118 protein-coding genes, 3 pseudogenes and 2 riboswitches (1 of these 123 only partly in view) are annotated in these 115,343 nt (G+C 36.5%); of the genes and pseudogenes, 25 read left to right on the forward strand and 96 right to left on the reverse strand.

What is annotated here, in order from left to right; genetic code table 11:
- From resA to GHC26_RS03570, 6 genes are all read right to left on the reverse strand, one after another.
- A protein-coding gene (gene resA, locus GHC26_RS03545; protein ID WP_163969895.1) for a thiol-disulfide oxidoreductase ResA crosses the window boundary here: on the reverse strand, positions 1–321 show its 5' portion. The gene continues 252 nt to the left of window position 1, outside the view; 321 of the gene's 573 nt are visible here — the first part of the coding sequence; the start codon lies at positions 319–321; the stop codon falls past the left edge of the window.
- 56 nt (positions 322–377) lie between these two features.
- Positions 378–1,115: a pseudouridine synthase gene (locus tag GHC26_RS03550; protein ID WP_163969896.1), complete on the reverse strand. Its 738-nt coding sequence runs from the start codon at positions 1,113–1,115 to the stop codon at positions 378–380.
- 605 nt (positions 1,116–1,720) lie between these two features.
- Positions 1,721–2,251, reverse strand: a complete 531-nt coding sequence (locus GHC26_RS03555) for a spore maturation protein (protein ID WP_163969897.1) — start codon at positions 2,249–2,251, stop codon at positions 1,721–1,723.
- Between the two features lie 43 nt (positions 2,252–2,294).
- A complete protein-coding gene (locus GHC26_RS03560; protein ID WP_163969898.1) occupies positions 2,295–2,879 on the reverse strand; it encodes a nucleoside recognition domain-containing protein in 585 nt (194 codons plus the stop codon).
- A gap of 1 nt (position 2,880) precedes the next feature.
- On the reverse strand, positions 2,881–3,975 hold the full coding sequence (locus GHC26_RS03565; protein ID WP_163969899.1) for a D-alanyl-D-alanine carboxypeptidase family protein: 1,095 nt from the start codon (positions 3,973–3,975) through the stop codon (positions 2,881–2,883).
- A 101-nt stretch (positions 3,976–4,076) separates the two neighbouring features.
- Complete coding sequence (locus GHC26_RS03570; RefSeq protein WP_163969900.1) at positions 4,077–4,943, reverse strand: superoxide dismutase; 867 nt, start codon at positions 4,941–4,943, stop codon at positions 4,077–4,079.
- A gap of 323 nt (positions 4,944–5,266) precedes the next feature.
- On the opposite strand from GHC26_RS03570, the pseudogene GHC26_RS16165 reads away from it, so the two are divergent.
- A pseudogene (locus GHC26_RS16165) lies at positions 5,267–5,471 on the forward strand (transposase); the annotation flags it as partial.
- A gap of 152 nt (positions 5,472–5,623) precedes the next feature.
- On the opposite strand, the gene scpB reads toward GHC26_RS16165, so the two are convergent.
- On the reverse strand, positions 5,624–6,220 hold the full coding sequence (gene scpB, locus GHC26_RS03575) for an SMC-Scp complex subunit ScpB (protein WP_163969901.1): 597 nt from the start codon (positions 6,218–6,220) through the stop codon (positions 5,624–5,626).
- Positions 6,202–6,957 (reverse strand): segregation/condensation protein A, encoded by a 756-nt coding sequence (locus tag GHC26_RS03580; protein ID WP_163969902.1) that lies wholly within the window; start codon positions 6,955–6,957, stop codon positions 6,202–6,204. Before GHC26_RS03580 ends, scpB begins: the two co-directional genes overlap by 19 nt.
- Before the next feature lie 281 nt (positions 6,958–7,238).
- On the opposite strand from GHC26_RS03580, the gene GHC26_RS03585 reads away from it, so the two are divergent.
- Positions 7,239–7,328 (forward strand): YjcZ family sporulation protein, encoded by a 90-nt coding sequence (locus GHC26_RS03585; RefSeq protein ID WP_163969903.1) that lies wholly within the window; start codon positions 7,239–7,241, stop codon positions 7,326–7,328.
- A 288-nt stretch (positions 7,329–7,616) separates the two neighbouring features.
- Here GHC26_RS03585 and GHC26_RS03590 read toward each other — a convergent pair whose 3' ends face one another.
- The 21 genes from GHC26_RS03590 to GHC26_RS03690 all read right to left on the reverse strand — a co-directional run bounded on the left by GHC26_RS03590 (position 7,617) and on the right by GHC26_RS03690 (position 26,570).
- Complete coding sequence (locus GHC26_RS03590; RefSeq protein ID WP_163969904.1) at positions 7,617–7,964, reverse strand: GNAT family N-acetyltransferase; 348 nt, start codon at positions 7,962–7,964, stop codon at positions 7,617–7,619.
- Between the two features lie 232 nt (positions 7,965–8,196).
- The gene (locus GHC26_RS03595) at positions 8,197–8,646 is read right to left on the reverse strand and encodes a M50 family metallopeptidase (protein WP_163969905.1); all 450 of its coding nucleotides are present in this window, start codon (positions 8,644–8,646) and stop codon (positions 8,197–8,199) included.
- A gap of 20 nt (positions 8,647–8,666) precedes the next feature.
- Positions 8,667–9,104 carry a peptidylprolyl isomerase gene (locus tag GHC26_RS03600; protein ID WP_163969906.1) on the reverse strand — a complete coding sequence of 146 codons (438 nt, stop codon included), beginning with the start codon at positions 9,102–9,104 and terminating at the stop codon, positions 8,667–8,669.
- Between the two features lie 64 nt (positions 9,105–9,168).
- Complete coding sequence (lysA, locus tag GHC26_RS03605; protein WP_163969907.1) at positions 9,169–10,473, reverse strand: diaminopimelate decarboxylase; 1,305 nt, start codon at positions 10,471–10,473, stop codon at positions 9,169–9,171.
- 206 nt (positions 10,474–10,679) lie between these two features.
- Positions 10,680–10,883: a group II intron maturase-specific domain-containing protein gene (locus GHC26_RS16170; protein ID WP_163970200.1), complete on the reverse strand. Its 204-nt coding sequence runs from the start codon at positions 10,881–10,883 to the stop codon at positions 10,680–10,682.
- A 332-nt stretch (positions 10,884–11,215) separates the two neighbouring features.
- On the reverse strand, positions 11,216–12,709 hold the full coding sequence (locus tag GHC26_RS03615) for a spore germination protein (RefSeq protein WP_226376839.1): 1,494 nt from the start codon (positions 12,707–12,709) through the stop codon (positions 11,216–11,218).
- 49 nt (positions 12,710–12,758) lie between these two features.
- Positions 12,759–13,187, reverse strand: a complete 429-nt coding sequence (locus tag GHC26_RS03620; protein ID WP_163969909.1) for a stage V sporulation protein AB — start codon at positions 13,185–13,187, stop codon at positions 12,759–12,761.
- Positions 13,177–13,782: a stage V sporulation protein AA gene (locus GHC26_RS03625; protein ID WP_163969910.1), complete on the reverse strand. Its 606-nt coding sequence runs from the start codon at positions 13,780–13,782 to the stop codon at positions 13,177–13,179. Before GHC26_RS03625 ends, GHC26_RS03620 begins: the two co-directional genes overlap by 11 nt.
- Before the next feature lie 840 nt (positions 13,783–14,622).
- Entirely contained in the window at positions 14,623–15,390 is a 768-nt protein-coding gene (gene sigF / locus GHC26_RS03630; RefSeq protein ID WP_163969911.1) for an RNA polymerase sporulation sigma factor SigF, read from the reverse strand.
- Positions 15,391–15,398: 8 nt separating this feature from the next.
- The gene (gene spoIIAB / locus GHC26_RS03635; RefSeq protein WP_163969912.1) at positions 15,399–15,839 is read right to left on the reverse strand and encodes an anti-sigma F factor; all 441 of its coding nucleotides are present in this window, start codon (positions 15,837–15,839) and stop codon (positions 15,399–15,401) included.
- A complete protein-coding gene (gene spoIIAA, locus GHC26_RS03640) occupies positions 15,836–16,189 on the reverse strand; it encodes an anti-sigma F factor antagonist (RefSeq protein ID WP_163969913.1) in 354 nt (117 codons plus the stop codon). The genes spoIIAB and spoIIAA overlap by 4 nt, the downstream gene beginning before the upstream one ends.
- Positions 16,190–16,295: 106 nt before the next feature.
- Positions 16,296–17,480: a D-alanyl-D-alanine carboxypeptidase family protein gene (locus GHC26_RS03645; RefSeq protein ID WP_163969914.1), complete on the reverse strand. Its 1,185-nt coding sequence runs from the start codon at positions 17,478–17,480 to the stop codon at positions 16,296–16,298.
- A gap of 862 nt (positions 17,481–18,342) precedes the next feature.
- Complete coding sequence (locus GHC26_RS03650; protein ID WP_163969915.1) at positions 18,343–19,647, reverse strand: pyrimidine-nucleoside phosphorylase; 1,305 nt, start codon at positions 19,645–19,647, stop codon at positions 18,343–18,345.
- Positions 19,648–19,661: 14 nt separating this feature from the next.
- Entirely contained in the window at positions 19,662–20,486 is an 825-nt protein-coding gene (locus GHC26_RS03655; RefSeq protein WP_163969916.1) for a purine-nucleoside phosphorylase, read from the reverse strand.
- A 19-nt stretch (positions 20,487–20,505) separates the two neighbouring features.
- Positions 20,506–21,684: a phosphopentomutase gene (deoB, locus tag GHC26_RS03660; protein WP_163969917.1), complete on the reverse strand. Its 1,179-nt coding sequence runs from the start codon at positions 21,682–21,684 to the stop codon at positions 20,506–20,508.
- Between the two features lie 102 nt (positions 21,685–21,786).
- Entirely contained in the window at positions 21,787–22,680 is an 894-nt protein-coding gene (xerD, locus tag GHC26_RS03665) for a site-specific tyrosine recombinase XerD (RefSeq protein ID WP_163969918.1), read from the reverse strand.
- A gap of 6 nt (positions 22,681–22,686) precedes the next feature.
- A complete protein-coding gene (locus GHC26_RS03670) occupies positions 22,687–22,896 on the reverse strand; it encodes a YqzK family protein (protein ID WP_163969919.1) in 210 nt (69 codons plus the stop codon).
- A gap of 614 nt (positions 22,897–23,510) precedes the next feature.
- A complete protein-coding gene (gene fur, locus GHC26_RS03675; protein WP_163969920.1) occupies positions 23,511–23,966 on the reverse strand; it encodes a ferric iron uptake transcriptional regulator in 456 nt (151 codons plus the stop codon).
- A 129-nt stretch (positions 23,967–24,095) separates the two neighbouring features.
- Positions 24,096–24,752 (reverse strand): stage II sporulation protein M, encoded by a 657-nt coding sequence (gene spoIIM / locus GHC26_RS03680; RefSeq protein WP_163969921.1) that lies wholly within the window; start codon positions 24,750–24,752, stop codon positions 24,096–24,098.
- Between the two features lie 96 nt (positions 24,753–24,848).
- On the reverse strand, positions 24,849–26,018 hold the full coding sequence (locus GHC26_RS03685) for an endonuclease Q family protein (protein WP_163969922.1): 1,170 nt from the start codon (positions 26,016–26,018) through the stop codon (positions 24,849–24,851).
- Positions 26,019–26,024: 6 nt separating this feature from the next.
- Positions 26,025–26,570 carry an NUDIX domain-containing protein gene (locus tag GHC26_RS03690; protein WP_163969923.1) on the reverse strand — a complete coding sequence of 182 codons (546 nt, stop codon included), beginning with the start codon at positions 26,568–26,570 and terminating at the stop codon, positions 26,025–26,027.
- Between the two features lie 128 nt (positions 26,571–26,698).
- Between GHC26_RS03690 and GHC26_RS03695 the strand changes: the two genes are divergently transcribed.
- Entirely contained in the window at positions 26,699–27,622 is a 924-nt protein-coding gene (locus GHC26_RS03695; RefSeq protein ID WP_163969924.1) for an aldo/keto reductase, read from the forward strand.
- A 240-nt stretch (positions 27,623–27,862) separates the two neighbouring features.
- Here GHC26_RS03695 and GHC26_RS03700 read toward each other — a convergent pair whose 3' ends face one another.
- From GHC26_RS03700 to GHC26_RS03715, 4 genes are all read right to left on the reverse strand, one after another.
- Positions 27,863–29,134, reverse strand: a complete 1,272-nt coding sequence (locus GHC26_RS03700; RefSeq protein WP_163969925.1) for a Y-family DNA polymerase — start codon at positions 29,132–29,134, stop codon at positions 27,863–27,865.
- 1,109 nt (positions 29,135–30,243) lie between these two features.
- Positions 30,244–31,041, reverse strand: coding sequence for an SDR family NAD(P)-dependent oxidoreductase (locus GHC26_RS03705; protein ID WP_163969926.1), 798 nt, complete (start codon positions 31,039–31,041; stop codon positions 30,244–30,246).
- The gene (locus GHC26_RS03710; RefSeq protein ID WP_163969927.1) at positions 31,028–31,990 is read right to left on the reverse strand and encodes an MBL fold metallo-hydrolase; all 963 of its coding nucleotides are present in this window, start codon (positions 31,988–31,990) and stop codon (positions 31,028–31,030) included. The genes GHC26_RS03705 and GHC26_RS03710 overlap by 14 nt, the downstream gene beginning before the upstream one ends.
- Positions 31,991–32,067: 77 nt before the next feature.
- Positions 32,068–33,699, reverse strand: a complete 1,632-nt coding sequence (locus tag GHC26_RS03715; RefSeq protein ID WP_163969928.1) for a M20/M25/M40 family metallo-hydrolase — start codon at positions 33,697–33,699, stop codon at positions 32,068–32,070.
- Positions 33,700–33,767: 68 nt separating this feature from the next.
- On the opposite strand from GHC26_RS03715, the gene GHC26_RS03720 reads away from it, so the two are divergent.
- The 4 genes from GHC26_RS03720 to GHC26_RS03735 are packed head-to-tail and all read left to right on the forward strand — an operon-like array spanning position 33,768 to position 37,883.
- Positions 33,768–34,514, forward strand: a complete 747-nt coding sequence (locus GHC26_RS03720) for a glycerophosphodiester phosphodiesterase (protein WP_163969929.1) — start codon at positions 33,768–33,770, stop codon at positions 34,512–34,514.
- A gap of 14 nt (positions 34,515–34,528) precedes the next feature.
- Complete coding sequence (gene namA / locus GHC26_RS03725) at positions 34,529–35,545, forward strand: NADPH dehydrogenase NamA (protein ID WP_163969930.1); 1,017 nt, start codon at positions 34,529–34,531, stop codon at positions 35,543–35,545.
- Positions 35,546–35,566: 21 nt separating this feature from the next.
- The gene (gene rnz, locus GHC26_RS03730; protein ID WP_163969931.1) at positions 35,567–36,496 is read left to right on the forward strand and encodes a ribonuclease Z; all 930 of its coding nucleotides are present in this window, start codon (positions 35,567–35,569) and stop codon (positions 36,494–36,496) included.
- A gap of 16 nt (positions 36,497–36,512) precedes the next feature.
- Positions 36,513–37,883, forward strand: coding sequence for an aldehyde dehydrogenase (locus GHC26_RS03735; protein WP_163969932.1), 1,371 nt, complete (start codon positions 36,513–36,515; stop codon positions 37,881–37,883).
- A gap of 260 nt (positions 37,884–38,143) precedes the next feature.
- Here the strand turns inward: GHC26_RS03735 and GHC26_RS03740 are convergent, their stop codons facing one another.
- From GHC26_RS03740 to GHC26_RS03760, 5 genes are all read right to left on the reverse strand, one after another.
- Positions 38,144–39,406: a DNA polymerase IV gene (locus GHC26_RS03740; RefSeq protein ID WP_404821766.1), complete on the reverse strand. Its 1,263-nt coding sequence runs from the start codon at positions 39,404–39,406 to the stop codon at positions 38,144–38,146.
- 351 nt (positions 39,407–39,757) lie between these two features.
- A complete protein-coding gene (locus GHC26_RS03745) occupies positions 39,758–40,882 on the reverse strand; it encodes a M20/M25/M40 family metallo-hydrolase (protein WP_163969934.1) in 1,125 nt (374 codons plus the stop codon).
- Between the two features lie 833 nt (positions 40,883–41,715).
- Positions 41,716–43,266 (reverse strand): acyl-CoA carboxylase subunit beta, encoded by a 1,551-nt coding sequence (locus GHC26_RS03750; RefSeq protein ID WP_163969935.1) that lies wholly within the window; start codon positions 43,264–43,266, stop codon positions 41,716–41,718.
- Complete coding sequence (gene mce / locus GHC26_RS03755) at positions 43,266–44,093, reverse strand: methylmalonyl-CoA epimerase (RefSeq protein ID WP_163969936.1); 828 nt, start codon at positions 44,091–44,093, stop codon at positions 43,266–43,268. The genes GHC26_RS03750 and mce overlap by 1 nt, the downstream gene beginning before the upstream one ends.
- Positions 44,094–44,117: 24 nt before the next feature.
- Positions 44,118–45,770, reverse strand: coding sequence for an acyl-CoA mutase large subunit family protein (locus GHC26_RS03760; protein ID WP_163969937.1), 1,653 nt, complete (start codon positions 45,768–45,770; stop codon positions 44,118–44,120).
- 115 nt (positions 45,771–45,885) lie between these two features.
- Between GHC26_RS03760 and prli42 the strand changes: the two genes are divergently transcribed.
- Positions 45,886–46,032, forward strand: a complete 147-nt coding sequence (prli42, locus tag GHC26_RS03765) for a stressosome-associated protein Prli42 (RefSeq protein WP_226376840.1) — start codon at positions 45,886–45,888, stop codon at positions 46,030–46,032.
- A 21-nt stretch (positions 46,033–46,053) separates the two neighbouring features.
- Here the strand turns inward: prli42 and GHC26_RS03770 are convergent, their stop codons facing one another.
- From GHC26_RS03770 to GHC26_RS03815, 10 genes are all read right to left on the reverse strand, one after another.
- Positions 46,054–47,043 (reverse strand): aromatic acid exporter family protein, encoded by a 990-nt coding sequence (locus GHC26_RS03770; protein ID WP_205599194.1) that lies wholly within the window; start codon positions 47,041–47,043, stop codon positions 46,054–46,056.
- Positions 47,044–47,131: 88 nt separating this feature from the next.
- The gene (locus GHC26_RS03775; protein ID WP_163969940.1) at positions 47,132–47,563 is read right to left on the reverse strand and encodes a BrxA/BrxB family bacilliredoxin; all 432 of its coding nucleotides are present in this window, start codon (positions 47,561–47,563) and stop codon (positions 47,132–47,134) included.
- A gap of 102 nt (positions 47,564–47,665) precedes the next feature.
- A complete protein-coding gene (locus tag GHC26_RS03780) occupies positions 47,666–48,943 on the reverse strand; it encodes a dihydrolipoamide acetyltransferase family protein (protein ID WP_163969941.1) in 1,278 nt (425 codons plus the stop codon).
- Positions 48,944–48,964: 21 nt separating this feature from the next.
- The gene (locus tag GHC26_RS03785) at positions 48,965–49,948 is read right to left on the reverse strand and encodes an alpha-ketoacid dehydrogenase subunit beta (protein WP_163969942.1); all 984 of its coding nucleotides are present in this window, start codon (positions 49,946–49,948) and stop codon (positions 48,965–48,967) included.
- A gap of 15 nt (positions 49,949–49,963) precedes the next feature.
- Entirely contained in the window at positions 49,964–50,956 is a 993-nt protein-coding gene (locus GHC26_RS03790; RefSeq protein WP_163969943.1) for a thiamine pyrophosphate-dependent dehydrogenase E1 component subunit alpha, read from the reverse strand.
- 21 nt (positions 50,957–50,977) lie between these two features.
- Complete coding sequence (lpdA, locus tag GHC26_RS03795) at positions 50,978–52,399, reverse strand: dihydrolipoyl dehydrogenase (RefSeq protein ID WP_163969944.1); 1,422 nt, start codon at positions 52,397–52,399, stop codon at positions 50,978–50,980.
- A complete protein-coding gene (gene buk, locus GHC26_RS03800) occupies positions 52,383–53,510 on the reverse strand; it encodes a butyrate kinase (protein ID WP_226376841.1) in 1,128 nt (375 codons plus the stop codon). The genes lpdA and buk overlap by 17 nt, the downstream gene beginning before the upstream one ends.
- Positions 53,511–53,542: 32 nt before the next feature.
- Complete coding sequence (locus GHC26_RS03805; protein WP_163969945.1) at positions 53,543–54,637, reverse strand: Leu/Phe/Val dehydrogenase; 1,095 nt, start codon at positions 54,635–54,637, stop codon at positions 53,543–53,545.
- Positions 54,638–54,649: 12 nt separating this feature from the next.
- Positions 54,650–55,552, reverse strand: a complete 903-nt coding sequence (gene yqiS / locus GHC26_RS03810; protein WP_163969946.1) for a phosphate butyryltransferase — start codon at positions 55,550–55,552, stop codon at positions 54,650–54,652.
- A gap of 106 nt (positions 55,553–55,658) precedes the next feature.
- Complete coding sequence (locus GHC26_RS03815) at positions 55,659–57,743, reverse strand: sigma 54-interacting transcriptional regulator (RefSeq protein ID WP_163969947.1); 2,085 nt, start codon at positions 57,741–57,743, stop codon at positions 55,659–55,661.
- Positions 57,744–57,878: 135 nt separating this feature from the next.
- On the opposite strand from GHC26_RS03815, the gene GHC26_RS03820 reads away from it, so the two are divergent.
- Positions 57,879–58,121, forward strand: coding sequence for a DUF2627 domain-containing protein (locus GHC26_RS03820; RefSeq protein ID WP_163969948.1), 243 nt, complete (start codon positions 57,879–57,881; stop codon positions 58,119–58,121).
- Between the two features lie 450 nt (positions 58,122–58,571).
- Positions 58,572–59,918, forward strand: coding sequence for an aspartate kinase (locus GHC26_RS03825; protein WP_163969949.1), 1,347 nt, complete (start codon positions 58,572–58,574; stop codon positions 59,916–59,918).
- A 285-nt stretch (positions 59,919–60,203) separates the two neighbouring features.
- Here the strand turns inward: GHC26_RS03825 and spo0A are convergent, their stop codons facing one another.
- The 26 genes from spo0A to GHC26_RS03955 all read right to left on the reverse strand — a co-directional run bounded on the left by spo0A (position 60,204) and on the right by GHC26_RS03955 (position 83,066).
- Positions 60,204–60,983, reverse strand: coding sequence for a sporulation transcription factor Spo0A (gene spo0A / locus GHC26_RS03830; RefSeq protein WP_163969950.1), 780 nt, complete (start codon positions 60,981–60,983; stop codon positions 60,204–60,206).
- A 674-nt stretch (positions 60,984–61,657) separates the two neighbouring features.
- A complete protein-coding gene (gene spoIVB / locus GHC26_RS03835; protein WP_163969951.1) occupies positions 61,658–62,944 on the reverse strand; it encodes a SpoIVB peptidase in 1,287 nt (428 codons plus the stop codon).
- 198 nt (positions 62,945–63,142) lie between these two features.
- Positions 63,143–64,858, reverse strand: a complete 1,716-nt coding sequence (gene recN, locus GHC26_RS03840) for a DNA repair protein RecN (RefSeq protein ID WP_163969952.1) — start codon at positions 64,856–64,858, stop codon at positions 63,143–63,145.
- Positions 64,859–64,882: 24 nt separating this feature from the next.
- The gene (gene ahrC / locus GHC26_RS03845) at positions 64,883–65,332 is read right to left on the reverse strand and encodes a transcriptional regulator AhrC/ArgR (RefSeq protein ID WP_163969953.1); all 450 of its coding nucleotides are present in this window, start codon (positions 65,330–65,332) and stop codon (positions 64,883–64,885) included.
- Positions 65,333–65,349: 17 nt separating this feature from the next.
- Complete coding sequence (locus GHC26_RS03850; RefSeq protein ID WP_163969954.1) at positions 65,350–66,165, reverse strand: TlyA family RNA methyltransferase; 816 nt, start codon at positions 66,163–66,165, stop codon at positions 65,350–65,352.
- 3 nt (positions 66,166–66,168) lie between these two features.
- Positions 66,169–66,789, reverse strand: a complete 621-nt coding sequence (locus GHC26_RS03855) for a hypothetical protein (protein ID WP_163969955.1) — start codon at positions 66,787–66,789, stop codon at positions 66,169–66,171.
- A 687-nt stretch (positions 66,790–67,476) separates the two neighbouring features.
- Positions 67,477–68,361, reverse strand: coding sequence for a polyprenyl synthetase family protein (locus GHC26_RS03860; protein WP_163969956.1), 885 nt, complete (start codon positions 68,359–68,361; stop codon positions 67,477–67,479).
- Between the two features lie 2 nt (positions 68,362–68,363).
- Positions 68,364–68,597 (reverse strand): exodeoxyribonuclease VII small subunit, encoded by a 234-nt coding sequence (locus GHC26_RS03865; protein WP_163969957.1) that lies wholly within the window; start codon positions 68,595–68,597, stop codon positions 68,364–68,366.
- Positions 68,581–69,942 (reverse strand): exodeoxyribonuclease VII large subunit, encoded by a 1,362-nt coding sequence (xseA, locus tag GHC26_RS03870; RefSeq protein WP_163969958.1) that lies wholly within the window; start codon positions 69,940–69,942, stop codon positions 68,581–68,583. The genes GHC26_RS03865 and xseA overlap by 17 nt, the downstream gene beginning before the upstream one ends.
- Positions 69,942–70,796: a bifunctional methylenetetrahydrofolate dehydrogenase/methenyltetrahydrofolate cyclohydrolase FolD gene (gene folD, locus GHC26_RS03875; protein WP_163969959.1), complete on the reverse strand. Its 855-nt coding sequence runs from the start codon at positions 70,794–70,796 to the stop codon at positions 69,942–69,944. Before folD ends, xseA begins: the two co-directional genes overlap by 1 nt.
- Positions 70,797–70,810: 14 nt before the next feature.
- Positions 70,811–71,188, reverse strand: coding sequence for a transcription antitermination factor NusB (gene nusB, locus GHC26_RS03880; protein ID WP_163969960.1), 378 nt, complete (start codon positions 71,186–71,188; stop codon positions 70,811–70,813).
- A gap of 639 nt (positions 71,189–71,827) precedes the next feature.
- The gene (locus tag GHC26_RS03885) at positions 71,828–72,217 is read right to left on the reverse strand and encodes an Asp23/Gls24 family envelope stress response protein (RefSeq protein ID WP_163969961.1); all 390 of its coding nucleotides are present in this window, start codon (positions 72,215–72,217) and stop codon (positions 71,828–71,830) included.
- Between the two features lie 43 nt (positions 72,218–72,260).
- On the reverse strand, positions 72,261–73,613 hold the full coding sequence (accC, locus tag GHC26_RS03890; RefSeq protein ID WP_163969962.1) for an acetyl-CoA carboxylase biotin carboxylase subunit: 1,353 nt from the start codon (positions 73,611–73,613) through the stop codon (positions 72,261–72,263).
- Between the two features lie 14 nt (positions 73,614–73,627).
- Positions 73,628–74,131 carry an acetyl-CoA carboxylase biotin carboxyl carrier protein gene (gene accB / locus GHC26_RS03895; protein WP_163969963.1) on the reverse strand — a complete coding sequence of 168 codons (504 nt, stop codon included), beginning with the start codon at positions 74,129–74,131 and terminating at the stop codon, positions 73,628–73,630.
- Positions 74,132–74,710: 579 nt separating this feature from the next.
- A complete protein-coding gene (locus GHC26_RS03900; protein ID WP_163969964.1) occupies positions 74,711–75,289 on the reverse strand; it encodes a SpoIIIAH-like family protein in 579 nt (192 codons plus the stop codon).
- Positions 75,290–75,301: 12 nt separating this feature from the next.
- A complete protein-coding gene (gene spoIIIAG, locus GHC26_RS03905; protein WP_226376842.1) occupies positions 75,302–75,949 on the reverse strand; it encodes a stage III sporulation protein AG in 648 nt (215 codons plus the stop codon).
- On the reverse strand, positions 75,946–76,566 hold the full coding sequence (spoIIIAF, locus tag GHC26_RS03910; protein ID WP_163969966.1) for a stage III sporulation protein AF: 621 nt from the start codon (positions 76,564–76,566) through the stop codon (positions 75,946–75,948). The genes spoIIIAG and spoIIIAF overlap by 4 nt, the downstream gene beginning before the upstream one ends.
- A gap of 13 nt (positions 76,567–76,579) precedes the next feature.
- Positions 76,580–77,758, reverse strand: coding sequence for a stage III sporulation protein AE (gene spoIIIAE / locus GHC26_RS03915; protein WP_163969967.1), 1,179 nt, complete (start codon positions 77,756–77,758; stop codon positions 76,580–76,582).
- A 35-nt stretch (positions 77,759–77,793) separates the two neighbouring features.
- On the reverse strand, positions 77,794–78,186 hold the full coding sequence (gene spoIIIAD / locus GHC26_RS03920; RefSeq protein ID WP_163969968.1) for a stage III sporulation protein AD: 393 nt from the start codon (positions 78,184–78,186) through the stop codon (positions 77,794–77,796).
- Positions 78,187–78,191: 5 nt separating this feature from the next.
- Positions 78,192–78,398, reverse strand: coding sequence for a stage III sporulation protein AC (spoIIIAC, locus tag GHC26_RS03925; protein WP_163969969.1), 207 nt, complete (start codon positions 78,396–78,398; stop codon positions 78,192–78,194).
- Positions 78,399–78,414: 16 nt separating this feature from the next.
- Positions 78,415–78,927, reverse strand: coding sequence for a stage III sporulation protein SpoIIIAB (spoIIIAB, locus tag GHC26_RS03930; RefSeq protein WP_163969970.1), 513 nt, complete (start codon positions 78,925–78,927; stop codon positions 78,415–78,417).
- A complete protein-coding gene (spoIIIAA, locus tag GHC26_RS03935) occupies positions 78,872–79,849 on the reverse strand; it encodes a stage III sporulation protein AA (protein WP_163969971.1) in 978 nt (325 codons plus the stop codon). Before spoIIIAA ends, spoIIIAB begins: the two co-directional genes overlap by 56 nt.
- A 444-nt stretch (positions 79,850–80,293) precedes the next feature.
- A complete protein-coding gene (gene efp, locus GHC26_RS03940; RefSeq protein ID WP_163969972.1) occupies positions 80,294–80,851 on the reverse strand; it encodes an elongation factor P in 558 nt (185 codons plus the stop codon).
- A gap of 98 nt (positions 80,852–80,949) precedes the next feature.
- Entirely contained in the window at positions 80,950–82,011 is a 1,062-nt protein-coding gene (locus tag GHC26_RS03945; protein WP_163969973.1) for a M24 family metallopeptidase, read from the reverse strand.
- A gap of 15 nt (positions 82,012–82,026) precedes the next feature.
- Positions 82,027–82,458 (reverse strand): type II 3-dehydroquinate dehydratase, encoded by a 432-nt coding sequence (gene aroQ / locus GHC26_RS03950; protein ID WP_163969974.1) that lies wholly within the window; start codon positions 82,456–82,458, stop codon positions 82,027–82,029.
- A gap of 80 nt (positions 82,459–82,538) precedes the next feature.
- Positions 82,539–83,066: a YqhR family membrane protein gene (locus GHC26_RS03955; RefSeq protein ID WP_163969975.1), complete on the reverse strand. Its 528-nt coding sequence runs from the start codon at positions 83,064–83,066 to the stop codon at positions 82,539–82,541.
- Positions 83,067–83,565: 499 nt separating this feature from the next.
- On the opposite strand from GHC26_RS03955, the gene GHC26_RS03960 reads away from it, so the two are divergent.
- Entirely contained in the window at positions 83,566–83,940 is a 375-nt protein-coding gene (locus GHC26_RS03960) for an SA1362 family protein (protein WP_163969976.1), read from the forward strand.
- A gap of 177 nt (positions 83,941–84,117) precedes the next feature.
- On the opposite strand, the gene mntR is transcribed toward GHC26_RS03960, so the two are convergent.
- From mntR to GHC26_RS03980, 4 genes and pseudogenes are all read right to left on the reverse strand, one after another.
- A complete protein-coding gene (gene mntR, locus GHC26_RS03965) occupies positions 84,118–84,534 on the reverse strand; it encodes a transcriptional regulator MntR (RefSeq protein ID WP_163969977.1) in 417 nt (138 codons plus the stop codon).
- A 156-nt stretch (positions 84,535–84,690) separates the two neighbouring features.
- A pseudogene (locus tag GHC26_RS03970) lies at positions 84,691–85,812 on the reverse strand (vitamin B12-dependent ribonucleotide reductase); the annotation flags it as partial.
- A 135-nt stretch (positions 85,813–85,947) separates the two neighbouring features.
- Positions 85,948–86,634, reverse strand: coding sequence for a hypothetical protein (locus GHC26_RS03975; protein WP_163969979.1), 687 nt, complete (start codon positions 86,632–86,634; stop codon positions 85,948–85,950).
- A 166-nt stretch (positions 86,635–86,800) separates the two neighbouring features.
- Positions 86,801–88,243, reverse strand: a pseudogene (locus GHC26_RS03980) (vitamin B12-dependent ribonucleotide reductase); the annotation flags it as partial.
- 390 nt (positions 88,244–88,633) lie between these two features.
- Between GHC26_RS03980 and GHC26_RS03985 the strand changes: the two are divergent.
- Positions 88,634–89,005, forward strand: a complete 372-nt coding sequence (locus GHC26_RS03985) for a rhodanese-like domain-containing protein (RefSeq protein WP_163969981.1) — start codon at positions 88,634–88,636, stop codon at positions 89,003–89,005.
- A 121-nt stretch (positions 89,006–89,126) separates the two neighbouring features.
- Here the strand turns inward: GHC26_RS03985 and gcvPB are convergent, their stop codons facing one another.
- Genes gcvPB through gcvT form a run of 3 tightly spaced genes read right to left on the reverse strand, consistent with a single transcriptional unit; the run spans position 89,127 to position 93,056 of the window.
- On the reverse strand, positions 89,127–90,584 hold the full coding sequence (gene gcvPB / locus GHC26_RS03990; RefSeq protein ID WP_163969982.1) for an aminomethyl-transferring glycine dehydrogenase subunit GcvPB: 1,458 nt from the start codon (positions 90,582–90,584) through the stop codon (positions 89,127–89,129).
- A complete protein-coding gene (gene gcvPA, locus GHC26_RS03995) occupies positions 90,577–91,926 on the reverse strand; it encodes an aminomethyl-transferring glycine dehydrogenase subunit GcvPA (protein ID WP_163969983.1) in 1,350 nt (449 codons plus the stop codon). The genes gcvPB and gcvPA overlap by 8 nt, the downstream gene beginning before the upstream one ends.
- Positions 91,927–91,946: 20 nt before the next feature.
- Positions 91,947–93,056, reverse strand: a complete 1,110-nt coding sequence (gene gcvT, locus GHC26_RS04000; protein ID WP_163969984.1) for a glycine cleavage system aminomethyltransferase GcvT — start codon at positions 93,054–93,056, stop codon at positions 91,947–91,949.
- A gap of 60 nt (positions 93,057–93,116) precedes the next feature.
- A riboswitch (glycine riboswitch) is annotated at positions 93,117–93,223 on the reverse strand.
- 3 nt (positions 93,224–93,226) lie between these two features.
- Positions 93,227–93,329, reverse strand: a riboswitch (glycine riboswitch).
- A gap of 152 nt (positions 93,330–93,481) precedes the next feature.
- On the opposite strand from gcvT, the gene GHC26_RS04005 reads away from it, so the two are divergent.
- Together GHC26_RS04005 and GHC26_RS04010 are read left to right on the forward strand one after the other, a co-directional pair.
- Positions 93,482–95,146: a DEAD/DEAH box helicase gene (locus GHC26_RS04005; RefSeq protein ID WP_163969985.1), complete on the forward strand. Its 1,665-nt coding sequence runs from the start codon at positions 93,482–93,484 to the stop codon at positions 95,144–95,146.
- Positions 95,136–95,930 (forward strand): YqhG family protein, encoded by a 795-nt coding sequence (locus GHC26_RS04010; protein ID WP_163969986.1) that lies wholly within the window; start codon positions 95,136–95,138, stop codon positions 95,928–95,930. Before GHC26_RS04005 ends, GHC26_RS04010 begins: the two co-directional genes overlap by 11 nt.
- Before the next feature lie 36 nt (positions 95,931–95,966).
- On the opposite strand, the gene GHC26_RS04015 is transcribed toward GHC26_RS04010, so the two are convergent.
- Both GHC26_RS04015 and GHC26_RS04020 read right to left on the reverse strand, forming a co-directional pair.
- Positions 95,967–96,149, reverse strand: a complete 183-nt coding sequence (locus GHC26_RS04015) for a YqzE family protein (protein ID WP_163970202.1) — start codon at positions 96,147–96,149, stop codon at positions 95,967–95,969.
- Between the two features lie 407 nt (positions 96,150–96,556).
- Entirely contained in the window at positions 96,557–97,051 is a 495-nt protein-coding gene (locus GHC26_RS04020) for a shikimate kinase (RefSeq protein ID WP_163969987.1), read from the reverse strand.
- A 100-nt stretch (positions 97,052–97,151) separates the two neighbouring features.
- Here GHC26_RS04020 and comGA point away from each other — a divergent pair, with 100 nt between their 5' ends.
- The 9 genes from comGA to GHC26_RS04065 all read left to right on the forward strand — a co-directional run bounded on the left by comGA (position 97,152) and on the right by GHC26_RS04065 (position 102,182).
- The gene (gene comGA, locus GHC26_RS04025; protein ID WP_163969988.1) at positions 97,152–98,180 is read left to right on the forward strand and encodes a competence type IV pilus ATPase ComGA; all 1,029 of its coding nucleotides are present in this window, start codon (positions 97,152–97,154) and stop codon (positions 98,178–98,180) included.
- On the forward strand, positions 98,125–99,180 hold the full coding sequence (comGB, locus tag GHC26_RS04030) for a competence type IV pilus assembly protein ComGB (protein ID WP_163969989.1): 1,056 nt from the start codon (positions 98,125–98,127) through the stop codon (positions 99,178–99,180). Before comGA ends, comGB begins: the two co-directional genes overlap by 56 nt.
- A 10-nt stretch (positions 99,181–99,190) precedes the next feature.
- Positions 99,191–99,499, forward strand: coding sequence for a competence type IV pilus major pilin ComGC (gene comGC, locus GHC26_RS04035; protein ID WP_163969990.1), 309 nt, complete (start codon positions 99,191–99,193; stop codon positions 99,497–99,499).
- Positions 99,499–99,930, forward strand: coding sequence for a competence type IV pilus minor pilin ComGD (comGD, locus tag GHC26_RS04040; protein ID WP_163969991.1), 432 nt, complete (start codon positions 99,499–99,501; stop codon positions 99,928–99,930). Before comGC ends, comGD begins: the two co-directional genes overlap by 1 nt.
- Entirely contained in the window at positions 99,917–100,258 is a 342-nt protein-coding gene (locus GHC26_RS04045; RefSeq protein WP_163969992.1) for a type II secretion system protein, read from the forward strand. The genes comGD and GHC26_RS04045 overlap by 14 nt, the downstream gene beginning before the upstream one ends.
- Positions 100,206–100,655: a competence type IV pilus minor pilin ComGF gene (locus GHC26_RS04050; RefSeq protein WP_163969993.1), complete on the forward strand. Its 450-nt coding sequence runs from the start codon at positions 100,206–100,208 to the stop codon at positions 100,653–100,655. Before GHC26_RS04045 ends, GHC26_RS04050 begins: the two co-directional genes overlap by 53 nt.
- A complete protein-coding gene (locus tag GHC26_RS04055) occupies positions 100,627–101,013 on the forward strand; it encodes a hypothetical protein (protein ID WP_163969994.1) in 387 nt (128 codons plus the stop codon). Before GHC26_RS04050 ends, GHC26_RS04055 begins: the two co-directional genes overlap by 29 nt.
- Positions 101,014–101,162: 149 nt before the next feature.
- The gene (locus GHC26_RS04060) at positions 101,163–101,870 is read left to right on the forward strand and encodes a helix-turn-helix transcriptional regulator (RefSeq protein WP_163969995.1); all 708 of its coding nucleotides are present in this window, start codon (positions 101,163–101,165) and stop codon (positions 101,868–101,870) included.
- A 69-nt stretch (positions 101,871–101,939) separates the two neighbouring features.
- Positions 101,940–102,182, forward strand: a complete 243-nt coding sequence (locus GHC26_RS04065) for a DUF2626 domain-containing protein (RefSeq protein ID WP_163969996.1) — start codon at positions 101,940–101,942, stop codon at positions 102,180–102,182.
- A 656-nt stretch (positions 102,183–102,838) separates the two neighbouring features.
- Here the strand turns inward: GHC26_RS04065 and GHC26_RS04070 are convergent.
- The gene (locus GHC26_RS04070; protein ID WP_163969997.1) at positions 102,839–103,462 is read right to left on the reverse strand and encodes an MBL fold metallo-hydrolase; all 624 of its coding nucleotides are present in this window, start codon (positions 103,460–103,462) and stop codon (positions 102,839–102,841) included.
- A gap of 160 nt (positions 103,463–103,622) precedes the next feature.
- On the opposite strand from GHC26_RS04070, the gene GHC26_RS04075 reads away from it, so the two are divergent.
- Entirely contained in the window at positions 103,623–103,787 is a 165-nt protein-coding gene (locus GHC26_RS04075; RefSeq protein ID WP_163969998.1) for a DUF2759 family protein, read from the forward strand.
- Between the two features lie 713 nt (positions 103,788–104,500).
- Here the strand turns inward: GHC26_RS04075 and GHC26_RS04080 are convergent.
- The 7 genes from GHC26_RS04080 to GHC26_RS04105 form a co-directional block, all read right to left on the reverse strand.
- On the reverse strand, positions 104,501–106,393 hold the full coding sequence (locus tag GHC26_RS04080; protein WP_163969999.1) for an LTA synthase family protein: 1,893 nt from the start codon (positions 106,391–106,393) through the stop codon (positions 104,501–104,503).
- Between the two features lie 260 nt (positions 106,394–106,653).
- Complete coding sequence (locus GHC26_RS16035; RefSeq protein ID WP_264175949.1) at positions 106,654–106,869, reverse strand: ROK family protein; 216 nt, start codon at positions 106,867–106,869, stop codon at positions 106,654–106,656.
- A 17-nt stretch (positions 106,870–106,886) separates the two neighbouring features.
- Positions 106,887–107,144 carry an ROK family protein gene (locus GHC26_RS16040; RefSeq protein ID WP_264175950.1) on the reverse strand — a complete coding sequence of 86 codons (258 nt, stop codon included), beginning with the start codon at positions 107,142–107,144 and terminating at the stop codon, positions 106,887–106,889.
- 175 nt (positions 107,145–107,319) lie between these two features.
- A complete protein-coding gene (locus tag GHC26_RS16175) occupies positions 107,320–107,517 on the reverse strand; it encodes an ROK family protein (RefSeq protein ID WP_163970000.1) in 198 nt (65 codons plus the stop codon).
- The gene (locus GHC26_RS04095) at positions 107,481–107,660 is read right to left on the reverse strand and encodes a hypothetical protein (protein WP_163970001.1); all 180 of its coding nucleotides are present in this window, start codon (positions 107,658–107,660) and stop codon (positions 107,481–107,483) included. Before GHC26_RS04095 ends, GHC26_RS16175 begins: the two co-directional genes overlap by 37 nt.
- A gap of 13 nt (positions 107,661–107,673) precedes the next feature.
- On the reverse strand, positions 107,674–107,868 hold the full coding sequence (locus tag GHC26_RS04100; protein ID WP_163970002.1) for a YqgQ family protein: 195 nt from the start codon (positions 107,866–107,868) through the stop codon (positions 107,674–107,676).
- Positions 107,869–107,968: 100 nt separating this feature from the next.
- Positions 107,969–109,426: a spore germination protein gene (locus tag GHC26_RS04105; protein ID WP_163970003.1), complete on the reverse strand. Its 1,458-nt coding sequence runs from the start codon at positions 109,424–109,426 to the stop codon at positions 107,969–107,971.
- A 145-nt stretch (positions 109,427–109,571) separates the two neighbouring features.
- Between GHC26_RS04105 and GHC26_RS04110 the strand changes: the two genes are divergently transcribed.
- The gene (locus GHC26_RS04110; protein WP_163970004.1) at positions 109,572–110,432 is read left to right on the forward strand and encodes a hypothetical protein; all 861 of its coding nucleotides are present in this window, start codon (positions 109,572–109,574) and stop codon (positions 110,430–110,432) included.
- Between the two features lie 107 nt (positions 110,433–110,539).
- On the opposite strand, the gene GHC26_RS04115 is transcribed toward GHC26_RS04110, so the two are convergent.
- The 5 genes from GHC26_RS04115 to rpmG all read right to left on the reverse strand — a co-directional run bounded on the left by GHC26_RS04115 (position 110,540) and on the right by rpmG (position 115,120).
- Positions 110,540–112,087: a rhomboid family intramembrane serine protease gene (locus GHC26_RS04115; RefSeq protein ID WP_163970005.1), complete on the reverse strand. Its 1,548-nt coding sequence runs from the start codon at positions 112,085–112,087 to the stop codon at positions 110,540–110,542.
- A gap of 947 nt (positions 112,088–113,034) precedes the next feature.
- Positions 113,035–113,226, reverse strand: a complete 192-nt coding sequence (locus GHC26_RS04120) for a hypothetical protein (RefSeq protein ID WP_163970006.1) — start codon at positions 113,224–113,226, stop codon at positions 113,035–113,037.
- Positions 113,227–113,292: 66 nt separating this feature from the next.
- A complete protein-coding gene (locus GHC26_RS04125) occupies positions 113,293–114,306 on the reverse strand; it encodes a ThiF family adenylyltransferase (RefSeq protein ID WP_163970007.1) in 1,014 nt (337 codons plus the stop codon).
- A 12-nt stretch (positions 114,307–114,318) separates the two neighbouring features.
- The gene (locus tag GHC26_RS04130; protein ID WP_226376843.1) at positions 114,319–114,876 is read right to left on the reverse strand and encodes a 5-formyltetrahydrofolate cyclo-ligase; all 558 of its coding nucleotides are present in this window, start codon (positions 114,874–114,876) and stop codon (positions 114,319–114,321) included.
- 94 nt (positions 114,877–114,970) lie between these two features.
- Positions 114,971–115,120, reverse strand: coding sequence for a 50S ribosomal protein L33 (rpmG, locus tag GHC26_RS04135; RefSeq protein ID WP_026681152.1), 150 nt, complete (start codon positions 115,118–115,120; stop codon positions 114,971–114,973).
- Between the last annotated feature and the right edge of the window lie 223 nt (positions 115,121–115,343).

Raw genomic sequence — 115,343 nt, forward strand, 5'->3', positions numbered from 1 at the left:
TTTATACTCTGGATACAAATCTTGCATATATGGCATTTCTTCCTCACAAGGCTTACACCATGTACCCCAAAAATTCAGCATAACACCTTTACCTTGTAAGTCACTCAGACGAATTGTTTCTAATTCATTATTTTGATTAATTTGCTGAAGCTCAAAGTCTGGAGCTTTGTCCCCTACCTCATATATTGTTTTATCCTTATTTGCATTCGAAACTAAAGCATATACGGTAGCTACAAGCAACACAGCTAAAACTGCAGTTCTAAAGATTAGACGTTTTCTTTTTTTATTTTCTTTCTTTGCTTTTATTTGATCTAAGTTCATATACGGATCACTCCCTAGAACATTATAACACGTAGCTATCGTATTAAATTTGACTATTATTTAACAATTTTCGTTGCTAGTTGACGTAATTGTTTAATTTCATGTGGAGTTAGTTTTCGAAATTGTCCTGGTTGAAGATTATGGACATCAATAATTCCAAATCTCTCTCGCTTTAGTTTTTGTACAGGAAATCCGATTTTCTCCATCATGCGGCGAATATGGCGGTTTTTCCCTTCGTGTAAAACGATTTCTAATATCGCAGTTCCCTTCTTTTTATCGGTTGATAACACCTTTGCAGAAACTGCTTTTAATAAATCATTATCTGATTTAACACCTTTTTTTAATTGCAAAAGATCCTTTTTTGTTGGAATACCTTTTACTTTTGTTACATATACTTTATCGATCCCATATTTTGGATGCATTAAGAGATTTGCAAATTCTCCATCATTCGTTAATAGTAAAACTCCGGATGTATCATAATCTAATCGACCAATTGGGAAAATACGTTCAGGGACTTCTTCTAAATAATTTGTTACTACCTTACGCCCCTTATCATCCTTTACACTGGAAATTACTCCTCTTGGTTTATATAAAAGATAATATACTGGTTGTTCTTTTTCTAAAAGCACACCATCTACTTCAATATCATCATCTGGTGTAACCTTTGTTCCTAATGTTGTTACCGTCTTTTTATTTACTTTAACCTTCCCATCTACAATTAACTTCTCTGCTTTCCTTCTTGATGTAACCCCGCTTTGTGCTATTACCTTTTGTAACCTTTCTTCTTGTTTCATATTATCACCGTTTTTCGTTTTAGTTTACCCATAAGGCTCATTTCGTTTTCTACGTAGGTTTTTATGTCGCATCTTCTATAGATTGCGACGTAATTTAGTGAATTGTAGTTTATTTCCGCTCCAGACAGCCGCTTTCACCATGGGCATAAGTGCGACATCTGTTCAAACTATTCGTTTTCACAGTGTCTTCTTTACCGCGGACAACGCTTTTAGCTTCCTCGGAAGCAAAAATCGCTTCCTGTGGGATCTTCAGCTGTTGTTTTTTCCGCAGGAGTCGACTGTCCTACGCTCCAATAAACTGTTTTATTAGGAGCATAAATGATACGAATTGGTATGCACAAATCAGCGTAGGAAAAACACGAAGACTCCTGCGGGATCAGTGGCCTAAGTGAGACCCCACAGTGCAATAGCACGAGGAGGCTCACGGGACACCCGCGGAAAGCGTAGTGTTTTTCCGAAGCGAGTGATATCACTATCACAATATCAATTTACGTCTCAATTTCCATCAACTATTCATTAAAATTTTCCCCTTAAAAAATCAACAATCTTTTAGAAAAGCCAACATAATAGTAGCGCTAACTATAAGTTAACGCTACTTTAACATTCTATCCAAATATTAGTGTTACTACTATTATAGATGCTATTATACCAACTATATCTGCTAAGAGTCCAACTTTTAATGCATATCCCATTTTTCGTATCCCAACAGCACCAAAATATACCGTTAAAATATATAATGTTGTATCCGTACTTCCTTGCATGGTACTGGCTAGTCTACCAATAAAAGAATCTGGGCCATGTGTATCAATTAATTCTGTTGTCATCCCTAACGCAGCAGTTCCAGAAATTGGCCTAACAAGTGCTAGTGGAACAATATCTGGTGGTATTCCAATAAACACTAAAACAGGGGAAATGAGATCTATAAATGCTTCTAACGCACCAGAGCTTCTTAAAATAGTAATGGAAACGATCATCCCCAGCAAAAAAGGAAGTAAAGAAAATGCCATTTTGACACCTTCTTTTCCTCCCTCTACAAATAACTCATAAGCTGGGATTCGTTTCCACATAGCAGTAAGTAATACCAGCAATATAAAGCATGGGATTATCCAAGTACTTATCGTTGTAATAATACCCATTTTTGTCTCCTCCAAACCTTAAACAGCAAATTTTTCTATTTCCCTACTGTTTTCTTTTATCAATAGAATAAAACAGACGATCTATCAAAATAGCACACGTAGTCGATATAAGTGTTGCAATAATGGATGTACCTACAATTTCCGTCGGTGATACTGAGTTATATTGCATGCGAATTGATATGACAGTAGTCGGAATAATGGTTAAACTTGATGTATTTAAAGCTAAAAAAGTAATCATCGACCTAGAAGCTTTATCCGATCCACTCAATTTTTTCATTTCTTCCATTGCTTTTATTCCCATAGGTGTTGCAGCATTACCTAAGCCAAACATATTAGCAGTTATATTGGACAAAATATATCCGATTGCTGAATGATCTTTTGGAATTTCTGGAAATAATTTAACGACTAGTGGTCTAAATAACCTTGATAATGCATTTAAAATACCTGCCTTCTCGGCGACCTTCATAATTCCAAGCCAAAATACTAGAATACTAATTAAACCAATAGATAATGTAACAGCCTCATCTGCACTTTCAAATACAGCCTGGTTAACCTCTTCCATTGTGCCATTAAACATTGCGTAAACAATCCCTATGATTGCCATATACGCCCATATGATATTGACCATATTATCCAACCCTTATAATTTGCTTGAAGAGTGATAGGACTGTAGAAAAGAAACCCTTTTCTTGATTTGGGTGTTTTTTAGAAAAAATAGATGTTTCTGCAATTGGTTTATCATTCAGGTAAAAGATACTTTTTCCTATAACATCCTCTGATTCATTTATTTCCTCTAACAAGAAAGTTTGTCTATCTATACTATCTTTTTCTACATCACTTAATGGAAATCGCAACGCCTCATGAAGATAACCAGTAATTTCTTCTCCTGTTTTCGTTTCATAGGTTACTGATCCCTCCTCCATGAGATCCTCTAAATTATACGTATCATAACCCCATTCAAACATATTAATATGGTCTTGCCAGTCGTTTCGGTCATTTAACGTCACCGCAATTAAATCCATATCTTCTTTATGCGCAGCCGATACCAATGTTCGACCAGCAGCTCTAGTAAACCCTGTTTTACCACCAATACAATACTCATAAAGTGATGTTAATAATTTATTTTTGTTTTGCCATGCATAAGCTCGTTTATCTGATTTATACGAAGTTGTTTCGGTTACTTTTCGGAATATGTCATTTTCCATTGCATATCGCATTAAGACAGCCATATCATATGCAGTTGAGTAATGATTATCATCGTGAAGACCATGGGGGTTAACAAAATTGGTATTATCCATCCCGATCCATTTTGCTTTTTCATTCATTAAGTAAACAAAACCCTCTACACTACCACCAATATGTTCACTTATGGCAACTGCAGCGTCATTCCCAGATCGTAACATTAACCCATAGACAAGATCCCCTAACGACATTTTTTCTCCTTCCTCTAAATAAATTGAGGAGCCTTCCGTATAAACAGCTCGTTCACTTACCGTCACTTCTTCATCCCATTTCCCAGACTCAATCGCCACAATTGCTGTCATTATCTTTGTGATGCTGGCAATTGGCTGTTGTTGATGAGGATTTTTCTCAAATAAAATTCGACCAGAGTTTTGTTCCATTAAAATCGCATTTTGAGCTGATACACTTGGTTTTGCTTGTCCAATAATCGGATTTAAAAAAACAAAAAACACCACTAATACTAACGTTACGAAATAGCGCATTTAAAGACATCTCCTCACAGACAGTGTGTCTTTATATAGATATGCAAAAGATAATTGGATATGATATGAATATATAATTACGGGGGATCTAGCCCCCCGCTTTAATTAGAAGTATTCTTGACTTTTTTAAAACGATTATTCACATCTTCCCAATTCACAATGTTCCACCAATTTTTAATATATTCTTTCTTATCATTCTTATATTGTAAATAATATGCATGTTCCCATACATCTAGTACTAATAATGGAATCATTGTTGCTATATGAAATAATTGGTGCTTTTCAAGTGTTTGAATGGCTAGCTTTTTACTATCAGGTAGCCATACAAGTGTTGCCCAACCAACACCTTCAACAGAAGAGGCAGCTTTTGTAAAAAGGTTTTTAAAGTTAGTAAACGAACCAAAGTCCTTATCAATTTGCATACGTATATCACCAAAAGCTTCCTTTTTACTGTTTGGGGTCATATTTTTCCAAAAAATCGAATGCAAAAAGTGTCCCGATCCATGAAATGCCTGCTCACGTAACCAATGTTTTAGCATACTATCTTCCATTTTATGATGTTTTTTGTAAATAGCTTCTTCTGCTTTATTCAATCCATCTACATAAGATTGATGATGCTTTTGATGGTGTAGCCGCATAATTTCTTCACTTATATACGGCTCCAATGCATTATACTTATATGGCAATGGTGGAAGTTGATGTTTTCCAATTTGCTTTTTTTCTTTACGGTGGAGTGTGGTAATATCAGTTGCATAGCGTTCTCCTTCTTTTTGTAAGGCGATGACCTCATCATTCTGTATATGCCCTTCATCCTCTAGTAAACGCTTTATTTTTTGTTGCCACTGACTAATTTGTCCTACCAACGTATCATGTGTGTTATTGGGGATATTTGCTTCATTTAATGTACGCTTTACCTCTTCCCCCCATTTATACAGCTCCTCTAGATATTCCTTTTTTTGTACAGTCATATAATCACCTCTGTTTAGTTTATGAGGCTACATGAGACATTGTGCTGCATACCTAGTAAGGGAACTGTTTATTTTAAAATAAAAAATCTCGCCAGCCTGATTTTTTCAAAAAAAGCCGCTAAAGAAAAGGAGGAGATGAATAAGATCAAGGAGGTCAAAGTCAGTGAGGCAGATTCTGAATGTGGATAATTATACCGCGAAAATAAACCAGAGGATTTCTTCTATTTAGATCACCACACTACTGAAGTACATATCACCACAAAAAAAACATCACACGCCATGTTTAGGAGGATGACAAGGAACAGGTTTGTTTGTAGCGACTTTCCAATGAAGGGAAAAGGATTTATTACATGAGAAATAGGAAAGTAGAACGGAGCTTTGCAGATTCAAAGGAACTGCACGGGCCGCGTTATTGTCGCTTTGCGCAGAAAACAAAAGGTTTGATAACAAGTATTACTGACAGCTGCCTGTCAGAACATGATTGGCGGAGGGGCGAATACCGCGATACTCCTGCGGAAAAACGAATGATCCGAGACCCCCGAAACGTGGATTACGCTAGGAGGATCGGGCGTTCGTCCGCGGAAAGCGAGTGGTATTTGCTCCTGGAGCTAAGTGTAAAAATAAGCTTATAAAAAAGCCAGAGTTTCTTTACAAGCTGAAAATATCGCTTGGCGAGACTTTTATTCATCCGTATTCGATGGATTCATATCGGCAAATTTTTCAAAGAATAGATCTGCTTCCTGTTCGATGGATTCATCATTAATTTCTTCTGGTAATGGTGGTAGCTCTTCTAAGGATGTTAGCCCAAAATACGTTAAAAATTCTTTAGTCGTTCCAAATAAGATCGGCCTACCAATACCCTCTTTTCTACCAACCTCTTCTATAAGCGACCGAGCTAATAACGTTTGTACAGGTCGATCGCTTTTTACTCCACGAATTTCTTCTATTTCCGTCCTCGTAATTGGCTGCTGGTAAGCAATAATAGCTAGTGTTTCTAAGGCAGCTTGGGACATTCTACTGGAATGAGGTGTTTGTACAAGCCGTTGAAAGTATGTACTATGTTCAGGCTTTGTTGTAAGGTGAAAAACTTGATGAGACTCTATTAGCATAATTCCCCGTTCTGTATGGTTATAATCAAACTTCAATTCTTCTATTATATGTGTAACGGTTTGTTTAGAGATCTCTAGAATGCGTGCTAATTGCTTAATTGTCATCCCTTCATCACCACTAGCGAACAACAAGCCTTCTGTTATCGCCTTTAGCTTTGATATTTCCACTTTGTCTCCTCCATATAATATATATATAGTAAATCAAATGATTTTTCTTGTTTACAATAAACTGTATTATGCTTCATTAATTCTAATAGTGCCATAAATGTAACGACAATATGCTGCTTGGAATAATGAGGAAATAACTGATCAAATACAATTCCATTAGAAGATCGTTTCACAATGGTTACTATTTCTTCCATCCGTTCTTCGATTGGAATTTCTGCACGTTTAATAGTGGTATCTAATGGTTGGTCCCATTGCTTTCTTTCCATCATTTTATGTAATGCACCTAACATATCATAGATAGATACATCATTATTTACAGGAGGCTGCTCCTTCCGAAGGTCTTCGAAAATAACTGGAGGCCTTGTATAAATTTGATGTGATTCCACTTCTCTTTTCTTCAATTCTTCAGCAGCTTCTTTATACTTGCGGTATTCAATTAATCGCTGCATTAACTCTTCACGTGGATCTTCCATATAATCATCTGTCTCTTCATCTAGATCTTGCTTTGGTAATAACATTTGACTTTTCAATGCAATTAAAGTTGACGCCATCACAAGGTATTCACTTGCTATATTTAACTCTAATTGTTGCATCGTGTGGATATAATGCATATATTGTTTTGTTATTTGTGCAACGGGAATATCATAAATATCAATTTCATATTGTTTAATCAAATGTAGCAATAAGTCAAGTGGTCCTTCAAACGAATCTAATTTCACTTGATAAGCTGGTTGCATTGCTTTCCTCCTTCAAATAACGCCATATTCAGATTTATTGCATGAATATAATGTGGTTACCATAATTAGTGTGAGGTTTTCGACCCGACAGGATGTGCTAATTCCACCTTTGCAACAGGAGACATCACGCTTATATTGATCAACAACTATATGCGGATAAATTAGAATAATTTCTAATAAACGCCCATACACCAATGTTTCTATATACATAAGTTACTACTGTAAGATAAATGTTATCAAAAAAACATTTATTCGTTAAGCAAAAAAAGGAGGATTTTATCATGGGAGGACACTATGGATATGGCGGCGGATTTGCCTTAATCGTCGTGCTGTTTATTCTTCTGATTATTGTTGGTGCTGCATGGTTATAAGGTAGGAATGCAACTTGCCTTCAGTAGGTCTTCCTTCTGAGGGCTGTTGTATATTTACTAAAACAATGTAATAAAGTGAAACTTCAAACAGTGGGGTTCGACTAGACAGGACATGCTAGTGCCAAAAATTGCCACATGACAAGGAAAGCTGCGACAGCGACACATCGCACCAAGCAAAAGTATTTTTCTTATGCGAGGACATCACCGTTTTAGGCAGCCTGCCAGTTACATGCGGGGTAAAAATAAAAACCAGCCCTATACAGGTAAGAGCTGGTTTTTATTTTTATGTTAGTCCTTACATTTTAAATAAAAATCCTCTATAGCATCATCGGCACATACGGCATATTTTTCTTCATACATATCCGTAATGGCCTGAACCATCTTCTTTCCAATTCCCATGTTACGATGAGAAGGATTGACAGATATATGTTGGACAACCGCATTAATATCATTTTCAATTCTTAATCCAATCGCACCAAGAACATCCTCTTCTTTCCATAAGAACAGGTGCCAGTTTGGATTTGATTCATATTCTTTTATCGTTTGTTGCAATTTTTTTACGTCCTTCTCTTCAGGCATAAAAGACAGTAAACCCATTGCAATTTTTTCCATATTTTTCTTATAGCGAATTAACATAAATATCCCTCATCATAAGAAACGAACCAACTTTTATTTTATATTTACCTTTATTGGTTTGTCTCTACAATTGTTTGTATCTCTATTTATGCATTAATCGAGTAAGTTTGTCAATTATCTTTTTTATCTCCTAATAAATATTATTCGTTTGTTCTAAAAAAGTACTCACTGACCAGTATAAACATATTTCCCCGTATTCATACTATTATTTATTCGATTAGCTATAATAATGTTACTTTTCAAACAGAACTTGCCAAATGGTATACCCATCCGATTTCTTTTGTTTAATCTTAAACGGGATCAAATTCATAATACATAACCATAAATTAAATAATATAAATACAGAAAGATAACTATTTGGTATAAAGTAAAAAGGAATAAAGCTAACTAATGCAACCATTCCATTACTAATAGGCCCACTTAGTGCTATCAAAACTAATTCAGAATTAGAATAAGGTGTAGATCGATTACTCCATACAAGGCCACCAAGAAAATAGAGAGAACAGATTGTAATGTGTATGTTATTTAGATTAAAATGGATACATTTATTACCAGTACCAAGGGACAGGTTAACATTGTCAGCCCCCCTCATTCTTGCTCCAATGGCGTGTCCGAACTCATGGATGAATGTTGCTATTGGGGCCATAATAAATAGAAAAATGATAACAATATATAAATCCATATCCCTTTTATCCTATTCCATTAAGCTGTATAAACATCTACTTTTTGCATAACATCTCCATTTTTCATCTGTTTTACATATTCCATTCCAGAAGTGACTTGACCAAAAACAGTGTGAACTCCATTTAGGTGTGGTTGCTCCTCATGAACAATAAAGAATTGGCAGCTCCCAGTATCCTTTCCAGCGTGTGCCATTGATAATGACCCTTCAACATGCTTATGTGGATTACCTTCTGTTTCACATTTAATTGTATATCCTGCATTTCCCGTACCATTTCCATTCGGGCATCCACCTTGGCTAACAAATCCATCAATGACTCTATGGAATGTTAATCCATCATAAAATTTTTCGTTAGCTAGTTTTTCAAAGTTAGCAACTGTATTAGGTGCTTCATTTTCATATAAATCAAATTCAATCTTATTTCCATTTTCCATTAAAATATATCCTTTTTTAGCCATTGCTGTTGCTCCTTTATATAAAATCATAGTTTATCATATCATGAACTTCTCTGTAATAAAACCATTACAAATAAGATAAGTCATTTTGCACGACATCTTTATATGTCTCACGGCGAACTACTTCTTTTGCTTGTCCATTTTCTACAAAAACGACAGATGCTTTTGGAAATCGATTATAATGACTTGCCATCGAATATCCATAAGCTCCTGTAGAGAAGACTGCAAGTATATCACCACTATCGACAGAAGGAACTGGTAAATCCCAAATGAGCATATCCCCTGATTCACAGGCTTTCCCAGCGACTGAGACTACTTCCGTGTTAGGTTGATCTGCCTTATTAGCTAAAACACCTTCATATTTTGCCTCATATAAAGCAGGCCGTAAATTATCTGTCATACCACCATTCACCGAAATATAAGTGCGTACATCAGGTATATGCTTTTTAGCTCCTATTGTGTATAAAGTGATTCCAGCATTTCCAACAATAGAACGTCCTGGCTCAATCCAAATTTCTGGTATTGGAATATCAATCATACGGGAATAATTTTGTACATTTTCAACCAACGCTTCAACGTACTTATTGTATGGTAGTGGTTGATCATCTCCCGTATAACGAATTCCAAAACCACCACCTAAATTTAATACTTCTGGTATAAAGCCAGTTTGTTCTTTCCATTCACCTAACTTTTCAAATAAACTCTCCGTTGCTTTAACAAAACGATCAGTCTCGAATATTTGTGATCCGATATGACTATGCAACCCTTTAAAATGAATATGTTTTTGATTTCGTAGTTTTTGGAATGCTTCATCTGCCTGACCATTATTTAAATTAAATCCGAACTTGGAATCCTCGTTTCCTGTCATAATATAATGATGAGTTTTTGATTCAATTCCTGGTGTAACACGTATTAATACATCCATTTTCTTGTTATATTTTTCGAGTAGCTGTTGTAGCATTTCTATTTCTAGAAAATTATCAACTACAATACAACCAATATTATTTTCAACTGCCATTTTAAGTTCTTCATAGCTTTTATTGTTTCCATGTAAATGAATTTTTTCAGTAGGAAAATCTGCTTGAAGCGCTGTAAAAAGCTCTCCTTCAGATACAACATCTAAGCTTAAGCCTTCCTGGTCTGCTATTTGAACCATTGCAATAGAAGAAAATGCTTTACTTGCATAGGCAACTTGTGCTTTCACATTTAATTTCTTAAAGGGATCTACAAAGGAACGACAATTTTTTCGGATTATATTTACATCATATACATATAGTGGTGTACCAAAATCACGCGCCAAATTAATGGTATCAAGACCGCCTACTGTTAAATGGCCTTTATCATTTACTTTAAATGGGTGGTTCTCTAACATAACCTTAACTCCTCCGTCTATCGTCAAGCTGCATTTTCGCTATCATAACAAATGCAGTTCAAATAATACAAACACTTTATCACATTGAATAAAAAAACAAAAGAATTTTGTCATAAAGTGTGAAAGACCAATATTTGACTGCTTTGGAAAAGATTATTACTTCTGCCTTACTCTAGTTTAAATGCACGGATGTAAAAAGATCATTTTTATTTTAAATAAGCATGTTTGTATCGTCTATTCTTCTTATTGTTGCGAAAGATATTGAGACATTGTAATACATACCAATCTATACGGTTTAACCACCGTTTGGACATAGGTGAAAGTTGATAGTAGTTTTTAAACCCTTGTAATTTGCGGTTTAATCCTTCTATGAGATCTCCTATATCTACATGTAATTTATGTCGTGGGATGTATAGTCTTTTATTTTCTTTCTCATTTTCTTCATTGCTTTCTTACTCGGAACATGATGCATGAAATAGAAGATGTTTCGACTTCCCTTATTCCTCCTAGAGGGTTGTAATTGACAAGGCTGCAAGATTCACTTCATGTTACGACCTGCTAAGTTGCTCGCACTCTTTCAAGAGTTACTTTGTCACCAGGCTTCAACCTTAAGGTTTCTCCACCAGTTGCTCGTCAGTTACCGATCGTCTTGGCACTTACTTGGATTGGACTTTCACCAATTAGCAATCAACGCTTGTTGGGCACTCATCTTTTTAAAAAGGGTTTATAGCTTGGAAAAAAGCTATAAACCCTTCTTTTTGGAAGGCTGACTATAATTGTTCTTAGGGTGAACAATACTTGGTCTGCTATTGGACAGAGGTACGGGAATACGAATTAAAATGTGTAGAAATGCTTTTGCGTTAAATGGCAAAAACGGCCATAAATATGGTGTTTTTAAAGACTTTAAGCTTGCTAAAAACAGAAAGTATATAGTAACACCAATTAGAAAGCCGTATATGCCAAATAGCCCTGTCACAATAAGAAGGATGATACGAACCAAACGATTTGCAACACTTAACTCATAACTAGGTGTTACATACGTTCCAATTGCACTTATCGCTATATATAAAATAGCTTCTGGGCTAAGCATACCTACCTGAATTGCAATTTCACCAATTAATACGGCTGCAATTAAGCCCATTGATGTTGCTAATGGGGTAGGTGTATGGATCGCCGCCATACGTAGGAATTCGATTCCCAAATCCGCTAATATAAGTTGTATGACGATTGGTATATTTCCCTCGTCGTTTGGTCCAATGAACGATAATGGTTGCGGTAATAAAGAAGGCTCCATTGTAAATAAAAGCCATAATGGTAATAAAAACATGGATGCTAAAATAGCTAGAAACCTTGTCCATCTAATAAATGTACCTATAGCAGGTGCTTGACGAAATTCTTCTGCATGTTGTAAATGATGAAAATAAGTAGTTGGTAAAATAATGACACTCGGTGATGTATCCACAATAATCAAAACATGTCCTTCCAATAAATGATTCGCAGCAACATCAGGTCTTTCCGTGTATCTTACAAACGGAAATGGGTTCCATCCACGCTGAACCAGAAATTCATCCAACGTTTTATCTGCCATCGCAATCCCATCAATTTCGATCGATTCAATTTCTTCCTTTATTAATTGAACCAAGCCATCATCGGCAATATCACTAACATAGCTTAGACAAACGTCTGTTTTTGAACGCTCTCCTACTTTAAGCATCTCATGACGTAATCGTTCATCTCGAATCCTTCTTCTTGTTAAAGCAGTGTTTTCAATAATATTTTCCGTATATCCGTCACGGGAACCACGGACAACATGCTCTGTATCTGGCTCCTCTGGACTACGACCTGGATAACTCCTTACATCAACAACAAATGCTTGTTTTTCTCCATCAACAAAAACAATAATTAAACCAGAAAGCATTTGATCTACTGCTTCATCCATTGATTCAATGGCATTAACTTGTTGATGTACTAAACGATTTTCTAGAATTTCTGGTAATTTTTTTGAGTTCGATTCATGGTCATTAATTTCAATTAATTTTTCCATTAATTCTACAATAATCGCAGAATCACACAAACCAGTTAAATAATATAGGTGTATTTTTTTCTTTAAAACAGTCAATTCTCGAGAACCAACATCAAAGGAAACATCTAGTCCTACTCGTTCCTGCATATATGCTTTGTTTTCTTGAATGGTTGGAGAAATTGCTGTGCTTTTTGTTTTTTTTCGTCTCAACATAACACACTCCATCTTCACAAACTAAAATACAAGCGTAATTTTGAGTAAATTATCGGACAAAAAATGTCCACTGAAATAGAGAACCAGTGATTTTTCCGAATACAATAGCCATAAATAACCAGACTATTTTGTCGTCTATTCCAATTCGTTTCGATAAAATTGGAAAAACATTTATCACTTCTGTTAAGGCTGCAGCAAGCATCCCATTAAAAATACCATGAAGCACACCCCAAATTATTAATAGTAATTCAGGATGATTCCATGTAACATTCGTAAAAGATAAAAACGTTCCAAATATGGAACCTATTATGATGCACGCAGTATAAACTTTGATATATGCTTCTGATCTTGTTAATTGTATTAATCGAGGAATAATCCCTAACAATGTTAAAAATGCAACAAATCCAGCGCCCACCGCAAGACCACCAGCGAAACCGACTACTATTTCCACTCCGATTATAAGAAAATTACTTATCATTTATCCTATTTTCATAATGGGTTAAGTATTGGTCTAAGTTTTGCTGGTAGTTAAAAATCTCAACTTCTAATGGACTCGGCTCTTCATTAATACGTTTTTTAAACCAATGATTAAAAAACAGAACCATTCCAAGTCCAAGTCCTAAAGAATATGGTATTTGAATCCATAATGGAAATTCTTCCTCTTTTCCGGTTAAAATATAATGAAGCTTTTGCTGGACTTCTTGCATACTGACATCATAATGGAAATTCATAATGGTCATAGCAGCCCCAATAAATAAAAGTAACCACACAGCGGATACAAGTAAGATGGAAGCATTTTTCTTCGTTCGATTGATTCGTACAACGGTGTGTGGGGGACCTACTAATTGTATTTCGATATTTGGAAATAAACGATTTAAATGGTCAATTATTAAAAAACTATCGATAACGACAATATTTTTGTCCTTTTTTGAGACCCGATAAATTGGTGTTTTTTCCAATTCTTCTTTTTGCAAGGATGTTGTTGAGATGAAGGCTAGATCCTTAAGGGTTAAGCTTTCATATTTTTGTTGCTCCACATTCTTTTTCATACGTAAATAAACTATTTCTTTCATGTGGATCCATCCTTTACACTGTTTGTAATTAGTATTGGTTAAAACCATTATTTTTATCAGCATTTTTTAAGGTGGTTTTTTTAAAAGGATTGTAGCTTTCTAGTTCGAAACGTCATGCATATAAGATGTATTATGCGCAGTAGTTTAGCTTATGAATACTTCTACGGAAAAACACTTCGCTTTCCGCGGGGGAGTGGTAAGCCTCCTCGGGCTATCGCCCTGTGGGGTCTCACCGATCTCCTACTTCCCGCAGGAGTCTCCGTGTTTTTCCTACGCTAGCTCGTGTTCGTGTTCTATTTCTTATTAATATCATCATTAATGCTAATACAATAGTTGATTGGAGCGTAGGACAGTCGACTCCTGCAGGAAAAGCACGTGTCCAGACCTGAGCAGGAAGTGGTTTTGTTCCGATGTCTAGCTACAGCGCCTGCCCCCTCGAGGTCTTAAGTCAATCCTCTTTGTGGCAAAAAGCGCCACACCGAGGCTCGGCTTAAGCTTGGCAGATAAGAAAAACTTTCTTACTTCATAAGTGCAACTAAGGCTTTCGCCACTCGGCGACAAGCCAAGTTTTCTAATCGGGGGTGACCAAGGCACTTACGCTTTTCTATAGAGGAGGCTGAGGCCGTGCCTGCGGTAAAGAAGACACTGTGAAAACGTAAAGTTTGAACAGATGTCGCACTTATGCCCGTGGTGAAAGCGACTGTCCGAAGCGGAAATCAATGGCACCTTTTATTGCGCATTATATAGATTATGTACAGTAAAAAACAACAAAGTATTCGAAAAGTGCCATTAGAAAAAGGCTTTAATTAAAAAAATCACCACATGAAGTGGTGATTTTTATTAGACTTGATCCATTTTTAATTTAATATCCTCTAATATTTTCTTTTCTAGTCTAGATACTTGTACCTGTGATATTCCTAACCGCTCCGCAACTTCTGATTGTGTCTTGTCTTTATAATACCGCAGATACACAATTAAACGTTCTCGTTCAGTTAACCCTCGAATAGCTTCCTGTAAACTAATTTTATCAAACCATTTCGTATCGGTATCTGCGATTTGATCGATTAATGTAATTGGGTCGCCATCATTTTCAAATACAGTCTCATGAATGGAGTGAGGTGATTTTGCTGCTTCTTCAGCATGAACAACCTCTTCAGGTAAAATATCTAATGACTCCGCAATTTCATTAACAGTAGGTGATCGGCCAAGTTGTTTCGTCAACTCATCCTTTTTTTTGCGGATTTTGTTTCCAACTTCCTTAAGTGACCGACTTACTTTTAAACTGCCATCATCACGTATAAAGCGTTGAATTTCACCAATGATCATTGGAACGGCATATGTTGAGAAGCGAACATCATAAGATAAGTCAAATTTATCAATGGACTTAATTAAACCGATACTGCCAATTTGAAAAAGATCATCTGGATCATATCCACGATTCATAAACCGTTGCACAACAGACCAAACAAGCCGTATATTCTTTTCTACCAATTTATCTCTAGCCTGTTTATCTCCATTCTGACTCTTCTTAATTAATTCCTTTACTTGATCATCTGTCAAGGTTTCATTCTGGCTACTATGATGCTCCTGTTTCACATTAACATCCATAGGCATGCCTACTTACTTACCGTTTTTGATTTTGATAATTGTTTTCTCATATGAACAGTCGTACCTTCACCTTGAATCGAGATGATCTCTACGGAATCCATAAAATTTTCAATGATGGTAAAACCCATTCCAGATCTTTCTAGGTCTGGTTTCGACGTATACAATGGTTGTCTAGCCTCATCAATATTAGGGATTCCTATACCAGAATCTTTTATCGTAATATCTACTTCACCATCGTATAGTACACAAGAAATAGAGACAATGTGATGGGGCTCGTTATTATATCCATGAATAATAGCGTTTGTTACTGCCTCAGATACAACTGTTTTAATTTCTGTTAACTCCTCCATCGTTGGATCTAATTGTGAAACAAATGAGGCTACCGTCACCCTAGCAAATGATTCATTCTGACTTACACTTGAAAACTCGACATGCATTTCGTTTTTCATGAAGCCACCCCCAACGTTTCTAATGCGTAGTCCTCTGTTTCTTCTTCTCGTACAATCTTAAATAAACCAGACATCTCAAACAATCGTTTAATTGGAGGAGAAACCGAGCAGACGACCATTTCTCCTCCTAATTGTAAAACCTCTTTATATCTACCTAAAACAACACCTAATCCTGAACTATCCATAAATGTAACTTCTTCCAGATTTAAAATGACATGCTTCACTGGGTTTTTATACATTGTTTCTTTCCATTCATCCCGTAGTGCTTCTGATTCATGATGGTCTAGCTCACCAGACAAACGGACAACTAAAACATCTTTCCTAACATCAAAAATAGTTTGTAGACCCATTTGCGTTTCCTCCCTACATATCTTTCTATTCACGTAATTCGTGATGAAGGGGGTATATTCCTGCTTCATGACAAAACTAGAAGAACTTCGCCTGAAATCGTGAAATTTAGCGATGTTTCGCCATTTCACCTAAAGTACGTTTCAAATAGGTTAAGAAAGATGCCTCATCTACATCATGACTAACAATTAATGGTGTATCGGTAACAACTTTATCTCCCATTTTCACTTGAAGTGTACCGATTTGATCTCCTTTTTTCATTGGAAAAACAATCTCTTCATCAATTTGAACATTTGTTGAGATGTCTTCTGGTGATTCTCCTTTTGAGTGGATCGTACTAACTGATTCAGATGTCACAACATTAATTTTCTGTTGTTCTGCTTGTAAAAATTGTAATTCCGTTATCGTCTCTCCCTTTTCAAATAATTTCTTCGTATCAAAATGGTTAAAGGCATAATCGAGCATATTAGAGATATTTCCATTTCGCTGCTTTGTCGTTTCCGCACCCATAACAACAGAAATTACTCGCATATCATCTTTTTCTGCGGTTGCAGTTAGACAATATTTGGCTTCATCGGTATACCCTGTTTTTAATCCATCTACACCATCATAGAAACGAACTAGTTTATTGGTATTGACTAACCAGAATTCATCTTCTTCACCTTCTCGTAAATAATCTTCATAAATAGAGGTATATTCCGTTATTGTTTCGTATTTTAATAATTCTTTTGCCATTACCGCCATATCATAAGCGGTACTGTAATGATTATCTGCTGGTAATCCAGTTGAATTTTGAAAGTGTGTATTTTCTAATTTTAATTCCTTTACTTTTTCATTCATTTGCTCAACAAATGCCTCTTCACTACCTGCGATTCGTTCAGCTAAGGCAACACTTGCATCATTACCAGAAGCAATTGCTACACCTTTTAGAAGCTCCTCAACCGTCATTTCCTCACCAGCTTCTAAAAATATTTGTGATCCGCCCATTGATGCGGCACGTTCACTAACTCGAACCGTTTCATCAAGCTTCAGTTTTTCCTCTTCTAGTGCTTCCATAATCAATAATAGGGTCATAATCTTAGTCATGCTTGCAGGTGGAAGTTTTTCATCAACATTTTTATCAAAGATGACCTCCCCTGTATCTCGTTCCATTAAGATTGCTGACTTAGCGTCTGGTGCGAGATCTGGTGAATCGTTAGAATCATTGGAACCTTCTTCCTCACCAAACACTGGTGTGGTAAAGACAAATAGTAATGTAAAGATAATACTAGTTAACAACATGTTTTTTTTCATAGTTTTACCTCCAACAATCAATATAATGTTAGTATTGCCATGATTATTGGACTTTATAACGCGGAAATTAGAAAACCTTTCCTACTTAGTAAAAGGCTGTTTTCTAAAAGCTTTCTAATTGGAAAACGTCGTGCATATAAGATGGATTATGCGCAATAGTTTTATCTATGAATACCGCTACGGAAATACACTACGCTTTCACCAGGGGCATAAGTGCGACATCTGTTCAAACTGTTCGTTTTCACAGTGTCTACTTTACCGCAGGCACGGCCTCAGCCTCCTCTATAGAAAAGCGTAAGTGCCTTGGTCACCCCCGATTAGAAAACTTGGCTTGTCGCCGAGTGGCGAAAGCCTTAGTTGCACTTATGCAGTAAGAAAGTTTTTCTTATCTGCCAAGCTTAAGCCGAGCCTCGGTGTGGCGCTTTTTGCCACAAAGAGGATTGACTTAAGACCTCGAGGGGGTAGGCGCTGTAGCTAGACATCGGAAGAAAACCACTTCCTGCTCAAGTCTTCGGACACGTGCTTTTCCTGCAGGAGTCGACTGTCCTACGCTCCAATTAATTATCGTAAAATACAATATATATAATAGGAAATATTGATCATATCAGTGGAGGAAATACACGGAGACTCCTGCGGGAAGAATGGCCTAGATGAGACCCCGCAGAGCGAAAGCTCGAGGAGGCTCAACAGCCACCCGCGGAAAGCGAAGTGTATTTCCGGAACGGGTAAACGTGCTAAACATCGCCTTAACTTACTGCGCATTATATGGATTATGTTCAATAGAAAACGACAAAGTATGCGAAAAGAGCCTAGTAAAAAAGTACACAGAACAATTCTACGTACTTTTTGCTAAATTGAATGTTTACTCTGTAATGGTATCGTATATTAAGGTCGGTGCTTTTACAGTCTCACCCGAAATGGTGATACTTTCATATAATTTGGCCTTAACTTCATCGATTGCTTCCTTGTTTGTATGAATGGTAGCTAATGCTTCTCCTTCTTGCACTGGATCTCCAATTTTTTTATGGAGGACAATTCCTACCGCTAAATCAATTTCCGACTCTTTTGTTGCTCTTCCTGCACCAAGCATCATAGCCGCTGTGCCAATATCATCTGCAACAATTTCATCTACATAGCCTGACGATTTAGCTGGAAGTTCAATGGTGTATGAAGCCTTTGGTAGTAACGTAGGATCGTCTGCGATTTCACTATTTCCCCCCTGAGATTCTAGGAATGTTTTAAACTGCTCAAACGCCCTTCCATTTGAAATATTCTCTTCTAGTATGGAACGGGCTTCCTCAACTGTGGCAGCCTTATTAGCTAATACAACCATTTGAGAACCCAATGTTAAGCATAGCTCTGTTAAATCTTCTGGTCCGTTTCCTTTTAGTGTATCAATAGCTTCTTCTACTTCTAATGCATTCCCAATAGCATTTCCAAGTGGTTGACTCATATCTGAAATGACCGCCATTGTGTTCCTTCCTACACGATTCCCAATAGAGACCATTGCTTTTGCCAATTCTTTTGCTTCATCATAGGATTTCATAAAAGCACCTGCACCTGTTTTCACATCTAAAACAATCGCATCTGCTCCTGAAGCAATTTTCTTACTCATAATCGAACTAGCTATTAATGGAATTGAATTTACAGTTGCGGTTACATCCCGCAAACTATATAACTTTTTATCAGCAGGAGTTAAATTGCCAGACTGACCAACTACGGCTACTTTATTTTTGTTAACAAGCTCAATAAATTGATCATTCGTAATTTCAACATGAAACCCAGGAACTGCTTCCAATTTATCGATGGTACCACCAGTATGGCCTAAACCACGTCCACTCATTTTTGCAACAGGGACACCAACGGAAGCAACAAGTGGAGCTAGGATTAACGTGGTTGTATCCCCCACACCGCCTGTAGAATGTTTATCGACTTTTATTCCCATGATAGCTGAAAGATCAATTGTGTCTCCAGAGTCCACCATTGCACTTGTTAGCAAAGCCCGTTCTTGTTCTGTCATATCTCGAAAATAAATCGCCATTAACAAAGCACTTACCTGGTAATCTGGAATATCCCCATTTGTATATCCATTAACAAAAAAGCGAATTTCTTCTTCTGATAGGGCTTGTCCATCACGCTTTTTTTCAATTATATCGTACATTCGCATTCGTGATCACCTCACTAATCATTAGGTAGCGTTGCTATTATTTTTCCAATAAACTTCAAAAAGTTCTCTTTTACTTTTTCTGTCGTTTCGATTACTTCATGATGTGTTAACGGTTGATCTAGAATTCCTGCCGCCATATTGGAAATACAGGAAACCCCCAAAACACGCAAACCTGCATGATTTGCAACAATAACTTCTGGTACAGTAGACATACCTACAGCATCCCCACCGAATGTACGTAACATTTTCACTTCGGCTGGGGTTTCATATACTGGACCAGTATTCGCAACGTATACACCTTTCTGTATCGATAAATTCAGTTCGCTTGCGCATTTTTCGGCATGTTCAATATAATCCCGATCATAGGCATGAGACATATCAGGAAATCGAACCCCTAATTCGTCATCATTTGGCCCAAGCAATGGATTATCGCCTAAATTATTGATGTGATCTGTAATGAGCATTAAATCACCTGGTTGAAAATTCTCATTGATACCACCAGCCGCATTTGTAACAATTAAGGAATCGATCCCTAACGCTTTCATAACACGAACTGGAAATGTGACTTGCTTCATGGTGTAACCTTCATAAAAATGAAAACGACCCTGCATCGCTATAACTTGTTTTCCTTCTAACTTTCCTACTACTAATTGACCTTTATGACCAGAAACGGTTGATTCTGGAAAATGGGGAATCGTTTTATAGGGTATTGTCACAGCATTTTCAATTTTGTCGGCTAATACACCTAATCCAGATCCTAATATTAACCCAATAGACGGGGTTTCCGTTATGTTTTCTTTAATCTTATCCGTTGCTTCTACGATTTCATTACGCTGCATGTCACTCTCCCTTTCTCTTTTATAAAATTTCTTTCAAGAAACTTTTCCCATGTTCTGGCATTTTGACACTAAAATTATCTGCAATCGTTGCTCCAATATCGGCAAACGTTTCTTTTAAGGGTAGCTCGCGTCCTTGTCCAATACCATTATGATAGACGAGCAATGGTACATATTCTCTAGTATGATCTGTTCCATGATGGACTGGATCATTGCCATGATCAGCTGTAATGATTAATAAGTCATCATCTTTTAATTCATTGAGTACCTCTGGAAGTCTTTTATCAAAATCTTCTAATGCTTTTCCATACCCTTCTGGATCACGACGATGGCCATACTTTGCATCAAAATCAACGAGGTTTAAAAAACTTAGACCATGAAAATCTTGCTTGGTGGATTCTACTACCTTTGTCATGCCATCCTCATTGTCTACAGTTCGTACTGCCTCTGTAACCCCTTCTCCATCGTATATATCAGATATTTTCCCAAGTGCAATGACATCATACTGTTCATCTTTTAACTCATTCATGACCGTGCGACCAAACGGTTTCAAGGCATAGTCATGTCGATTTGAAGTCCGTTCGAAGGCACCAGGTTCACCAACAAAAGGTCTAGCAATCACACGACCTACCATGTATTTTTCATCCAATGTTAATTCTCTAGCGATTTCACAAATACGGTATTGTTCATCAATTGGAATAATCTCTTCATGAGCTGCAATTTGTAGAACGGAATCAGCAGATGTATATACAATTAATGCTCCCGTATTCATATGTTCCTCACCTAACTCCTCTACAATAGCCGTTCCAGATGCTGGTTTATTTCCAATTACTGTTCGACCTGTTTTCTGTTCTAATTCCTGTATTAAAGCATCTGGAAAACCATCTGGAAATGTACGGAAAGGCTGTTGAATATTTAAGCCCATAATTTCCCAATGACCTGTCATCGTATCTTTTCCATTTGATGCTTCTTGCATCTTCGTGAAGTATGCCTTTGGCGAAGCTGCTTTTTCAATTCCTTTAATTTCCCTTATATTACTTAGGCCTAGTTTCGCCATATTTGGCATGTGAAGCCCATTCATATGATCAGCTATATGGCCTAATGTGTCAGCTCCTTTATCATTAAACTTCTCCGCATCAGGGGCCTCGCCAATGCCCACTGAGTCCATTACAATTAAGAAAACACGCTTAAAATTATTCATGTTTCATACCTCCTGTAGATAGGTTTCCAATTTTCTTATGTAATATGTCCTTATTCTAGTTTATGTGTTGTATGATGTCAGACGACTGATTAGAAATACATATTAAGCACGTGGATGATAAGTTTGATACATATCTTTTAATCTAGTTTTGGTTACATGTGTATATACTTGTGTAGTGGAAATATCGGCATGTCCAAGCATCTCTTGGACAGCACGTAAATCCGCCCCATTTTCTAAAAGATGAGTTGCGAATGAGTGTCTTAGCGTATGTGGTGTTATTTTCTTTTGAATGCCTGCTTCTGAAGCAATTGCTTTTAAAATCTTCCAAAACCCTTGCCTTGATAGTGGTCTCCCATGTTGATTTACAAATAAGTTATTTTCATTTCGTTGTTTTTTGACCAAACTGTTTCGTCCCAATTGTAAATAATCTTCTACTGCTTTTTTTGCTACATCTCCTAATGGAACGATTCTTTCTCTTGATCCTTTTCCAAAGCAACGAACAAATCCCATCGTTAGATGTAGATCACTTACGTTTAAGGATATTAATTCTGTAACACGCAAGCCAGTAGCATATAATAACTCAAGCATTGCTTTATTTCGATAGCTTAGTGGATCTTTACATGGGATATTTAACAATGCATCCACTTCTTTTGCCGACAAAACATCTGGTAATTTTCTCTCTTTTTTCGGTGTTTCTATATGTAAACTAGCATCAAAGGAAACGATTTGTTCACGAAATAAAAATTGATGGAAAGACCGTATAGATGAAATAGCACGTGCAATAGTTGAAGATGACTTTCCACTATCTTTTAGCATATACAAAAATCCAATAATGTCCTGTCTCACAACGGCATCCCAATTCGATTTTTGTTCCACTTTCTCGATATATTGTTTATATTGCTTCAAATCACGTTTATAGGATTGAAGTGTATTGTCGGAAAGACCCCTTTCCACTTGTAAATAATGGAAAAAGTCTTCTAATGCTGTTGTGAGCATATCACATTACTCCCCTAATCGAAAGAATAAATTTAACCGATCAATAAAATGCTGATCTTCTGCATTAAACACTTTAACAGAATTACCTTCTGGTGCATCGTAACGATGATATTGTTCATACTCTGCATGCATTGTACGCAATCCAAAGTAAAATAACAGTGTACACGCCACAAATATTACAAATACTTTTAGCATGTCCCATACTAGTTTTCCCATATCTGCATATCTCCCTTTACAAATGGCATCCTATTAAAAGATATGCCAAAAAAGGATGATAATATACATAGTTGTGCAGATTTGAGAGATAATAAACGAGTCTTTAAAATCTAGTAATATAGCATCCTACCAATACCACATCATAAACGTATCGTATTTCCATCTATTTGTAAATAAAAACCCAAAGACTTTCAAAAAACTTCCATATTGTTTCTTGTTAATAGCTCTTTTTGCATTTTTTGTTGTTTTTACACCATCAGAGTTGACTTATAGTACGATGTATCTGCTATGTTCATTTCTACTCCGTACAGTCAATTTTTACTCATTCATGATGATTGAGTGCTTTGATTCGTTAGGGCAGAATACTCCGCTTTAAGGCAGTGCTGGATTAGTACCTATCCTGTACGACGCAGTATAGATCACCTTTTCTTTATTAAGATTCGTATGCCTGAATGGTAAGTTACTGCGTATAATATATCAACTGTGCATTAAGATTTATACTTAAAAAGCAACAATCCTTCAGAAAACAGCCTTTAGAAAATAGCCTAATTAATTAAGAGTTACTTAAATTAAAAAGCCTTTCTTCATCTTAGAAAAAAGGCTGTTATTTCTATCTATTTGGTTTTCACTGCCACATCTTGACATTGTTTACAAACGCCATGAAAAGTTAATCGGTGATCTTTCACTCGAAATCCCCAATCCTTCTCAACAATTCGCTCTACATCTTCCAATAAATCATCAATGATTTCTTCCACCGAACCACATTCAATACAAACTAAATGATGATGAAAATGTTCTGCGCCTTCCTTTCGTAGATCATACCGGGAAACACCATCACCAAAATTAATTTTATCAACTATTTTTAATTCTGATAACAATTCTAACGTACGATAAACAGTTGCAAGGCCAATTTCCGGTGATTTCTCTTTAACGAGCAGATAAACATCCTCCGCACTTAAATGGTCTTCTTCCCGTTCTAACAACACTCTAACCGTAGCTTCCCTTTGTGGAGTTAGCTTATAGCTCTGTGCATGGAGCTGTTTTTTTATCCGATCAATCCGATGTTCCATGGCAAGTCTCCTCCCTCATATCCCCATCTTTATTATAGGCACACATGAAATAACTGTCAAAGTATAATTGATCTCATGTTTTATTGATAAGAATTATTATATTATAATCATTATAATATAATCAAGGGATTACTCATAATAAGATCGAATCATTGACTCCATTGCTTCATTTGCTACAAATGCTTCTAACAGTGCAGGTATGAAAGAAAGGCCAATTAAAACCGTAAATACCATCGCATATTTACCAAGCGGTTGTAAAATCGGAAACGATACAGTTCGACTAAATAATTTACGTAAAAGGGTAAGTGAAAAAATCATTGATAAACTACCGGCAACCAAATAAATAGGAATAATGACTAGATTTTGTGGTGCAATAGATAGAGACGATAGAAATAATCCCTGAAGAAATAGATCTTGTGATGCTAGTTGATTTACAATAAAGCCCACAGAAAACCCAATTACGAGTCCCTTTGAAAACAATAAAATCCATACTATTGGCAGGCCGATCACTGATAACCCTAATACAAATAAAAGTAATAAATACTTTACATGATAGAAAAAGCTTTCTTTAAAGATCGTACTATTTTCAATGGTTTGGCCATCTGAGATCTGACCAAAAAAACGCTCCAAATAAAAAAATAAATCTTGTTTTTGCACGAAGGTCATACTATTTACAATGATCGCTCCAAAAATAACGCCAGTTAAAAACAAAATAATCATAAATGAATAGATTGCTGCATGGTCTTTTACATGATCCAATACGAACGTTTTTCTTTTATGGTACATCGGAATCCTCCATTTCACGATTCATTAGCTTATAGTAAAATCTATGAAGGATTCCTAGAAAACATGCCAATTAATAGTTGTTTCTTTATTACTATTTTATTTGGTAGTCTGTATACTTCCGTACTTACCTCCTCCGCCTGCCTTAATTGACAATTTGCCTTTTCTCATTTCTATAATAGACCTAGCTAGTTTCTCTGGGACTATTTCTCTTAATTGATCAAATGAAGCATGATGGATGACATTCATTTCTGTTTGAAAATGGTCTAATAACTTTTGAAATGTCTTTGGTCCAAGTGATGGTAAATATTCTAATGGTACTTGATATAGATAAGGAGGGCGTTTTTTTCTATTTGGTGTTGCGTTACTAAGTTCTCCAATTCGATCAGCGACACCTTTAATAATTTTCGTCGATCCACAAGTTGGACATTTTTTCACCACTGTTGAAAGAGCTTGAAAACAGTGATTACATACAGTTATATGGTATTTTCCTAACTGCGGATTCATGCCGAAATTACGTAACACTTTTCGATCATCTACATGATGCAAGGCCCAATTAAATTCCTTAAACGAAGGTGTATCCATTTGAAGTTCTTGATACTCTCGTGCAATTTTTGGCAAAGAATGTGCATCTGAATTAGTTAAATATGTATAGTCATGTAGTTCTGCGATTTGGTCAGCCATATAGGTATCCGCACTCAATCCCAGCTCTATTGCATCTATTAAATCGGTATCAAACACTTCCTTCATGGAAGTACGTACCCCTTTACCGTACATGCTCTTAAATGGTGTAAAAACATGTGCAGGGATGAAAATACCTTCTAATTCTTTTACTTTAAACTGTAACTCTTTTGCGGTCCCGTAATAACGCTGGGAGCTTAATGTTATATTTTTCATCTTTGTTGTCAACCATTGGGAAAATTTTTCCATCGTATGAAGTGACGGGAAATAACATAATACATGAATTGGACCTTGACAATTGTCATCATACACTTCAATTTCAGACCCTAATAGTAATGTTACTTGTTCAAATTTAATTCCACCGTCATACAATTCTTTCGCTTTACCAGCATCCATCAAATGCTTTATTTCAGTTTGAACAGCAGGTGCATGACTATCGATGACACCAACTAAATGGATTCCTTTATTCCTGCTAGCTTCTTTTAAAATATTAGTTAAGGTTAAGCTTTTTGCACCTGTAATTTTCACTGGTTTATCATATATATCCCGGCCAATATGAATATGCATATCCGCAAAGTAAGATTGCACCCTAATCTACTTCCTTTCCATTGATTCTAAATATAATACCGCAAAATTCGTTTTCGCATCATGAATGCGATTTGTTTTTACATATTCTTTCGCTTCTTCCAAAGATAATTCTCGTAACTCCACAAATTCATCTTCATCGCCTGCTACCTTTTCTTCTAGAAGTTCTAATTGATCCGTTAAATAAATATACATTAGCTCATCTGCAAAGCCTGGTGAGGTATAAAAAGAAGCAACAAATTGTAAGTGATTAGTCGTATAACCTGTTTCCTCCTCTAACTCTCTCATCGCTGTTACTTCTGGTTCCTCCCCTTTTTCCAACTTTCCAGCAGGGATTTCAATGATAGATTTCTCTAAAGGTTTACGGTATTGTTCCACGAATACAATTTTATTATCTGCTGTTATCGGAATAACAGCAACTGCACCAGGATGCTTAATAATTTCACGCTTTGCTGTTTTTCCATCTGGTAATTCGACATCATCGACTTGCAATTTCACTACTTTACCATTGTAAACCGTTTCTGTATATAATGTCTTTTCCTCAAATTTTTTCATTTATATTCACCCTTTTTTCATGCACTTTATGTGGCTCTATTGTAGCATCGATTGTGAATTAGTTGTATTCAGGATGTGCTATTCCTACAATGAAAGTACAAAAGAATGTAAAAAAGGAGTAGTCTTGTATGCTAAAAAGTAAGCTCGGAAAGTCTGACCTTCATATTTCAGCATTAACACTTGGCTGTATGTCACTTGGTACAAATGAAAAAACGGCAACCACTATCATTGAGAGAGCACTAGATGCAGGAATAAATCATCTCGATACTGCAGATCTATACGATTTTGGAGTTAATGAAGAAATTGTCGGAAAAGCAATCCAACAGAAACGAAATGACATTATCCTTACAACCAAAGTCGGCAATCACTTTAATAAAGATACAAAAGACTGGTTTTGGGATCCATCTAAGGAGCATATTGAACAAGGATTACAGGATAGTTTACGTCGCTTACAAACAGATTATATTGATTTTTATATGTTACATGGCGGTACAATTGAGGATCCAATTGATGAGGTAATTGAAACGATGGAAAGATTAAAACAGAAGGGCATGATTCGTGCATATGGCATCTCATCAATTCGACCAAATGTCATTAAAGAATATGTGAATCGGTCGAATATTGATGCTGTTATGATGCAATATAGTTTATTAGACAGACGACCAGAAGAGGAAATATTGGATCTATTACATGCAAACGAAATTAGTGTACTTGCGCGTGGACCACTTGCTAAAGGAATGGTTAGTAATAACGCTTTAAAACAAATTGAATCAAAAGGAAAAGACGGTTTTCTTGATTATTCTTATGAAGAGCTAAAGCAAATACATCAAGAGCTGCAAGACTTTACTGGCGATACAGCAACCTTAAATGAACTGGCATTAAAATATGTACTAAAGCATCCCGCTGTTGCAAGTGCTGTGTTTGGTGCAAGCTCGATCGATCAAGTAAAAGCTAATACTGATTTTAATCTGGCTGATATGTTAGATGATGAAACGTTTCATCGACTACAATCTATTACAAAACCAAATTACTATACCAAACACCGTGATTAAATTATTGTGCAAGACACGTTTCGCATTGTATGTTGCTATACTTTTAGATTGTGTCATAGTTTATGTAATACCACTCCGAAAATACACTTCGCTTTCACCAGGGGCATAAGTGCTCATGATAAAAGTGACTGCCCAGAGTGAAATCAAAGATTCTCAGTTATGTCACAATTTGCATCAATTACGATTAAAAATGTATTCCAATATTCTGTGCAGAGGAGGCAGCCTATTAAATGCCTCCTTTTACTCTGCATAATGTCCGCCAACTAGTTTACTTCGTTGTAAGGCTGTCCCAGCAGGTGTATAGGAAACAGCACGCAACAGAGCATCTTTTCCATATTTATCACGAACGGCATCCATCACATAGCCAAGTTTTTGCTCCCGTATACGGTTTTTTTCAAATAAATTCAATTGTACATGCTGATCGTCACAAATGTTTTCTAATGATATAGAAATTTTACGAACGGTTTTCTGTTGATAAAATTTGGCAAATAAATGCATACAAGCATCATAAATTTCCATCGTAATATTTGTAGGTGTTTCTACCGTGATGGAGCGGTGAAAGCCACCTCCCTCCTCATCCTTACTATAGCCAATCCCTAGACTGACTGTACGACCTGCTTTACGATTAGCACGTGCTCTTTTTCCTACCTCTTCACACATCTCCAGGATGACATAGGAAACCTCTTCTGGATCAGGATAATCACGGAGCAGAATTTGACTTTTCCCATAACTGATTTGGCCTTCTAATATAGGAGCACCAAGTTCTGATAAATCAACTCCGTGTGCATGATAATATAACTGATTTCCCATTACGCCAAATGTCTTTTCCAGCCGTTCTAACGAATAATTGGCTAATTGGCCAACTGTCGTGATTCCCATGTGATTCAGCCGTTTTTCCAATCTTGAACCAATTCCCCACATGTTAGATAACGGGGTTACAGGCCATAATTTAGTCGGGATGTCTTCATATGTCCAACGTGCAATCCCACTTTTTTTAGCCTCCAAATCTAAACATAATTTAGCGATTAGCATATTTGGTCCAATACCGATGGCAGCAGTTAACCCAAACGTATCTTTTAATTCATCTAAAATAAGTTTTGCCACCTCTTCTGCAGTTCCCCATAGCTTTGTCGTACCATCTACCTCTAAAAAACTTTCATCAACACTGTACGTATGAATAGATTCCTTTGGGACATATTTGTGAAATAAACGTGTGATTTCAGTGGAAACGTGTAAGTATAAATTCATTTGCGCAGAAACGACAGTAATTTTTGGGTCATTAGGAATTTCAAATAACCGACTTCCGGTTCGAATCCCAAAATCCCGTTTTAATGCTGGTGTTGCTGCTAATACAACACTTCCTTGCCGATTAGTATCCGCTACAACCGCTAAATGTGCTGTTAATGGATCTAACCCTTCCACTAATGCTGCACAGCTAGCGTAAAAGCTTTTCATATCAACACACAGAATATGACGGTTTTTAAACATACTGTAATCTATTTTAGGATTCATCCGAACGACTCCTTTCTGTTATTATGTATGATAAACGAATATACGTTCGGTTATCAAGTGTAATTTTTCCCAAATAAAAGGAGTCAGTGATTTTAAAAGGCTCTTTTCGCATACTTTGTTGTTTTCTACGACGCATAATCTATATAATGTGCAGTAGTTAGGATATGCACATAGCCTCGCTACGGAAAAACACTACGCTTTCACCAGGGGCATAAATGCGACATCTGTTCAAACTGTTCGTTTTCACAGTGTCTACTTTACCGCGGGAGAGTGTTTTTCCTCCGCTAAGTTATGCTGCACTCAATTTAATCATTACTATTGACAATATAACAGTTGATCGAAGCGAATGATAGACATTGTCAATATTGCGTCTTTTTAATTTAGAAAACTATTCGAAGCTGTGGAAAATGCGAGACTCCTACGGGAAAAGGAGCAGTCTGAAGACCCCACAGCGAGCGCTTTTTAGTAGAAAAGAGAAAGCGCCTTGATCACCCCCGATTAGAAAACTTGGCTTTTCGCCAAATGGCGAAAGCCTTAGTTGCACTTATGCAGTAAGAAAGTTTTTCTTATCTGCCAAGCTTAAGCCGAGCCTCGGCGTGGCGTTTTGTTCCACAGAGAGGATTGACTTAAGACCTCGAGGGGGTAGGCGCTGAATCTAGACATGGCTCGCGAGGAGGCTGAAGCGTTCCCCGAGGGAAAGAAAACACTGTGAAAACGACCGTTGGGAGTTTGAACAGATGTTGCCCTTGTGCCCATGGTGAAAGCGAGTGTTTTCCACAGCGTGGGTATAGCACTCACTTTATAAAGGATGAAGGAAGCCATGCTAAACAGTTACTACGCATAATACATCAACTATGCATTATGATTTATACTTGAAAAAAGCAACAATCTTTTAGAAAACAGCCTTTTAAAAAGATTGTTGCTTTTGAATATGAATCTTAATGTAGTAGCTCCTATATTGTGATGTAACATATGTAGTTGATTTTTGGAGCGCGGTATTTACGTTCATTTTAAATCAATAGCAACATACACAAAGAAAGCAGTTCAACTCAGAAGCACACACAAATTCACCCCTAAGTGACCTACTTTCATTTTCTGTTAAATACTGATCACTTTTTATTAAATTGTTTTTTTAATAACCGTTCCAATCCCGTTGGAAAGAGATGGTATAACTTACTTCCAATCTCCATCCACCATGGTAAGTTGATTTCACGTTTTTTCGTGAACAAATGTGCAGCAACCTTCCTTGCGACTGTATCTGCATCCAGCATGTAACGTGCAACATTTTGTTGATATTTCCCACTAGGATCAGCATTTGTGAAAAAATTTGTTTGTACTGGTCCTAAATTAACGGCTGTCACATAAATAGGATAATCAACTAATTCTAAACGAAGTGCATTCGTAAACCCTAGTACAGCATGTTTCGTGGAGGCGTAAACAGCCGACTTTGGTGTAGCCATTTTTCCTGCCTGTGAAGCAACATTTACTATATGTGCTTCCTTTTGTGTCATGAAATGCGGTAATAATTTTACCGTCCCATGCATTAAAGCATAAACATTCAGTTGGAACATTTGCTCTATATCCGGTAAGTTCATATTTTTTACATAATCAAAAATACCAATACCAGCATTATTAATTAGTCCGTCAATTTGTCCATGTTCCTCTACTAACTGATGAAAAACATATTCTAGGCCCTGCTTCTGTTGCAAATCCACCTGATAAATAAAACCCATGACATCAAGTTCCCGATGGATAAGCTCTTGTTGGGCTTCTAATTTATCAATAGAACGGGCTAACATAAGGGGAATTCCACCCTGATTTGCAATATGCCAGCTAAGTCTTTCCCCTATTCCACTAGAGGCTCCTGTAATAATGATCTTTTTTCCTTCTAATCTACGTTTGTGCATAAAAATCAATACCATTCTTCACATTTTTCTGAATAGCCCCTTCACTTTCCAGGTAATCTAACTGACCTATCGTTTCTGAGAGTGTTAAATCTAATTGTTTTTCATATTTTCTCGGAAACAACTGTTGACAGACTTGAAAAGGGGTAAGCTCATTCCCTCGTAAAATTTGCAGTACCTTTTCCGCACGTGCTTCTTGTTTTTGAAACCGCTTCATAATAACATCTTCCACATCAGAGAAAATAATGCCATGTCCTGGAAGTACGGTTTGAATACCTAGTGCTAAACACTTTGTTAAGTTCCGACGATATTGTAGAAGAGGTCTAGCACGTTCCATTTCTTCTTCATAAGGTGGTTCAATGATTGGATTGGGCGATATATGATGGAGTAAATGATCTCCACCAATGAATATGTGGTCATGCTGCCGATAGAAAGATAAATGGGTTTGAGCATGCCCTTTTGTTTCTATGACCTGCCAATCAGGGTGCCCTGGTAACAAATCACCTTCATCAATCGTTTGCGTTAATGCTCCCTCACCAGCAAAGTGTAATAGCTTAGGTAGTTGCTCCAAAAGTGGATAAAATGTTTCTGGTACACCACACGATATAAAATAGGCTTTATAAAATTCTTTATAGTGCTGGAAGAACATTTCATCACGTTTTAACCATACATCAACATGTTTATGTCCGATTAGTTCCTGTACACGTGGAAATTGTTCTATTAACCCAATGTGATCAGGGTGATGGTGGGTTAAAATAATTTGTTCAATATCGTTTGGGTGATAACCAATTTCCTTTAACTGAAATTGTAATGCCTCCCACGCCTCTTTTGTTTTAACACCAGCATCCACTAATGTTAATGTATCCCCTTTTATTACATAAATATGTGTATCCCCAACTGCAAAAGGGGTTGGAATAGTAAGTTGGCTAACTGTTTTGTCTAGTACTTGCATCTCTGTAATCCTCCAAGAATGAACGTCCATTCATTTTCTTTTCATTTTACACCCTTACCCCCGAAATGTCACCTCAGCTACAAATCGTCCTTTGAAAATAGTTGTGATATTGCTTCTGATAAAATAGAAGGTAAATAATCAAAACTATATGTTAATTCTAACCGTTCTGTCCACTGGTGCGGATCCTTCCCTAATGGTCCAATATTTAATACAGGCATTGTCAGTTGTTCCATAACAAATTCTGGGAATTCAAATCCGTTATGCTGTAATGGCATGTTAGCGGTTAATCCACGTAAAGTACTTTTCTTCACTACCGGTCCGATATAACTTAGATCCGATAACCCTGTAAAATATTCAGCAATTGTTAAATCGACAGCATACTGATCTTGGGTAAAATCCTTCACTTTTTCCAACACGCTTTTAATCACAGGATCATTGTAAGAAGATACTGCTTGATAAAAAGGTGGACTATAAAATAACACAATCATTGGTGCTAAATCCTTACACATCGATGCGAGATCTTGTACTAGTAGAGTGGAAAAGTCACGGTCTCCCTGTTCCCGTTGACTCACTAATAGATTTTGACGTCTTCTAACCTCTTTTTCTCCATGTCGTTTTACTGCTTCCTCATATAAATCTTTATACTGCAAAACACGTATGGTTGGATTTAGCCCTTGAAAATCAGTTGCAACCTTACTAAAATTAGTCGCCTTTTCCTGTACATAACGTTCTATTTCATGAGCTGCTATTTGAACATGGTGCATAAGTTTTTCATTTATTTGATTAAATGATTGTTTTAAATAGAGTACATTATACATCGAAACAGCTGCATGCGGTGTTTGTACTGAATACTCACCCTTTAAATCCCGATGCATCAAACTAACTGGTGGTGGTGTTACTTCATCATCAACCTTCTCGATGAAAGCTTCATTCAACTCAAGCTGTTGGCTTAAAAAACTTAGCATTAAGTTGGGATTTATACCAGAAAACGGATCCCCAACATGTGTTTCTTTCCCATAACAATAAAAACCAGGTAACACCTTTCCAATTGATCCAGCATAAATATAATGATGAGGGTCCCCAGGGTACTTTTGAAACATTGGCTCGGCATTTAGACACGCTTTATAATGAAGTGATTCCTCTTCTTTTAATTGTTGGAGTATAGGCAGGGCTGCTAGCATACCTTGTGAATTGGCTTCCTCATCTGGAACAGAAACCATTAAAATGTTACCATCAAATTCTCCGTCCATTGCTTTTTCCAACATTGCTAAATGGAGAGCGATACCCGCTTTCATATCCATCGTTCCCCTACCAAATAGCCAATCACCTGATTGCAGATCGTTTTGAATAGATTGCGGCAGTCTGTCAATCGATTTAGCTAATTCTTGTGTAAGTTCACGTGGATAAAAGGCAAGGTTTTCTAATGACCCATAGTCTTCCACATTCACCACATCAAAATGGCTTAGTAACACGACTGTATCGTCAACTTGCTTTTGCCCTCTTACAAAAGCTGTTAGAAATCTTCTCCCGTCCTCCAATGGATGTAAGCTCAAATGATCTGGGTATTCTTGAAAATACGTTTTTTGTGCCAATAAATGATGCAGGTATTCAGCGATAGCAATTTCGGCATTACTTCCAGTTATACTTTGGTGATGAACAAGATCGCAGACTAAATGAATTAATCCTTCTTTCGTTTGCCAACTTGTCATTCCCATTCCTCCTATTGAAATTGACTTTTTTTTGAAAATAAAACACAATCAGATATGAGGTGAAATAATTGACTACTATTATAGCACATCGTGGTGCAAGCAAACTGGCACCTGAAAATACTATGGTTGCATTTAAATTAGCTTACCAACATGGTGCGGAAGGAATAGAAACAGATGTACAATTAACAAAAGACAATGTTCCGATATTAATGCATGATGAAAAAATTAATCGAACGACAAATGGGGAGGGTTTTATTAAGGATTTAACTTATAAGCAGCTACAACAATACGATGCAGGTAAATGGTTTCACCGTAAATTTGAAGGAAGTATGGTCCCAACATTAGAAACATTTTTAAAATGGATCAAAGATAAGCCGTTATATTTAAATATTGAGTTAAAAAATAATAAGATAGATTATAAGCACTTGGAATCGATTGTCTATGAAATGGTGACGCATTTTAAGTTACAGGACCATACCATCCTATCATCATTTAACCCTAACAGTATCAAACGAATGAAACCGTTTCAAAAGACAATGGATATTGCTTTTTTAACCAAAAAAGGATCAAAAAACATCCTAGACGCTACAAAACAACTAGGTGCTAGTTCACTTCATATGAATCATAAATATATAACGGAAAATCTAGTGAAACAATCTCATGCTAAAAACCTTTCCGTGCGTGCTTATACCGTTAATAAAGCAAATCATATGATGACGTGTTTCCAAACTGGTTGTGATGGTATTTTTACAGATTTACCACACAAAGGAATGCAATACCGAGAGCTTTATCATTATTACGAAACATTTTTATAAGAGGAGGAGTTACAATGGCTAAACTATTTACACCAGTAACCTTAGGTGGAGTGACCCTTAACAATCGTATTGTAATGTCACCAATGTGTATGTATTCATGTATGCAAGAGGATGGGAAGGTAACACCGTTTCACATGACCCATTATGTTTCACGTGCAGTTGGACAAGCAGGATTAATTATGACAGAAGCAGCAGCAGTGCAACCAGAAGGGAGAATTTCTCACCAAGACCTTGGTATATGGAGTGATGATCATGTAGAAGGATTAAAAGAACTAAATAAAGAAATGCATACATACGGTGCAAAAACGGCTATTCAGCTAGCCCATGCTGGAAGAAAAGCACAGGTTCAATCATCGATATATGCACCATCTGCTGTTCCATTTAATGATCAATTCAAAACACCAGTAGAAATGAGTACAGAAGATATTCAAACAACGATTCAAGCATTTAAAGATGCTGCGAAACGGTCCAAATTAGCTGACTTTGATATCATTGAAATTCATGCTGCCCACGGCTATTTAATCAATCAATTCTTATCACCGTTAACGAATAAACGCTCAGATGAGTATGGTGGGACTCGTGAGAATCGTTATTTATTCTTAAAACAAATTATTGAAGCTGTGCAAACAGAATGGACTGGTCCTATTTTTGTCCGTATTTCTACTGATGAATACCATCAAGATGGAAACACATTAGATGACTTTATTTATTTTTCTACAAAAATGCAGGAGCAAGGGATTACATTAATTGACTGTAGTTCTGGAGGAGTTGTGCCAGCGAAAATTCATCCTTATCCTGGTTACCAGCTTAAACGCTGTGAAGCAATTAAACAAGAGGCAAACATTGCTACAGGTGCAGTTGGCCTGATAACAAGTGGACTCCAAGCAGAGGAGATTGTCCAAAATGAACGAGCAGATCTTGTCTTTATTGGCAGGTCCCTCCTTCGCAACCCTTATTGGCCAAAAGCAGCTGCTGATGAATTGGGGATAGAGCTTGAAGCGCCAACACAATATAAACGAGGCTGGAAATAAGTGGATGGAGTGTGAATTATAATGGAATTAGTTTTCCTTGGTACTGGTGCTGGTGTACCTTCCAAAGAACGGAATGTATCAGCTATCGCCCTAACTTTACTTCAGGAAGAAAATAGTATTTGGTTATTTGATTGTGGTGAAGCAACACAGCAGCAAATTTTACAAACATCGATTAAACCAAGAAAAATCACTAAAATTTTTATTACTCACATGCATGGAGACCACATTTTTGGTCTCCCTGGTTTGTTAAGCAGCCGTTCATTTCAAGGTGGAAAAGACCTTTTAACAGTTTATGGTCCACCTGGTATTAAAAGATATATTGAAACAAGTCTCATGGTGAGTGAAACCCATTTAACGTATCCTTTGGAAATTGTCGAGCTTAAAGAAGGAATGTTATTTGATGAAGGCCCCTTCCAAGTGATGTGTCAAAAACTGGAGCATGTTATCCCTAGTTATGGTTTTCGTATTGTGGAAAAAGACAAACCTGGTGAATTATTAGTAGATAAATTACGAGAGAAAGGGATTTTACCAGGACCTATCTATCAGCAAATTAAAGAAAATGATGTCGTAACAACGCTTGATGGCCAAGCGATCTATCAACATGAATTTCTCGGGCCAGCTAAACCAGGGCGCATTGTCTCGATTTTAGGGGATACCCGAAACACTGAGAAACATGTTGAACTCGTTAAACAATCAGACGTGCTCGTTCATGAAGCCACATTTGAAGATGCGAAAAAAGAGATGGCGAAAAACTATTATCATTCCACCACAACAGAAGCAGCATCTCTGGCAAAAAAAGCACGTGTGAACAAACTAGTATTAACCCATATTTCGTCACGTTATCAAGAAGAAGATTCAGCACATTTGTTAGAAGAAGCAAGAGCAATTTTTCCTAACACAATGATTGCACATGATTTTGATCAAGTAACTATTCCTGTCAAAAAAGCCTAAAGGAGTGATAATTGGTATGTCACATTTAAGAGAATTGGTATCTTCTCAACATGCTTTTTTCTTAAGTGGCAAAACGCTAGACTACTCCTATCGAAGGAAACAATTATTTGCCTTACGAGAGATGTTGAAGAATTACGAAAAAAAGGTCTATCAGGCACTTAAAAAAGATTTAAATAAATCAGCTTATGAAGCACTAACAACCGAAATTGGTTTTCTATATCAAGAAATTGACCATACGATTAAATATTTAAAAAAATGGATGAAACCTGAAAAAGTCGATGCACCTGCTACACACAAAGGTTCTAGAAGTGTTATTTATCATGAACCGTATGGCGTTACGCTTATAATCTCACCGTGGAATTATCCAGTTCATTTAGCCATTGCTCCTGCCATTGGTGCGATCGCTGCAGGAAACACCGTCATCATTAAACCATCAGAATATACGCATACTACTTCAAAACTTCTTCATGAAATGATTGCTGATACATTTGATCCAGCATATATTGCTGTTGTAGAGGGAGGTAAAGAAGTAAGTGAGCAATTACTACAGGAACAACTTAATTATGTCTTTTTTACTGGAAGTTCAGCTATTGGACAGAAAGTAATGGAACAAGCAAGCAAACAATTAACACCTGTCACACTTGAGTTAGGTGGCAAAAGTCCAGTAATTGTTGATCAAGATGCAAACATTGACCTTGCAGCAAAGCGCATTGTTTGGGGGAAATTTACAAATGCTGGTCAAACATGCGTTGCACCTGATTATGTCTATGTACATGATAAGGTCAAGAAACCTTTTCTAAAAGCATTGAAAAAATATTGTAAGACCTTTTATGGTAAAACTCCACTTGAAAATGAAGATTACACACATATTGTACATGAGAAGCATTTTCAGCGATTGGCAGCATTTTTATCAAACGGCGACATTGTATATGGGGGACGAACTAATAAGAACAAGTTGATCATAGAACCAACTATTCTTGATCAAATTTCATGGGAAGATCCAATTATGAAGGAAGAAATTTTTGGACCACTTTTGCCAATCCTCTCCTTTACTAACCTAGATGGGGTCATTCATACACTTCAGTCAAAGGATAAACCACTTGCACTATATTATTTTGGGGACAAGAAAAAACGACAGAATAAAGTCTTGAAGCATGTTTCCTTTGGTGGAGGTTGTATAAATGATACACTTTATCATTTAGCTAATCCACACCTCCCATTCGGTGGTGTTGGTAATAGTGGTATCGGTTCTTATCATGGTAAATATAGTTTTGAAACATTTTCACATCGAAAAAGTGTCCTAATCCAAACAACGAAATTTGATTTACCATTTCGATATCCAGGAAGTAAGCTTCTCTTTTCTGTTATAAAACAAATTATGAAGTAAAACTAAAATTAGTAAGCCTTTTTTAAAGAAACTGATTTGCTTTTAGGGATAATTTATAGACTAATATAAAGTCAAGTCTGCTCTGTTACCTTTTTTCAATTTTACATACTTGTTTGTGCATCGAGAGGCCTGCTCTCTTCCCTTTTGGAGATTTTACTTGCTTCTTTGTTCACTGACAAGCAGGATCGATACCCTTGTCGTAATTTCTGTCACCAATTCAAGTAACAAATTAACTTTTCCCAAATACGAATACCACTTCATTAGTGTTTAAAATCATCGAGAAAATCCTTTTGAAAACTAGTTCTTGGCTGCTCTTTCTCTTCATTCGAATTCTTTTGTTGTGGGTCTTGTATAAATAAATTATCCCCATATTTTTCTGTGAGTGTTTCAATTGCTTCATATAGTTTTTCCTTACTTGCCTCTTTCTCATATGTAAACAAATCAAGCTGATGAGCGATATTTTGTTTTTCTTCCACATCTTGAACAGTGATCCCGATTAATCGAATGGGATCTTGTGACCAATGCTTTTGCCATAATTCATGTACAATCTGTAAGATATCTTTCCTTGTATCCAAGTAGTATGGTACTTTTTTACTCCTAGTAATTGTTTTACGATCACTATACCGAATCATAAGTTGTACACTTCGGCCAACAGCTTGTTTTCGTTTCATACGACGTTCCACATTATCAGCCAGTTTCTCCATTAAATGATGTATTTCTCTCTCATCCGTTGTATCATGTGCAAAGGTTTGTGAATTCCCAATACTTTTAAATTCATGAACGGCATCTGGATCAACTGGACTTGGGTCAATTCCGTTAGCACGGTTTTGTAGTCGTTCTCCATTAATCCCTAACACTTGTTTTAATTGATATACATCTGTTTTTGCTAGATCACCAATTGTGTTTATATTAAACTTTTTCAGTTTTTCAGCAGTTTTCGATCCAACACCATACATCTCTTCTATAGGTAACGGCCATAATTTTGCCCCTATTTCTCGCTTTCGTAGTACTGTGATTCCAAATGGTTTTTTCATATCCGATGCCATTTTAGCTAAAAACTTATTAGGTGCAATACCAATACTACAGGATAAATCTAGTTTTGTTTTTATAGCATTTTGTAGCTGCTGAGCAATTTCTAAAGGACTTCCAAGACTCCTGTCATATTCTGTTATATCCATATATCCTTCATCTATTGAAACTGGCTGCACGTAAGGAGTTATTTCTGCTAACAGCTTAAAGATTTCCGTTGAAGCTGTCCGATATCGTTCAAAATTGGGGCGCATGACAACTAACTCTGGGCATAATTTTCTTGCCTGCCAAAGAGGCATAGTCGTTTTGACCCCCTTAGCTCTAGCTTCATAACTACTTGTCACAATAATTCCTTTTCGCTCTTCTGGATTACCAGCAATGGCTAATGGTTTTCCTTTTAGTTCTGGATTATATGCCATTTCAACTGATGCATAAAAAGCATTCATATCAACATGAAAGATAATACGACCTTTCCTTTTCTGCTTCATTTCCAACCGTTCCTTTAATATTTGTCTTACTTTTATTATAGCATAGGAAGCCAACATTCCATGTAGCTTTCCTATTAGAAGCTAGCCTATCACTCACCAAGCATTATATCAGTTACATTAGCAGTAAAAGTATTATGCTGTCCGAACACACAATAAAGTGGAACTTCAATCAGTGGGGTTCCTTTCCTCCCCCACTGATTGTTAGTTGAACGAATCGGACATTTACGGGCAGTTTGATCCCCCCACTTATCTTTCTTGGATCTCCTAAGAAATCTTGAAGTGGGGGTCTTACTGCCCGTTACATGCGGGATAAAAAACCTCCTACAGTACTATTCTTGTAGGAGGTTTATCAAATCTTTATTGACTAGCTTCTTGTACAATTGCTGTAATGAATTTCGTAATATCAACCAATGCACTAACTGCTATCCGTTCATTTGTTGTATGAATTTCTTCATAGCCAACTGCTAAGTTCACAGTCGGAATTCCATGACCCGCAATGATATTGGCATCACTTCCTCCACCACTACTTAACAATTTACTTTTCTTTCCTATTTTTTGAGCAGCATTACGCGCAACCTCTACTACTTGATCCCCACTTTGGTGTTTAAAACCAGGATACATAATTTTTACTTCTACATCGGCCTGTCCACCATATTCTTCAGTTGCTTGTTCAAAAGCTTCTTTCATTTTTGCTACTTGTCTATCCAATTTTTTACGTACAAGTGATCTAGCCTCCGCTAATATCTCTACATGATCCACCACAATGTTTGTTTGCTTTCCGCCTTCAAAGCGTCCAATATTTGCAGTTGTTTCCTCATCAATACGACCAAGTGGCATTTTCGATATAGCCTTTGATGCTAAGGTTATCGCGGAAATACCTTTTTCTGGTGCAACACCAGCATGGGCCGTTTTTCCTTTTATCGTTGCAAATAATTTTGCTTGAGTTGGAGCAGCCACAACAATATCACCAACATCACCATTACTATCGATTGCATACCCATATTTTGCCTTTAATAAAGAAGCATCTAATGCCTTTGCACCAACAAGACCTGATTCTTCACCTACTGTAATGACAAACTGAATATCTCCATGCTCCATTTCCTCTTCTTTTAATATGCGAATCATCTCTAAAATAGCAGCAAGCCCTGCTTTGTCATCTGCACCTAAAATGGTTGATCCATCAGAGACAATATACCCATTTTCAACAGATGGATTTACCCCTTTTCCTGGGACCACTGTGTCCATATGTGATGTGAAATAAATTGGTTCAACATTTGTTTTAGTGCCTGGTAACGTACAAATCAAATTGCCAGCGCCATGTCCAGTTTCTTCCTGGCTATTATCTTCTACCACTTCTAATCCAAGGTCTGTCATTTTTTGCTTTAACACATCCGCAATCTCTCGTTCATATTTTGTTTCAGAATCAATTTGTACTAACTCGAAAAATTCTTTTGTTAATCGTTCTTCATTCACTTGAATCATTCTACATTCTCCTCTTAAGGTTAGACTGTTTTCTAAAAGGTTGTTGTTTTCAGGTATGAAACGTCATGCATATAAGATAGATGATGCGCAGTAGCCCTTGCATTACCTGCTGATATTACCGCTACGGAAATACACTTCGCTTTCCGTGGGTGGCTGGTGAGCCTCCTCGTGCTAACCGCACTGCGGGGTCTCACCTATACCGCTGCTCCCACAGGAGTCTCCGTGTATTTCCTTCGCTAAATTGAGATGTTCTAATTTTAATCATTAATATTGACAATGCACAATTGATTCAAGCGGATAATAGACACATTTGGTTACAGTACCTTATTACTTGTTAGTTAAACTATTCAAAGCAGCGGAAAATGCAAGATTCCTACGGGAAAAGGAACAGTCTGAAGACCCCACAGCGAGCGTACTTTGCTCGCGATGTCTAACTTCAGCGCCTACACCCTCGAGGTCTTAAGTCAATCCTCTTTGTGGCAAAAGCCGCCACACCGAGGATTGGCTTAAGCTTGGCAGATAAGAAAAAACTTACTGCATAAGTGCAACTAAGGCTTTCGCCGCTTGGCGACAAGCCAAGTTTTCTAATCGGGTGTGACCAAGGCGCTTACGTTTTTCTATGAGGAGGCTGAAGCGTTCCCCGAGGGAAAGAAAACACTGTGAAAACGACTGTTGGGAGTTTGAACAGATGTTGCCCTTGTGCCCATGGTGAAAGCGAGTGTTTTCCGCTGCGATGTTTAAGCACTCATCCTATTAAGGATGATTAAAACTACTGCGCATAATATACATTATGCGTCATAGAAAACAACAAAGTATGCGAAAAGTTCCTAAGGTTATAATGGAATATTACCGTGTTTCTTCCATGGACGGTCTTCTTTTTTATGGTTAAGCATCTCTAAGGCTTGAATAAGTTTAATTCTTGTATCACGAGGATCAATCACATCATCAACCATGCCTAACCCTGCTGCTACATATGGGTTTGCAAACTTTTCCCGATATGTATTGATTTTCTCTTGTCGTACTTTTTCGGGATTACTACTCTCCTTAATTTCCTTTGCAAATATAATATTGGCAGCACCATCTGGACCCATTACCGCTATTTCTGCATTTGGCCATGCATAAACAAGATCTGCTCCAATTGATTTACTGTTTAAGGCAACATAAGCACCTCCATAGGCTTTACGTGTAATCACTGTAATTTTCGGTACCGTTGCTTCTGAATAGGCATATAAAATCTTAGCACCATGACGAATAATACCTCCATGTTCCTGTTTAACACCTGGAAAAAATCCTGTCACATCTTCAAAGGTAATGATTGGTATATTAAATGCATCACAAAACCGTATAAAACGAGAAGCCTTATCACTTGAGTCTATATCAAGACCTCCAGCTAAATATTTTGGCTGATTACATACTAATCCCACTGGCTCCCCTTGAATTCGAGCAAAGCCCACTACAATATTTTTCGCAAAATCTTGATGAATTTCAAAGAAGCTAGCTGGATCAACTACCTGCTCAATAACTTTTTTTACATCATATGGACGTGTTGAATCAAATGGAACGATGTCTGTTATTGCATGACATGTATCTTCTTCTTGATTATTATATGGAAGTTTTGTTGCCTTTAATTGATTATTTGCTGGAATATAGGATAACAATTCCTTTACACGATTAAGTGCATCTTCTTCTGAAATAGCATTAATATGTGCATTTCCACTTTTCGTATTATGGACTTTAGCACCCCCAAGATCTTCAGAAGATATTTTCTCACCTGTTACCGTTTCAATCACTTTAGGTCCTGTAATAAACATTTGGGATGTTTTATCTACCATAATGACAAAATCCGTTATTGCAGGAGAGTAGACAGCTCCCCCAGCGCTTGGACCCATAATAACGGAAATTTGTGGAATAACACCAGAGTAAATGGCATTTCGATAAAATACATGTCCATACCCATCTAGTGAAGACACACCTTCTTGAATTCGAGCACCACCCGAATCATTTAATCCAATAAAAGGAACGCCATTTTTTGCTGCTAAATCCATAACAGCAGCAATCTTTTTACCGTGCATCTCTCCAAGTGCTCCTCCGTAAACGGTAAAATCTTGTGCAAACAAGTAAACAGGACGATTATTGATTTTTCCGTATCCTGTTACAACCCCCTCCCCTTTTGCTTTACTTTTGTCCATCCCAAAATCAGAACTTCGATTTTCTATAAATGGATTAAGCTCAACAAAAGAATCTGCATCAAGCAAGTAATCAATTCGTTCTCTTGCTGTCATTTTTCCTTTCGCATGTTGCTTCTCAATTCGTTCATCGCCACCACCAAGTTCTACCTGCCTTCGTTTATCATATAATTCATTAATTTTTTCGAATATATCCATTATTCTGCACCTCGATTCTCTTGATGTTGACATAATTCAAACAAGACACCATTAGCAGCCTTCGGGTGTAAAAATGCTACTTGACTATTATGTGCACCTGTTTTAGGTTCCTCATTTATTAACGGAATGCCTTCAGATTTTAGGCGACTCAATCGTTCCTCTAATTCATCGACTTCTAATGCAATATGATGGATTCCTTCCCCTTTACGATCTAAAAACCGCTTAATCGCTGACGTTTCTTCAATAGGCTCCAATAATTCAATACGGGATTCGCCAATTTTCAAAAACGCTACTTTAACACCTTCAGAGGATACTTCCTCTACACCTTCTACTTTTAATCCTAATGAATCCGTATAAAATGATAGTACTTCGTCAATGTTGTTTACTGCAATTCCAATATGTGCTATTTTCGTTGGAGACTCTAGTTTTTTCTCTTTTGGATCGATTAATTGCTTGATATAGCTAGCTAGTGCTTCAGTAGAGGACCCACTTGTAAATACTTTCTTAATTCCTTTTTCGAGTAAAAATGGAATATCTTCACCTGGGATTACACCACCACCAACGACTGGAATATCACTTGCATTCCGTTCTGCTAGGGCATCTATTACTTTCGGAAACAATGATTTGTGTGCTCCTGATAAGGATGATAATCCAATAACATCAACATCTTCCTGGACAGCTGCTTGTGCTATTTGAGCTGGAGTCTGTCTAAGACCAGTATAAATAACTTCCATTCCATGATCTCGCAATGCTTGTGAGATCACTAAAGCTCCACGATCATGTCCATCTAGTCCTGGTTTTGCGATTAAAACACGTATCTTTCCCATTTGTCTCTCCCCTTTTTAGCATTTCTACATCCCTGTATATTCACCAAACTCATTTCGCAAGACATTACAAATTTCACCAATTGTTGCATATGCTTTTACAGCATCTAAAATGAAAGGAATTAAATTCGTTTCTCCCTGAAGACTTGCCTTCCGTAAAGCCTCTAATTTTTCTTGGACAGCTTGATGTTCACGCTTTTGTTTAAGATCTTTAATTGATTGTTTTTGTTCTTGCTCGAGTTTTTCATCTACTTTTAATAGATCTGGATTTACCTCTTCATCTAATTGAAATTGGTTTAGACCAACAATAATTTCTTCATTTGCTTCAATTCGCTTCTGCGTTTCATAGGCATTTTGATGAATTTCTCGTTGCATAAACCCTTCTTCCACAGCCTGAACTGCACCACCGATAACTTGAATTCGTTCTAAATAATCTTCCACTTCCGTTTCGATACGATCAGTAAGTTCTTCTACATAGTAAGATCCACCAAACGGGTCTACTGTATCAGCTACACCACTTTCATGTGCAATAATTTGTTGGGTGCGTAGGGCAATTCTAGCAGACTCTTCAGTCGGTAATGCCAGTGCTTCATCCCGTGAATTTGTATGTAAGCTTTGTGTTCCGCCCATCACAGCTGCTAATGCTTGTAATGTTACCCGTACAATATTATTATCAGGTTGCTGTGCGGTTAATGTCGATCCACCTGTCTGGGTATGGAATCGCAATTTCCAACTTTTTGGGTTTTTTGCCTCATAGTGCTCCTTCATAATTCTTGCCCAGATTCTTCGTGCGGCTCGGAATTTTGCGACTTCTTCAAAGAAATTATTATGTGCATTAAAGAAAAAAGCAAGTCTCGGTGCAAATGCATCAATATCTAATCCTGATTCTAAAGCAGCATCAACATAGGCCATTCCGTTTGCTATTGTAAATGCCACTTCTTGTACTGCAGTCGATCCTGCTTCTCTTATATGATATCCCGATATACTAATGGTGTTAAACTTCGGTACATGCTCGGCACAATATTCAAAGATGTTCGTAATGAGTCGCATGGACGGCTTTGGTGGAAAGATATAAGTACCTCGTGCAATATATTCTTTTAAAATATCATTTTGAATAGTGCCAGTTAGTTTCTCCATCGGAACACCCTGTTTTTCACCAACGGCTATATACATGCACAATAGAACAGATGCTGGTGCATTAATTGTCATCGAAGTACTAACTTGATCAAGCGGAATTTGATCTAATAACTGCTCCATATCTTGTAGTGAATCTATTGCTACACCAACTTTACCGACTTCTCCTTCTGCCATATCATCATCAGAGTCATATCCAATTTGAGTCGGTAAATCAAATGCAACAGAAAGCCCTGTTTGACCCTGTTCTAGCAAATATCGAAACCGTTTATTCGTTTCCTTTGCAGAACCAAATCCAGCATATTGACGCATTGTCCAGAAACGACTACGATACATCGTTGGTTGAATCCCACGAGTAAATGGGTATTGTCCAGGAAAGCCTAATTTTTCCGCATTCTTATCACGAGAATAGTATAAGCGATCTACCTCGATATTTGATGAAGTCGTAAAGGTATCCTTTCGTTCAGGAAAGCGCTTTATTGTTCGGTCAACAGAATCTCTCCATTCTTGTTCTTGCTTCCAATTACGATCATAATTTTTATCCATTTTTTATTCCCCCATTTCTGTTTAACCTTCATATCAATTTATTTTTACACTTGTCCAAACTACTAATTAACGATAAAATACAAATAGCAGATAGGTTTAGAAGGAGGCTATGACATTGGCTACAAAACAATCAAAAAATGCAACAAAGCCAAGAAGAAAGTCTAAGCGAGAACGCCGAGTAAAAGTAATTATATATATAATGATTTTTGCAATGGTATTATCCGCACTTACGACAGGCTTGGCAATATTTGCGAATTTCTAATCTTTTGGCTGGATGCTTCTGTTATTCAGCCTCTTTTTTTAGTCTACGAACGGTATGACGGTCTATATCACTTTTCTTAAACCGCTTTTTTAATAATAGATAATCTTCTATTTCGTGTAGTAAGCGAAATAGATTTGCTCTCGTTTCAAAAGCCTCTTTTGTTTTTGGCAATGGTTGTTGGTCAAACATTGACCGTAATGCATCTAACTCGTTTAAATACAGGATCGCTGTATTACCTGGATGAACAGCATCTGCTAGCTTCTCAAAAAAGTCGGCAATTTTCAGTGATATAGCATCTGTTCGTGGTAATTTACTAACAAGTGGCAACATTCTCTTCAATAATTCAAACTGCCGCGTACGCATATAGAAATAATCATGGTAAAGATGCTTACTCCGTAACAAATGGTTTTCCCGATCACGTGCTACTAATTCTGTAGCTTCCTCTAACAGCTCTTGTGTCTCTGTAATTTCTTTTCCAGTCCAGTCCTCATTTTTATCTCGTATATATAAAGCAATTTCCTTTAAAATGATTTGAAAATTCTGCTCCAATTTACGTTGCTTCTCTTGTAGTTTATTATCTAAGCTTGGCATATATAGATTTAAGACTAAAGCTACTCCTAATCCAACTAGTATTAACAGTATTTCATCTATAACAAATGCTACTGTTATCTCTTTAGCACTATATAAATGCAAAATAATAACAGAGCTGGTTACGATTCCTGGAGTAATTTTTAACCATACGGTAGTTGGTATGAAAAAAGCTAACATAATGCCAATAGCAATTGGGTAGTAGCCAATTACTTCAAAGAATACAAAAGAAAATAATATAGCTAACATACATGCTACAAACCGATGCCAAGCACTTAATACAGAGCGTTTACGAGATGGCTGAATACACAATATTGTTAAAATTCCTGCTGAAACAAAATTAGTTACTCCGAATAGCTGCGCAATCCAAATGGCAATTGGAGTACCTATTGCTGTTTTTATTGTTCGATAGCCGATCTTCACCATTCATACCCCTTTAGTAGTATAACATGAAATGGGGCTGATCCCATTATACGTTGAGACAGCCCCATTCAATTAAATAATATTTCTCTTATACTTCCTCACAATGCTTTTCAAAGACATCTTGTAGTTTACCTACAACATCCATGGCACTAAAGCCCTCAATATCGTGACGCTCTAGCATCGTAACGATCTTTCCATCCTTTAATAATGCAAAAGATGGTGAGGACGGTGGGAACCCTTCAAAGTATTCACGTGCTTTCTCTGTTGCTTCTGGGTCTTGTCCTGCAAAAACCGTCACTAAGTTATCTGGTCGTTTATCATAATGTATCGCATTTGCTGCTGCCGGACGAGCAACACCACCAGCACAACCACATGTAGAATTAATCATGACTAATGTGGTTCCATCTTTTTGAAGTGCTTGATCTACTTCTTCTGGTGTTGTTAATTCATCATAACCCGCTTCTGTAATATCCTTGCGAGCGGCATCAACAACATCTTTCATAAACAGATTAAAATCCATATGATCCATCCCCTTACTTATGGTAATGTGAATTTAGCTTTAATGTAAGGATAGCAAGTATACGTGTAAAATTCAATTGATATTATTTATAGGGTGTTTTACTTAGTAAAGGTTCGTATTATCCTGATTAATATTCTCTAAGATTTCTTTTACTCGACTCAAGAATTGTCCACAGATAAGACCATCTAAAACACGGTGGTCAAGTGATAACGATAAGTTAACCATATCACGAGCTGCAAACATATCATTTAATATAACAGGGCGTTTTACGATGGATTCGATTTGTAAGATGGCTGCTTGTGGATGATTGATTACACCCATTGAATGGATCGAGCCAAATGAACCAGTATTATTAACCGTAAATGTTCCACCTTGCATATCTTCTGATGTTAATTTTCCTGTACGAGCTTTTGTCGCTAACTCATTAATATCCTTTGCAATACCTTTGATGCTCTTCTCATCGGCATTTTTAATAACTGGCACGAACAGTTCTTGGTCCTTCGCAACAGCAATTGATAAGTTAATATCTTTACGCTGAATAATTTTATCTTCTGCCCATGTACTATTTAGTTGCGGGAATTCCTTCAAGGCCTGTGCAACAGCTTTAACAAAAAAGGAAAAGAATGTTAAGCTAAATCCTTCTTTTTGTTTAAAATCTTTTTTAACTTGATTACGGTAGCTTACAAGCTCTGTAACATCCACTTCCACCGTCATCCATGCATGCGGAATTTCCTGTGTCGAGCGAACCATATTTTGAGCAATTGCTTTTCTTACACCAGTGACAGGTATTTCAATGTCACCAGGTTGGGTACTAGGTGTTGGTGAAGGTGTCGGTTTAGTCGGTACTTCCTTCTTCTCTTCTTTAGGTATTTCTGTTTGTTTCGGTTGACTACTTTCCTCTGCTTTTCTTGGAATATCGCCGGATGCAATGGTTTTTTCAATATCTTTTCTTGTGATTCGACCACCGCGGCCAGACCCTGTTACGTTTTCCAAATCGATATCATTTTCCTGTGCCATTCGTAAAACAGCTGGTGAATAACGTTTCTTCATAGACTGGTCTTGCTCAGACGATTCCTCAGATGTATTGGATTCACCTTTTGTTTCCTTCTCAGACGATGTCGATTCATTCTCGCCCTCACCCTCGACTTCAATGTAGCACATTAGTTCACCTACTTCGATTGTATCCCCTTCTTGTGCTACAAGTTCTTTAATGGTACCTGTAAAGGATGATGGGACCTCAGCATTTACTTTATCTGTCATTACTTCTGCGATTGGATCGTATTTATTTACATGATCCCCTACAGCTACTAGCCATGAATTAATTGTTCCTTCTGTGACACTTTCTCCGAGTTGTGGCATATTAATTTTTTCTGTAGGCAATGGAAACCCTCCTTTGACCAATTAAAATTCAGCTAATTCACGCATTGCTTTCTCTACTTTATCCGGATTCACCATGAAATATTTTTCCATTGTCGGTGCATACGGCATTGCTGGTACGTCTGGACCTGCTAATCGTTGCACTGGAGCATCTAAGTCAAATAAGCAATTTTCTGCGATAATTGCCGATACTTCTCCAATAATACTACCCTCTTTATTATCCTCTGTAACTAACAATACTTTCCCTGTCTTACTTGCTGCTTCGATAATGGCATCCTTATCAAGTGGGTAAACCGTACGTAAGTCAAGGATGTGCGCATCAATACCTTCTTCTGCTAGCTTTTCAGCTGCTTGTAAGGCGAAATGTACACCTAGCCCATACGTAATTACCGTAATATCAGATCCTTCTCGTTTTACATCTGCCTTACCGATTGGTAATACGTAGTCATCTTCTGGTACTTCTCCTTTAAGTAACCGGTAGGCCCGTTTATGTTCAAAGAAAAGAACAGGGTCATTATCCCGAATAGCTGCCTTTAATAAACCTTTTACATCGTATGGCGTTGAAGGCATCACAATCTTCAGACCTGGCTGGTTAGCAAATACAGCTTCAACCGATTGGGAGTGATATAATGCACCATGTACGCCACCACCATATGGAGCACGTATCGTAATTGGCGCATTCCAATCATTGTTGGAACGGTACCTGAGTTTTGCTGCCTCGGAAATAATTTGATTAACTGCTGGCATAATAAAATCTGCAAATTGCATTTCAGCTACAGGACGCATACCGTACATTGCAGCACCAATACCTACCCCAGCAATTGCTGATTCTGCAAGTGGTGTGTCTAATACACGATATTCACCAAATTCGTCGTATAATCCGTCTGTTGCTCGAAAAACGCCACCTTTTTTCCCAACGTCTTCTCCCAATATAAATACTTTCTCATCACGAATCATTTCTTCTCTTAATGCAGTCGTAACTGCTTGAATATAGGACATTACTGGCATCGTACGTTTCCCTCCCTACTCTTCATAAACATATTTTAAAGCATCTTCTGGAGCAGCATAATCTGCATTTTCCGCATAGTCCGTTGCTTCGTTTACAATGTCACTTATTTCTTTTTCTAGGCTTTTATCGATATCATCATTTAAAATACCTATATCTTTTAGGTATGTCGTAAACGTAATAATCGAATCCTTTTTCTTTGCTTCCTCTACTTCATCTTTTTCTCGATATTGTCGATCATCATCATCACTAGAATGTGCTGTTAAGCGATAAGAAACTGCCTCAATAAGGGTTGGTCCTTCCCCTTTCACAGCCCGTTGTCTCGCTTCTTGAACTGCCTCATATACTGCTAGTGGATCATTTCCATCAACAGTAAACCCGGGCATGCCGTAACTTTGTGCACGATCTGACACATTTTCACTTGCTAATTGTCTTTCTATCGGAACGGAAATGGCATATTTATTATTTTCCACCATCGTAATAACTGGTAAGTCATGAACACCTGCAAAGTTTAGTCCCTCATGAAAGTCACCTTGGTTGGATGAGCCTTCTCCAAGTGTAACAAATGAAACAAAATCTTTTTGTTCCATCTTCGCTGCTAAAGCAACCCCTACAGCGTGAGGAAGCTGTGTCGTAACAGGAGAAGATCCAGATAAGATTCTATTTTTCTTTTGGCCAAAATGCCCTGGCATTTGTCTTCCACCAGAATTAGGATCTTCAGCTTTTGCAAAACCAGACAACATAAGATCTTTTGCTGTCATCCCAAAGGCCAGTACAACCCCTAAGTCACGATAATATGGTGCTACATAGTCTTTGTTCCGATCAAGTGCAAAAGATGCTCCTACCTGTGCCGCTTCTTGTCCCTGACACGAAATAACAAACGGTATTTTACCTGCCCGATTTAGTAGCCACATTCGTTCATCGATTTTTCTTGCTAATAGCATCGTTTTATACATTTCTAACACATCGTCATCAGTTAAACCCAACTTCTTATGTCTCTCATTTGTCATTGTCTATCCCTCCTTATACAATTACCCATGAATTTGTTTACCATCAACAGCTAATGCTCCTTCGCCGATTATTTCAGAAAGCGTTGGATGTGGATGGATACTATGTGCAATTTCCCATGGTGTTGCATCCAATACTTTAGCAAGCCCTGCTTCTGAAATCATATCTGTAACATGTGGCCCAACCATGTGAACCCCTAATAGATCTTCTGAATCCTTGTCTGCAATGACTTTCACAAAACCCTCTGACTCCCCATGAACAAGGGCTTTTCCAATTGCTTTAAACGGAAATTTTCCAACCTTTATGTCATACCCATTTTCTTTAGCTTGTTTTTCTGTTAATCCAACACTTGCTACCTCTGGATTTGAATAAATACAACTTGGGACATTTTCGTACTGAATAGGCATTGGGTTCTGATTAGCCATATGCTCAACCGCCACTATCCCTTCATGTGAGGCAACATGTGCTAACTGCATACCACCTATGACATCTCCAATAGCATAGATATGTGTTTCCTTTGTTTGGTAAACTTCATTTGTCTTAATAAAGCCATTTTCTACCACTATATCGGTATTTTCAATTCCAATATTTGACGTATTTGCTTTCCTACCAACAGAAACTAGCATTTTATCTGCCTTAAACTGCTCATTACTTCCATTTTTCTCTGCTTCAATGGCGATTCCATTTTCTATTTTCAATGTATCAGGAAGTACCTTTGCACTTTTCACAAATGAAATCCCTTTCTTTTTTAATTGCTTCTCTACTTCCTTTGCAATTGCGTTTTCTTCTGTTGGCAATATTTGTTCCCCATATTCAATAACAGTTACGTTTACACCAAAATCAGCCAACATCGATGCCCATTCAATACCTATAACGCCACCACCAACAATTACAATTGAATTTGGTAATTCATCCATTTGTAATGCTTCATCAGATGTCATAACATATGTTCCATCTATTTCTAAACCAGGTAAGGATTTAGGATTCGATCCGGTAGCAATAAGGACATTTTTAGGGACAATCATCGTATTTTCCTCACCGCTCTCATATTCAATGGAAATAGTTCCAGGCATCGGTGAAAAGATACTAGGTCCAAGAATGCGCCCAAATCCTTCAAATACATCTATTTTCCCTTTTTTCATCAACCCCTGTACACCTTGATGTAGCGTGTGAACAATTTGTTCCTTACGATCTTGAACTTTAGAAAAATTAAGCGTTGGCTCTGTTGTCTCAACTCCAAATTGACTTGCTTCTTTTGTTTGCTTAAAGACTTCTGCACTACGTAGTAATGCCTTGGAAGGAATACAGCCACGGTGCAAACACGTCCCGCCTAATTCTCCTTTTTCTACTATTGCTACTTGCATACCTAATTGTGAGGCACGAATAGCGGCAACATATCCGCCTGTTCCTCCACCTAAGACAACTAAATCATACTCTTTCGCCATTTGCTGTCCGCTCCTTTGTCTCAACTTCATTCGGGTAAACCTTTGGTGATTCTTCTTGACGGAGCACCCGCAATGTACCTTCATTTAATGCTTGTAATTCGTCTTCCCCTGGATATATTAATGTATCCGCAATCCAACCAACACGGTCAGAAATCATTTCAATAAACTGTTTGCCGTATGCTAAGCCGCCTGTCAATACAATGGCATCAACGCGGCCACCAAGCACTACACTCATGGATCCAATTTCTTTAGCTATTTGATAGGCCATCGCTTCATAAACTTTTTTCGCCTCTTGATCTCCTTTTTCGATCCGTTTCTCCACTTCTAAAGCATCATTAGTTTGTAAATAAGCGACAAGTCCACCTTGGCCGATCAGCTTTTTCATGATTTCATCACGATAATATTGACCAGAGAAACATAGAGCTACCAAATCACCAGCAGGTACAGTACCTGCACGTTCGGGTGAAAATGGCCCATCCCCATGTAACCCATTATTCACATCAATTACTTTCCCTTTGTAATGCGCACCAACCGTGATACCACCCCCCATATGGGTCACAATTAAGGTTAGTTCCTCATAAGATTTCCCTAGGTCCTTTGCGGCTTTTCTAGCTACCGCTTTTTGATTTAACGCATGGAAAATACTTTTACGAGGGATTTCAGGTACACCTGAAAATCTAGCTAATTCATTAAGTTCATCTATTACAACAGGATCTACGATATAAGCTGGAATATTTAGCCCCTGTGCAATTTCATGTGCTAAAATCCCTCCTAAATTAGAGGCATGCTCCCCATTGTAACCAAGTTTTAAATCTTCCAGCATTCGTTCATTTACTTCATAGGTACCGCCTTCAATAGGTCTTAATAAACCACCCCTACCACAAACGGCATTTAATTTGGAGATATTAATTCCTTCATAATCTAATTGGTCTAAAATAACGTTCTTACGAAAATCATATTGATCAATAACACGATCATATTGTGAGATAATCGTTGTATCATGACGAATGGTCTTTTCAAAAATACAATTCTCATTCTCAAAAACACCAACTTTTGTTGACGTTGACCCTGGATTGATCACTAGTGTGCGGTATACTTCATGTTGTTGCAAAACAGGTACCTCCGTTAATATAATATCGTCATTTATCTTTTACTTAGGATATGATGATTATTTAACAAAAATTGACTACGAGAGTGGTGTAATGCTTCAATCCGTTCTTCTGCCATACGGTCAGCAGCAAGATATGTTGGGATATTATCTCGTTTCGAAATTTCAAATACTCTTTCCAAACTACCATAAATCTCTTCTACTTTTTTCATTGCTCTAGCTTGATTATAGCCATTTAGTTCATCTGCCACATTAATAACACCACCTGCATTAATAACATAGTCTGGTGCATACACAATTCCTTTTTCATGCAGGATATCACCGTGTTTTGATGATTTAAGTTGGTTATTTGCCGAACCTGCAATAACACTTGCTTTTAATCGAGGGATTGTATCATCATTTACCGTAGCACCTAGTGCACAAGGTGCATAAATATCACAATCTACATCATAGATAGCACCTGGATCTACCGCAGTAGCACCAAATGCGTCAACTACTCGTTTTACTGCTTGGTCATTAATATCTGTTACGACCAATTTTGCACCCTCTTCATGTAAATACTCACATAACGTATATGCTACATTTCCTAATCCTTGGACAGCAATCGTTTTTCCTGCGAGTGAATCACTACCAAACGCTTCTTTAGCAGAAGCCTTCATCCCTTTATATACACCGTAAGCTGTTACAGGAGATGGATTTCCCGATGAACCATCTGCAGATGAAGTCCCAGTAACAAAGTCTGTTTCCATCTGGATATAATCCATATCTTGTTCCGTTGTTCCAACATCCTCAGCGGTGATATATCTTCCATTTAATCCTTGTATATAGCGTCCAAAGGCACGAAACATTTCAGGGTTTTTATCCTTTCTTGGATCGCCAATGATAACGGTTTTCCCTCCACCAAGATTTAGGCCAGCTGCAGCATTTTTATAAGTCATCCCTTTTGCTAAACGTAATGCATCTTCAATTGCTTCTTCTTCGGAATCATATGTCCACATTCTTGTACCACCCAGCGCTGGTCCAATCGTTGTGTCGTGAATTGCAATAATTGCTTTCAACCCCGAACGTTTATCTTGACAAAATACCAATTGCTCATAATCATAATTCTCCATATACTTAAAAATTTCCATTAGTATTCCTCCCTAAAAAGTTTTGGATGAAGCTAAAGCTAATGATAATGAATAAAGTTTACTTTCAGCTGAATCTGCTCTAGATGTCAATATAATAGGTGCTTTAGCTCCACTAATAATAGCCGCAACCTTTGCTTGTGCAAAATAAATAAATGATTTATATAATGCATTCCCAACATCAATTGTTGGAACCATTAAGAGATCTGCCTTCCCTGCCACTTCAGAAGTAATGTTTTTTTGATTAGCAGCCTCTAGTGAGATAGCATTATCAAATGCTAATGGGCCATCTACAATACACCCTTTTATTTGGCCTCGTTTTTGCATTTGTGTTAGTGCAGCCGCATCCAACGTTGACCTTATTGATGGATTTACCACCTCAACAGGACTAATGACAGCAACCTTAGGCATTCTAAAGCCAATCCCTCTGGCAACCTTTACTGCATTATCTACTATTTGAACCTTTTGATTTAAATCAGGTTCAATATTCATGGCAGCATCCGTTAAAAAAAACAACCTATTTTGATTAGGAATTTCAAAAAGTGCAACATGAGACAAGACATTTCCAGTACGTAACCCGTATTCTTTATTTAAGACTGCCTGAAGTATTTTTTTTGTTGGAACGTGGCCTTTCATCAAAATATCTGCTTTTTGCTGATGTACCGCTTTAACTGCTTCATCTGCAACATTTGTAACTACATGGCTTACTTCTATATTTCCTTGCTTAACGTCTAAATTTATATCGTTAGCAATGGCTATAATTTGTTTTTCATCTCCAAATAGAATGAACGAACATAAATCTAGCTCAATTGCCTTTTTTACAGCCAACAAAACTGTTTCATCACCAGCATTTGCAATGGCAACGGTTTGATTTTTTTCTTGTTTGACTTGATCCTGTAACGTTGCTAATGAATTCATACCTCGCCTCCTATTCTCTCACTAATATTAACTGCAAAAATCGTGCCAATCACTTTTCGTTGAAAGCGCTTTTATAGCAAAGGTCGCACTTTGCAATTTATTGCATCTATGAACGATTTTGCATGTCAGTCTTTTCAATTTTGTACTTGTCCATTTTATAATAAAGATTTCGAACGGAAATATGAAGTGCTTTAGCTGTTTGTGTTTTATTAAAGTCGTTTTGTTTATAAACTGAGTAAATAAAGTCCTTTTCAAAATCTTCTACAGCCATTTGTAGTGGCTGTTCTGTGGTCCGTTCAGTCCGAATTAATTGCCCTGTTTCACCATTTTCTTTAACCTCGTTTTGAAGATTAGGTATGTGGCTTTTTTGAATAACTTCCTCACTCATACCCATATAAATCATGGCCCGGCCAATAACATTTTCTAATTCTCTCACATTCCCAGGCCATTGATACTCCATTAATTCTTCTAGTGCATCATTAGCAATGGTCCGTACATTTCGTCCATAGTCTTGGTTAATTTTATGGATAATATGTTGTACCAACTGTGGTAAGTCAGCAATCCTTTCGTGGAGGGATGGAACAAAAATAGGTAAGCGATTGAGGCGATAATACAGATCCTCGCGAAAGATTTTGTTCATAATCGCTTTTTCTAAATTTATATTGGTTGCACCTATAATCCGAACATCAATCGTAATTGGATCTGTTCCTCCAACCCGGACGATTTCACCCTCTTGTAGCACCCGAAGTAGTTTTGCTTGCATATGCAACGATAACTCACCGATTTCATCTAAAAATATACTCCCTCGATGTGCCTCTTCGAATAAGCCTTTTTTTCCGCCGCGTTTAGCACCAGAAAATGCTCCTTCTTCATATCCAAACAATTCACTTTCTAGTATCGACTCTGCAATAGCAGCACAATTAACCCGAATAAATTTGTTATGTTTACGATCACTTTCATTATGAATAGCATGGGCAAATAATTCTTTTCCTGTTCCAGATTCTCCTCTTAAAAGAACTGTTGCTGGTGTTTTAGCACCAACTTTTGCTTGCTCTAGGGCGAGTTTCATCTCTTGTGATGAACCAATAATATCATTAAAGGTATATTTTGCTTCTAAGCTTCGAATAATCTGCCTAGCTCGTTTTAACTCACTGGTTAAAGACTGAATTTCAGAAACATCATGTAATACACCGACACTACCTTTTAATTTACCATCTACAATAACCGGAGCAACGTTCACCAATACATCCTTTTTAGATGGTCCTACTTTCATTCGAACTCCTCTTACGGGACGGCGTGTTTGGAGAACTTTTAAGTGCATACTTTCTCCTTCTGATATATCAACGGTAGCTGGTTCACCAATAATATCAGCTTCTCGTAAGCCAGTAATTCGCGTATAGGCTGGATTAATCATTAATCCGTACCCGTTTTCATCCACAACACTAATTGCTTCATCTGAGGATTGAATAATGGCTTCAAGCATCGTCTTTATATCTTTTAAGTCTGTATTTTCTTCTGCTAAATCAACGACCTCTGTAATATCTTTAAAAACTGCAAATGCTCCAATTAGCTGTTGTTCTTCATTAATAATAGGGATTCTCGTTGTAATCACTTTCTTGCCGTTTTCTAACACTAATTTTTGATTAACTTCCTTCCTCCGCGAACGTAAAACATGTGGTAATCGTGAATCTGTAATAACGTCTGTAATGTGCTTCCCTAAAAAGTCATCCCTCGAAATACCAACAATCCTTTCTGCACTATCATTTACAAATTCTACATTTTCTCGGTCATTAATGACGATCATCCCGTCACGAATATTATTTAAGACTAACGTTTGATTGTTCATTTGTTGTTTAAGCTGATTCAATAAGGACTCTTTTTCATCAAATAGTTCCGCTATGATATATGCAACAGACCCTGGAATGACAATCGATTGGCTATCTTTTGTTTCAATAATGCGATTTAAAACGTTTTCATCCCCAGTCGCCTCAATAATAATATCGATTTCGTTATGTATCCATTTTTCCCATTGTTGAGCCGTTTTAACATTTAAACTTTTGGCTAATTGTAATGCTGGAGCATCTATATTTTTATCAATAATTGCTACTACTTTCATTCGATTTGTTGCATGCAGTATTTTTAATAGTGCAGTACCGCCTTTACCACCACCAATAATTAAAACGCGTTTCATAAAACCCCCACCTTGCAATATTTTGCATAATTTCATCATACGTTATTCTGCACTTTTTGGCAATTAAGTTTTAATTCCTTCTCAAATTATTTTTTGCTATACTTACAATAGATCATTAAGTGAAGGAGAAGAAATATGGTTCGCATAATTGCTGTATTAGCTCTAGTCATCCCAGGTATCATTTCTGCCTTTGGTATAAAATTAATGCGTGATGCAATGTTTCAAGATATATATCCAATTTTCTTTCATGTTGTTGTTCAATTTATTTTTGGACTTGTCTTTTTCATCGGAGGAATTGCATTTATTGGAGGATTTATCATTTATCGAGACAGAAAAAATGCATATAAAGCTATAGAAGAAAAGCAAAAAGATAGCTAATAGTGCATGTTCAAAAAGGAGGATAAAAAAGACCGAGTCGGCTAAAGTTTCATGCGTCCTGTTGTAACGCCTCATGCTAACGTCCTGTCGAGTCTCACTGGCTAACATCGTCACGTCAATCGCAATGCCAGTACTAGCACGTCCTGTCGAGTCGAAACGAGCCTAAGAGACCCCGCAGTGTGGGTTTCGCAACGGAGGCTCGTGGGAGTCCTAAGGTGTGCGAAATGTTTTTCCGAAGCGATAATTATAGCTGAAACTTTACGACGCATCATACATCAACAATGTATAAAGATGCATTCGTAAAAAAACAACAATCTCTTATAAAACAGTATCTTAAAAAGGATAGAAGGAATCAATATATACAATGTTCGGCCGTTTGAATGACATTTAGACATAATTTGTGGTAATATTTTAAAATGAACTAAATTATTCTACGGAGAGATGTCAAACATGAAAGTAGCAAAATTTGGAGGAAGTTCAGTAGCAAGTGCTACACAAATCAAAAAGGTCGGATCAATTATACAAGAAGACCCACAACGTAAATTTATTGTGGTATCTGCACCAGGGAAACGTCACGGCAACGATGAAAAAATAACAGATCTTTTAATTAAGCTTGCAGACACCCATTTTCAACATCAACCGATTGATGCTATTTTGAACAAAATTATGAATCGATTTTCTGAAATTATAGAAGGATTACAGTTATCAAAAGCTATTATCGATGATATCCTACAATCGATTAAATCCATTTTGTCCAGTACAATTACTGATGAACGGAAAGCGGACAGACTTAAATCAATTGGTGAGGATAGTTCTGCCAAAATAGTGAGTGCTTACCTTTCTTCTTTAGGACTTAAAGCCAATTATGTTAATCCAAAAGATGCAGGAATTATGGTTAGTAATGAACCAGGAAATGCACAAATATTATCTGAGAGTTTTGCAAAACTATATAAATTGCGTGAAACACAAGGTATTCAAGTTATCCCAGGCTTTTTTGGGTATACGGCAGATGATGAGTTAGTAACCTTTTCTAGAGGTGGATCTGACATCACTGGATCAATAGTAGCAGCTGGAGTAAAAGCGTCTTTATATGAAAATTTTACGGATGTTGATTCTGTTTATACCGTCAATCCACAAATTGTGCAAGACCCAAAGGAAATTACAAGTTTAACTTATAAAGAAATGCGAGAACTATCTTATGCTGGATTTTCAGTTTTTCATGATGAAGCACTTATACCTGCATTTAAAGAGAAAATTCCAGTATGCATTAAAAATACAAATAATCCAAAAGCACCTGGAACAATGATCGTCTCAAGTAAGTTACAAGCCGAAAAATGTGTCGTCGGGATTGCTAGTGATACCGAATTCTGTAATCTATATGTCAGTAAATATTTAATGAACAGAGAGTTAGGGTTTGGACGTAAACTATTTCAAATCTTAGAAGATGAGAATATATCCTTTGAACACGCTCCTTCAGGTATTGATGACATGTCAGTTATTTTAAGACAGTCCCAACTGACTTTAGAAAAGGAAACTACGATTGTAGAGCGTATAAAAAATGAATTACATCCAGACATCGTGAGTATTGAACGAGACCTTGCTATGATCATGATTGTTGGAGAAGGAATTATGAGTACAGTTGGAATAGCTCAAAAAGCAACAAGTGCCTTCTCTGAGGCAAATGTTAATATCGAAATGATTAACCAAGGTTCTTCAGAGGTTTCCATGATGTTCGGGATTAAAGCAGAAGGATTAAATCGTGCAATCCAATCCCTATATCGTGTCTTTTTTACGTAATAAAAAATGTTTTCATCTTCCTTGTTTTTTATGACGTATCATCTATATTATGTGCAATAGTTTTGTTTGAACAGATGTCGCACTTATGCCCCTGGTGAAAGCGAAGTGTATTTCGGTAGCGGTATTCATAGCTAAATTTACTGTATAATCCATCAACTATGCATTAGATTTATACGAAGAAGCAGCTGTCTTTAGAAAAACAACCTAAAAAATTACTGTATATGATCATTTTCATATACAGTAATTTTTTGCTCTAATAAAGAATATTTATATAAATCCATTATCTCAGCTTGCTTTATGATCTAGTCTTAGTCGATCTGCCACCATTGCGATAAACTCAGAATTAGTCGGTTTCGCTTTGGAGATGCTCACTGTATATCCAAATAAAGCAGAAATGGAATCAATATTTCCTCTACTCCATGCTACTTCAATAGCATGTCGAATGGCACGTTCGACTCTTGATGCAGTTGTATTATATTTTTTGGCTATATCTGGATATAACACTTTTGTGATAGATCCTAACAATTCTATATCAGAATACACCATTGTAATTGCTTCTCTTAAATACATATATCCCTTTATATGTGCTGGAACACCAATTTCATGAATAATGTTAGTGATACTTTCCTCTAGATCTCTTTTCTTTCGTTCCTTTTTCACAGTGCCATTTGTTGTGTTTGGTTGAATAAGCTGGCTTCCTTGTACTTGACGAATCTGTTCTGCTAAATGATCTAAATCAAATGGCTTTAATATAAAATAGGAAGCACCTAAGTCAACTGCTTTCTTCATAACCTCCTCTTGACCGAAAGCTGTCAACATAATTACATTTGGCATCGCTTTTTCACTTTCTCTTAATTTATTTAGTACTGCTAAACCATCTACATGTGGCATAATGATATCTAATATTAACACATCTGGATTTAATTCATCCATTATTTCCAGACAGTCTTTTCCATTATGCGCTACGCCAATCACCTCAATATCTTTTTGCTCAGCAAAATATTCTTGTAATAAGTCAACCAATTCTCGATTATCGTCCACTATACATACTGAAATTTTATCCACCTAAAGTATCCTCCTTTATGTATTCGATCTTTCCCGTATTATATATTCGACAGAAAAACGAAATATCCTTTTTTTTAGCTAAAAACTTTAAATTTTTTTCTAATATCTTTAAATATCTTTTATTTACTTAAAAAATCGATATAAAACGATAAATTATGATAGCATTTGACAAAAATTAATGTGTATTTGTCGAATAATATTTTGTTTAAGATTGATTGTATTATATCACAAATCGTCAAAATAATTAAAGAACAAAAGCTAGAAGTACTTTGATCACTCCCGGTTAAAAACTTGGCTTGTCGCCAAGTCCTTATGGCGAAAACTTTAGTTGCACTTATGCAGTAGGACCGTTGTCTTTCTTATTTGCCAAGCATAATCCAAGCCTGGGGCGTGGTGCTTTTTACGCGTAATGTGGATTGACTTATGACCTTGAGGTGGTAGGCGCTGGCCGATGAAAACTCGGGCGTCCTTATGTCTAGAGGTACTAGGACATCCTATCCGTCTCACTGGCTAAAATCGTCACGTCAATCGCAACGCCAATACTAGGACATAAATGGCTCGAAGCTGACATGGCCTTTCCTATAAAAGGTAGTAATGGGGCCAACTTTTTTCTTTCTTACATTATAAAAATAAAAAGACTTGAAATGGGGAACTAACCCATTACAAGTCTTTGCTTAACTTGCTTTATTTTCTTGTTCCTCTTTATCAATTGCTATTCCTGCATCTTGAAGCATCCATTCTATATGCACACCATATCCACTAGTTGGATCATTAACAAAAACATGGGTAACGGCTCCTATAATTTTGCCATCCTGAATAATTGGACTACCACTCATCCCTTGTACAATGCCCCCAGTAGCATTCAACAATTTGTCATCTTTAATCTGAATAATCATCCCTTTTGTTGCTGGGTATTTTTGCGGAACACTACTTACAACCTCTACATCAAATTCCTCCACTTTTTCTCCATCAATAACCGTTAAAATTTTTGCAGGTCCCTCTTTTACTTCATGTGAGAGTGCGACAGGCATCGGATCATCATGAACATCATTTGTAATGGATTTATTTAGTTCCCCGAAAATGCCAAATGGACTATTTTTAGTAATAGAACCAATCTGATCTTCCTTTATCGAAAATTTTGCTTGCTTTTCTCCTGGTGTTCCATTATTTCCTTTATCAATGGATTCGATGGAGGATTTTACAATGGTACCGTCATGAATTTCAATTGGCTTTTGTGTATCCATATCTGATATAACATGACCTAATGCACCATATTTTTTCGACTTTGGATGATGGAAGGTCATTGTTCCAATTCCTGCTGCAGAATCTCGAATATAAAGACCTATTCGATATTCACTTTCTTTTTTATCCATTACAGGATGTAATGTTGTTTCAATTGTCTCGTCTCCTCGTTTAATTTTAAGCTGTAAGGATTCGTTGTTTTTACCAGCTTCTTCTACATATGGCTTAACTTCCGTCATCTCTTGAATAGTGTCACCATTTATTTCTAAAATTATATCGCCGACTTTCACATCGGCATCTTCACCTGGTGATAATTCACCTTCCTTCCCGTTAACTAAATGATGACCAACTACTAGCACTCCTTCTGTATGAAGTTGGACACCTATTGATTGGCCTCCTGGAATAACCTTTAAATCATCCAATACAGAGACATTTACTTTTTTAACAGGAAGTCCTGCAAGTTCATATATTATTTGATCATTTCCAGCCTTTGTTGTTTGAAATTGAGAAGAGTCTAACGCCTGAATCACTTCTTCTTCTGAATTCACTTCAACATTTGTTCCTAACGTTGGTAATTCCAATGGTATATCACTGTTAAATGTAACAATCTCATTTGGAATGGAAAGATATTTTTGTAAAGGTGTTAGAAAGGGAGCAGCTATAACTGCAACGAGTAATAAAACACCTATCCATAAACGAATATTAGATATATTTCTCAATACATTTCACTCTCCTCTTTCCAAACCCATACCATAATTGTTGCTGTATTTCTAATGTGACCGAACAACACTTTTTTTAAACTGGTGAAAGATAAGAAAACCTGTGTAACATTTCCTCTAAAAAAGTTTCCTGAAACGTGAATAGAGATTAATCGAAATAAAAAAAGCCAAAAGGAAGTTGGCTTTTGAAGATACTTTCTACGTTGTCACTTGTTTGTAATTTTTTGCTAAATCAAGTAACTCTTTTGCATGTTGTTTAGCTGTATCCGTCAACTGCGTCCCAGTAATCATTCGGCTCAGTTCCTCAACTTTTGTCGTTTCGTTTAATTCATTTATTTGCGTAATGGTTCGATTATTTTCTTCCTTCTTATGGATTAACTTATGCGTATCTGCCATAGCAGCTACTTGTGGCAAATGTGTAATACACAATACTTGTGAGTCTGTTGATATTTGATATATTTTTTCGGCAATTGCTTGTGCAACTCGGCCACTTACACCAGTATCCACTTCATCAAAAATAACACTTGTTACACCTTGATGTTTTGCAAATAACTTTTTCATTGCTAACATTATTCTGGATAATTCTCCACCAGAAGCTACCTTATCGATTGGTTTTAATGGCTCCCCAGGATTTGTCGAGAGAAGAAATTGGACATAATCAAAACCATCTTCATGTAACTTCAAACCATGTTCACTAGCTGAGTCTTTTTTTACGTCAAATTCCACAGAAAAAGACGCTTTTTCTAAATACAATCCCTGTAATTCGGACTGAATTTCCGTCGTTAGTAAAGCCGCAGCTTTTTTACGAAGATCATGTAATTGTTTTGCTTCTAAATAGGCATCTGCTTCTAATTCACCTATTTCATTAGCTAATTTGGTTAAGTGTGAGTCTCTATGGGTAATTTCTTCGATCTCTTCTTCAATTTTACCCAAATAGTCTAGCATTTCATTCACATTTGAGCCATATTTTTTCTTCAAACGATTTATTTCATGAAGTCTTGCCTCGATTTCATTTAATCGATTGACATCAAACTCTAACGTTTCGGTATAATTCCGTAATTCAGCAGTTAAATCCTCAATCAAATAATACGAATTTGTTAATGTATCCGCCTTTTCTGCTATAAAGTTGTCCACATCACGATTCATTTGTAATGCTTGTTGTGCATTATATAACCACTCAAGTCCTCTCTGTTCTCCATATAATGAGTTATAAGCATCTTGCAAGCCTCTATGTATACGTTCAAAATTCGCAAGTTGTTCTCGTTCCTTTTCTAATTGTTCATCTTCGTTAGGTGTAAGGTTAGCTTGCTCTAATTCCTTTTTCTGAAATGATAATAAATCTAAACGATGTGCCATTTCTTGTTCATTTTCACTCAATGTTTTATACCGCTTTTTCAAATTCGATAACTTTAAGTATAAGTTAATAAATTCTTCTTTAGATCCCTTAATTTGTTCAGCATCAAATAAATCCAATAACACCAGATGATTACCTGGATCCATTAAAGACTGTGTTTCATGCTGACTATGGATATCGATTAACGTTTTTCCAAATTCCTTTAAAATAGCTAACGTTACTAATTTCCCATTTACACGACAAATACTTTTACCATTTGCAGTAATCGTGCGGTTTAAAATGACCATCTTATCTTGTACGTCAATTCCATAGTGGTTAGCAATGTGAAAAACAGGGTGCAGATCATCATCAATTGAAAATAATCCCTCTATTTCGGCTTTTTTTGTGCCATGTCGCACATACTCTACAGACCCGCGGCCACCAGCCAATAATTGTAATGCATCAATGATGATGGATTTACCTGCACCTGTTTCACCAGATAATACTGTAAGACCTCCATTAAATTCAATCACGATCTTGTCAATAATTGCAAAATCACGAATCGATAATTCCATTAACATCGTATTCACCCCATCTAGATGTGTTTATAACATCTCAATAAACCGCTTCTTTATTGCTTCTGTATCACTTTCTGTACGACAAATAATAAGACACGTATCATCTCCACATATTGTACCCATTATTTCTTCCCAATCTAAGTTGTCAATCAAAACCCCTACCGCATGAGCATTTCCTGGGAGTGTTCTTAATACAATAAAATGACTTGCATGATCAATTTTCACAAATGCATCACGGATTAGTCGCTTTAATTTATCCAATGGATTAAAACGTTGATCTGCAGGTAAACTATATTTATAATGACCATTTGTCGATGGCACTTTGACAAGATGTAGTTCTTTTATATCACGCGAAACAGTAGCTTGTGTTACTCGATAACCTAATGCTTTTAACTGATCCACTAGTTCATCTTGTGTCTCTATCTCATTTTCTGTAATTAGTTCACGAATTTTAATATGACGCTGCACTTTACTCATGTAACGTATCCCCTTTATTAAGTATGAAGCGAGATATGTGCCTCTTCCACCTTCTGTTTTATCTCGTCTGTTGTGAATCGCTTGTTCTCTTGGTCCGTTCCCCATCCTAAATATGCCAAAAACTCTATATTTCCATCACCACCAGTTACCGGTGAGTATGTTAGGTCAAAAAGTTGATAGCGCTCCCTTTCAGCAAAATATAGAATTTTTTGAAGTACTTGTAGATGAACAGCTTTATCACGAACAATTCCTTTTTTCCCTACTTGTTGCTTTCCAGCTTCGAATTGCGGCTTTATTAAGGCAACAATTTTACTGTTTTTTGCTAAAATCTCTTTTAATACGGGTAATATTAATTGAAGGGAGATAAATGATACATCAATCGTGGCAAAATTCGGTGTTCCTTGATCAAACATGTTTGGTGTCACATAACGAAAGTTTGTTCTTTCCATAACCACAACACGGTCATCATTCCTTAATTTCCAATCCAATTGATTGTATCCAACATCAATGGCATAACAAAGCTTAGCACCATTTTGCAGGGCACAATCCGTAAATCCTCCAGTAGAAGATCCAACATCCACCATTGTTTTGCCAGCAACATCAATGGTGAAGTACTTTAAAGCCTTTTCTAATTTCAACCCTCCACGTCCAACATAAGGGATTCCTTTTCCTTTTACAGTTAATGGGATTTCCTCATCAACTTTCATACCTGGCTTGTCCAAACGTGTTTGTTCTGAAAATACTAAACCAGCCATAATTACCCGCTTGGCTTTTTCTCTTGTTTCTATTAAGTTCCGTTCTACTAATAATACATCTAATCGTTTTTTACTCATTTTTTATGCTTTCCCTTTAGTTTGTTTTTTCTTGCTTTTAGAGGATTTTTTATCCTTTGGTAAAATACGTACCTTTAAATTATCCTGAATAAGTCCAATTACCTTACCTGAGAAAAAAATAATGGTTGTCGAATAATGAATTGCTAAAAACTTCCCAACCGCTTTTCCACCTACTGTAAGCGCAGCAACCAAACTAGTAATTATTACTTGTAATACTATTTGTAAGGTAGATCCATCTCCATTTCCAAAAATCATTGAAATCTGTAATACAACTATTGCAGAAGCTGTTCCACTTATAATTCCAGAAATATCTCCAATGACATCATTACAAAAACTGGCGAACTTATCTGCATTACGAACGATAACAATTGATTCTTTAGCACCATTTACTTTTTCTGCAGCCATTGCATGAAAAGGAGTTTCGCTAGCTGCGGTAGCAGCAATACCTAACATATCAAAGACAACACCAAGTAAGACAATTAAAAATACAATCAGTAGCCCAACGAGCCATATGACATCCCCTAATATAGAAGATGAAATAATTGAAAAAATAGCCGCTAACACAAACGTGATAACGGCAATAGATATGCTAAACTTAATCGAACTTTTGGCTTTTGAATTCATAATATACCTCAAAGTAAAAAATAATATGTATGCTCGGGGAATGGTCGCATAAAAGGTAAAAACTGCGGCTTAGGTCCAGTAGGTTTTCCCAAGTGGATACCTGATGTTGCCATCCAGGCGGTTTCCCTTTAAATCCACCTTAGCTATGTCGCCATTAGCTAGACTGGATTACCACTTAGCCCGCACTATAATCCCTTTTATACGTCCATATGAACAGTCTAGGAGTTTTCCTCAGCAGTCTTTAGCCGTTCCCTAGCCTCTTTTGCAGTACTGATTTCATAGAGATGAAAAAATCAAGCTAGTGGCCACCTAGTTTGATTTTTATTAGCTCTAATCCCCTCAATACCACTCAAGGCAGGCTACGCTGCAAATAAGGTGTCCCTTTCCCTATTATGCAGGTTCATACCCCATTCCATAGTGGTCCCTAAGCTTAGTTACCACCACAGAGATGGGCCTCCGCGGTAATCGGGTCAACGCCCACATGCCTTTGTGGATCGCCCGAAAACCTTAACTCCCAGCACTGACCCAAGGCTGGGCGCCTCAAGCCAGCACAAGGAACTTCATCGATGTGCCCTTTAGCGGATTTTTAGGCCCGCCTTCAGGAACGGAGGACTGACTAGAATACTGCACCATTCCCTGTATACTTAAATTATAACACAAAACTTCAAAAATCTCTATGCCATTTTCTTAATGATCACGTTGACTAACGTAGTCCAAAAAGTACAAGAGATAGGAATTGCTCGCCTCCGCTTTTTCTAGAGCCCCTATAGCCCAATCGATATATTCTTCTTTTTTGGCAATTGCTCCTTCTAAACCTAATAAGGCTGGATATGTGCTTTTTTCATTTTCCACATCACTACCAGTTGGCTTTCCAAGCTTATTTGGATCACCTATAATATCCAGTATGTCATCTTGTACTTGAAAAACTAAACCTAAATAATAAACAAATTCATCTAGATGTTTTAGCTGGTTCTCACTTGCATTTGCAATTTGTGCTCCACTAAGAACCGCAAAGCGTAATAAGGCACCTGTTTTTAATGTATGGATTTTTTCTAATTCTTCTAGTGTTATTGCTTTATTTTCAGCTTTCATATCTAAAAACTGACCCGCAACCATCCCTTTAGGTCCACTAGATTCAGCTAATAATTGGAGGATTTTTACTTTTTGTGTATCTGTTAACAGTGGATCTTTTGCAATAATTTCAAAGCTATACGTTAGTAATGCATCCCCAGCTAGTATTGCAGTAGCTTCGTCAAATTTAATATGATTAGTTGGTTTCCCTCTCCGTAAATCATCATTATCCATAGAAGGCAAATCATCATGAATAAGCGAATAAGTATGAATCATTTCTAGAGCAATTGCTGTGGAAAGTGCCTTCTCGATCTCCTCACCATATGACTTGAAACTTGCAAGAACCAATATAGGTCTCATCCGTTTTCCACCAGCTTCGATCGAGTATAACATGGATTCCTTTAATCTGTCTGGGATGGATAACCTTTGTAAGTAGTTGCTCATTACTTGATGTATACGAGCGCTATGTTCTTTTATAAATTCCTCCAACGTAGCATGCACCTTTATTCTTCCCCCTGTATGTTAAATGATTCCACTTTTCCTTGATCTTTCATAATTTGTGTCATCTGTTCTTGAACATTTGTTAATTTATCATTACATAATTTAGACATTTCCATGCCTTCTTTATAATAAGCAATTGCTTTTTCTAAGGGAACATCGCCTTCTTCTAATTTTTTTACGATATTCTCTAGTGCTTCCATTGCGTCTTCAAAGGAAAGTTCATCTTTTTGCTCCATCTTTCTCCTCCTTTATCGAATCTACATGGCAATATAGATCACCGTCAGATAATGTTACCTTTATATTGTCATATACCTTCACTTGTTGCGTTGATCTAATAATCTTTGTTTCTTCTGTATATGGAATGGCGTATCCCCGTTTCATAATTTCTAAAGGGTTTAATAACGTTAGCTTATCAAGCATTGACGATAACTCGGATTGTTTTTGCTCCAAAATAGCTGTCATGATGATCTGATGTTGCTGTTTGAGTCGCTGTAAATCTGTCTCTCTTTGTTGCAACTGTTTATTTGGATGTTGAATGTGTAAACGCGTTTGCCAGTTAGAGACATGTTGTCTGCGTTCTTTTACCAAACTTTCGGTTGCTTTAGCTAATCGCTCTACTAATTTATCTAATTCTTGTTCCTTTCGTGTAACTAATTGTTCTGGGTATCGGAATGCATACGATTGATTTAGCCGTTGTAAATGATTAGTAGAGTTAGTCATAATAGCTGTAAGCATTCTAGTTAACGAACGTTTCATCGTATTAATTCTTTCTAATAGCTCCACTTGAGAAGGTACCGCTAGTTCTGCCGCACCAGTTGGGGTAGCTGCTCGTTTATCACTGACAAAGTCACTAATCGTAAAATCTGTTTCATGACCTACTGCAGATATAATTGGAATTTCAGAATGATATATTGCATTTGCAACGATTTCTTCATTAAAACTCCACAATTCCTCTATTGATCCTCCACCACGGCCTACAATCAAAACATCATATGCTTCTGGAGTACGATTTGCATATTCAATCGCACGCTTTATAGACTCTGCTGCACCACTGCCTTGTACGAGGACAGGCAAAATAGTTGTTTTAACAATTGGGTATCTTCTTTTAATTGTTGTTAGGATATCTCTTACAGCTGCACCAGTTGGGGACGTAATAATCCCAATATGCTCCGGATAAGCCGGCAGATTTTTTTTATACGTATCATTAAAATACCCTTTTTGCTGTAATTTTTCTTTTAATTGTTCAAATGCTAAATATAAGGATCCCATTCCATCAGGCTCCATCTCATGGATATAGAGCTGATATTGTCCTTGTGGCTCAAAGACACCAATTTCTCCTTTTATGAGAACATCCATTCCATCTTCTGGCATAAACTTTAAGTGTCTGTTATAACCTGCAAACATCACTGCTTTTATGCGTGTTTGATTATCTTTAATCGTTAAATACATATGACCACGGTTATGGTGTTTAAAATTCGAAATTTCCCCTTTGAGCCAGATATTCTTAAGATGTGGATCCGTTTCAAACTTCCGCTTTATGTATTTTGTTAAAGCAGTGACCGTTAAATAATTGTTTTTCACTAATTCTTCAACCCTTTTGCTGCTTTAATGGTATTTTTCAGTAGCATTGCAATTGTCATAGGACCCACACCTTTTGGGACTGGTGTTAAAAAAGATGCCCGTTCTACTACAGAATCAAAATCTACATCACCAGTTAAGGAACCATCCTCTAATCGATTGATTCCGACATCAATCACAACTGCACCTTCTTTTATATGTTGCTTTTGAATAACATGAGCTTTTCCAATTGCTACAATTAAAATATCAGCTTGTTCTGTATAAGAAGTTAAATCTTTTGTTCTAGAATGGCAATACGTAACCGTTGCATTTTCATTTAGTAATAGCTGCCCGACAGGTTTTCCTACAATATTACTTCTTCCTATAATAACAACATGTTGTCCCTCAATCTGGATATTCTTTGATTTAAGCATTGTCACTATACCAAAAGGTGTACAAGGTAAAAAGGTATCTTTACCAGTCATCATTCTACCGACACTAATTGGGTGAAAACCATCCACATCTTTTTCTGGTTCAATTGTTTCAATTACCTTTTGTTCCGATATATGACTTGGCAATGGTAGTTGGACTAAAATACCATGAACAGAATTGTTTTGATTCAAATCCTCGATTGTTGTTAATAATTCTTGTTCAGTCGTGTTTTCAGGTAATTGGATAAGTTCTGATGAGATCCCCACTTCATTTGAGGCTTTTTGTTTTCCTTTTACATACGATTTGGAAGCAGGATTATCGCCCACAAGAATAACTGTTAAATGTGGTGTAATGTTGCTACTTTCCTTTAATGCTAAGACTTCCTTTTTCATTTCATTTCTGAGCTGCTGAGCCAATTCCTTTCCATTAATAATTTCAGCAGACATTCCTAACATCCCCTTTATGATATAATTTTAGATAACACACCATTTACAAATTTCCCGGATTTTTCCTCTCCATAACGGTTGGCCAACTCAACCGCCTCATTAATAGAGACATTGGTTGGAACATCATCCAAGTACTTAATTTCATACAAACTAATTCGTAATACTGTTTTCTCAACAGAAGCAATTCGATTAATTGTCCATTTCTCAAGATGAGTGGAAATGGTTTCATCTAATTCCTCTCGTTTTTCTCTAACACCCTGTACAAGTTTGCTTCCATAATCATCTACTTGTATTGAATCAGTATCATCTTCTATTTCTTCAAGTTGATCATCATTCATATCTAACTGAAATAATATCTTAAATGCATTTTCTCTTGCTGTATGCCGATTCATTATCAATACTCCTTTTAATACATATCTCTTACCAAAATAATAACATGTTTATGGATAGAAAAGCTAGGAACTAACCAGCCAGCTATATTATTGAACACACCTACAAGAGACATGCATATCTATGGCAGAATTCAAAAAGAAAGGCTGTTTTTAAAAGATATTACGATGTATAATATAAATGTTGCGATGTTAAAAACCAATAAAGAATACGAAAAGAGCTTAGAAAAACTCGCATTCGATCGTCCTTTAGCGAATGTGTTCGTTTTTCTTATACTTGGGACATTAAAATTTTAGCAACGTCGAGTCTACTTCTTAGCTAAAATTTTATACTTTCCTAACGTGGAACTAAAGCTAGAAGCGTCTTGATCGCCCCCGATTAGAAAACTTGGCTTTTCGCCAAGTTCTTATGGCGAAAGCCTTAGTTGCATTTATGCAGTGGATTGACTTATGACCTCAAGGGGGTAGGCGCTGGACGATGAAAACTCGTGCGTCCATATGTCTATCCGCACTAGGACGTCAATCGCTCGAAGCTGGACGTGGCTGTTCCTGTATAAATAAAGCCAACATTTTATACTTTCCTAACGTGCAAAAGAAAACAAGGTCAAAAAAAGACATAAGCCTTTTTGAGACCTTGTTATATTACTCGTAATCTGCTTCTTCTGCATCCATTTGCACCCCAACTACGTGGACATTAATTTCATCAATATCAAGTGCAGTCATATTTTTTAACGTTTCACGAATGTTTGTTTGTAACTTTTGTGCAACTTGTGGAATAGACATACCAAATTGTAATACAACGTAAACATCAATCAAAATCCCATTATCCGTAAGTTCCACTTTTACACCTTTGCTATGGGATTTTTTACCAAATCGTTCAACTACCCCAGTGGCAAAATTACCGCGCATCGATGATATGCCATCGACTTCTGAAGCTGCAATTCCTGCAATAACCTCAATTACTTCTGGAGCAATTTCCACTTTTCCTAGACTTGTTTCATTACTAACATTTAATAATGGTTGCTCAGCCATCTTTTCACTCCTTTACATAACATATATATGTCTTGGCAGGACATTATTTCTCCACAATAGGATTTTCCTCCAAGAAGTTCGTATTAAAATCACCTTTCATAAATACATCATGTTCCATAATTAAGCGATGAAATGGAATGGTAGTATGAACACCTTCTACTACAAATTCATCTAATGAACGTTTCATTCGTTTAATTGCCTCTTCTCGAGTAGGAGCATAGGCAATAAGTTTTGCTACCATCGAATCGTAATACGGAGGAATTTGATAACCAGTATACACTGCCGAATCTACTCTGACCCCAAACCCACCAGGTGGTAAGTACATATTAATCTGCCCAGCTGATGGCATAAAGTTTTTAAATGGATTCTCTGCGTTTATTCGACATTCAATTGCCCATCCTTCAAATGTAATATCTGCTTGTTGGAAAGATAGTGTCTCATTATTCGCCACTTTTATTTGCTCTTTAATTAAATCGACACCAGTAACCATTTCCGTTACAGGATGCTCCACTTGAATACGAGTATTCATTTCCATAAAATAAAATGCTTGACTCTTTCGATCGAAAATATATTCAATGGTACCTGCCCCCACATAACCAACTGCTTTAGCTGCTTTAACAGAAGCTTCTCCCATTTCCTTTCTAATTTCAGGTGTTATCGCCGGAGAAGGTGATTCCTCAATAAGCTTTTGCAATCTTCTTTGAATCGTACAATCACGTTCTCCTAAATGGACGACATTCCCATGATTATCTGCCAATACTTGAATTTCTACATGACGAAAATCTTCAATGAATTTTTCAATATATACACCAGGGTTACCAAAGGCTGTTTCGGCTTCTTTTTGTGTTACCCGTATTCCTTTAATTAAATCTTCTTCATTCTTAGCTACTCGGATTCCCTTTCCTCCACCGCCAGCTGTCGCTTTAATAATTACTGGGTATCCAATAGATTTTGCTACTTCTAATGCTTCTTCTTCACTTTCGATGATACCTTCTGATCCAGGAACAACTGGTACATTTGCTTCCTTCATCGTTTCTCGTGCAACATCTTTTATCCCCATTTTTTGAATCGCTTCAGGGGTCGGTCCAACAAAGATAATATTGCATGCTTTGCAAATCTCTGCAAAATCAGCATTCTCTGCTAAGAAACCGTAACCAGGGTGAATTGCATCTACCTCTGTTAACGTTGCTATACTCATAATGTTGGTAAAATTTAAGTAACTATCCTTACTTAATGTTGGTCCTATACAGTACGCTTCATCCGCTAATTGAACGTGTAAAGCATCTTTATCTGCTTCTGAATAAATAGCAACCGTCTCTATATTTAATTCTTTACAAGCTCGTATTATGCGAACTGCAATTTCTCCTCGGTTCGCCACTAGAAGTTTATTAATCATACGTGCTCGTCCCCTCATTTCGTTTTTACTCTAAATAGTGGTTGTCCATACTCGACTAATTCGCCATCTTGTACTAAAACCTCCACAATTTCACCAGTAACTTCAGCTTCAATTTCATTAAATAATTTCATTGCTTCCACAATACATACAATTGTATCATTTTCTACACGACTGCCTACTTTCACGTAAGGATCACTTTCAGGTGATGATGCAGCATAAAATGTTCCAACCATTGGGGATACAATTTCTTGATCGCCTGCTGCATCCTTTGCAACTGGTGTTGAATCTTCTTGTGTCTCCGTTTCATCTTGTGGAACAGGTGCTTGTTTTTCTTTTTGTTTATCCGTTTCAACTTCTTTTACAATTGGTTGTGTACTGGGTTCCTTCGGTTGTACTGCTATAGGATCTTGACCTTTTTTCATCGTAACAGACGTACCATTCGATTCATATGTAAACTCGTCTATGGATGATTGATCAATTAATTTTATTAATTCTCTTATTTCTTGTACTTTAAGCATCTCTTGCACCCCTTCATCTTAAGTCAAATTTAATAACAGGTACTAATAACTCCTCATAACATTGTACGATAAGTTTATCCGTAACATCAATAGAAAAATAAAAATGCACGATTGCTACTAGTTTCGTTTACCATTAAAACGGTTTCACCTACCTATTATAACAATATTCTTATTAGATTGCGAATAGTTATATAGAATGAACAAAAACTAGAAGCGCCTTGATCACCCCCGATTAGAAAACTAGGCTTTTCGCCGAGTTCTTATGGCAAAAGCCTTAGTTGCACTTATACAGTAAGAACGTTTTGTTTCTTATCTGCCAAGCGTAAGCCAAGCCTCGAGGGGGTAGGCGCTGAAGCTGGACGTTGCCTTTCCTATATAGGAAAGTAATGAAGCCGACTTTTTATACTTACCTTTTTAGAAAAACTCGCATTCGCTTGTCCTTAACGAAGGTATTAGTTTTTCTTATACCTGGAATATTAAAATTTTAGCCACGTCGAGTTCACTTCTTAGCTAAAATTTTATACTTTCCTAACGTATAAAAAAGATGCCAAGTTTCTAACTTGACACCATCCAATACACTTAACTTTCAGTAGGTTGATAATTTACATCAACGCGGATTTCACCGAATTCATCCTTCACCATCTGCATAATGTTATTTGCTTCTTCACCAGATAACTCATCGACCTTTACATGGACATGTACTTTATCCTCATCATGTCGAACTAACACATCTTCATAATCTGCTGATGAAATAATGGATTCTTCCAAAATAGATTCTTTTGTCGACAACTGATCTAATTTATCTATTTCGTCCCATGCTTCATTTTTCTCTTCTGTTGTAGCGTTACTTGATGCTAACACTTCTTCATATCGATCTTTTTGTTCACTACGATCATCTTGAATCTCCATTCGAATGGTCGTAAATAATTCATCTCCACCAAGGTTAGAAAAGTTATCTACTTCAGTAGAATCATCATTTTCAGTTGCCTCTGATGCATCATCTGATACATCGTCAGTGGTTGTTGCTTCTTCTGTAACCTCTTGTCCACTATCAATATAAGCTAAATCCTCGTTATCTGGTGATGTCATATAATAGACACTTAACACAATCATCAAACTTAACATCGTTAATAACCATACTGTTTGTTTTTTCAACATATCAAATCCTCCCTAATTTTTTGGCATTACAGATACTCTATGTGACGAGACATCTAAGACTCGTGAAACCGATTCTACTACCCACTGCTTTACAGTTGCATGATCAACACCATTTGCTACAACAAACACCCCTCTTACTTCTGGTTTTTCAGTTTGGATTAATAATGGCACTTCTTGGTCACCCTGTCTGACAAGTACAACTTGTGTTTCTTGTGTACTATCCTCTACTGTTCTTGTTCCACCATTGGTATCTTCTTCCTCATTTGTCTGTTGACTAGTGATTAAATTTTTTTCATATACCTTTACTTCAGTTGAATTCAGATTGACCATTACTTCTACATCTGAAACACCTTGAATTTTTTCTAACATTTCTATTAAGTCTTTTTCATAGCTTGTCTCCAACTCCCCGACATCCGTTGTTGATTCATTATCTTCTTGTGTTGTTGTTTCAGATCTTGATGATTCTTCAGGAGTTATTCTTACTTCCTCTTCCATCGGAGAATCCTCACTCGTTTCAGATGATGAAAATATATTCCCTAACAGAAGAAGTAACAATCCCAATAACCCAACAATTAACAAATATCCTGATTTTTTTGATAGGTTTTTACTTCGAATACTTTCTTTTGCTTCTTGAAAAAAATTTTGTATAAAGCGCTTCAAGATGTCCCTCCCTCCCATTCCAAGGTGATGTCTTTATCCCTAATTTCCCAAATGTCCGCTAATGTTTGTTTGATTTTCTCCTCGTCCAATTCTTCATCATCCTCTTGAAGTGGTTTCTCTGTGTCTATTACAACCTCATCAACGTTCTGAACTGCTCCCTCCCTATCTATTTGTTTCAAATAAACAATGACCTCCTGAAGACCCTCGTATGTTAAGTCCGCTTCATTTTGAAAACGAAATTCAAGATCTGTTAATTCTAGTTGAAACTCCTCCTCTAAAGGGTCTTTTGCTAATTCTTTTAATTGGACAGCCATTTCTTCTAAAATATATGCATGTTGTTGGCTTTGTATATCTACTTTTTGTGATTCTATTAAATTTTCTGTGTCTTCCTCTGTAATTTGGTCAACGGTTAATCCATCTAAAGGCTCTTGTAATACCTTATCCAGGTTGACATCAAATAAATAAAATATAGGTTTTAAAAAAATTAGTAATAAAATGAGACCGACTACTAATTTGATATACTTTTTCATGGAGGTTTGAGGAATAAGCAAATCGATGATCGTTGCTAGTAAAACAAATATAATAATTTGAGTGATCCAATCGATTAACATATTCATGGCCTATCCCTCCTTACCGTAGAAGTAGCGTAATATTACCAGCTACTACTATAATGACAATAGCCAAGAAAAACATTAGTGTCACGGCTAGTAAACAAGCTAGTATAAATACAATATAGTTACTAATCGTATTTAATGTAGAAATAACTGGTCCATCCCCTACAGGTTGCAATACAGCAGCTGCAACCTTGTACATTAAAGCAATAGCAAATATTTTTATCGCTGGGAAAAGTGCTATAAATACAACCAGTATAACGCCAACAATACCTACTGCATTTTTTAATAAAAGGGAAGCACTTAATACTGTATCTGCAGCGTCTGTTAGGGTCCTGCCAACAACTGGAATAAAATTACCAGTCACAAACTTAGCTGTTTTCATGGCAACACCATCCTGGATGGCACTAGCTGCACCTTGTACAGACATCACGCTGAGAAAAATCGTTAGAAATCCACCTAACACTCCTAAGGCTATTGTCTTTAATAAATTAGCTAAATGCGTAACTTTATAATTTTCATTTAAGCTACTTACGATATACAATAAAGCGGATAAAAATAATAAAGGTAGAATAAACTTTGAAACTAATAAACCACTTAAATTAATAAGAAAAATAATTATCGGGTGAAAAAAGGATACAGCAACGACATTCCCAAATGTTGCCATTAACCCTAATACAAGTGGTAGTAATGCAATCATAAAACTACTCATTGTATCAATTGCATCTTGTGCATACGAAACAGCTAAGTAGAAACTATTTAACGCTAAGTAAATTAAAACAATATAAACGATAAAATAGGCAACCTTGCTTACAGTACTCTTCTCAAAGGCAGTGTGCATCGTTTGCAAAATACTAGAAAAGAGCGTTAACAGTAGTAGTGACCCTAATAGCTTCCCGTTTAAAATTAATTCATAAAATAAATATTGAATTAATCCATTAATCGATTGTTTTAAAGATAAAGAGCCATCCCCTTTAATGAATTCATAGATAGATGTTTTTTCTAATTCTGGTAGATACCCTCCATATTCATTAACAAGTTGATCCCAATGTTCGTGTATGCCTTCCAATGAAAGTTCATCCAACATATCATCGGTAACCATATCTGAAGGTGTTGATGCGTGTACAGGGGCCTGTCCAACACAGACTACTATTAGAATGAAAACTACAATACTACCCAAATACTTAATACGTTTCATTCACCCCAATTACTCCCTTCAGATTAGTATGATCGTTACGCAGTAGGTAAAAATTGTAATATAGCTTCTATAACGGCTGTTATAATAGGGATTGCTAATAATAAAATAAATATCTTGCCAGCCAATTCAATCTTAGCTGCAACTGAGCCTAGTCCAGCATCTTTTGTAATATTAGCTCCTAATTCAGCAATATAAGCGATGCCAATAATTTTGAGTATCGTTTCCATGTACATCCCATCAATGTTTGCTTTTTGCCCCAACGATTCGATTAATTGAATAATTGCTCCGATTTGTGAAATAATTGCTAGAAACAGGATAATACCAGTAATAAGCAATACATAAAATGCAAATGACGCATGTAGATCCTTTAACACGATATATAAAATCGTTGCAATCATTCCAAATATGACAATTTGTATGATATCCATAACGACTACCCCTGAAAGAGAAATACAGAACGAATTTGCTGAAACAAATCTGAAAGTCCATTAATGACAATAACTAGTACAATAATAAATCCTACCAATGTCGCAAATTGTGCAATTTCCTCTTTCCCCATTTGCTTTAAAATCGTATGGATTAAGGCAACTATAATTCCTATTCCAGCAATCTGAAATAAAACGGATGCATCGTTGATCATGGGAGTACTCCTTTCCTTAAATGAGCAATAACACGATAAATAAGCCACTCAAAACCCCTAAGGTTTTCGCCATTTTACTATATCTATATTGCTGATCCCTTGCCTCAGCTAGTTCACGGTCTAAATGATTTACCGTTAATTGTATGTGCTTTTGTTGTTGGGTAAAATCGTGTTGACCTAATGTCCTACCAAACTGCAGTAAAATTTCTTGCTCATTATTTCCTAAGGATGAATTCTGCATTAATTCTTTAATAGCTTCATCCCAAACATGATATAAATTTGCATTCTTTTCATTCATTCGATTACTTAATTCTCCAAAAAAGGATTTAGTTGGTTCAGGTACTTGTTTTGTAATCGTTGTAAATGCATCCTTTAATGGAGATTGACTGTAAAGAATCTCAGCTTCTAAAATTTGTAATGCATTTTTTAATTGCCTAATATGTTTTGGCCGTTTGGTCAATTTATTACTAACATCAAATCCGACTATAGTTGTTGTGCCTATGAAAAGAAGTGCTCCAATCCACTTCATCCTTCAAGCACCTCGTTTTCTGTAAGATATTTTTCTCATTTGCATCAAATATCCCTGCAACTGTTCCTGGGTGACGCTGTTTATCTAACAATGCAATTCGTTGGAAGACTTGGTGTTGGAATAAAGGTTTTAATGATGGTCTTTTCTTTAATTCTGAAATGGAATTGCCATGAATCGTACAGATAACAATAACACCTGCATTTATTGCTTCCATTAATGCTTGTACATCCTTACTATTACCAATCTCATCCACTACTAAGATCTCAGGAGACATCGAACGAATCATCATCATCATTCCTTCGGCTTTAGGGCAAGCATCCATCACATCACTTCTTAAACCAATATTGTGTTGTGGAATTCCTTTAATCGATCCTCCAATTTCAGAACGTTCATCAATAATCCCCACTTTAGCAGCCTTTACATGCTCCCATCCCGTTCCTATAATCCTTGTTACATCACGGATTAATGTTGTCTTTCCTGTTTGTGGTGCTCCAATAAATAGCGTATTAAGATAGTTTCCTTCATACAAATATGGAATAATGTCTTGAGCGCACCCTACTTTCTCTTTAGCAATTCGTATATTCATAAATGTAATATGCTGAATTGCTTTAACAGAACCATTTAATGTATTCACTTTTCCTGCAAGACCAACACGGTGACCACCCTCAATCGTCATATAACCTTGGCGTAATTCATCCTCCATGCGATAAAGGGAAAAGTCACTTAGCTGATTTAAGACGAACATTCCATCCTGTTGATCAGGTTTGATATGCGTTATCCATTCTGTTTGATTGTCAAAAATCAGTTCTATTGGACGATATATGCGGATACGTATTTCTTGTAGCAAATGCCATCTATCCTTCATGTTAGATCGTATCACCTGTTGAATATGTTCAGGAAACAGACGTAGTATTTCTTCCATGGCATGTCCTCACCCTCAGTAGCTTTATTACTAAATGTATGTACCAAACACTAAATTATGACTCGTCCAGCTCAAGAAAATGGTAAGCATTAATAGAACTCCCTGACAATTTCTGCGAAGAAACGTTTTTGAACAAAAGCGTAAGCGACTTGATACCCCCGATTAGAAAACGTGGCTTGTCGCCAAGTGGCGAAAGCCTTAGTTGCACTTATGCTGTAAGAAAGTTTTTCTTATCTGCCAAGCATTAGCCAAGCCTAAACGTAGCTGGAGGTGGCCTTTCCTATAAAAGGAAGTAATGAGGCCAACTTTTTTTCTTATACTTGGAACATTAAAATTTTAGCCACGTCGAATTCGCATCTTAGCTAAAATTTTATATTTTCCTAACGTGCAAATAAAAAAACAGCCCCTGATAGGACTGTTTTCTAGTAAATCTATTGTAGCTAACTATGCACGGGAAACATATTTACCTTCTGTCGTACTAATTACCAATACATCACCTTTGTTAATGAAAAATGGCACTTGGACGACATAACCTGTTTCCAGTGTAGCAGGTTTGGAACCTCCACTTGCTGTATCCCCTTTAATACCTGGTTCTGTTTCTACTACTTCTAACTCAACGTTTTTCGGCAATTCAACCCCTAAAATCTCACCTTCATATGTCATAATAGAGACTTCCATGTTTTCTTTTAAGAAGTTCAATTCATTTTTAATTTGTTCTCCTTGAATTTCGATTTGTTCATAAGTTGTAGTATCCATAAATGCATGTGCACTGCCTGATGCATAGAGGTATTGCATTTTCTTGTGTTCAATATGTGCTTTGCTCACCTTTTCACCGGCGCGAAATGTTTTTTCTTGTATGTTACCACTTCTTAAATTACGAAGTTTCGATCTCACAAATGCAGCACCTTTTCCTGGTTTGACATGCTGGAAATCAATAACTTGCCATATATCATTATCTACTTCAATTGTTAAGCCTGTTTTAAAATCATTTACTGAAATCATTGCTATAACCCCTTTCAATCATAGAGTGAAACTTCAATCAGTGGAGGTCTCGACTTACGTTCTTAGTCCACCCGCCAGTACATGCGTGATAAAAAAACTTATAACCGGATTAATTCCTTTGAAGAAACGGTTAGTTTTTCTACACCATCTGTTGTAATCACAACATCATCCTCTATACGACAACCACCAACACCAGGAATATAGATCCCTGGCTCAACTGTCACAACCATACCAGGTTCTAGCTTCTGTTCTGAGCGGAAAGAAAGGCTTGGTCGCTCATGGACTTCCATCCCTAGTCCATGTCCAGTTGAATGACCAAAATAGTCTCCATACCCTTTTTCTTTAATGTAATCTCTTGTTAAGGCATCAGCCTCTACTCCTGTTAATCCCGGTTTTAATCCATTCACACCTCGTAATTGTGCTTCTAATACAGTATGATAGATATCATCTAATTTTTCATCAATATTCCCTACTGCAACTGTCCTTGTAATATCTGAACAATACCCTTCATATAAAGCACCAAAATCCATCGTAACTAGCTCACCAGATTGAATTTCCTTCTCAGATGCAACACCATGTGGTAATGCAGATCGATTACCTGAGGCAACAATAATATCAAAACTAGAGGATTTTGCTCCTAGCTTACGCATATGAAATTCAAGTTCATTAGCAACTTCAATTTCTTTTACACCAGGCTTTATAAAGGTCTGTATATGTTCAAATGTTTGATCGGCTATTTGTGCTGCCTTTTTCATAATGGACAGTTCTTCTTCTGATTTAACTAGACGTAGTTCTTCTATTAATCCACTAACAGGAACTAATTCAACATCTAATACCTTGTTATAGGTTTCATAACTTGAATAAGTTACATGATCTCGTTCAAAACCTAAACGTTTAATATTTAAATCTAACACTTGCTGTTTAATTTCTTGCTCCATTAATTCCTTATGCTGAATAACATCAAAATCTTTTGCCTGTTCTGTTGCTTGTTCTATGTAACGAAAATCAGTAATAAAGCGTGCTGCATCCTCCGTAATAAGTGCAACACCTGCTGTTCCTGTAAAGCCGGTAACATACCTTCTATTAATTGGACTGGTAATTAATAACCCATCTAAATGATTTTCTTGTAGTTTTTTTCTAATGTTTACTATTTTCCCCATTTTCCTCATCCCTTCCTATATGTTTTCTATTAATGCTAATGCAGCCAATCGATACCCCTTAACACCAAGGCCAACAATTTGACCAATACACACAGGTGCAAGTAAGGATGTATGTCGAAATGATTCTCTTGCATGTATATTTGATAGATGAACTTCAATGACAGGTGTATCGATGGCTGAAATGACATCCCTTAAGCCAATACTTGTGTGGGTGAAGGCAGCAGGGTTAAAAATAACCCCTTCATAGTTTTCATCTGCTAATTGTAATTTGTCGATTAAATCACCTTCATGATTTGATTGATAAGCATCTAGGTGATAGCCATATGATTGAATAGTTTGTTGAACTGTATCAACAATATTTTGCATCGATTGATTCCCGTAAATCGCAGGTTCTCGCTTACCTAGCAGATTAATATTGGGTCCATTTAATAGTAGCAGACGCTTCATCCTATCTCCCCATCCCTTTACATATAATGGCAGTTCCTTTTATTTTATCATAAACCTGTCTTTTTGAATAACAATTCTTTCTAGGCCTTCGTGGTTTGTGTCTTCCTATCCTCTTGTGTATTTTTGGCTAATGTATCTTCATAATCATACGATATCGAATACCCAACAAACGTTCCATATAAAATAAACAAACATATCGTTGATACAATTGTATATTCACCCATACCTGTTATCGGTCCTACATTTGGGAAGATTGGTTGCAAGACATAAAAAACAATTCCCCATAAAAGTGCACCATATGCAACTCCCATCCAAATCGAATTAATTTTTTTAAAGATAATATAGTAGATAAAGGCTACGATAACTGAAATAACACCTAGTGCAATTAACGAAACCACATCACCTAACCAACGATCTGTCCATCCTGCATCAAGCCAAGAACGTAATAAATATGTTTTGGGTGCAACTTCCGAAAAATTGAAATAGTAGGCAAACAGACCAACAATCCCCCAAAAAACGCCTCCTACAAACCCTGTAATGAGGGATCTAGATAAAAGCGATATTGGTTGTTCTTCTTGATTTTGTTCTAATTTTGATTTGTCACCCATTTAAAACACCCCTATCTTTTGTAAAACAAACTAAAATATTTTCTTGCATTATGTTAGTATGATAAAAAAGAAATAGGAATATTCTATTGTAAAAAAGAAATCCAACAAATTCATTTAAACTCCCATATATACTTTGTTGTTTTTTTAACATCACAGTTTATATAATATGCCGTCTTAAAGCTTAGCTAGTTCCACTACGGACAGTAGACTTTTCTAGTGGAAAACGCAACAATCTGTTAGAAAACAGTCAAAAGTAAACACGATAACAAGAAATATTGCATATTTTTTACAAGATGAGGAAAAAATCGAAATAGGAGCATTACAATAATCTGTTATCGATACACTTCCTTATACCAGACAAAATCTATTTCTTTTTTACTTTTGGTTAAAAATAGAGAGGTAAACAAGAAGCTTTTCACTTAAGTGTAAGAAATGGTATAAATGTTGGTAAAAGAGAAGAAAGTTCGAATCAGATTTCAAGAAGGGAGGATAAAAAATAATGGCTCGAAGTAAATTGTCAATATTGGTTTATGTAATTATTGGTCTTGCGGCAATTGGGTTATTTTCACAACTAATTAATAACACTGCCAACTTTATGATGAATATCGCCATTATGATTGGATTTGGGGTACTCATCTCAGCGGTTATCTATTTCATTTTTATTCGAAACCGAAGAAATACAAGTGATATGAAAAAATATAAGCAGGCAGTTAAGCAATCTAAATTAAAATATAAACAGCATAAAAACGAAAATCCCGCATCAGCAAAACGGCAACAAACAATGCCGATAAAAAAACGCCTCAATAAACGTGCATCCCATTTGCGTGTAATTGATGGCAATAAATCTAAAAGAAAGAACCGAGCTACGTTTTAACGCTGCTTGGTTCTTTTTACGAAGACTTTTATATACTATGTTGTTTTTTTAAAATTAGTATTAATACATCTTACAGTAACACTCGGGACCACTTCTAGCAGTTACAACTAACGAGAATCCTTTAAGCATAGGTACTTCCCAAGGCTTACTCATTGGGAGCTACAACAAATAATATTATTATGTTTCTTCTGATTGATTTTTACGAAGTTCGCCTATACGACTTGTATCTCCTTTAAAATATTGAACTAAATCACCAATTCGGTCAATGGAATTCCAACTTAAATGATGTTCGATTCCCTCAACATCTTTATAGATGTTCTCTTTATCTACCCCAATGATTTCTAAAAATTCTTCTAATAATTCATGACGAAATACAAGACGTTCGCCTACTTTCTTCCCTTTAGTTGTTAAGACAAAGCCACGATATTTCTCATAATTTAGATAGCCATCTTTATCCAATTTTTGAACCATTTTGGTTACCGAAGAAGGATGTACCATTAAAGTCTCAGCAAGATCTGAAACTCGAGCATATCCTTTTGATTCAATTAAATTGTAGATTAATTCTATATAATCTTCCATACTTGGTGTTGGCATAAACTCTCCTCATTTCAAATCAACAATATTCTAGTTTCCTAATTATACTAAAAGGATACAAGATTTCGCTATGTTTAACAAGCAACTTCCCTATTCTTTAGCCCGAATGCAAAAAAGGAACCAACGAATCTGTCGCTAGTTCCTTTCCTATATTTCTTAAAGGCCACATTTCAGTTGTGCGCCACAACTTGTGCACGTATTACAACCACCAATATCTTCTACATTCCCTTTACGACAAACTGGGCATGTATCTCCAATTTCTGAACCTATGGTTACATTTGTTTTTTCTAATTCCTGGACGGTATCCATTAATACGACTTTTGGTGTTTCTTCGTCCTCAAATAACTCTGTTTGTTCCCCTACTGTATGTTCTTCTGCTTTAAGCGTTAGCACTTGGGTATCACGACTTCCATCTACATAAACCGTTCCACCTTTTGCTCCACCTTTATAGAGTCTTAAATAAACATCTTCTACTTGATCCACAGTATATCCTTTAGGCGCATTAACAGTTTTAGAAATAGAGCTATCCACCCACCGCTGGATCACACATTGTGTGTCTGCATGCGCTTCAGGGCTTAAGTCCATCGCAGTGACAAACCAATCTGGTAGTTGACTTGGATCCTGTTCTGGGTGCTTATCTAAGTATTCTTGTACAATGTCTGCTTTTACTTCTATAAATTTGCCAAGCCTTCCACTTCGATAATAAGAAAAGGAGAAATATGGTTCAAGTCCTGTACTAACCCCCACCATTGTGCCTGTACTTCCAGTTGGTGCTACGGTTAGTAAATGTGAGTTTCGAATTCCATATTGTAAAATACCTTTACGTATATCCTCAGGCATTTTTTTCATATAACCAGTATTAATAAAAGCTTCTCGTAACGATTTTGTTTCTTCTTGTGTGTCCCCTACTAAGAATGGAAAGCTTCCTTTTTCTTTTGCCAATTCTATTGATGTTCGATAAGCAGTAGTAGCAATCACCTCAAAAATGTTATCAACTAAAGCATTACCTTCTTTTGAGCCATAGGCTGTTTCACAGTAGATTAATAGATCGTGTAGTCCCATGACACCCAGCCCAATTCGGCGCTCTCCTAATGCCTGCTTTTTATTTTCTTCCAAAAAGTATGGTGTCGCATCAATTACATTATCTTGCATTCTTACGCCAGTTGTAACCGTTTGTTTTAGCTTCTCAAAATCTACCGTTTTTGCCTCTTTATCTGCCATTTCTGCTAAATTAACTGCTGCTAGGTTACAGACAGAATATGGTGCAAGAGGTTGTTCCAATTTGTTATCCCATCGGCTTTTTATCCGATAGTTCTTACAGTTGTTTTCCTGTAAGTTCAGCATACCTTTTCATTACACTAGGTAATGTTGCGGTCTCGTGGATGGATTATAGTCTCATAAGAGGATCACCATCTAATTAAACAAATCTACGGTTTTTTTCTCATATTTTAGATCTATCTTATAGTGCATACATGGGACCATTCTTACATATGGTGCAACCAACTTTAAAAACTTAATAGAATTAGGGGTATTCATCCATACTTTATACTTGTCTCTTGATCTACGAAGACGAGTTTCGATACCCCAAACCTCTTTAAAATAACGAATAATGGTATGTTGGCTTTCGATGTCAAAGCCTTCAGTATGAAGCGTGACATTTCTGCTTTTAATAGAGCCATTTGGGTTTTTTCGATACCCTAGATTTCCATCATCCATATACCAAACAGCTAATCCGATTGGAGTTAATTGGTTGAGTAAGTTTTGGGATACAGCTTTCTTACTCGATATATAGGATTCCTTGTAAACCTGTGTAACAAGTGGATGAGTGCCTAATTCTCCAACATGCATAGTGTATATTTTATCTGTATTTCCATTATGAGTACCTTTTCCGGTGAATTTAGTTTTTTTGGTTGTCAACCAATAATTCTTGGTCAAATTCTCTTTTAGCACTTCCATTTTCCATATAAGATAGTCATATTGTTTAGGATTATGAGTACATGAGATATTGTAATTAACAGCTTTCTTGCCCTTCTTAATATGCCCATCTCCCATAACCATTCCAATGAGAAAACTCTTTTTGTCCGTAGTAGGTAATTTCATATTAATCACCTTTTCCTTTGCCTTAAAAAAGCAAATCTAATTTATTCTTAATTAGTTCTATGCGTTGCCCCTGACTAGAATGTTACTTCTAGCCTTCGGTTCGGGTTAGCACTCTCAGCCTTCCCGCTTTATCCCGCAATTTTTTACGTGAGGCAAACTATGCTACTTTACCACACGGGTTCGTTGCTACTACTTGATCACCATATGCTTTCGCATTTGTCATTTCATTCGCATTGTCAATAAAGAAAATTCCTGGTTCTGCTGAATACGTAGCACATATATTAATTAAATTCCATAATTCTTTTGCTCTAATACGACGATAAACACGGACACCATAACCCATTTCTTCCCACTTACGTACATCACCAATTTCATGCCAGTTCTCATTGTATGCTTGCATTTCTTCTGTTGTATAATTTTCTACATCTGGGAAGCGTAGCTCATACATTTCATTATTTTCCACAGCTTCCATAAACTCTTTAGTTATACATACTGAGATATTTGCACCAGTCAGAAACTCTGGATTATGAACGGAATACGTTCCACCATTTCGTAACTTCTTTTCGGCTTCTTGGATAGCTTCTTTCGTAAATCCACCCAATCCAGGCATCGTCTTATAATTTACAATTCCTTGATAAAGATCCATTTCTGTTTCTGTTAAAGGTGTGAACTTTAATTTTTCTTGTGCTAACTGCTTAATTTGTTCGTCTTCTGTATTTTCGATTAAATAACGTAGGATTCTTGGATTTTGCATTTTCGATATAATAAATTCGATAATATCTGGATGATAATCTACCAGCATTATCATTTGTGCTCCACGTCTTGAACCACCTTGTTCTACTAAATGCGTTAATTTTGCTATATCATCTAACCACGAAACAGAACCTGATGATTTTCCGTTGACGCCTCTAGCCAGTGTATTTCTCGGCCGTAGAGTAGAGCCATTTGTTCCAACTCCCCCCCCCCTACTCATAATTTCCATGACTTGTTTTCGATGGTCAGAAATACCTTCGCGTGAATCCTGTATATACGGCATAACGTAACAATTAAAGTATGTCACATCTGTTTGGGATCCAGCACCATATAAAACTCTACCAGCTGGGATAAAGTTTAAACTGGCAAGTTCACTCGTAAACTTCTCATACATTTCCTGTTGCTTCTTTGGATCTGTTTCAACTTCAGATAATCCTGTTGCATTACGTTTGGCAATTTGCTCAAAATATACTTCCATTGGTTTATCAATTACATCTAGGGAGCGTCGAACAATGCCAGTGTTTGCTTCCTCCTCCTTGTCTAAAACAGATGAAAATTCTGGATCAACCTTTATCTCTGCTTGATGATTTACCCAATCAATAGAGTGGATAAATCCGTATCCACGTGCAGGAAATTTTGGATCAGCTTTCACTGTTAAAACAACAAAGTCTCCTTTTTTTAATGTCTTTTTTTCTGTATCTTTAAAGGCATATCGATCCAACATAACTAACCGTGAAACACCACTATGGGTAATGTGCATATCAGGTGTTATGGGATGTACTTGAGGGAATAATGTGATATCCTTATTTAGTGTGTCTACATCGATTTCATTTTTTTCTTCCACAATAGTCGACATACAACCGCTCCTTTATTCTATTAATTCTCTTAAAGGGTTTCTATGATGTTACTATAACTTTAACACATATTGAAACCTCGATACAATATATAGTATTAAAAAAGAATCAAAAGTACTATATATTGTGTTTAGATCAAAAAAACTTTTTTTGTCAATAATAGTTTTATGATAAAATTAGAAGATTTTTCAAGCAATCTAGTGTTATTTTATCCTAACAAGCCTAAATAGCATTTTTCGTTTTTCATATTTTTTTAAGCCCTGACAAAATATGATTATAGCGGATTTGAACAAAAGAAGATAGTCCAATTGCCATAATAAAAAATCTTTGAAAAAACATAAGGAACACCATATAATAGAAAATGTGTAATGAAAGAAAATGGGGGATAAACCATGGAATATTTAGTTATAGCAATTGTTGCATTAGTGGCATTCGGTGTCTTTCGCTACTTTAGACAGCGTTCCTATTTAAAGGTATTAACAGAAGATCAATTTCGCGAGGGATACCGGAAGGCACAATTAATTGATGTAAGAGAGCCGCAAGAATTTGAACGGGGACATATTTTAGGTGCAAGAAACATCCCCATTACCCAAATGAAACAACGTCTTATTGAACTACGAAAAGATAAACCAGTTTACTTATACTGTCAAGGTGCTTCTAGATCTGCTAGAGCCGCGCAATTGTTACACAAAAAAGGTTACCAAGATATTTATCAGTTAAAAGGTGGCTTCAAAAAGTGGACAGGAAAAATTAAAGCAAAGTAGACATGAAAAGGATGGATTCCGTTATAGTTAACGAAATCCATCCTTTTTTAGTACATCCTATACGTCCTAAGTGTAACTAAGGCATTCGCCATTAGGCTGGGCGAATGCCAAGTTTTCTAATCTATTTCATATAACGTAGAACAGGTTTTCTTGCTGCTGTTGTCTCATCCATTCGTTTCACCACTGTATTATGTGGAGCCTCTTGTACTAATTCAGGGTCATTCTCTGCTTCCTCTGATATTGCAATCATTGTTTCAATGAAACCATCTAATGTTTCTTTTGACTCTGTTTCAGTTGGTTCCACCATCATGGCCTCTTCTACATTCAATGGGAAGTAAATAGTAGGTGGATGGTAGCCATAATCTAATAAGCGTTTTGCTATATCAAGTGTCCGTACACCTAGTTTCTTTTGCCGTTTACCGCTCAACACGAATTCATGTTTACAATGCTGCTGATATGGTAACTCATAAACATCTTCTAGCTTGCGCATCATATAATTCGCATTTAAAACAGCATATTCACTTACTTTTTTCAAACCTTCTGCACCCATTGTACGGATATACGTATAGGCACGGAGGTTAATACCAAAATTACCATAATATGGTTTAACACGACCAATTGAATCTGGTCTATCATGATCAAATACATATTGATCGCCTTGTTTAATCAGGACTGGTTTTGGCATAAATGGTTCTAACTCTTCGGAAACACCAACTGGTCCAGAACCTGGTCCACCACCACCATGTGGTCCTGTAAATGTTTTATGCAAATTCAGATGAACGACATCAAATCCCATATCACCTGGTCTTGCATAGCCCATAATCGCATTTAAATTTGCACCATCATAATACAATTTTCCACCTGCAGAATGGACAACTTCTGCCATTTCCAGGATTTCTGTTTCAAATAATCCTAGTGTGTTTGGGTTTGTTAGCATTAATGCCGCTGTATCTTCATCGACAACACGCTTTAAATCTTCTAAGTCTACTAACCCTTTATCATTTGTTTTAACGGTTACAGCATCAAATCCTGCTACTGCTGCAGAGGCTGGGTTAGTACCATGTGCAGAGTCTGGAACAATGACTTTTGTTCGGTTCAAATCACCATTTGCTTCGTGGAACGCACGGATCATCATTAATCCAGTCCATTCCCCTTGTGCACCAGCTGCAGGTTGTAGGGATACTTCATGCATCCCAGTTATTTCTCTCAGATGTGTTTGCAAGTCATACATCATCTCTAGAGCACCTTGAACAGTTTTGGTATCCTGATATGGATGGATATGGCTAAATCCCTCAAGCCTTGCAACATCTTCGTTTATTTTTGGATTATATTTCATCGTACAAGAACCTAATGGGTAAAAACCAGAATCAACCCCATAATTACGTCTAGATAATGCGGTATAATGACGCATAATATCCAATTCACTGACTTCTGGCAAGTCTGGTGCCTCTGTTCGAATATACGTATCATCTAATTCAGTTTCTAAATCAAATGCAGGAACATCTAACGCAGGCAAACTATAACTTGTTCTTCCTTCCTTACTACGCTCAAAAATTAATGGAAAGTCTTGATTAGCCATTGATATCCCCCAATTCCTTTACAAAAGTATCGATCTCCTCTTTTGTACGATTTTCTGTTACTGCAACTAACATATGGTTTTCCAACGCTGTGTCAACTTTACCTAAATCGAATCCACCAATAATCCCTTTTTCAAGTAACTCATCATTTACTTGGGCAACTGGTTTTGATAATTTCACAACAACCTCATTGAAGAATGGTCCCTCAGTAAGAACGTCTATCGACTGTTCTTGACATTGTTGTTTAAAGTAACGTGCTTTATGCATATTCAATTGCGCCATCTTCTTAATCCCATTTTTGCCAATAGAACTCATCGCAACAGAACTGGCCAATGCATTTAGAGCTTGATTGGAGCAAATATTAGATGTTGCTTTATCTCTTCTAATGTGTTGCTCACGTGCCTGTAAGGTTAAAACAAATCCGCGTTCGCCGTTTTCATCTTTTGTTTGCCCTACTAATCTACCAGGAACTTTACGCATAAGCTTTTTCGTTGTAGCAAAATAACCACAATGCGGCCCACCAAATTGTGCTGGAATACCAAACACTTGGGTATCGCCTACAACAATATCTGCACCAAATTCACCTGGTGGCGTTAAATAACCTAATGCCAGTGGATTGCTAGAAACGATAAACATCGTTTTCTTTTGATTCTCTAATAATTTTTCTACTTCTGCTAATGGTTCAATTTGCCCGTAAAAGTTAGGATATTGCATGACAACACTTGCTGTATTTTCATCTAATGCTGCTTCAAGCTGACTTAAGTCTGTACGACCATTTTGATGATCTATCTCCACAACCTCAAGATTTGGCCCTTTTGCATAGGACGCAATAACCTCTCTTGATTCTGGGTGTATTGCTTTGGATACGATAATTTTTTTCCGTTTTGTTTGTGCAGCTGTTAAATTGACTGCTTCTGCTAATGCAGTTGGTCCGTCATACATTGATGAATTGGCAACTGGCATTCCAGTTAACTCTGAAATCATCGTTTGAAACTCAAATATTGCCTGTAGTTCACCTTGAGAAATTTCTGGTTGATATGGCGTATATGCTGTATAAAACTCGGATCGTGAAATAACATGATCCACTACAGATGGAATGTAATGATCATAAACACCAGCGCCTAAAAATGAACTATACTCCTTTAGGTTTGCATTTTTATTAGCCATGTTTGTTAATTCTTTTTTTAATTGGGATTCATTAGCTGGTTCTTTTAGCTTTAATTCCCCTTTAAAGCGTACCTGATCTGGAATATCGGAAAAAAGTTCTTCCGTTGAGTTAACACCTATTGTATCAAGCATCTCTTGTTTATCTGCATCTGTCATTGGCAAATAACGAAATTCCATTATAACCCCTCCCTATTTCTTTACTTATCTCGTTTATAAAATGGTGTAGGTACAACAATTGCCTTTAATTTACGCTTTCTCACTTGAACAACAACCTCTGTTCCTTCTGTAGCAAGTTCAGATTTTACAAGCGCAAGACCAATATTTTTATTTAATGTCGGTGATTGTGTTCCTGAAGTAACAAAACCAACTTCCTCATCCCCAACAAAAACAGGGTATCCAGTTCGAGGAATTCCCTTATCAATCATTTCAATCCCAACTAACTTGCGAGCTGGACCATTCTCTTTTTGTTCCTTTAATACATCTTTTCCGATGAAATCAGCATCTTTTTTCACTTTTACAGCAAAACTTAATCCTGCTTCAATTGGTGTTATATCTTTTGACAATTCCTGTCCGTAAAGTGCCAAGTTAGCCTCGAAACGTAACGTATCTCTTGCACCAAGTCCAATTGGCTCAAGTCCATCTTCTTTTCCCACCTCTAAAACGGCATTCCACAATTGACTTCCGTCTTTTGCATCAATATAAATTTCAAACCCATCTTCTCCTGTATATCCAGTACGGGAAACAAGTGCACCTGATTCAATGTCAGTAAAATGAACGTCATCCTTAAAACGGAAGAATTTAATTTCACTAAGATCTGTATCCGTCAGCTTTTGTAAAATTTCTTCTGCTTTTGGACCTTGTAAGGCTAGTTGAACATACTGATCCGAAACATTCGTAATAGTAACATCCGAAAAATCGTTATGCTGTACCAGCCAGTCATAATCTTTTTCTGTGTTTGCAGCATTAACAACCAACAAATAATGATTTTCTTCCATCATATAGATTAAGAAATCATCAACACTTCCTCCGTCTTCATAACACATTACCGTGTATTGAGCTCGGTTTGGTGTTAATTTGGATACGTCATTCGTAACCATTTTTTGCAGAAATTGTTTACTACTCTGACCTTTCACAACGATTTCTCCCATATGGGATACATCGAATAACCCTGCTTTGGTTCTTGTTACTTCATGCTCGTGTTTAATACTAGAAAATTGTACTGGTAAATCCCATCCACCAAAATCAATGGTTTTTGCACCATATTTCTCGTACTCTGGAAATAATGGCGTTCTCTTTAACTCCTGCATTTCCTTCCACTCCTTTTTAAAAAAGTGCATAAAAATAGAGATTTCACTTAGTAATGAAACCTCTGTCCTTCAACCAGAAAGTTGCGCACTTGTTGGAAACGGATACAAAAGTGAATTCCAAGTGCTTGCTTCGTGGGTGGTTTACCATACGTAAACACTCTCCAGAGTCGCGTCCTACAAGAGTCTTTTTGCCTGAGAGATTCGCATTTACGCTTGCTCCTTCGGCGTTACTTTAGAGCTTATGCTCCAAGTAATCTCTCCCCTTGTATTCATCCGCTTTTATGAAATATGTCATTTTTGGTTATACTATGTAGCAGTAAAAAAATGAAATTTCTATTTTAATAACTCCATTATAACATAATTGCATAATGAAATATAATCTTTTAAAAAATAAAAATAAAAAGATGAGGCGAAGGGTGTATTGGATGGGACATGTAAAACTAAACAAAGACGATACATTTATCGAGGAATTTGACAAAGTAATTGAAAGAGAAGGTCCATTTACATCATGGGATCTTTTTCAATTAACTTATGAAGCAGAGCTAACAACCATGACAAGTGATTTCGATGGCCTGCGTTCGCTTGATTATTTGCCACATGTGGATTTTTTGCCACATCAAATTGATACTGCAAAACAAGTTGTCGAGCATATGAATGGACGTGCTATTTTGGCGGATGAAGTTGGGTTAGGTAAAACAATTGAGGCTGGTCTCATTTTAAAAGAATATATGATTCGTGGATTAGTTAAAAAAGCTCTTATTATTGCACCAGCATCGTTGGTTAACCAATGGACAAGAGAATTAAATGAGAAATTCTATATACCTGCTATTGCGCATCGAAAAAATTATCCATGGCAAGACTATGATGTACTCGTTACATCCATGGATACAGCTAAAAAAAATCCACACTGTGAAGAAATTAAACAAATCAATTATGATTTTGTATTGGTAGATGAAGCACATAAACTTAAAAACCATAAAACACAAAACTATCAATTTGTTCGTTCCTTAAAGAAAAAATATTGTCTGTTATTAACAGCTACACCAGTGCAAAATCGATTAGTGGATATATTCAATTTAGTATCTATCTTAAAGCCAGGTCATCTTGGTAACTATGATTCCTTTATCAAGCAATATGGGAAGAGTCGTCATAAATTAAAACAAGATGCCTATTTAAAACAATTAATACAACAAGTAATGATACGTAACACACGAAAAGAAACAGAATTAAGTCAAACAAAGCGACACATTGAAACTGTTTGGGTTAACTTTTCAGAAGATGAACAATCAGTATATGATTCATTAGTAGATCTCACTGAGCCGTTTACCTCTTTCTCGAAGGTAACATTTTTACGGGAATTATGTTCTTCTCGTGAGGCTTGCTTTTTGTCCCTTCAAAAGTATGCAAAAAACGAAAAAAACAGTCAATCCTATCTTGAGCCTGTCATGAACAAGATTGAGCAGTTACCACATCATGTTAAGGCACAAAAGATTGTCGAATTAATGGAAAAAATCGGGGATGAGAAAGTAATTATCTTTACAGAATATCGAGCTACACAGTTCTATTTGCAATGGTACTTACAACAACATAATATTACCTCAGTTCCTTATCGAGGTGGCTTTAAACGTGGGAAGAAGGATTGGATGCGACAATTGTTCGAAAACCATGCACAAGTGTTAATTGCTACTGAAGCAGGTGGTGAAGGGATTAACTTACAATTTTGTAATCATTTAATTAATTACGACTTACCATGGAACCCAATGCGCTTGGAACAGCGAATTGGCCGTATTCACCGTTACGGACAAGACAATGATGTCCATATTTATAATATTGCGATACGTGATACCGTTGAGGAACATGTGATGAATCTCTTATATGAGAAAATTGATCTATTTGAAAAAGTTATAGGAGACTTAGATGATATATTAGCGGAACTTGAAATTAATGATATCGAAACAGAAATCCAATCTATTTTCTCAGAGTCATCCTCTACAGGTGAAGCTAAGATTAAACTAGACAACTTAACATCTGTCATCGAATCAACCCACTCAAATCACGCTATTGGAGAGGATCAACAATATGGCAATTAAAGATCTTAAACAATTTCTTGAAACATATTTCACAGCACATCATTGTACGATTAATGAAAAAGAAGATGGTGTGTTCACCGTTCAATTAACCGAGGAATTAGATCGTGCATTAATGAACCGCCCATTTTATTGGCATTATGTTAAAAAAATGGGGCGTCCGGGACAACCAATGGAACTAACCTTTATCACTAATCCCGAAAAAAGAGAACAAAAAGGGGAATGGATTCATTTCGGCAGTCCGCGCCTACAACAAATAATGAATCATTTAAAAAATAATGAGTGCTTTACACAACTATTTCAGAAGGTAGAAACAACTGAGCGTACTGCATTGTTTCCCTGGTTGGTCCTGAACGTGAAGATTAGTTATAAAGGAAAGCAGAAAAAAGATGAAATCATTTCAATTGGATTACACTTAGTAAATGGCACAATGAAATTAGAAATGATGGATATCCTAAGAGACCTTCCATTACAAAATACGATTTCTAATTTCTGTTATACGATCTCCCCCATTATTAAAGTGAGGAGTGGTTTTTACAGAGTAGAAGCTGTGTTGGAAGATTATCTGCAAAATCAAGACCAGGAATGGGCAGATGAATCGCAGAAAAAGCTGGACGAAGAAGTAGATCTACTGAAACACTTCTATGTAGATCGAACCGACTTAGAAGATCCTGAGGATCAAATGAAAAGAGAAATTGATGATATAAAGAAACGGTATGAACCAACTGTCACGATGCAGGTTATTAACGGTGGTATCTTTTATTTAGCAGACAATACCATGAACTAAAAAATAGCAGGATTCTCCTTTATGAAGGAGTTCCTGCTACTTTTTAGTTTTCTTCCGAATAAATTTTAATGAAAATGGTAACACCCCAAACCATCGATTAGAAATAACGGTTTCTGGCTGTTTATTTCTTTTCCGCTTTCTTTTTCGTTCTTCTGGTGGGGAATCAATATAGGAAACAAAGGACTCTGTTAAATATTTAACATAATCATTACCAGAAATGCTATCACCTCACTACCCATAAATGGTATTTTCTTTTACATAGCTTAGGCATCTTGGAACTGAATTATACTTGTGAACCTCACCACCTAAATCAAAGATTTTGATGGAGCATCCCTTATCTTAAATACAACACTAAATCTAGTTTGTGATTCCTTACAGAATTACGATGCCAGATGAAGGGTTAATCAATGAAGATAAACAAACTGTGTTCTTTTTGCCAATTCGGGAACTTTCGCCTGAAGAGCCAACCATTCCTTCTCAGAAATGGATTTTTGAATACCGAATAAAATAGCGAGCACCAATGTTATAGGATGCCGATAAATCGGCATGATAGACTTTTCCATTCGTAAACGTGGCAAGGTCTTTTTTTCGTCTAGGAAATTATAAAAAAATCAAACCTGTGGAAATTAATCAATTATATTTCTTATTTCCTGCACAATCTCAAGTACGGACCTGCCATCAGTCTGAACAGTATGGTCCGCACATTGCTGGTAAAGTAGTCGGCGACGATTAAATAACTTTTTTTTAGCATCTAAATCCTTATTCCATAAGGGTCTCGTACGATCATTTTTTAAACGATTCGAAATTTCTGTAAATGATGCTTGTAAATAAATAACAATTCCCTTATAATACAAATAATCAATATTTTCCCTTTTTTCAACAATTCCTCCACCTGTTGAAACAACCACGTTTTCCTCTGGTAAGGATTGTAATACCTCTGATTCATATAAGCGAAATGTCTTCTCCCCATCCTGTTGAAAGATTTCCACTATTTGTTTACCATAATGATCTTCTACTAATTGATCCGTATCCAACAGTGGCAACTCTAACGCCTGACTTAACTGTTTTCCTATTGTTGTTTTTCCACTTCCCATAAATCCAATCAAATAAATACTTTTCATTACGATTCACCCTAATTCTTCACTAAAGAGTTATATCAATTTTAGCAAATAAATCTCACAAACAACAAACTATACTACATTGAAAGGAGGTGACATCATTATGACACACGCCGCATCACTTTCAGAGAGACTATTAGCATCAGCTATCAAAAGAGGAGCATCTGATATTCATTTCTATCCCTTTGTAGAAAAAACGAATATTTACTTTCGTATACACGGGGAACGAGTTTATATCGATACAATCCAAACCTCACAATACCAGCTATTACTTACCTACTTTAAATTCACATCTGGAATGGATATTGGAGAAATCCGCAAACCACAGAATGGCACCATTTATCACGAGTCTCTTTCTACTCCTTATGCTCTCCGATTGTCTACATTACCTGTTAATCATATGGAAAGCCTAGCAATACGCATTCTCCCACAGGAGGAAAACTTCAGTTTAGATGAGCTTTTCTTATTTCCACAACAGCTTTCACAAATTAAAACATGGATAACCAATCGAGCTGGGATCATTTTATTTACAGGGCCAACAGGAAGTGGAAAAACAACAACTTTATATACCTTGTTACAAACCATTCTCAAAGAAAAGTCATACCAAACCATTACGTTAGAAGACCCAATTGAAAAAGAAATGCACGATATTTTACAAGTACAAGTAAATGAAAAAGCGGGAATCACCTATCAAACGGGATTAAAAGCAGCATTAAGACATGATCCTGATATTATTATGGTTGGAGAAATTCGTGATGCCTATACCGCTCAATTTGCTTTTGAAGCCTCTCTTACAGGACACCTAGTCTTAAGTACATTACATGCTAAGAATGCAATGAGCACCATCCATCGTTTATTAGAAATGGGGTTGAAACGAAGTGATCTATACCAATCCCTTATTGCCGTTGCTGCCTTACAGTTAATTCCGATAACCATTAACGGTAAAATTCAAAGACGTGCTGCTATTCTGGAACTATTAGATGGGAAACCCTTAACGAATTTAATTCAAGGAGGTGAATTTATAGACAGCTATCCATTTCAATCATTTCACCATTTAAGAAGGAAGGCATTTGCGTATGGATTTATTACAGAAGAAACATTTTATGAAACGGAATCCAAAAACCTTAAATAAAACATTACAGCTTCGATTTTTAAACCGCTTATCTCGTTTACTTGGAAATGGATATACATTACTTGAGTCACTAGAAGTGATGAAATGGGACAAGCAATTAGCAGCAACTGCTTCTGACATAATCAGCCTCTTGAAAGACGGAATTCCAATCAACCATGCATTTGAAAAAGTCGCTTTTTCTAAAACGATTACCTCTTATTTGTATTTGGTAAGTATAGATGGAGACATTCAATCAAGTCTAGAGAAATGTATTACAATGTATAAACAACAACTAGACTACACCACGAAATTTCAACAGACGATTCGATACCCCCTATTTTTATTAAGTACATTTATATTGTTAATGTATTTTATTAAACAGTCTGTATTACCTTCGTTTGTTGATCTTTTCGAAACAAGTGCAAGCCATTCAACAACATTAACAATCTCACTGCTACTAATAGACATCTTAACAACTGGTACATTCATTGGTATTGGTATAGTACTTCTTACCTTACTTGTTTGGTTATTTGTGAAACAACAGCTTCCCATTGAGAAACAAATTACTATATACTCTAGAGTCCCCTTTTATCGTAATATCAAACGAATACAAACATCCTTTCAATTTGCCATCTATTTTAGTTCCTTATTGAAAACTGGTATGTCGATTAAAGAGATTTTGCAACTGATAGCAAGTCAAAACAAACTACCAATTCTCGCCTATTATGCAACACTAATGACCGAAGAACTTACAAAAGGTATTCACCTATCAAGCCTAATACAACAACTCCCTTTACTTGAAAAGCAGCTATCATCAATTATCCAAAAAAATGTAGATGCAGCAACACTAGAAAAAGACTTAGCGATTTATGCAGACTGGTTGATGGAAGAATTGCATCAAAAAGTCTCTAAAACCATTTCCCTTATTCAACCGATCTTTTTTGTTATCTTAGCTAGTTTTATCATTTTTATCTATATAAGTTTAATGTGGCCAATGTTCCAGTTAATTCAAACAATATAGGAGTGATTGCATGTTCCAAAGTGAAAAAGGTTTCACCTTAATTGAAATGCTTGTTGTACTAATGATAATTTCTGTGTTAATTCTTTTAATTATTCCAAATTTAGGTGAGAAAAGCGAGTCTGTAAATGAGCAAGGGTGTGATGCGCTTGTATCCGTTGTCCAGGCACAAGCAGACGCCTATTATTTGGAAGAAGGAAATTATCCCACAGACTTAGCAACATTAGAAGGAGATAATTACATTACAGAAGATCAAAAAACGTGTCCAGATGGATCAACCATATTAATTAATAGTGGCACTGTTTCCGTTTCAACAGATTAATGAAGAAGCAAAATGGGTTTACGTTAATCGAAGTTCTTTTCGTTCTTAGCATATGGTCCATTCTGTTTCTTCTTAGTGGCCCATTAAACATGTCCATATTAACGAAGCAACAAGAAAAGCAGTTTTTTGAAGCATTTGAATCTGACTTACTTTATTTGCAGACATTATCGTATGGTTATAATGAAAACCGACTACGACTCTCTTTTATTGCCAATGAAGAAATGTATGCTATTTTTAATGGAAAAGATGAAATACGCAAAAAACAAATCCCTGCAAATTGGCAGGTTGACACAAGAAACGTATCTGCGATTGCCTTTGATAAGAACGGGAGGATTCGGCAAGCAGGAAGAATTGAAATAATAACACCTTTAAATACGTATCATTTAGTTTTTCCATTTGGGAAAAGGCGGGGATACATTGAAAAACAATAAAGGCTTTTCGTTCATTGAAGTACTAATAGCTTTTCATCTATTAACACTCATGATTATGGTACTTGTACCTGTAGTGATGCTCATTAAAACGGAAAACATGGTGCTTCATGAACGTCGTAGCTTAGCTAGCGATTTGCATGATGAAATGCAACCATATATATGGGAAGCAAAAGCATTACCAGTCACTATTATAAAGGAAACCAAAAATAATAAGGAAGCAACATTTTCTATTTTAATAGAAAACCAACTCTTAAAAGGATGTGTGGAATGGGATAATGCAAAAATGGAAAACGATAAAATCTGCCTGTACGGATCCTTTGCAAAATGAAAAAGGGATTACCTTTATCACTATATTGTTTAGTATAACAATATTATTTTTAACACTCCCTTTTATCACTTCTTTTCTTAAGATTAGTCAAATTTCTTCTTACAATGATGAACTGACCATCCATCAGTTCTTTCATTTTTTACGAGATGAAGTAATAGCCGCAACGAATTATGAAATAGAAGGTTCAACTTTAGAACTAGAACAATCAAATGGTTCCCAAGTAACGATTGAAGTATATCATAACCAAATTCGTCGACGCGTTAATAGCCAAGGCCATGAAGTCTTTTTAAGGGATATCAAAGATGCTCTGTTCACAAAGCTTCCTTACGGGATTCGCGCCACCATAACTACATTACAAGGGGATACCTATGAAAAAGAAATTATCTTTTATCCTTAATCAAAGAGGATTTGTATTACCATATGTATTATTTATTATGTCACTTGCTGTTGTGATCATTATTACTAGTATCCACACATACCGCAACAATCTTGAAATTACCCATCATCAATTAGAACAAATTCGAATTGAAACATTATTTCAAATGGCATATGCTCATTTTTTAGATGCGTTGAAGGAATCCCATGAAGACATAGCCTCTCCTGCCTACTATACTTACCAACAAGGAACGGTAACCATTGAGCACATCTTATTGGAAAAGGATACATATCATTTATATATAACAGTCAAAACGAATAAAGGTGTAATCAATACATTTATTAAGGAAATAAACCTAAATCAAATAGCAGATGAATAGCAGCTTCCTATATAGTAAACAGTATAACAGAGCATTCCTACACGAAATTGTCAAATATGTATATTTTTCAACAAATGATTTAAAGTCCTCTATTCGTATTACTTTTATACTATAATGAAAGTAATTACATGAGATTTGGGGGGATTTTAGTGGAACAAACGCTCAAAGTAACCAATGTACTAAGTGATCCAACTCGTTTTAATATTTATGAATATATTGTAAAACATCATGATGCTGTCAGTGTGGTCGATATTGCAAATGAATTTAAAATTCATCCAAATGTGGCACGACTTCACTTATCCAAATTAGAAGATATTAATATGGTTATATCTTTTTCACAAAAAACAGGAAAAGGTGGTCGGCCTAGTAGGTTGTATCAACTTTCTGATGAGGTGATCGAGTTAAATTTTCCTCATCGCGATTACAAATTGCTATCATCTATTGCAATAGAATCATTTGTTGAACTCGGAGAAGCTGGCAGAAAAGCATTATATAAAACTGGAAAAAAATATGGGAATCAAGTGATTGATAATTATCAAACACTAAATACGGCACAGCAACCTTCGATTATACAAAAGCTACACATCCTAGAAGATGCAGGCAACATGTTAGGTATGTATCCTAATTTTGAATATAATGAAGTAGACAATAGTGTATCCTTTAGTATTAAGAATTGTCCTTTTAAGGAAATTGCAATAAAAAATGAAAATCAAACCATGATTTGTAATATGCATCAATCCTTTTTAAAAGGAATGTTTGAGGCATTATTTACTGATGTAGAGTTAATCGAGGAAGAGAATATGTTTCAAGGCTGTGAAAATTGCTCCTATGTAGCAAAGTTATCAGCTGTTAATTAACTTTCATTTACATTATTCCAATCCTCGTATATAATAACAATGATAAGTTACCGAAAAGGAGGGGAAATCATGGAACGAATGTTTCGTGTCCTTGCTTTTTGGACAGGGATCTTTACAGTAATGTTTTATGTAGGTGATATGATCAATACCTCATTATTGTTCCTTGTACAAACAGCATTTTTCCTAGCAGTAAGTTATTTGAAACTTTCTGAACGCATGTACATGTATCTGTTTGGAGCTTATTTAACTGTATTTATGGTAGGCTTTACATGGTATTCAGAATTTATATTAGTGCCAGGATTTGGCCACTAAAAGATAAAAACCCTGCTTACATATTTCCATGCAGGGTTTTTATTTAAAATTGATAACCTGAAATTTTTTCTATTTATTTAGAAAATACTATTGACATATTGTTAATTCACAGATATACTATTTTTAGTAGCTTAACTTTTATCCCTAACCAACAAAAGAGCAGAGCACATCCCCCCTAAAACACCCTTCTTTAAAGAAGGGTGTTTTTATTTTTGCTTAACTTTATACCAGCTGCGAACCCTTTGGTTATTTTATAAAGCTTAACTCATTCGGTCGGGTTTTCAATGCAAGGAAGTGCTAGTGCTGACGTGGCGATTGACGTGGCGTTCTAAGTCGGTACCTTCACTCCCCACCACTAGAATCTTAAACAAAGGCTCTTTTCGTATTCTTTGTTGTTTTTTTTAACGTCACAACATCTTTATAATGCGTCTTAAAGTTGTGCATTCCGCTCCGGACAGTCGCTTTATACCACGGGCACAAATGCGACATGTGTTCAAACTGTTCGTTTTCACAGTGTCTTCCTCGCCAGGCACGGCCTCAGTCTCCTCTACAGAAAAGCGTAAGCGCCTTGGTCACCCCCGATTAGAAAACTTGGCTTGTCGCCAAGTGGTGAAAGCCTTAGATGCACTTATGCAGTAAGAAGTTTTTATATTTTCCTAGCTGCGAACAAAAGGATTATGCCGTTTCTCATCACCAATGGTAGTTATAGGTCCATGCCCTGGAAATACAGTAAACTCATCTGATAACGTATATAACTTATAGCGGATACTTGCTCTCAATTGCTCTATATTTCCTCCTGGTAGATCTGTACGGCCAATCCCCCTCTGAAATAGTACATCCCCTCCAATAACAGTGGAAACATCACCAAAAACGAAACTAACACTACCTGGTGAATGTCCAGGGGTATGAATGACCTCACAAGAAAAAGAAGCAACATTTAATATACCTGGTTGAAGATAATGATCTGGTGCTGCTGTTTGAATTTTATTACCAATAAAGGAGATTGATCCATTTTGATGTGGATCCTCTAACCAATCTGCCTCTAATTCATGTAAATAGACATCCAGTTGATAATAATACCGTAATTCCTCCACTGCGCCAATATGATCAAAATGGGCATGTGTTAACAATATTGCATGTGGCTTAGTATTGATTTCATTTAAAAAATTTATTATCCTGCCTGATTCTCCCCCAGGATCAACAATTAACGCGTCTTTATCATTATAAAGTATGTAACAGTTCGTGCCTAATGGTCCAAGTGACATTCCCTCAATTTTCATCTGTATCCTCCCTATATCAGTTTCACTAAATATACACTTTTAATCCTCGACAAAAACAATTATTTCTTATAAAATAAATAAGAGAAATGTTTAGATACATAATAATATAAAAATCCTGTTAGGATCAACTAACAAAAAGACATAAGGAGATGACATCAATATGTTTTTAGGAATTTTGTTTCTAATTGTTGCTCTATTAAGTGTAGTTTCCGTTATAAGACAACTTAAATTTAGAAATATCTTAGCATTAGCTTTCTCAGGTGCTTCTGCATTAGCGTTTGGTTTTTTCTCAATCATGACCATTATTACGGAGATTACTGGATAACTTAATAAAGCGAAACTTCAATTAGTGGGTTTCCGACTCGACAGGACATGCTAGTGCCGACAAGGGATGGGATGTCCGCGTTGATGTTGGCCTGCCAGTTCCATGCGCGGGTAAACACTAAAAAATAAGAGTTGACATCGTCGTTAACTCTTATTTTTTTATCCAACAAAAGCTAGAAGCGCCTTGATTACCCCCGATTAGAAAGCTTGGCTTGTCGCCAAGTGGCGAAAGCCTTAGTTGCACTTATGCAGTAGGAAAGGTTTTCTTATCTGCCAAGCATAAGCTAAGTCTCGACGTAACGCTTTTTGCGCGTAATGAGGATTGACTTATGACCTCGAGGGGTAGGCGGTGGCCGATGAAAACTCGGGCGTCCTTATTTCGGCACTAGGACGTCAATCGCTCTCACTGGCTAAAATCGTCACGTCCTGTGACAACGCCAGTACTAGGACGTCAATCGCTCGGAGCTGGACGTGGCCTTTCCTATCCAAAGCAGTAATGATACCAACTTTTTATACTCCCTCTATATACTTTCTTATCTTTTTAGAAAAACTCGCATTCACTCGTCTTTTAGCGAAGGTGTTTGTTTTTCTTATGCTTGGGACGTAAAAAATTTTAGCTACGTCGAATCTACTTCTTGGCTAAAATTTTATGCTCCTAACGTGCAAAAAAAATAGTCAAGTACCTATAAAGGCACTTGACCATCTTTTGTACTATTATTCTTTTTCATCAAAATCAACAAAACGTAGTAAGTCACCGTATATTATTTCATCGGAGTAGCCTAACTCTTGTTCTACTTGCTCTTTAATAGGCTGACATGCATTATCTGTATTTTTGTCCTCTTGGTTTTCATCTACCTTTATTTCGATTTCTTCCCCAGTATGACGATCATAACAAACATCTGTCGTATACAAATAATCATTACTAATAAAATCGCCATTACGAAGTGCTATATAGCCTTTACGATCTTCTATAAATAAGTCATTTCCAAAATATAAATCACCCAACAGATGCAATAATGTTGGTTTAACATCGATTTGACCTGCGACTTCTTCCATTACTTTTCCGCCTTTATGCCCAGGAATATGAATAAAGAATGGTACACGTTGCAACTGTAGATAATCATAAGGTGTAATTTCTTCTTTTTCTAGATATTGTGCCATGGCACGATTATGGTTGGCACTAATTCCATCATGGTCTCCCATAATAATAATAATCGAGTCCTCGTAAATACCAGCTTGTTTTAAGTGATCAAAGAATTCCTCAATTGCTTCATCCATGTACCGTACAGTTGGGAAGAAATTATTTAACGTATTTGAGTTCGAGTCATACGGTTCAATAGAACGATCTTCTTCATCTAAATCAAACGGAAAATGGTTTGTTAGCGTAATAAATTTTGTATAGAACGGTTCTTCTAATGATTGTAAATACTTAATTGATTGTTCAAAGAATGGTTTATCTTTTAAGCCCCAACCAATTGAGTTTTCTTCATTTACTTCATATGCCTCTTCTCCATAAAACTGATCAAATTGTAAACTCTCATACATTTGGTCGCGATTCCAGAAGCTTTTATTATTCGCATGAAGTACAGCTGATACATATCCTTCGTCTTTCAAAATTTCTGGTATAGCATGATATTCATTTTGACCATGTGTAAAGAAGACAGCACCTCTTGATGATGGATATAAAGAGTTTTCTGTTAAAAACTCAGAATCCGACGTTTTTCCTTGTTCTGTTTGATGATAGAAGTTTTCAAAGTAATACGTGCTTTCATCCTCTACTAAACTGTTTAAAAACGGTGTAATGGTTTCTCCGTTTACGTCATTATTAATCACAAAACTTTGAATGGATTCAGCATTGATAAAGATGACGTTCTTATCTTCCGCTATCCCAAATAGGTCTGATGTTTCGTCACGTTTTACTTCTGTTTCAATATATTCCTCAATTTCAGGAAGTTCGTTCCCGTCAGCAAATACACGCTGCGTTTTTACTTTAGAATGAACAACAGCATCATAGACATGATAATTGAATAAACCAATATTTTTCACTAAATATTCGCGGTCAAAAGCACGTGTGAATAGCTGTGGTCTTTCCATTTCAGCTAGGAAAAAGTTCCCTGCTAACAACATCAATGACATTGCTAATGCAAAAACTCTTCCACGCTTCATATAATTGACAGCAACCATATCCACTTTCTTCTTGCTTAAATACCAAACTAACGCAAGGTCAGCAAACAAAAGTACATCGTAGACTTTTATAAGTGTTAAAATACTCGATCCTAAATCTGCTGCATTACTTCCCTGAAAAATTTGCGGTATCGTAATAAAATCAGTAAAAGAACGATAGAATACTAGGTTAAAGTAAACAATCAATGTCCCAATCAACATGGTATAACGTAAGAATTTCATTTGACGTGATTGTTTTTTAAACCACACACTAATCGCAAATATTAAAAATGCAGAAACAAAAGGATTAATCAATAAAATAAATTCCTGCATTGAGTTATCTAATTCTATACTAAACATAAATCGATAAACAATATACGTTTTCAAACCAAATAAAATAGTTGCAATAACATATAACGGTATGTTTACCTTGTTTAATTTCATTTTAATTCCTCCTGCTAACCCCTGTAAGTGTTAGAACAATTATGATCTATTTCTATTTACTTCACAACAATTATATACAAACAAGCGTCGTCTATAAGATAAGACGTTTCAAACCAAATAAAAGTTTCATCTAAAACATCATATCCTTATATTTTAATAGATTTTCCTAAAATGTAAAGCAAAATTTAAAGATTCCTTAACATTTGCTTTACGACATAGGCAGCACCATTATTCCTGTACCATTTCCTATTCTGCTCGTTTTAATTGACACTTTTCACTAATTCTACATAATGCGTAGATCTGGAATGTCTTTTTATCTTATTTAACATTTGGTCACCTGCATTGGAAACGCCTCCGCCAATTAATATTTTTTCCGGGTTCACAATGGTAGCGATGTTTGCTAATGTACGTCCTAACACATCTGTCGTATACGTAATAATTTCTTTCGCATCGTTATCACCTTCAGCGGCTAGCATAAAGACATCTTTTGTTGTTAACTTTTCTTGTTGATGTAAGTATTTGCAAGATGACTGGTTGGTTTTTCCTTTACAAACTCCTTTGCTTGTCGAACAATACCTTTAGCTGAGGCTATTGTTTCTAAACAACCATTGCACCCACAATTACAGGGAGCTCCCTCTGGGTCAATTGTAATATGACCTATTTCACCAGCGATTCCGTTAACACCATTTAGTATGGTGCCATTAGTAATAACTCCGCCACCAACACCTGTGTCAAGCGTTACTGCTATCATCGTTTTTGATTCATCACCAGCACCATGCCAGTTTTTTACCTAAAGCAGCAGCATCATTTTTTAGAAAAACTCGCATTCGCTCGTCCTTTAGCGAATGTTTTAGTTTTTCTTATACTTGGGACATTAAAGTTTTAGCCACGTCGAATCCACTTCTTAGCTAAAATTTAATACTTTACTAACGTAGGACAAAGGCTGGTAGGTAAAATAGGTTGAAGTTGATATTAGCTAAAGGGACATCTTTCCATCCTATATTAACAGCCTCAAATACAATCCCAGCATCACTATCCACAAGTCCTGGTACTCCAATTCCTATACCGATTATCTTATGACCATTCGTTAGGATAGTTTCCTGATGTTTACGGATAGATTCCAAATATCATCAAGGATCCGCACACCATTATCTGCTTTATTTGTTGGAATTTCCCATTTATGAAGCATATGCCCATTTTTATCAATAATTCCTAATTTTATAGGAGTTCCACCGATGTCAACTCCGATCATTACTTCAATCATCATGTAGCATTTCCTTCTAGCTGCTTAATCGGCGTTTTTCCTTTCTTAGGAGTAATATTGCTTTTTGATAATCCCCTGGTTGAATAAAAGCCATTTTCTTTAGTTCATTTAATTCAGATTCCATTAATTCTATATCACCTAATCGATTTCCTGTATAAATAAAAGTCCCAAATCTTTTCAGTAATTGTTGTATATCATAGATAGACTCCATTTTTTATCACCAAACTATATTATACCAAATGCCGACGAAATATGGAATATGTAACATAAAACCACTAAGCTTATTTCCACAGAAAAAAACCCAGACAAACTTAACGGTCTGGGTCTTGTGGATTTAAGAATGTTGGTCTTCTGTTTTTTAATGGAATAGGGGAACGAATAAAAATGTCTCGAAAGGCTCGATACGAAAATGGCATAAACGGCCACAAATATGGAATTCGAAATGAGTTCATGTTCACTAAATGTAAAATCCATAATGTGATTCCGACTATATATCCAATTGCGCCAAACATTCCAGTAACAAGTAGCAAAAAGATCCGAATTAACCGATTTGCTAAACTAAGTTCATAACTAGGGGTTGCATACGTTCCAATGGCAGCCACCGCTAAATAAAGTACTACCTCATTCGAAAAAAGACCAACCTCAATGGCTACCTGACCAATCAAGATAGCAGCTACTAAACCGAGTGCAGTCGCTAAAGATGTAGGTGTATGAATTGCAGCCATCCTTAACATATCAATCCCAACTTCCGCGATAAGAAATTGGACAAGTATCGGGATCATTCCTAACTCGGTGGGCCCAATATATTCCATTCCCCTAGGAAGTAAATCAGGATTTATCGAAAATAAATAATACAAAGGCAACACAAAAATAGAGGCAACTACAGCAATAAAACGGACCATGCGTAAATAGGCCCCAACAAGTGGCTTTTGTCTGTATTCTTCAGCATGTTGTAAATGATGCCAATACGTTGCTGGTGTAATCATCACACTTGGTGAACCATCAATAATAACCAGCACATGCCCCTCATATAAATGGGACGCTGCAGTATCAGGCCTTTCGGTATAACGAATGGTTGGATAGGGATTCCAGTGCCTTCCACTAATAAACTCCTCTACCGTTTTTTCAGCCATTGGTAACCCATCTGTATCAATGGTTTGTAAGACATCTTTTAACTCCTTTACGCGATCTTTGTCTGCGATATCTTCTAAATAACAAACACAAATATCTGTTTGCGAACGTCTACCAATTTGCATATATTCCATCCGGAGGGAGCGATCTCTAACACGCCGTCTCGTTAATGCTGTGTTAAACACAATTGTCTCTACATAACCATCACGGGACCCCCGCACTACTCGTTCTAGATCAGGCTCTTGTGGGGAACGTACGGGATAAGTACGAGCATCGATCATAATAATTTTATTTAAGCCCTCTACTACTAATGCTGTAGGACCACCTAACACTAAATCTGTGGCCTCATTTAAATCATCTACTTGATCAATTTCCACATAAGGAATATATGTCTTGATTAATTTTTCTAATGGATCTGGATCTAATTGTTCGGGTTTGAGTTTTGCTAAAAGTTTCATTAATAAGTGTAAGATGTCATCTTTTACAAATCCATCAATTAAAAATAAAGCCATCTTCCGTTCAGCATATACGACATCTAGTTGAACTAAATCAAAACTTTCGTCCACCGCTAACCGGTCTTTCATATAAGAAACATTTTTATGATATGCGGAAAACAGTGGTTGTTTTTCTTTTTCCATAATACGTCACCTAATATTCCTAAGAATTATAGGCTTAGTGTAAGCGTTGTCCCATCTTTTTATGCAGTCATCTCGAAGAAAAGCATAAACGCTTGTCTACTATCATACATCTTACTATAACTTGTCTATAAAGGTTGGTATTGTTATGAAAAACAAAACGTATATTTATATTATCCTATTGTCAATTATCACTGCTATTTTAGCATACATGTTTCCTTTTCAATCCAAGCAAACGATAACCTACTTTCCAGAAGATGATAAGACATCATTTACTCAAAGCTACACAGAAATTGAACTATTAGCAATGAAGGACCACAATCATTATGAGGTAAACTGGCAAGGTGGATCACAAACGAATCGATCCGTTTATTTAAAACAAGATGCCTCCCTGTTATTTGATAATGGGAAGTTAAGGGGAGTTAGAAGCAAATGGGAACAAGATACAGATCACATTAAAATGTCAGAAAATCTGTATGGAGAGGATAGTAGCCTATTTCAATCCATATCTATCCATCATGCAGAAACCCATTATCCAGATGATGATATCCGTAGTATTCAAGAAATGTCTGATGACCAACTGTATATAATTGATTCTCCAAGTACAGAATTAGACTCATTTCGCACCCCGCAGGACTCCTATCAAAAAGAATGGAAGGAGTTATTAGATTATACAACAAAGGAACAATTACTGTTTCACTGGCACCGATTAGCACGTCATTTCCAAATTGATTATGAAGATTATCATGCTATACCATTGACAGGTCTTTCAACCTATAATACCGAACCATTACCAACCTTTACAAAAAAAGAAACGGATCAAATTATTGGACAACTTTGGGAAGGATTATACAAAAATTACATTTTACCAGCCGCTAACACGGAACAGGGAAAGCTAACAAGTTACATTCCAATCATTCTAATCAGTAAAGATAGCTCCCATTTACTTGTTTTGTACGAGTTAAACGGAGAGATGGAAAAGCTGATACAACAAATACCGACCCAATAAGAAACTAGGCATTTGGCCAAGTCTTTAACTGCCGATGCCTAGTTATATATCTACTACGTTTTTCATTTGTATATTTTTAAAGGGATTTTTTGTAATCATAATTGTTGTTAATTTAGCGTTTCACCAGTTATTTGCTCATACAATTCCTGAAACTTTGGATCGTCTGGCATTAACTCATATCCCATACGAACCGCCTCTTCGGCCTTATCTTGTTCCCCGCGATTCTGATAAATCAAAGCTAGATTATAGTAAGCCTCGGGAAAGTCTTCATCTAGCTGAATTGCTCTCTCTAAATCTTCCTTTGCCAACTCCCCTTCATTCAATTCAATGTAGGCATATGACCGTTGAAATAATAAATGCGCCTCTAATTCCCCCGGATTTTCTAATCCCTTATTAGCATGCTCAATTACCGCTTCGTAATCCTCTGTTTCCATCAATTCTTCAATCATCATCACCTGATAAGAAGGATTTTGTTCGTTATTTCCTATCCCCATCACTAATAATCCTACTAAAACAACGACATACACAATTAGAGCAATCAGCTGGTGTGTAATACGTCGCTTTTCTGGAAGATGTACGAGAGCTGATGCTAAAAACCCTGTCATCAATCCTCCCAAGTGTGCAGCATTATCTATTTGAGGAACCGTAAATCCAAACACAATATTGATAGCAATAATAAACAGCAATCCAGTTCCCATTGTTTGTATAAAAATCTTTTTATGTATCATACCGAAAAATAAAAGTGCCCCAAATAATCCAAATAAAGCACCTGATGCACCTGCAGATACATTTACAGTGAAAGCGAAACTTGCCATTCCCCCACCTATTCCTGCTAAGAAATAAATGATAAGAAATCGAACGGAACCATAAATTCGTTCAACCGCAGTACCTAAATAATATACAGCTAGCATATTCATGAACAAATGTAAAAAACCAATATGCAGGAACATGGAACTAACAAGACGCCACCATTCGCCATCTATCATAGCTGGATTATATTTAGCACCAGATTCAATCAAGTTAACAATATCTGTACTTCCACCATTATTCTCTAACTGAAAAAACATAAAGATATTGGCAATAATTAAGGCATATGATAAAAGTGGTTTTCCAAATGAAAAAACATGTTTTACCTCCTGTTGTTTGTGCTGAAGAGCATCGACCAAATAATCTTTGTATTGATATAATTGCCTCTCGTTTTCTTCACCGGATTGGTCCTCATCCATTGGATCAATTGAAACTCCAATCTCTCTTTCAAAACGCGGCATTTCTTCTTCCTTATTCGTTGCTGTTATATAATACACTTTCATTTTAGGTGGATTCTTCTCTTTTAACTGCATTGGTTTTTTTAATATCTCCCAATCATCCACTGGTTCATGGGAATCGATATATACATTATGTATATGGATATATTTACCAGTAATAGTACGTTTCATGGCTTTTACTTGTTGAAACACTCGTGCTATATCATTCTTTAAATGGTTTTTCCAGTCAAATCCACCATGTACCAAACGTACAATTGTAGAAGTTTTTCGTTCATATTTTTCTAACCAAATCTCTGTTCCTGTCTTATTAATATGAATCACATCATAATCTGCTTTTTTTACCAATTGGATCGCGATGTGATACATCCTTAGTTGTTCATCTATATACATGGACGTTCCTCCCTAAAACACATCATATCAAAACTTACTCTCGTTTTCTGTAATGAACGTTTATATTCAGGTAACTTTTTTTCAAGCCTCATTTCGCATACTTTATTGTTTTCTTTTACTGTTGCAGAAGATATATAATGCGACTTAAAATTGCGCATTGATTTCCGCTCTGGACAGTCGCTTTCACCACGGGCATAAGTGCAACATCTGTTGAAACTTTACGTTTTCACAGTGTCTTCTTTACCGCAGGCACGGCCTCAGCCTCCTCTACAGAAAACCGTAACCGTCTTGGTCGCCCCCAATTAGAAAACTAGGCTTTTCGCCAAGTTCTTATGACGAAAGTCTTAGTTGCACTTATACAGTATGAAAGTTTTTCTTACCTGCCAAGCTTAAGCCGAGCCTCGGCGTGGCGCTTTTTTGCGCGTAATGAGGATTGACTTAAGACCTCGAGGGGGTAGGCGCTGGAGCTAGACATCAGAAGAAGAACCACTTCCTGCTCAGGTCTGGACACTTGCTATTCCTGCAGGAGTCGACTGTCCTACGCTCCAATCAACTATCGTATTAGTAATATAAATGATAAGAGATAGCATAGCACAAATCAGCGTAGGAAATATAGAAGACTCCTGCGGGGTTCGTCGGCTAAGAACGGTCACGTCCTGTGACCTACGCCGACACTAGGACGTCCTGTTCGTCGAAGTAAGCAAAGTGAGACCCCCTAGAAACGTGTGACGAGTTGAGGAGGCTCACGGCTTACCCTAAGGTGCTCGAAGTATATTTCTGGATCGGGTAAAGGCGCCGTTTCAAGTTACGACGCATCATATATCAACTACTCAATAAAACTTCTCACTCCAAATAGGGTGTGAAAAACAACTTTATAATAACAAAATTGCTCATAACAAAAAAGAAGTTGTAACAATATATTATACAACTTCTTTTTCATGTTTTGATTAAATTTGACTTTGGCTATTAAATAAGTTTGGCAATAACTTATTTCGTATCGTTGGCATATTCATAGTTAAGGCAACTGTAATCCGTCTTAAAAAACTAAATGCCAACAACGCATTCAGTATCTTATAGCGCCATTTAAAGACTACAGAGATAATAGCCAACAAACTTACAAACCAGATCAAAATACGCATCTAGACACCCTCTTTTATCTTTTCATGGTGTTCTTAGTAGTATTCTTTCTCTGATTTTTTATACATCTAAGACCCGATATATCGGTCATATAGTGTTCGAGCTTTTACAATGTCTTCTGTCCCTTGTATGAGAACCCTACCATCTGGAAAAATGACAAGTTGGATAATTTCATCGAACTCTACCTTTAATAAAAAAGGGGTTCGTTTTATAGTGGCAATAGGTTTGAGCTTATCCTCCCATACGGATAAATCCATTGTTGTTTGGCGATGAATTTGAACCGTATTACGTCCACATAAGACTGTTTCTTCTTCCTCTACAGCAGGTTGTAATGAAGGGTAATGTTCTTGTTGACAAGTAGGGCATGTTGGATTGGAACGAGTTAGTTTCATATCATATTGTTGATTAAACCATATATCAAATGTTCTCAATGTATTTCGTAAATACTTTTCATTCCTAGTTAAATATTTAATCGTTTCGGTGACTTGCATGGATGATACCATATCCACAGCAGGTGCAATCACTCCAATTGTATCACATGTATTTCCATTATCAGATCCATCCTTTATAACACAACGTAAACAAGGTGTTTGTTGTGGTATAAAAAAGGCAGTCATTCCTCTAGAACTAACAACGCCACCATAAGAAAAAGGAATTTGGTGTTGATAGCAGCTATCATTTAATAAAAATCGTGTTGTGAAATTATCCGTTCCATCAAGCACTACATCGACACCTTGTATAAAATCATCGATATTTTCACGCGATACATGATTCACTAATGCTTCTACCTTCACCTCACTATTCATAGCTTCTAATTTTCGTTTAGCTGCTATTGCTTTTGGCAATACTTGGCGTACATCCTCTTCATCAAATAACATTTGCCGTTGTAAGTTACTAAGTTCCACATAATCACGATCCACTAAGCGTATTTTACCAATACCAGCACGCACTAAGTGGTTACAAATTACTGTACCAAGTGCACCAGCTCCTACCACTAATACCGTACTGTTTGCTAATTTTTCTTGGCCTGTAAGTCCAATCGGTTGAAACAAAATTTGTCGTGAATATCGTTCCTCGTTCACAATATCTCCCCCTTATGTAAGCATACCGTTTTCTGTTATAAGATGATGAACTGGGAGATCATATTGATCAGCGTTTATACGATCAATTAGTTGCAATGTGCTTAATAATGAAACAGTCTTATTTGGAAAATCAGCTAAAAAACGATCATAGTAGCCTCCACCAAAGCCTATACGATACCCATTTTTATCAAAAACTAAACCGGGTACAACTAATAAATCAATTTCTTTTTTCGGAATAAATATTGTATCATCTGGAATTGGTTCTAACAGGCTATAGTAAACAACTTCTAATTGCTCAAAAGAGTTAATTTGATAAAACATTAATTTCTTTTCATCAGGAATACATTTTGGTACACATACTGACTTTTCAGATTTCCAAGCAGCTTCAATAATAGGCTTTGTATTCCACTCAAAACCTTGAGAAACCGTAATACCTATTACCTTAGCACTTTTCCATAATGGAGAATTCACTAAGTTAGCTAGTAATTTCTCTTCAATTTGTTTTTTATCTTCCACTGGCAATTGTTTTAATGTGGTTATCATATCTTTACGCCATTCTGATTTATCCAAGTATATTCCCCCTCTAAAAAACATAATTCATTCTAATTTCTTCCTATTAAAATAAAACTCTTATCAACATATTGATAAGAGTTAAGCAGTTGCATTATTTCGTTTCACGATGCAATGTGTGTTTTTTTAGACGTGGACAGTATTTCATAAGCTCAATACGCTCAGGATTCGTACGCTTGTTTTTAGTTGTAATATAATTACGGTCCCCTGTTTCTGTACAAGCTAAAGTAATATTTACGCGCATAATTTTTCCCTCCAAACTATCTAAACTTGCATTAAAGGCAATTTATTAATTCATTTTTGACTAATATAGAATAGCAGAAATCAGGTGTTAAATCAAGTTATTTCTAGGAAAAACACTTTTTGTAAAAACGTTAACTCATTCGATGGGATTTCGACGCACAGGACGTGCTAGTGTTGACATTGTCACACGACGAGTATAACACATGAGCGAAACACACGAAGAC

Source organism: Oceanobacillus halotolerans (genome assembly GCF_010993955.1).
GTDB lineage: Bacteria > Bacillota > Bacilli > Bacillales > Amphibacillaceae > Oceanibacillus_A > Oceanibacillus_A halotolerans.

What these genes read in the sequence shown, in the direction of transcription:
- GHC26_RS03985 (WP_163969981.1), top strand. Translation starts at nt 88,634, where the DNA reads ATGGAATATTTAGTTATAGCAATTGTTGCATTAGTGGCATTCGGTGTC.
- GHC26_RS03670 (WP_163969919.1), bottom strand. Translation starts at nt 22,896, where the DNA reads ATGGGAAAACTAGTATGGGACATGCTAAAAGTATTTGTAATATTTGTG.
- GHC26_RS03555 (WP_163969897.1), bottom strand. Translation starts at nt 2,251, where the DNA reads ATGGGTATTATTACAACGATAAGTACTTGGATAATCCCATGCTTTATA.
- rnz (WP_163969931.1), top strand. Translation starts at nt 35,567, where the DNA reads ATGGAATTAGTTTTCCTTGGTACTGGTGCTGGTGTACCTTCCAAAGAA.
- GHC26_RS03620 (WP_163969909.1), bottom strand. Translation starts at nt 13,187, where the DNA reads ATGATAAGTAATTTTCTTATAATCGGAGTGGAAATAGTAGTCGGTTTC.
- GHC26_RS03645 (WP_163969914.1), bottom strand. Translation starts at nt 17,480, where the DNA reads ATGAAAAAAAACATGTTGTTAACTAGTATTATCTTTACATTACTATTT.
- GHC26_RS03960 (WP_163969976.1), top strand. Translation starts at nt 83,566, where the DNA reads ATGGCTCGAAGTAAATTGTCAATATTGGTTTATGTAATTATTGGTCTT.
- GHC26_RS04020 (WP_163969987.1), bottom strand. Translation starts at nt 97,051, where the DNA reads ATGAAAAGTATTTATTTGATTGGATTTATGGGAAGTGGAAAAACAACA.
- GHC26_RS03615 (WP_226376839.1), bottom strand. Translation starts at nt 12,709, where the DNA reads ATGTTGAGACGAAAAAAAACAAAAAGCACAGCAATTTCTCCAACCATT.
- spoIIIAB (WP_163969970.1), bottom strand. Translation starts at nt 78,927, where the DNA reads ATGAAGTGGATTGGAGCACTTCTTTTCATAGGCACAACAACTATAGTC.
- spoIIIAC (WP_163969969.1), bottom strand. Translation starts at nt 78,398, where the DNA reads ATGATCAACGATGCATCCGTTTTATTTCAGATTGCTGGAATAGGAATT.
- spoIIAA (WP_163969913.1), bottom strand. Translation starts at nt 16,189, where the DNA reads ATGGGTCTACAAACTATTTTTGATGTTAGGAAAGATGTTTTAGTTGTC.
- deoB (WP_163969917.1), bottom strand. Translation starts at nt 21,684, where the DNA reads ATGAATAATTTTAAGCGTGTTTTCTTAATTGTAATGGACTCAGTGGGC.
- GHC26_RS03560 (WP_163969898.1), bottom strand. Translation starts at nt 2,879, where the DNA reads ATGGTCAATATCATATGGGCGTATATGGCAATCATAGGGATTGTTTAC.
- GHC26_RS03735 (WP_163969932.1), top strand. Translation starts at nt 36,513, where the DNA reads ATGTCACATTTAAGAGAATTGGTATCTTCTCAACATGCTTTTTTCTTA.
- GHC26_RS04110 (WP_163970004.1), top strand. Translation starts at nt 109,572, where the DNA reads ATGAAAAACAAAACGTATATTTATATTATCCTATTGTCAATTATCACT.
- GHC26_RS03705 (WP_163969926.1), bottom strand. Translation starts at nt 31,041, where the DNA reads ATGCACAAACGTAGATTAGAAGGAAAAAAGATCATTATTACAGGAGCC.
- GHC26_RS16040 (WP_264175950.1), bottom strand. Translation starts at nt 107,144, where the DNA reads ATGATAGCAGTAACGCTTGACACAGGTGTTGGTGGCGGAGTTATTACT.
- GHC26_RS04010 (WP_163969986.1), top strand. Translation starts at nt 95,136, where the DNA reads ATGGCAATTAAAGATCTTAAACAATTTCTTGAAACATATTTCACAGCA.
- GHC26_RS03550 (WP_163969896.1), bottom strand. Translation starts at nt 1,115, where the DNA reads ATGAAACAAGAAGAAAGGTTACAAAAGGTAATAGCACAAAGCGGGGTT.
- GHC26_RS04120 (WP_163970006.1), bottom strand. Translation starts at nt 113,226, where the DNA reads ATGCGTATTTTGATCTGGTTTGTAAGTTTGTTGGCTATTATCTCTGTA.
- GHC26_RS04080 (WP_163969999.1), bottom strand. Translation starts at nt 106,393, where the DNA reads ATGAAATTAAACAAGGTAAACATACCGTTATATGTTATTGCAACTATT.
- comGA (WP_163969988.1), top strand. Translation starts at nt 97,152, where the DNA reads ATGACACACGCCGCATCACTTTCAGAGAGACTATTAGCATCAGCTATC.
- GHC26_RS03580 (WP_163969902.1), bottom strand. Translation starts at nt 6,957, where the DNA reads ATGCAACCAGCTTATCAAGTGAAATTAGATTCGTTTGAAGGACCACTT.
- GHC26_RS03775 (WP_163969940.1), bottom strand. Translation starts at nt 47,563, where the DNA reads ATGGATTTTAATCTGTTTATGAAAGATGTTGTTGATGCCGCTCGCAAG.
- GHC26_RS04065 (WP_163969996.1), top strand. Translation starts at nt 101,940, where the DNA reads ATGGAACGAATGTTTCGTGTCCTTGCTTTTTGGACAGGGATCTTTACA.
- spoIIIAE (WP_163969967.1), bottom strand. Translation starts at nt 77,758, where the DNA reads ATGAAACGTATTAAGTATTTGGGTAGTATTGTAGTTTTCATTCTAATA.
- yqiS (WP_163969946.1), bottom strand. Translation starts at nt 55,552, where the DNA reads ATGAATTCATTAGCAACGTTACAGGATCAAGTCAAACAAGAAAAAAAT.
- GHC26_RS04105 (WP_163970003.1), bottom strand. Translation starts at nt 109,426, where the DNA reads ATGGAAAAAGAAAAACAACCACTGTTTTCCGCATATCATAAAAATGTT.
- comGB (WP_163969989.1), top strand. Translation starts at nt 98,125, where the DNA reads ATGGATTTATTACAGAAGAAACATTTTATGAAACGGAATCCAAAAACC.
- GHC26_RS04095 (WP_163970001.1), bottom strand. Translation starts at nt 107,660, where the DNA reads ATGATGATTGAAGTAATGATCGGAGTTGACATCGGTGGAACTCCTATA.
- accB (WP_163969963.1), bottom strand. Translation starts at nt 74,131, where the DNA reads ATGCTTAAAGTACAAGAAATAAGAGAATTAATAAAATTAATTGATCAA.
- comGD (WP_163969991.1), top strand. Translation starts at nt 99,499, where the DNA reads ATGAAGAAGCAAAATGGGTTTACGTTAATCGAAGTTCTTTTCGTTCTT.
- GHC26_RS03710 (WP_163969927.1), bottom strand. Translation starts at nt 31,990, where the DNA reads ATGCAAGTACTAGACAAAACAGTTAGCCAACTTACTATTCCAACCCCT.
- GHC26_RS03690 (WP_163969923.1), bottom strand. Translation starts at nt 26,570, where the DNA reads ATGAAAAAATTTGAGGAAAAGACATTATATACAGAAACGGTTTACAAT.
- GHC26_RS04055 (WP_163969994.1), top strand. Translation starts at nt 100,627, where the DNA reads ATGAAAAAGAAATTATCTTTTATCCTTAATCAAAGAGGATTTGTATTA.
- GHC26_RS04100 (WP_163970002.1), bottom strand. Translation starts at nt 107,868, where the DNA reads ATGGAGTCTATCTATGATATACAACAATTACTGAAAAGATTTGGGACT.
- spoIIIAD (WP_163969968.1), bottom strand. Translation starts at nt 78,186, where the DNA reads ATGGATATCATACAAATTGTCATATTTGGAATGATTGCAACGATTTTA.
- GHC26_RS03760 (WP_163969937.1), bottom strand. Translation starts at nt 45,770, where the DNA reads ATGGATAAAAATTATGATCGTAATTGGAAGCAAGAACAAGAATGGAGA.
- folD (WP_163969959.1), bottom strand. Translation starts at nt 70,796, where the DNA reads ATGTCTGCTGAAATTATTAATGGAAAGGAATTGGCTCAGCAGCTCAGA.
- GHC26_RS03600 (WP_163969906.1), bottom strand. Translation starts at nt 9,104, where the DNA reads ATGGCTAAAAAAGGATATATTTTAATGGAAAATGGAAATAAGATTGAA.
- GHC26_RS03805 (WP_163969945.1), bottom strand. Translation starts at nt 54,637, where the DNA reads ATGGAAATTTTTAAGTATATGGAGAATTATGATTATGAGCAATTGGTA.
- efp (WP_163969972.1), bottom strand. Translation starts at nt 80,851, where the DNA reads ATGATTTCAGTAAATGATTTTAAAACAGGCTTAACAATTGAAGTAGAT.
- GHC26_RS03590 (WP_163969904.1), bottom strand. Translation starts at nt 7,964, where the DNA reads ATGTTAATTCGCTATAAGAAAAATATGGAAAAAATTGCAATGGGTTTA.
- gcvT (WP_163969984.1), bottom strand. Translation starts at nt 93,056, where the DNA reads ATGCAGGAGTTAAAGAGAACGCCATTATTTCCAGAGTACGAGAAATAT.
- nusB (WP_163969960.1), bottom strand. Translation starts at nt 71,188, where the DNA reads ATGAATCGGCATACAGCAAGAGAAAATGCATTTAAGATATTATTTCAG.
- GHC26_RS03865 (WP_163969957.1), bottom strand. Translation starts at nt 68,597, where the DNA reads ATGGAGCAAAAAGATGAACTTTCCTTTGAAGACGCAATGGAAGCACTA.
- rpmG (WP_026681152.1), bottom strand. Translation starts at nt 115,120, where the DNA reads ATGCGCGTAAATATTACTTTAGCTTGTACAGAAACAGGGGACCGTAAT.
- fur (WP_163969920.1), bottom strand. Translation starts at nt 23,966, where the DNA reads ATGGAACATCGGATTGATCGGATAAAAAAACAGCTCCATGCACAGAGC.
- ahrC (WP_163969953.1), bottom strand. Translation starts at nt 65,332, where the DNA reads ATGAGTAAAGTGCAGCGTCATATTAAAATTCGTGAACTAATTACAGAA.
- GHC26_RS03750 (WP_163969935.1), bottom strand. Translation starts at nt 43,266, where the DNA reads ATGGATATATTCGAAAAAATTAATGAATTATATGATAAACGAAGGCAG.
- GHC26_RS03715 (WP_163969928.1), bottom strand. Translation starts at nt 33,699, where the DNA reads ATGACAAGTTGGCAAACGAAAGAAGGATTAATTCATTTAGTCTGCGAT.
- mntR (WP_163969977.1), bottom strand. Translation starts at nt 84,534, where the DNA reads ATGCCAACACCAAGTATGGAAGATTATATAGAATTAATCTACAATTTA.
- GHC26_RS03900 (WP_163969964.1), bottom strand. Translation starts at nt 75,289, where the DNA reads ATGTTGAAAAAACAAACAGTATGGTTATTAACGATGTTAAGTTTGATG.
- GHC26_RS03975 (WP_163969979.1), bottom strand. Translation starts at nt 86,634, where the DNA reads ATGAAATTACCTACTACGGACAAAAAGAGTTTTCTCATTGGAATGGTT.
- GHC26_RS04050 (WP_163969993.1), top strand. Translation starts at nt 100,206, where the DNA reads ATGCAAAAATGGAAAACGATAAAATCTGCCTGTACGGATCCTTTGCAA.
- GHC26_RS03745 (WP_163969934.1), bottom strand. Translation starts at nt 40,882, where the DNA reads ATGATTCAAGTGAATGAAGAACGATTAACAAAAGAATTTTTCGAGTTA.
- gcvPA (WP_163969983.1), bottom strand. Translation starts at nt 91,926, where the DNA reads ATGGAATTTCGTTATTTGCCAATGACAGATGCAGATAAACAAGAGATG.
- GHC26_RS03855 (WP_163969955.1), bottom strand. Translation starts at nt 66,789, where the DNA reads ATGAATTCAAAAGCCAAAAGTTCGATTAAGTTTAGCATATCTATTGCC.
- GHC26_RS03820 (WP_163969948.1), top strand. Translation starts at nt 57,879, where the DNA reads ATGGTTCGCATAATTGCTGTATTAGCTCTAGTCATCCCAGGTATCATT.
- spoIIM (WP_163969921.1), bottom strand. Translation starts at nt 24,752, where the DNA reads ATGTACCATAAAAGAAAAACGTTCGTATTGGATCATGTAAAAGACCAT.
- xerD (WP_163969918.1), bottom strand. Translation starts at nt 22,680, where the DNA reads ATGCTCACAACAGCATTAGAAGACTTTTTCCATTATTTACAAGTGGAA.
- spoIIIAF (WP_163969966.1), bottom strand. Translation starts at nt 76,566, where the DNA reads ATGAATATGTTAATCGATTGGATCACTCAAATTATTATATTTGTTTTA.
- GHC26_RS03585 (WP_163969903.1), top strand. Translation starts at nt 7,239, where the DNA reads ATGGGAGGACACTATGGATATGGCGGCGGATTTGCCTTAATCGTCGTG.
- aroQ (WP_163969974.1), bottom strand. Translation starts at nt 82,458, where the DNA reads ATGAAGCGTCTGCTACTATTAAATGGACCCAATATTAATCTGCTAGGT.
- GHC26_RS03790 (WP_163969943.1), bottom strand. Translation starts at nt 50,956, where the DNA reads ATGACAAATGAGAGACATAAGAAGTTGGGTTTAACTGATGACGATGTG.
- GHC26_RS04115 (WP_163970005.1), bottom strand. Translation starts at nt 112,087, where the DNA reads ATGTATATAGATGAACAACTAAGGATGTATCACATCGCGATCCAATTG.
- GHC26_RS03565 (WP_163969899.1), bottom strand. Translation starts at nt 3,975, where the DNA reads ATGCGCTATTTCGTAACGTTAGTATTAGTGGTGTTTTTTGTTTTTTTA.
- lysA (WP_163969907.1), bottom strand. Translation starts at nt 10,473, where the DNA reads ATGTTAGAGAACCACCCATTTAAAGTAAATGATAAAGGCCATTTAACA.
- GHC26_RS03655 (WP_163969916.1), bottom strand. Translation starts at nt 20,486, where the DNA reads ATGCAGCGTAATGAAATCGTAGAAGCAACGGATAAGATTAAAGAAAAC.
- GHC26_RS03625 (WP_163969910.1), bottom strand. Translation starts at nt 13,782, where the DNA reads ATGAAAGAAATAGTTTATTTACGTATGAAAAAGAATGTGGAGCAACAA.
- spoIIIAA (WP_163969971.1), bottom strand. Translation starts at nt 79,849, where the DNA reads ATGGAAGAAATACTACGTCTGTTTCCTGAACATATTCAACAGGTGATA.
- comGC (WP_163969990.1), top strand. Translation starts at nt 99,191, where the DNA reads ATGTTCCAAAGTGAAAAAGGTTTCACCTTAATTGAAATGCTTGTTGTA.
- GHC26_RS03955 (WP_163969975.1), bottom strand. Translation starts at nt 83,066, where the DNA reads ATGGGTGACAAATCAAAATTAGAACAAAATCAAGAAGAACAACCAATA.
- recN (WP_163969952.1), bottom strand. Translation starts at nt 64,858, where the DNA reads ATGTTAATGGAATTATCGATTCGTGATTTTGCAATTATTGACAAGATC.
- GHC26_RS03695 (WP_163969924.1), top strand. Translation starts at nt 26,699, where the DNA reads ATGCTAAAAAGTAAGCTCGGAAAGTCTGACCTTCATATTTCAGCATTA.
- mce (WP_163969936.1), bottom strand. Translation starts at nt 44,093, where the DNA reads ATGGGAAAGATACGTGTTTTAATCGCAAAACCAGGACTAGATGGACAT.
- namA (WP_163969930.1), top strand. Translation starts at nt 34,529, where the DNA reads ATGGCTAAACTATTTACACCAGTAACCTTAGGTGGAGTGACCCTTAAC.
- GHC26_RS03945 (WP_163969973.1), bottom strand. Translation starts at nt 82,011, where the DNA reads ATGGGGAAAATAGTAAACATTAGAAAAAAACTACAAGAAAATCATTTA.
- GHC26_RS04005 (WP_163969985.1), top strand. Translation starts at nt 93,482, where the DNA reads ATGGGACATGTAAAACTAAACAAAGACGATACATTTATCGAGGAATTT.
- GHC26_RS03700 (WP_163969925.1), bottom strand. Translation starts at nt 29,134, where the DNA reads ATGAATCCTAAAATAGATTACAGTATGTTTAAAAACCGTCATATTCTG.
- GHC26_RS03815 (WP_163969947.1), bottom strand. Translation starts at nt 57,743, where the DNA reads ATGAAACGCGTTTTAATTATTGGTGGTGGTAAAGGCGGTACTGCACTA.
- spoIIAB (WP_163969912.1), bottom strand. Translation starts at nt 15,839, where the DNA reads ATGAAAAACGAAATGCATGTCGAGTTTTCAAGTGTAAGTCAGAATGAA.
- GHC26_RS04070 (WP_163969997.1), bottom strand. Translation starts at nt 103,462, where the DNA reads ATGAAAATTGAGGGAATGTCACTTGGACCATTAGGCACGAACTGTTAC.
- gcvPB (WP_163969982.1), bottom strand. Translation starts at nt 90,584, where the DNA reads ATGGCTAATCAAGACTTTCCATTAATTTTTGAGCGTAGTAAGGAAGGA.
- GHC26_RS03850 (WP_163969954.1), bottom strand. Translation starts at nt 66,165, where the DNA reads ATGAGTAAAAAACGATTAGATGTATTATTAGTAGAACGGAACTTAATA.
- GHC26_RS03595 (WP_163969905.1), bottom strand. Translation starts at nt 8,646, where the DNA reads ATGGATTTATATATTGTTATCATTTTTCTATTTATTATGGCCCCAATA.
- GHC26_RS03570 (WP_163969900.1), bottom strand. Translation starts at nt 4,943, where the DNA reads ATGACTGTACAAAAAAAGGAATATCTAGAGGAGCTGTATAAATGGGGG.
- GHC26_RS16035 (WP_264175949.1), bottom strand. Translation starts at nt 106,869, where the DNA reads ATGCTAGCCGCTGAAGGTGATAACGATGCGAAAGAAATTATTACGTAT.
- accC (WP_163969962.1), bottom strand. Translation starts at nt 73,613, where the DNA reads ATGATTAATAAACTTCTAGTGGCGAACCGAGGAGAAATTGCAGTTCGC.
- GHC26_RS03650 (WP_163969915.1), bottom strand. Translation starts at nt 19,647, where the DNA reads ATGCGAATGTACGATATAATTGAAAAAAAGCGTGATGGACAAGCCCTA.
- lpdA (WP_163969944.1), bottom strand. Translation starts at nt 52,399, where the DNA reads ATGGCGAAAGAGTATGATTTAGTTGTCTTAGGTGGAGGAACAGGCGGA.
- GHC26_RS03825 (WP_163969949.1), top strand. Translation starts at nt 58,572, where the DNA reads ATGAAAGTAGCAAAATTTGGAGGAAGTTCAGTAGCAAGTGCTACACAA.
- GHC26_RS03885 (WP_163969961.1), bottom strand. Translation starts at nt 72,217, where the DNA reads ATGGCTGAGCAACCATTATTAAATGTTAGTAATGAAACAAGTCTAGGA.
- sigF (WP_163969911.1), bottom strand. Translation starts at nt 15,390, where the DNA reads ATGGATGTTAATGTGAAACAGGAGCATCATAGTAGCCAGAATGAAACC.
- GHC26_RS03785 (WP_163969942.1), bottom strand. Translation starts at nt 49,948, where the DNA reads ATGCCAGTAATGTCCTATATTCAAGCAGTTACGACTGCATTAAGAGAA.
- GHC26_RS04075 (WP_163969998.1), top strand. Translation starts at nt 103,623, where the DNA reads ATGTTTTTAGGAATTTTGTTTCTAATTGTTGCTCTATTAAGTGTAGTT.